This is a genomic window from Cellulosimicrobium sp. EB106-03-01-XG111 (assembly GCF_058792115.1).
In genome coordinates, this window is sequence record NZ_JBYTEQ010000001.1 from 298,650 (window position 1) to 410,285 (window position 111,636).

109 protein-coding genes, 1 pseudogene and 1 riboswitch (1 of these 111 cut by a window edge) are annotated in these 111,636 nt (G+C 75.1%); of the genes and pseudogenes, 52 read left to right on the forward strand and 58 right to left on the reverse strand.

The window, feature by feature from the left end:
* Positions 1–95: 95 nt before the first annotated feature.
* The 5 genes from AC3WT4_RS01265 to AC3WT4_RS01285 all read left to right on the forward strand — a co-directional run bounded on the left by AC3WT4_RS01265 (position 96) and on the right by AC3WT4_RS01285 (position 6,046).
* Positions 96–1,103: a TRAP transporter substrate-binding protein gene (locus AC3WT4_RS01265; protein WP_021482372.1), complete on the forward strand. Its 1,008-nt coding sequence runs from the start codon at positions 96–98 to the stop codon at positions 1,101–1,103.
* A gap of 104 nt (positions 1,104–1,207) precedes the next feature.
* Positions 1,208–2,458, forward strand: coding sequence for a 3-oxo-tetronate kinase (otnK, locus tag AC3WT4_RS01270; RefSeq protein ID WP_492314491.1), 1,251 nt, complete (start codon positions 1,208–1,210; stop codon positions 2,456–2,458).
* Positions 2,455–3,108 carry a class II aldolase/adducin family protein gene (locus AC3WT4_RS01275; RefSeq protein WP_492314492.1) on the forward strand — a complete coding sequence of 218 codons (654 nt, stop codon included), beginning with the start codon at positions 2,455–2,457 and terminating at the stop codon, positions 3,106–3,108. Before otnK ends, AC3WT4_RS01275 begins: the two co-directional genes overlap by 4 nt.
* Before the next feature lie 20 nt (positions 3,109–3,128).
* Complete coding sequence (gene mug, locus AC3WT4_RS01280) at positions 3,129–3,710, forward strand: G/U mismatch-specific DNA glycosylase (protein ID WP_492314493.1); 582 nt, start codon at positions 3,129–3,131, stop codon at positions 3,708–3,710.
* 149 nt (positions 3,711–3,859) lie between these two features.
* Positions 3,860–6,046 (forward strand): family 43 glycosylhydrolase, encoded by a 2,187-nt coding sequence (locus tag AC3WT4_RS01285; RefSeq protein ID WP_492314494.1) that lies wholly within the window; start codon positions 3,860–3,862, stop codon positions 6,044–6,046.
* Positions 6,047–6,135: 89 nt separating this feature from the next.
* On the opposite strand, the gene AC3WT4_RS01290 is transcribed toward AC3WT4_RS01285, so the two are convergent.
* Complete coding sequence (locus AC3WT4_RS01290; protein ID WP_492314495.1) at positions 6,136–6,702, reverse strand: hypothetical protein; 567 nt, start codon at positions 6,700–6,702, stop codon at positions 6,136–6,138.
* 329 nt (positions 6,703–7,031) lie between these two features.
* Complete coding sequence (locus tag AC3WT4_RS01295; RefSeq protein WP_492314496.1) at positions 7,032–8,201, reverse strand: DUF6318 family protein; 1,170 nt, start codon at positions 8,199–8,201, stop codon at positions 7,032–7,034.
* Here AC3WT4_RS01295 and AC3WT4_RS01300 point away from each other — a divergent pair.
* From AC3WT4_RS01300 to AC3WT4_RS01315, 4 genes are all read left to right on the forward strand, one after another.
* Complete coding sequence (locus AC3WT4_RS01300) at positions 8,196–9,095, forward strand: carbohydrate ABC transporter permease (protein ID WP_492314552.1); 900 nt, start codon at positions 8,196–8,198, stop codon at positions 9,093–9,095. The genes AC3WT4_RS01295 and AC3WT4_RS01300 overlap by 6 nt on opposite strands.
* The gene (locus AC3WT4_RS01305) at positions 9,092–10,000 is read left to right on the forward strand and encodes a carbohydrate ABC transporter permease (RefSeq protein WP_400110768.1); all 909 of its coding nucleotides are present in this window, start codon (positions 9,092–9,094) and stop codon (positions 9,998–10,000) included. Before AC3WT4_RS01300 ends, AC3WT4_RS01305 begins: the two co-directional genes overlap by 4 nt.
* A 101-nt stretch (positions 10,001–10,101) precedes the next feature.
* Entirely contained in the window at positions 10,102–11,484 is a 1,383-nt protein-coding gene (locus AC3WT4_RS01310; RefSeq protein ID WP_108047059.1) for an ABC transporter substrate-binding protein, read from the forward strand.
* The gene (locus AC3WT4_RS01315) at positions 11,481–12,266 is read left to right on the forward strand and encodes a glycerophosphodiester phosphodiesterase (protein ID WP_257416499.1); all 786 of its coding nucleotides are present in this window, start codon (positions 11,481–11,483) and stop codon (positions 12,264–12,266) included. Before AC3WT4_RS01310 ends, AC3WT4_RS01315 begins: the two co-directional genes overlap by 4 nt.
* A gap of 96 nt (positions 12,267–12,362) precedes the next feature.
* On the opposite strand, the gene AC3WT4_RS01320 is transcribed toward AC3WT4_RS01315, so the two are convergent.
* Positions 12,363–13,031, reverse strand: coding sequence for a hypothetical protein (locus AC3WT4_RS01320; RefSeq protein ID WP_492314497.1), 669 nt, complete (start codon positions 13,029–13,031; stop codon positions 12,363–12,365).
* Positions 13,032–13,146: 115 nt separating this feature from the next.
* Here AC3WT4_RS01320 and AC3WT4_RS01325 point away from each other — a divergent pair, with 115 nt between their 5' ends.
* A complete protein-coding gene (locus AC3WT4_RS01325) occupies positions 13,147–13,572 on the forward strand; it encodes a ChaB family protein (RefSeq protein ID WP_492314498.1) in 426 nt (141 codons plus the stop codon).
* Positions 13,573–13,631: 59 nt separating this feature from the next.
* Here AC3WT4_RS01325 and AC3WT4_RS01330 read toward each other — a convergent pair whose 3' ends face one another.
* Positions 13,632–14,573 (reverse strand): ribonuclease Z, encoded by a 942-nt coding sequence (locus AC3WT4_RS01330; protein ID WP_492314499.1) that lies wholly within the window; start codon positions 14,571–14,573, stop codon positions 13,632–13,634.
* A gap of 78 nt (positions 14,574–14,651) precedes the next feature.
* On the opposite strand from AC3WT4_RS01330, the gene AC3WT4_RS01335 reads away from it, so the two are divergent.
* From AC3WT4_RS01335 to AC3WT4_RS01365, 7 genes are all read left to right on the forward strand, one after another.
* Positions 14,652–15,341 carry a histidine phosphatase family protein gene (locus AC3WT4_RS01335; protein ID WP_074803472.1) on the forward strand — a complete coding sequence of 230 codons (690 nt, stop codon included), beginning with the start codon at positions 14,652–14,654 and terminating at the stop codon, positions 15,339–15,341.
* A gap of 103 nt (positions 15,342–15,444) precedes the next feature.
* Positions 15,445–16,314: a tryptophan 2,3-dioxygenase gene (locus AC3WT4_RS01340; RefSeq protein WP_492314500.1), complete on the forward strand. Its 870-nt coding sequence runs from the start codon at positions 15,445–15,447 to the stop codon at positions 16,312–16,314.
* A complete protein-coding gene (locus AC3WT4_RS01345) occupies positions 16,311–17,378 on the forward strand; it encodes an amidohydrolase family protein (protein WP_492314501.1) in 1,068 nt (355 codons plus the stop codon). The genes AC3WT4_RS01340 and AC3WT4_RS01345 overlap by 4 nt, the downstream gene beginning before the upstream one ends.
* On the forward strand, positions 17,375–18,679 hold the full coding sequence (locus tag AC3WT4_RS01350) for a kynureninase (protein WP_492314502.1): 1,305 nt from the start codon (positions 17,375–17,377) through the stop codon (positions 18,677–18,679). Before AC3WT4_RS01345 ends, AC3WT4_RS01350 begins: the two co-directional genes overlap by 4 nt.
* Positions 18,676–19,872 (forward strand): PaaX family transcriptional regulator C-terminal domain-containing protein, encoded by a 1,197-nt coding sequence (locus AC3WT4_RS01355; RefSeq protein WP_492314503.1) that lies wholly within the window; start codon positions 18,676–18,678, stop codon positions 19,870–19,872. The genes AC3WT4_RS01350 and AC3WT4_RS01355 overlap by 4 nt, the downstream gene beginning before the upstream one ends.
* Before the next feature lie 247 nt (positions 19,873–20,119).
* Positions 20,120–21,781: a collagen-binding domain-containing protein gene (locus AC3WT4_RS01360; protein ID WP_492314504.1), complete on the forward strand. Its 1,662-nt coding sequence runs from the start codon at positions 20,120–20,122 to the stop codon at positions 21,779–21,781.
* 236 nt (positions 21,782–22,017) lie between these two features.
* A complete protein-coding gene (locus AC3WT4_RS01365; protein ID WP_492314505.1) occupies positions 22,018–24,168 on the forward strand; it encodes a purple acid phosphatase family protein in 2,151 nt (716 codons plus the stop codon).
* A 41-nt stretch (positions 24,169–24,209) separates the two neighbouring features.
* Here AC3WT4_RS01365 and AC3WT4_RS01370 read toward each other — a convergent pair whose 3' ends face one another.
* Positions 24,210–25,580: an ADP-ribosylglycohydrolase family protein gene (locus tag AC3WT4_RS01370; protein ID WP_492314506.1), complete on the reverse strand. Its 1,371-nt coding sequence runs from the start codon at positions 25,578–25,580 to the stop codon at positions 24,210–24,212.
* 25 nt (positions 25,581–25,605) lie between these two features.
* Here AC3WT4_RS01370 and AC3WT4_RS01375 point away from each other — a divergent pair, with 25 nt between their 5' ends.
* Positions 25,606–26,103, forward strand: a complete 498-nt coding sequence (locus AC3WT4_RS01375) for a heme-degrading domain-containing protein (RefSeq protein ID WP_257416510.1) — start codon at positions 25,606–25,608, stop codon at positions 26,101–26,103.
* Positions 26,104–26,107: 4 nt separating this feature from the next.
* Here AC3WT4_RS01375 and AC3WT4_RS01380 read toward each other — a convergent pair whose 3' ends face one another.
* The 4 genes from AC3WT4_RS01380 to AC3WT4_RS01395 form a co-directional block, all read right to left on the reverse strand.
* Positions 26,108–26,842, reverse strand: a complete 735-nt coding sequence (locus AC3WT4_RS01380) for an excalibur calcium-binding domain-containing protein (protein ID WP_492314507.1) — start codon at positions 26,840–26,842, stop codon at positions 26,108–26,110.
* Between the two features lie 296 nt (positions 26,843–27,138).
* Entirely contained in the window at positions 27,139–27,666 is a 528-nt protein-coding gene (locus tag AC3WT4_RS01385; RefSeq protein WP_492314508.1) for an Hsp20/alpha crystallin family protein, read from the reverse strand.
* 102 nt (positions 27,667–27,768) lie between these two features.
* Positions 27,769–28,722, reverse strand: coding sequence for a hypothetical protein (locus AC3WT4_RS01390; RefSeq protein ID WP_492314509.1), 954 nt, complete (start codon positions 28,720–28,722; stop codon positions 27,769–27,771).
* On the reverse strand, positions 28,719–30,092 hold the full coding sequence (locus AC3WT4_RS01395; RefSeq protein ID WP_492314510.1) for an exonuclease domain-containing protein: 1,374 nt from the start codon (positions 30,090–30,092) through the stop codon (positions 28,719–28,721). The genes AC3WT4_RS01390 and AC3WT4_RS01395 overlap by 4 nt, the downstream gene beginning before the upstream one ends.
* A gap of 234 nt (positions 30,093–30,326) precedes the next feature.
* Between AC3WT4_RS01395 and AC3WT4_RS01400 the strand changes: the two genes are divergently transcribed.
* Positions 30,327–32,117, forward strand: coding sequence for a M28 family peptidase (locus AC3WT4_RS01400; RefSeq protein ID WP_492314511.1), 1,791 nt, complete (start codon positions 30,327–30,329; stop codon positions 32,115–32,117).
* A 104-nt stretch (positions 32,118–32,221) separates the two neighbouring features.
* Complete coding sequence (locus tag AC3WT4_RS01405) at positions 32,222–33,340, forward strand: hypothetical protein (RefSeq protein ID WP_492314512.1); 1,119 nt, start codon at positions 32,222–32,224, stop codon at positions 33,338–33,340.
* A 3-nt stretch (positions 33,341–33,343) separates the two neighbouring features.
* Here AC3WT4_RS01405 and AC3WT4_RS01410 read toward each other — a convergent pair whose 3' ends face one another.
* From AC3WT4_RS01410 to AC3WT4_RS01470, 13 genes are all read right to left on the reverse strand, one after another.
* Positions 33,344–34,027 carry an SDR family oxidoreductase gene (locus AC3WT4_RS01410; protein ID WP_108047030.1) on the reverse strand — a complete coding sequence of 228 codons (684 nt, stop codon included), beginning with the start codon at positions 34,025–34,027 and terminating at the stop codon, positions 33,344–33,346.
* Between the two features lie 85 nt (positions 34,028–34,112).
* Positions 34,113–34,571 carry a PASTA domain-containing protein gene (locus tag AC3WT4_RS01415; RefSeq protein ID WP_108047028.1) on the reverse strand — a complete coding sequence of 153 codons (459 nt, stop codon included), beginning with the start codon at positions 34,569–34,571 and terminating at the stop codon, positions 34,113–34,115.
* Between the two features lie 267 nt (positions 34,572–34,838).
* Complete coding sequence (locus AC3WT4_RS01420; RefSeq protein WP_492314513.1) at positions 34,839–36,155, reverse strand: NAD(P)/FAD-dependent oxidoreductase; 1,317 nt, start codon at positions 36,153–36,155, stop codon at positions 34,839–34,841.
* A 213-nt stretch (positions 36,156–36,368) separates the two neighbouring features.
* Positions 36,369–38,216 (reverse strand): AMP-binding protein, encoded by a 1,848-nt coding sequence (locus tag AC3WT4_RS01425; protein WP_492314514.1) that lies wholly within the window; start codon positions 38,214–38,216, stop codon positions 36,369–36,371.
* Positions 38,213–38,962, reverse strand: coding sequence for a hypothetical protein (locus AC3WT4_RS01430; RefSeq protein ID WP_492314515.1), 750 nt, complete (start codon positions 38,960–38,962; stop codon positions 38,213–38,215). Before AC3WT4_RS01430 ends, AC3WT4_RS01425 begins: the two co-directional genes overlap by 4 nt.
* A 297-nt stretch (positions 38,963–39,259) precedes the next feature.
* A complete protein-coding gene (locus AC3WT4_RS01435; RefSeq protein WP_400110724.1) occupies positions 39,260–39,862 on the reverse strand; it encodes an ABC transporter ATP-binding protein in 603 nt (200 codons plus the stop codon).
* Positions 39,859–40,890 (reverse strand): peptidoglycan-binding domain-containing protein, encoded by a 1,032-nt coding sequence (locus AC3WT4_RS01440; RefSeq protein ID WP_492314516.1) that lies wholly within the window; start codon positions 40,888–40,890, stop codon positions 39,859–39,861. The genes AC3WT4_RS01435 and AC3WT4_RS01440 overlap by 4 nt, the downstream gene beginning before the upstream one ends.
* Complete coding sequence (locus tag AC3WT4_RS01445; RefSeq protein ID WP_492314517.1) at positions 40,883–41,509, reverse strand: hypothetical protein; 627 nt, start codon at positions 41,507–41,509, stop codon at positions 40,883–40,885. Before AC3WT4_RS01445 ends, AC3WT4_RS01440 begins: the two co-directional genes overlap by 8 nt.
* A gap of 94 nt (positions 41,510–41,603) precedes the next feature.
* A complete protein-coding gene (locus AC3WT4_RS01450) occupies positions 41,604–41,900 on the reverse strand; it encodes a lactococcin 972 family bacteriocin (RefSeq protein ID WP_492314518.1) in 297 nt (98 codons plus the stop codon).
* A 173-nt stretch (positions 41,901–42,073) separates the two neighbouring features.
* Complete coding sequence (locus AC3WT4_RS01455; RefSeq protein ID WP_108047022.1) at positions 42,074–42,964, reverse strand: phosphotransferase; 891 nt, start codon at positions 42,962–42,964, stop codon at positions 42,074–42,076.
* A 29-nt stretch (positions 42,965–42,993) separates the two neighbouring features.
* Positions 42,994–44,490 carry an amino acid permease gene (locus tag AC3WT4_RS01460; protein ID WP_108047021.1) on the reverse strand — a complete coding sequence of 499 codons (1,497 nt, stop codon included), beginning with the start codon at positions 44,488–44,490 and terminating at the stop codon, positions 42,994–42,996.
* A 124-nt stretch (positions 44,491–44,614) separates the two neighbouring features.
* Complete coding sequence (locus AC3WT4_RS01465) at positions 44,615–44,902, reverse strand: hypothetical protein (protein ID WP_108047019.1); 288 nt, start codon at positions 44,900–44,902, stop codon at positions 44,615–44,617.
* 3 nt (positions 44,903–44,905) lie between these two features.
* On the reverse strand, positions 44,906–45,538 hold the full coding sequence (locus AC3WT4_RS01470; RefSeq protein ID WP_400110713.1) for a class I SAM-dependent methyltransferase: 633 nt from the start codon (positions 45,536–45,538) through the stop codon (positions 44,906–44,908).
* Positions 45,539–45,575: 37 nt separating this feature from the next.
* Here AC3WT4_RS01470 and AC3WT4_RS01475 point away from each other — a divergent pair, with 37 nt between their 5' ends.
* Positions 45,576–47,027, forward strand: a complete 1,452-nt coding sequence (locus AC3WT4_RS01475) for an FGGY family carbohydrate kinase (protein ID WP_492314519.1) — start codon at positions 45,576–45,578, stop codon at positions 47,025–47,027.
* Positions 47,028–47,060: 33 nt separating this feature from the next.
* On the forward strand, positions 47,061–47,801 hold the full coding sequence (locus AC3WT4_RS01480; protein WP_083384614.1) for an MOSC domain-containing protein: 741 nt from the start codon (positions 47,061–47,063) through the stop codon (positions 47,799–47,801).
* 3 nt (positions 47,802–47,804) lie between these two features.
* On the opposite strand, the gene AC3WT4_RS01485 is transcribed toward AC3WT4_RS01480, so the two are convergent.
* Together AC3WT4_RS01485 and AC3WT4_RS01490 are read right to left on the reverse strand one after the other, a co-directional pair.
* Entirely contained in the window at positions 47,805–48,362 is a 558-nt protein-coding gene (locus tag AC3WT4_RS01485; protein WP_074803431.1) for a PH domain-containing protein, read from the reverse strand.
* 22 nt (positions 48,363–48,384) lie between these two features.
* Positions 48,385–49,032 carry a histidine phosphatase family protein gene (locus AC3WT4_RS01490; RefSeq protein WP_492314520.1) on the reverse strand — a complete coding sequence of 216 codons (648 nt, stop codon included), beginning with the start codon at positions 49,030–49,032 and terminating at the stop codon, positions 48,385–48,387.
* A gap of 477 nt (positions 49,033–49,509) precedes the next feature.
* On the opposite strand from AC3WT4_RS01490, the gene AC3WT4_RS01495 reads away from it, so the two are divergent.
* From AC3WT4_RS01495 to AC3WT4_RS01505, 3 genes are all read left to right on the forward strand, one after another.
* On the forward strand, positions 49,510–50,136 hold the full coding sequence (locus tag AC3WT4_RS01495) for a DinB family protein (protein WP_074803427.1): 627 nt from the start codon (positions 49,510–49,512) through the stop codon (positions 50,134–50,136).
* A gap of 48 nt (positions 50,137–50,184) precedes the next feature.
* A complete protein-coding gene (locus AC3WT4_RS01500; RefSeq protein WP_492314521.1) occupies positions 50,185–50,883 on the forward strand; it encodes a DsbA family oxidoreductase in 699 nt (232 codons plus the stop codon).
* A gap of 162 nt (positions 50,884–51,045) precedes the next feature.
* Positions 51,046–51,225 (forward strand): hypothetical protein, encoded by a 180-nt coding sequence (locus tag AC3WT4_RS01505; protein ID WP_021483013.1) that lies wholly within the window; start codon positions 51,046–51,048, stop codon positions 51,223–51,225.
* 78 nt (positions 51,226–51,303) lie between these two features.
* Here AC3WT4_RS01505 and AC3WT4_RS01510 read toward each other — a convergent pair whose 3' ends face one another.
* Together AC3WT4_RS01510 and AC3WT4_RS01515 are read right to left on the reverse strand one after the other, a co-directional pair.
* Positions 51,304–52,314 (reverse strand): DNA-3-methyladenine glycosylase family protein, encoded by a 1,011-nt coding sequence (locus AC3WT4_RS01510; protein WP_492314522.1) that lies wholly within the window; start codon positions 52,312–52,314, stop codon positions 51,304–51,306.
* Positions 52,315–52,493: 179 nt separating this feature from the next.
* Positions 52,494–53,081, reverse strand: coding sequence for an RNase H family protein (locus AC3WT4_RS01515; RefSeq protein WP_400110704.1), 588 nt, complete (start codon positions 53,079–53,081; stop codon positions 52,494–52,496).
* A gap of 204 nt (positions 53,082–53,285) precedes the next feature.
* Here AC3WT4_RS01515 and AC3WT4_RS01520 point away from each other — a divergent pair, with 204 nt between their 5' ends.
* Entirely contained in the window at positions 53,286–54,023 is a 738-nt protein-coding gene (locus AC3WT4_RS01520; RefSeq protein ID WP_074803418.1) for a DedA family protein, read from the forward strand.
* A gap of 105 nt (positions 54,024–54,128) precedes the next feature.
* Here AC3WT4_RS01520 and AC3WT4_RS01525 read toward each other — a convergent pair whose 3' ends face one another.
* On the reverse strand, positions 54,129–54,509 hold the full coding sequence (locus tag AC3WT4_RS01525; protein WP_043659735.1) for an FKBP-type peptidyl-prolyl cis-trans isomerase: 381 nt from the start codon (positions 54,507–54,509) through the stop codon (positions 54,129–54,131).
* A 177-nt stretch (positions 54,510–54,686) separates the two neighbouring features.
* On the opposite strand from AC3WT4_RS01525, the gene AC3WT4_RS01530 reads away from it, so the two are divergent.
* The 3 genes from AC3WT4_RS01530 (at position 54,687) to AC3WT4_RS01540 (ending at position 58,905) form a co-directional block, all read left to right on the forward strand.
* Positions 54,687–55,853, forward strand: a complete 1,167-nt coding sequence (locus tag AC3WT4_RS01530) for a VIT1/CCC1 transporter family protein (RefSeq protein ID WP_400110701.1) — start codon at positions 54,687–54,689, stop codon at positions 55,851–55,853.
* Between the two features lie 106 nt (positions 55,854–55,959).
* Positions 55,960–57,123 carry a hypothetical protein gene (locus tag AC3WT4_RS01535; protein WP_492314523.1) on the forward strand — a complete coding sequence of 388 codons (1,164 nt, stop codon included), beginning with the start codon at positions 55,960–55,962 and terminating at the stop codon, positions 57,121–57,123.
* A gap of 87 nt (positions 57,124–57,210) precedes the next feature.
* Positions 57,211–58,905 (forward strand): hypothetical protein, encoded by a 1,695-nt coding sequence (locus AC3WT4_RS01540; RefSeq protein ID WP_492314524.1) that lies wholly within the window; start codon positions 57,211–57,213, stop codon positions 58,903–58,905.
* Positions 58,906–58,977: 72 nt separating this feature from the next.
* Here AC3WT4_RS01540 and AC3WT4_RS01545 read toward each other — a convergent pair whose 3' ends face one another.
* Together AC3WT4_RS01545 and AC3WT4_RS01550 are read right to left on the reverse strand one after the other, a co-directional pair.
* A complete protein-coding gene (locus AC3WT4_RS01545) occupies positions 58,978–60,393 on the reverse strand; it encodes a GntT/GntP/DsdX family permease (protein ID WP_492314525.1) in 1,416 nt (471 codons plus the stop codon).
* The gene (locus AC3WT4_RS01550; protein WP_257416528.1) at positions 60,390–60,980 is read right to left on the reverse strand and encodes a gluconokinase; all 591 of its coding nucleotides are present in this window, start codon (positions 60,978–60,980) and stop codon (positions 60,390–60,392) included. Before AC3WT4_RS01550 ends, AC3WT4_RS01545 begins: the two co-directional genes overlap by 4 nt.
* A gap of 167 nt (positions 60,981–61,147) precedes the next feature.
* On the opposite strand from AC3WT4_RS01550, the gene AC3WT4_RS01555 reads away from it, so the two are divergent.
* Positions 61,148–61,852 carry a FadR/GntR family transcriptional regulator gene (locus AC3WT4_RS01555; RefSeq protein ID WP_009865933.1) on the forward strand — a complete coding sequence of 235 codons (705 nt, stop codon included), beginning with the start codon at positions 61,148–61,150 and terminating at the stop codon, positions 61,850–61,852.
* Between the two features lie 44 nt (positions 61,853–61,896).
* On the opposite strand, the gene AC3WT4_RS01560 is transcribed toward AC3WT4_RS01555, so the two are convergent.
* The 5 genes and pseudogenes from AC3WT4_RS01560 to AC3WT4_RS01580 all read right to left on the reverse strand — a co-directional run bounded on the left by AC3WT4_RS01560 (position 61,897) and on the right by AC3WT4_RS01580 (position 66,187).
* A complete protein-coding gene (locus tag AC3WT4_RS01560; RefSeq protein ID WP_492314553.1) occupies positions 61,897–63,333 on the reverse strand; it encodes a sulfate/molybdate ABC transporter ATP-binding protein in 1,437 nt (478 codons plus the stop codon).
* Positions 63,307–64,074 (reverse strand): annotated as a pseudogene (locus AC3WT4_RS01565) (ABC transporter permease); the annotation flags it as partial. The pseudogene AC3WT4_RS01565 and the gene AC3WT4_RS01560, both read right to left, overlap by 27 nt.
* Before the next feature lie 25 nt (positions 64,075–64,099).
* Positions 64,100–64,957, reverse strand: a complete 858-nt coding sequence (modA, locus tag AC3WT4_RS01570; protein ID WP_257417221.1) for a molybdate ABC transporter substrate-binding protein — start codon at positions 64,955–64,957, stop codon at positions 64,100–64,102.
* Complete coding sequence (locus AC3WT4_RS01575) at positions 64,954–65,358, reverse strand: TOBE domain-containing protein (protein ID WP_074803402.1); 405 nt, start codon at positions 65,356–65,358, stop codon at positions 64,954–64,956. Before AC3WT4_RS01575 ends, modA begins: the two co-directional genes overlap by 4 nt.
* Positions 65,359–65,881: 523 nt before the next feature.
* A complete protein-coding gene (locus tag AC3WT4_RS01580) occupies positions 65,882–66,187 on the reverse strand; it encodes a DUF6221 family protein (protein ID WP_108046999.1) in 306 nt (101 codons plus the stop codon).
* A gap of 313 nt (positions 66,188–66,500) precedes the next feature.
* Between AC3WT4_RS01580 and AC3WT4_RS01585 the strand changes: the two genes are divergently transcribed.
* The 4 genes from AC3WT4_RS01585 to AC3WT4_RS01600 all read left to right on the forward strand — a co-directional run bounded on the left by AC3WT4_RS01585 (position 66,501) and on the right by AC3WT4_RS01600 (position 68,740).
* Positions 66,501–66,953, forward strand: coding sequence for a hypothetical protein (locus AC3WT4_RS01585; protein ID WP_194521344.1), 453 nt, complete (start codon positions 66,501–66,503; stop codon positions 66,951–66,953).
* Complete coding sequence (locus AC3WT4_RS01590; RefSeq protein WP_492314526.1) at positions 66,937–68,034, forward strand: fatty acid desaturase family protein; 1,098 nt, start codon at positions 66,937–66,939, stop codon at positions 68,032–68,034. The genes AC3WT4_RS01585 and AC3WT4_RS01590 overlap by 17 nt, the downstream gene beginning before the upstream one ends.
* Before the next feature lie 125 nt (positions 68,035–68,159).
* Positions 68,160–68,513: a LapA family protein gene (locus tag AC3WT4_RS01595; RefSeq protein ID WP_171468444.1), complete on the forward strand. Its 354-nt coding sequence runs from the start codon at positions 68,160–68,162 to the stop codon at positions 68,511–68,513.
* 14 nt (positions 68,514–68,527) lie between these two features.
* The gene (locus AC3WT4_RS01600; protein WP_114553883.1) at positions 68,528–68,740 is read left to right on the forward strand and encodes a hypothetical protein; all 213 of its coding nucleotides are present in this window, start codon (positions 68,528–68,530) and stop codon (positions 68,738–68,740) included.
* A 247-nt stretch (positions 68,741–68,987) separates the two neighbouring features.
* On the opposite strand, the gene AC3WT4_RS01605 is transcribed toward AC3WT4_RS01600, so the two are convergent.
* Entirely contained in the window at positions 68,988–69,320 is a 333-nt protein-coding gene (locus AC3WT4_RS01605) for an STAS domain-containing protein (protein WP_043652484.1), read from the reverse strand.
* Positions 69,321–69,511: 191 nt separating this feature from the next.
* Here AC3WT4_RS01605 and AC3WT4_RS01610 point away from each other — a divergent pair, with 191 nt between their 5' ends.
* A complete protein-coding gene (locus AC3WT4_RS01610) occupies positions 69,512–70,765 on the forward strand; it encodes a DUF1214 domain-containing protein (RefSeq protein WP_257417239.1) in 1,254 nt (417 codons plus the stop codon).
* 108 nt (positions 70,766–70,873) lie between these two features.
* Positions 70,874–71,362: a GNAT family N-acetyltransferase gene (locus tag AC3WT4_RS01615; RefSeq protein WP_074803400.1), complete on the forward strand. Its 489-nt coding sequence runs from the start codon at positions 70,874–70,876 to the stop codon at positions 71,360–71,362.
* 116 nt (positions 71,363–71,478) lie between these two features.
* Here AC3WT4_RS01615 and AC3WT4_RS01620 read toward each other — a convergent pair whose 3' ends face one another.
* From AC3WT4_RS01620 to AC3WT4_RS01640, 5 genes are all read right to left on the reverse strand, one after another.
* Entirely contained in the window at positions 71,479–72,054 is a 576-nt protein-coding gene (locus AC3WT4_RS01620) for a DoxX family protein (RefSeq protein ID WP_492314527.1), read from the reverse strand.
* Between the two features lie 154 nt (positions 72,055–72,208).
* On the reverse strand, positions 72,209–72,967 hold the full coding sequence (gene narI, locus AC3WT4_RS01625; protein WP_143031006.1) for a respiratory nitrate reductase subunit gamma: 759 nt from the start codon (positions 72,965–72,967) through the stop codon (positions 72,209–72,211).
* Positions 72,964–73,719, reverse strand: a complete 756-nt coding sequence (gene narJ / locus AC3WT4_RS01630) for a nitrate reductase molybdenum cofactor assembly chaperone (protein WP_492314528.1) — start codon at positions 73,717–73,719, stop codon at positions 72,964–72,966. Before narJ ends, narI begins: the two co-directional genes overlap by 4 nt.
* Positions 73,716–75,572 carry a nitrate reductase subunit beta gene (narH, locus tag AC3WT4_RS01635; protein WP_492314529.1) on the reverse strand — a complete coding sequence of 619 codons (1,857 nt, stop codon included), beginning with the start codon at positions 75,570–75,572 and terminating at the stop codon, positions 73,716–73,718. Before narH ends, narJ begins: the two co-directional genes overlap by 4 nt.
* Positions 75,573–75,627: 55 nt before the next feature.
* Positions 75,628–79,563, reverse strand: a complete 3,936-nt coding sequence (locus AC3WT4_RS01640) for a nitrate reductase subunit alpha (RefSeq protein WP_492314530.1) — start codon at positions 79,561–79,563, stop codon at positions 75,628–75,630.
* 224 nt (positions 79,564–79,787) lie between these two features.
* Between AC3WT4_RS01640 and AC3WT4_RS01645 the strand changes: the two genes are divergently transcribed.
* A complete protein-coding gene (locus AC3WT4_RS01645; RefSeq protein ID WP_257417252.1) occupies positions 79,788–80,297 on the forward strand; it encodes a MogA/MoaB family molybdenum cofactor biosynthesis protein in 510 nt (169 codons plus the stop codon).
* Positions 80,298–80,414: 117 nt separating this feature from the next.
* On the opposite strand, the gene AC3WT4_RS01650 is transcribed toward AC3WT4_RS01645, so the two are convergent.
* The 4 genes from AC3WT4_RS01650 to moaC are packed head-to-tail and all read right to left on the reverse strand — an operon-like array spanning position 80,415 to position 82,143.
* Complete coding sequence (locus AC3WT4_RS01650) at positions 80,415–80,651, reverse strand: MoaD/ThiS family protein (RefSeq protein ID WP_257417254.1); 237 nt, start codon at positions 80,649–80,651, stop codon at positions 80,415–80,417.
* Positions 80,652–80,654: 3 nt separating this feature from the next.
* Complete coding sequence (locus AC3WT4_RS01655; protein WP_074803392.1) at positions 80,655–80,948, reverse strand: DUF6457 domain-containing protein; 294 nt, start codon at positions 80,946–80,948, stop codon at positions 80,655–80,657.
* Positions 80,945–81,676 (reverse strand): molybdenum cofactor guanylyltransferase, encoded by a 732-nt coding sequence (mobA, locus tag AC3WT4_RS01660; protein ID WP_257417258.1) that lies wholly within the window; start codon positions 81,674–81,676, stop codon positions 80,945–80,947. The genes AC3WT4_RS01655 and mobA overlap by 4 nt, the downstream gene beginning before the upstream one ends.
* The gene (gene moaC / locus AC3WT4_RS01665) at positions 81,673–82,143 is read right to left on the reverse strand and encodes a cyclic pyranopterin monophosphate synthase MoaC (RefSeq protein ID WP_074803389.1); all 471 of its coding nucleotides are present in this window, start codon (positions 82,141–82,143) and stop codon (positions 81,673–81,675) included. The genes mobA and moaC overlap by 4 nt, the downstream gene beginning before the upstream one ends.
* Before the next feature lie 83 nt (positions 82,144–82,226).
* Between moaC and AC3WT4_RS01670 the strand changes: the two genes are divergently transcribed.
* The gene (locus AC3WT4_RS01670; RefSeq protein ID WP_061267804.1) at positions 82,227–82,898 is read left to right on the forward strand and encodes an AIM24 family protein; all 672 of its coding nucleotides are present in this window, start codon (positions 82,227–82,229) and stop codon (positions 82,896–82,898) included.
* An 18-nt stretch (positions 82,899–82,916) separates the two neighbouring features.
* On the opposite strand, the gene AC3WT4_RS01675 is transcribed toward AC3WT4_RS01670, so the two are convergent.
* Positions 82,917–84,245: a molybdopterin molybdotransferase MoeA gene (locus tag AC3WT4_RS01675; protein ID WP_492314531.1), complete on the reverse strand. Its 1,329-nt coding sequence runs from the start codon at positions 84,243–84,245 to the stop codon at positions 82,917–82,919.
* A 105-nt stretch (positions 84,246–84,350) separates the two neighbouring features.
* Here AC3WT4_RS01675 and AC3WT4_RS01680 point away from each other — a divergent pair, with 105 nt between their 5' ends.
* The 3 genes from AC3WT4_RS01680 to AC3WT4_RS01690 all read left to right on the forward strand — a co-directional run bounded on the left by AC3WT4_RS01680 (position 84,351) and on the right by AC3WT4_RS01690 (position 87,089).
* Positions 84,351–85,100: a PAS and ANTAR domain-containing protein gene (locus AC3WT4_RS01680; RefSeq protein ID WP_074803380.1), complete on the forward strand. Its 750-nt coding sequence runs from the start codon at positions 84,351–84,353 to the stop codon at positions 85,098–85,100.
* Positions 85,101–85,161: 61 nt separating this feature from the next.
* On the forward strand, positions 85,162–86,022 hold the full coding sequence (locus tag AC3WT4_RS01685; RefSeq protein ID WP_074803377.1) for an SDR family oxidoreductase: 861 nt from the start codon (positions 85,162–85,164) through the stop codon (positions 86,020–86,022).
* Between the two features lie 275 nt (positions 86,023–86,297).
* Positions 86,298–87,089, forward strand: coding sequence for a GAF and ANTAR domain-containing protein (locus AC3WT4_RS01690; protein ID WP_492314532.1), 792 nt, complete (start codon positions 86,298–86,300; stop codon positions 87,087–87,089).
* A gap of 10 nt (positions 87,090–87,099) precedes the next feature.
* Here the strand turns inward: AC3WT4_RS01690 and AC3WT4_RS01695 are convergent, their stop codons facing one another.
* On the reverse strand, positions 87,100–87,831 hold the full coding sequence (locus AC3WT4_RS01695) for a PAS and ANTAR domain-containing protein (RefSeq protein ID WP_492314533.1): 732 nt from the start codon (positions 87,829–87,831) through the stop codon (positions 87,100–87,102).
* A 93-nt stretch (positions 87,832–87,924) separates the two neighbouring features.
* Here AC3WT4_RS01695 and AC3WT4_RS01700 point away from each other — a divergent pair, with 93 nt between their 5' ends.
* Positions 87,925–88,416: a DUF6328 family protein gene (locus tag AC3WT4_RS01700; protein ID WP_400110664.1), complete on the forward strand. Its 492-nt coding sequence runs from the start codon at positions 87,925–87,927 to the stop codon at positions 88,414–88,416.
* A gap of 516 nt (positions 88,417–88,932) precedes the next feature.
* Here AC3WT4_RS01700 and AC3WT4_RS01705 read toward each other — a convergent pair.
* Positions 88,933–90,180, reverse strand: a complete 1,248-nt coding sequence (locus tag AC3WT4_RS01705) for an MFS transporter (protein ID WP_400110662.1) — start codon at positions 90,178–90,180, stop codon at positions 88,933–88,935.
* A gap of 118 nt (positions 90,181–90,298) precedes the next feature.
* Here AC3WT4_RS01705 and AC3WT4_RS01710 point away from each other — a divergent pair, with 118 nt between their 5' ends.
* The 4 genes from AC3WT4_RS01710 to AC3WT4_RS01725 are packed head-to-tail and all read left to right on the forward strand — an operon-like array spanning position 90,299 to position 92,949.
* The gene (locus AC3WT4_RS01710) at positions 90,299–91,003 is read left to right on the forward strand and encodes a DUF1361 domain-containing protein (RefSeq protein ID WP_074804231.1); all 705 of its coding nucleotides are present in this window, start codon (positions 90,299–90,301) and stop codon (positions 91,001–91,003) included.
* A 52-nt stretch (positions 91,004–91,055) separates the two neighbouring features.
* Positions 91,056–91,757: a hypothetical protein gene (locus tag AC3WT4_RS01715; RefSeq protein WP_143031005.1), complete on the forward strand. Its 702-nt coding sequence runs from the start codon at positions 91,056–91,058 to the stop codon at positions 91,755–91,757.
* Entirely contained in the window at positions 91,754–92,395 is a 642-nt protein-coding gene (locus AC3WT4_RS01720; protein WP_492314534.1) for a hypothetical protein, read from the forward strand. The genes AC3WT4_RS01715 and AC3WT4_RS01720 overlap by 4 nt, the downstream gene beginning before the upstream one ends.
* The gene (locus AC3WT4_RS01725) at positions 92,392–92,949 is read left to right on the forward strand and encodes a hypothetical protein (RefSeq protein WP_492314535.1); all 558 of its coding nucleotides are present in this window, start codon (positions 92,392–92,394) and stop codon (positions 92,947–92,949) included. The genes AC3WT4_RS01720 and AC3WT4_RS01725 overlap by 4 nt, the downstream gene beginning before the upstream one ends.
* A 23-nt stretch (positions 92,950–92,972) precedes the next feature.
* Here AC3WT4_RS01725 and AC3WT4_RS01730 read toward each other — a convergent pair whose 3' ends face one another.
* The 4 genes from AC3WT4_RS01730 to AC3WT4_RS01745 all read right to left on the reverse strand — a co-directional run bounded on the left by AC3WT4_RS01730 (position 92,973) and on the right by AC3WT4_RS01745 (position 98,125).
* A complete protein-coding gene (locus tag AC3WT4_RS01730; RefSeq protein WP_492314536.1) occupies positions 92,973–94,382 on the reverse strand; it encodes a hypothetical protein in 1,410 nt (469 codons plus the stop codon).
* Positions 94,383–94,439: 57 nt separating this feature from the next.
* Positions 94,440–94,715, reverse strand: coding sequence for a DUF4235 domain-containing protein (locus AC3WT4_RS01735; protein ID WP_009861813.1), 276 nt, complete (start codon positions 94,713–94,715; stop codon positions 94,440–94,442).
* A 105-nt stretch (positions 94,716–94,820) separates the two neighbouring features.
* Positions 94,821–97,358, reverse strand: a complete 2,538-nt coding sequence (locus AC3WT4_RS01740) for an ABC transporter permease (RefSeq protein WP_492314537.1) — start codon at positions 97,356–97,358, stop codon at positions 94,821–94,823.
* Positions 97,355–98,125, reverse strand: coding sequence for an ABC transporter ATP-binding protein (locus AC3WT4_RS01745; protein WP_228485448.1), 771 nt, complete (start codon positions 98,123–98,125; stop codon positions 97,355–97,357). The genes AC3WT4_RS01740 and AC3WT4_RS01745 overlap by 4 nt, the downstream gene beginning before the upstream one ends.
* 309 nt (positions 98,126–98,434) lie before the next feature.
* Positions 98,435–98,539: riboswitch (TPP riboswitch) on the forward strand.
* A gap of 82 nt (positions 98,540–98,621) precedes the next feature.
* On the opposite strand from AC3WT4_RS01745, the gene AC3WT4_RS01750 reads away from it, so the two are divergent.
* The 4 genes from AC3WT4_RS01750 to AC3WT4_RS01765 all read left to right on the forward strand — a co-directional run bounded on the left by AC3WT4_RS01750 (position 98,622) and on the right by AC3WT4_RS01765 (position 103,003).
* Positions 98,622–99,713, forward strand: coding sequence for a thiamine ABC transporter substrate-binding protein (locus AC3WT4_RS01750; protein ID WP_074803341.1), 1,092 nt, complete (start codon positions 98,622–98,624; stop codon positions 99,711–99,713).
* Positions 99,714–99,825: 112 nt separating this feature from the next.
* A complete protein-coding gene (locus AC3WT4_RS01755) occupies positions 99,826–101,496 on the forward strand; it encodes an ABC transporter permease (RefSeq protein WP_492314538.1) in 1,671 nt (556 codons plus the stop codon).
* Positions 101,496–102,590, forward strand: a complete 1,095-nt coding sequence (locus AC3WT4_RS01760; protein WP_492314539.1) for an ABC transporter ATP-binding protein — start codon at positions 101,496–101,498, stop codon at positions 102,588–102,590. Before AC3WT4_RS01755 ends, AC3WT4_RS01760 begins: the two co-directional genes overlap by 1 nt.
* Positions 102,591–102,682: 92 nt before the next feature.
* Positions 102,683–103,003, forward strand: a complete 321-nt coding sequence (locus tag AC3WT4_RS01765) for a DUF4235 domain-containing protein (RefSeq protein ID WP_061267789.1) — start codon at positions 102,683–102,685, stop codon at positions 103,001–103,003.
* 3 nt (positions 103,004–103,006) lie between these two features.
* Here the strand turns inward: AC3WT4_RS01765 and AC3WT4_RS01770 are convergent, their stop codons facing one another.
* Both AC3WT4_RS01770 and AC3WT4_RS01775 read right to left on the reverse strand, forming a co-directional pair.
* Positions 103,007–103,639: a response regulator gene (locus tag AC3WT4_RS01770; protein ID WP_209829085.1), complete on the reverse strand. Its 633-nt coding sequence runs from the start codon at positions 103,637–103,639 to the stop codon at positions 103,007–103,009.
* Between the two features lie 89 nt (positions 103,640–103,728).
* The gene (locus AC3WT4_RS01775) at positions 103,729–105,000 is read right to left on the reverse strand and encodes a sensor histidine kinase (RefSeq protein ID WP_492314540.1); all 1,272 of its coding nucleotides are present in this window, start codon (positions 104,998–105,000) and stop codon (positions 103,729–103,731) included.
* A gap of 225 nt (positions 105,001–105,225) precedes the next feature.
* On the opposite strand from AC3WT4_RS01775, the gene AC3WT4_RS01780 reads away from it, so the two are divergent.
* Positions 105,226–105,777 carry a DUF6069 family protein gene (locus tag AC3WT4_RS01780; RefSeq protein ID WP_492314541.1) on the forward strand — a complete coding sequence of 184 codons (552 nt, stop codon included), beginning with the start codon at positions 105,226–105,228 and terminating at the stop codon, positions 105,775–105,777.
* A 209-nt stretch (positions 105,778–105,986) separates the two neighbouring features.
* Complete coding sequence (locus AC3WT4_RS01785; RefSeq protein ID WP_400110642.1) at positions 105,987–106,607, forward strand: dihydrofolate reductase family protein; 621 nt, start codon at positions 105,987–105,989, stop codon at positions 106,605–106,607.
* On the opposite strand, the gene AC3WT4_RS01790 is transcribed toward AC3WT4_RS01785, so the two are convergent.
* The 5 genes in view from AC3WT4_RS01790 to AC3WT4_RS01810 are tightly spaced (each overlapping or abutting the next) and all read right to left on the reverse strand, a layout consistent with a single transcriptional unit that may run on beyond the window.
* Positions 106,565–108,175: a SpoIIE family protein phosphatase gene (locus AC3WT4_RS01790; RefSeq protein ID WP_492314542.1), complete on the reverse strand. Its 1,611-nt coding sequence runs from the start codon at positions 108,173–108,175 to the stop codon at positions 106,565–106,567. The genes AC3WT4_RS01785 and AC3WT4_RS01790 overlap by 43 nt on opposite strands.
* On the reverse strand, positions 108,172–109,908 hold the full coding sequence (locus tag AC3WT4_RS01795) for a sensor histidine kinase (RefSeq protein ID WP_492314543.1): 1,737 nt from the start codon (positions 109,906–109,908) through the stop codon (positions 108,172–108,174). The genes AC3WT4_RS01790 and AC3WT4_RS01795 overlap by 4 nt, the downstream gene beginning before the upstream one ends.
* Positions 109,905–110,945: an ATP-binding SpoIIE family protein phosphatase gene (locus AC3WT4_RS01800; RefSeq protein ID WP_400110636.1), complete on the reverse strand. Its 1,041-nt coding sequence runs from the start codon at positions 110,943–110,945 to the stop codon at positions 109,905–109,907. The genes AC3WT4_RS01795 and AC3WT4_RS01800 overlap by 4 nt, the downstream gene beginning before the upstream one ends.
* The gene (locus AC3WT4_RS01805; protein WP_108050351.1) at positions 110,942–111,364 is read right to left on the reverse strand and encodes an anti-sigma regulatory factor; all 423 of its coding nucleotides are present in this window, start codon (positions 111,362–111,364) and stop codon (positions 110,942–110,944) included. The genes AC3WT4_RS01800 and AC3WT4_RS01805 overlap by 4 nt, the downstream gene beginning before the upstream one ends.
* Positions 111,361–111,636: the 3' portion of an STAS domain-containing protein gene (locus AC3WT4_RS01810; RefSeq protein ID WP_021483159.1), read on the reverse strand. It continues 129 nt past the right edge of the window; 276 of the gene's 405 nt are visible here — the last part of the coding sequence; the start codon falls outside the window, past its right edge; the stop codon is at positions 111,361–111,363. The genes AC3WT4_RS01805 and AC3WT4_RS01810 overlap by 4 nt, the downstream gene beginning before the upstream one ends.

A 111,636-nucleotide genomic window follows, 5' to 3' on the forward strand; every position in this document is an offset into this window, starting at 1 on the left:
ACGGAGACCACCGAGAGCGACACCCAGGGGGCAGCGTCGGCAGCGGCAGATGGGGAGAAGAGACAGCGCCCGCCCCGCACACGAAGGAGCTTCCCGTGGGGAAGAGAACCACCGCGCCGCACCGTCGCGTCGCCGCCCTGGTCGTCGCGAGCGCGCTCGCCCTCGGCGGCTGCACGGCCACGACGACCGACCCCGAGCCCGACCTGCTGCTCCGCCTCGGCCACTCGTACGGCGCCGGGAGCCTGCAGGACCGCGCCGCGAACCGACTGTCCGAGCAGGTCGCCGACGCCTCCGACGGCCGCGTGACGATCGAGGTCTACCCCGCCTCCCAGCTCGGGAGCTGGGAGGACATGCAGGAGGGCCTGGAGTTCGGGGCCGTGGACATCGTCGTCGAGTCCGTCGGCTCGCTCGAGCGCTACACCGACCTCGCCGCGATCGAGGGCGTGCCGTTCCTCTACGAGGACGAGGACCAGTTCCTCGAGGTCTGGGACGGCCCGCTCGGCGACGAGATCATCGAGGCCATCCGGGAGGACTCCGGGTTCCTGCTGCTCGGCCAGATGTACCGCGGCGGCCGCGTGCTCAACACGCAGCGTCCCGTCACCGAGCTCGCCGACGCGCGCGGCCTCAAGCTGCGCGTCCCGACCCAGCAGACCTACCTCGACACGTGGCACGCGCTCGGCGCGAGCCCCATGCCGCTCGCGCTCAGCGAGGTGTTCCCCGCGATCGAGCAGGGCGCGGTCGAGGGCCAGGAGAACCCGATCGACGTCGTGCGCTTCAACTCGTTCTACGAGGTCGCGCCGCACGTCACGCTCACCGAGCACGTGTTCGGCAACTTCCACTTCCAGGTCTGGGCCGACGCCTACGAGGGCTGGCCCGACGACCTCCGCGCGATCGTCGACGCCGAGATCGACGACGTCTCCTCCTGGTACCGCGAGACGTCGATCGCCGAGCGGCAGGAGAACGTCGACTTCCTGGTCGAGCGCGGCGTCGAGCTGCACGAGATCGACCGCGCCGAGTGGGCGGAGGCCTCGTCCGAGGTGCTCGACCACGTCGACCCCCAGGTCGTGGAGTGGGCCGAGCGCATCCGCTCGGGCGACGCGTGACGCCGTACCGCGGCCCCGAGCCGCGCCGGCGCGTCGACCGCGTCGCCCGCGCCGCCCGCGACGCCCGCGACGACCGACGACCCGACCGACCAGAGGAGACACCGATGCGCGGCGCGATCGCCGACGACTTCACCGGGGCCACCGACCTCGCCGGCAACTGGAGGGCGCGCGGTCTGCGGACCGCCGTCGTGCTGGGCGTCCCGGGCCAGGACGACCTCGCGGACCTCGCCGACCACGACGCCGTCGTGGTCGCGCTGAAGATCCGCTCCGTGCCCGCCCCCCAGGCCGTGGAGCAGGCGCGCGCGGCCTACCGTGCGCTCGCCGCGCTCGGCGTCACGCAGGTCTACGACAAGTACTGCTCGACGTTCGACTCCACGCCCGAGGGCAACATCGGGCCCGTCGCGGACGCGCTGCTGGAGGAGACCGGCGCGCGCAGCGCCGTCGTCGTCCCCGGCTTCCCGGACGCGGGCCGCACCGTCTTCCGCGGCCACCTGTTCGTGGGGGACGACCCGCTCGACCGCAGCCCCATGAAGGACCACCCGCTCAACCCCATGTGGGACTCGCGCGTCGCGAACCTTCTCGCGGCGCAGACCGCGCACCCGGTCGCCGAGGTGCCGGTCGGCGTCGTGCGGGCCGGCGAGCACGCGCTGCGGGACGCGATCGTCGCGGCCGAGGCGGGCGGCGCGCGGTACGTCGTCGTCGACAGCATCGACAACGACGACCTCGCGGTCGTCGCCCGCGCGACGTCCGACGCCCCGCTCGTCACGGGCGGCTCCGGGCTGGCCCTCGGCCTCGACCCGACGGGCGCGACGCTCGGCGACATCGCCGCCGTCCCGGGCCGACGCGCGGTGCTCGCGGGCAGCGCGTCGCGCGCCACCCAGGCGCAGGTCCGGGCGGCCCTGCCGCACCTGCCGCACCAGAAGGTCGACGTCGCGGCGGCGCTCGCGGACCCGGACGCGGAGGTCGAGCGGCTCCTCGCCTGGGCGCGCGAGCGCTGGGCCGAGCAGCCCGACCGGCCGGTGCTCGTGTACTCCGTGGGCGAGCCGGACGACGTCGCGCTCGGGCGTGCGGTGACCGCCGACGCGTCGGCCGTGGTCGAGCGGTTGTTCTCCGCGCTCGCGCCACGCCTCGCGGAGGCGGGCGCGACGCAGCTCGTCGTGGCGGGCGGCGAGACGTCGGGCAGCGTCGTCCAGGGGCTCGGGGTGCACGTGCTCGAGGTCGGGCAGCTCCTGAGCCCGGGCGTGTCCTGGCTGCGCGGTCGCCGCCGCGGGGCCGACGACGTCAACCTCGTCCTCAAGTCGGGCAACTTCGGCACCGAGGACCTGTTCGTCACCGCGTGGGAGGAGCTCGCATGAGCGACCTGGTCGAGGAGCTGCTCGCCGCCGGGCGCGGTCTCGCCGCGAGCGGGATGTCGCCCGGGACGTCGGGCAACGTGTCCGTGCGCTTCGGCGACGAGGTACGCATGAGCGCGAGCGGCACGTCCCTCGCGACCCTCACCGCCGAGCAGATGGCCCGCACGACGCTCGACGGCACCCCCGTCACCGAGGACGACGGCCCGACGCCGCGGCCCACCAAGGAGTGGCCGCTGCACCTCGCGATGTACGCGCGCGACCCGGAGTACCGCTGCGTCGTGCACCTCCACTCGCCGAGCGCCGTCGCGGCGTCGTGCCTCGCTCCGTGGCGCGAGCACACGGCGTTCGCGCCGGTCACGCCGTACGTCGTCATGCGCGTGGGCAACGTGCCGCTCGTGCGGTACGCCGCGCCGGGCGACCCGGCGCAGGCCGAGCGCGTGCGGGGGAGCGCGCTGCGCTTCCACGGTGCCCTGCTCCAGAACCACGGGTCGATCGCGGCCGGGCGCACGGTCGCGGAGGCTGTCGACCGCGCGGTCGAGATCGAGGAGGCGGCGCGCGTCCGGCTGCTGCTGGGGGACCGGCTCGACACGCGGCACCTCACCGACGACGAGGTGCGCGAGCTCGTCGAGGCGTACGGGCAGCCCTGGGGCTGACGTCGGGCGAGGATGGTCCGGTGCCGACCGACCCGCCGTACGCGCGCCCGACCGCCGACGACCTCGCCGCCGCGCGCGGCCGCGAGATCGAGGACTGGCTGCGGCCGGACCTCGACGTGCTGTTCTGCGGGATCAACCCCGGGCTGTACTCGGCGGCGGTCGGGCTGCCCTTCGCCAACCCGGGCACGCGCTACTGGAAGGCGATGCACGAGGCGGGCTTCACCGAGCGCGCGCTGAGGCCGTGGGAGCGAGAGGCGTTCCTCGACGCCGGGCTCGGCATGACGAACGTCGTGCGGCGGGCGACCGCGCGGGCGGACGAGCTGACGCCGGACGAGATCGTGGCGGGCGGGCGCCGTCTCGGGGAGACGGCGGAGACGTACCGGCCGCGGTGGGTCGCGGTGCTCGGCCTCGGCGCGTACCGCACGGCGTTCGCGGACCGCGGTGCCGCGGCGGGGCCGCAGGAGCGGCGCCTCGGTCCGGCGCGGGTGTGGCTGCTCCCGAACCCGAGCGGCCTCAACGCTCACGACACGGTCGCCACGCTCGGCGCGGCGTACGCGGAGCTGCGTGTCGCTGCGGGGCTGCCGGACCGCCGTCGGACGTGAGCACCGCCTCCTGAGCGCTACCGACCCGCGAGGACTTTGTTGACTCTTGCGAGAAGTTGTTGACTTGTGTGAAGCCGCCCGGGAGACTCGAAGCCCCGAGGTCGACGCCGTCCCGGGTTCTTGCCCCCTCACCGTCGAGGAGACATCCCATGAAGCTCTCCCTGTCCCGGGCGCGCACGCGTGCCACCGCTGTCACGGGTGCGCTGGTCGCGCTCGGGCTGGTGGTCTCGGGCGCCGCCGCCGCGACCGCCGCCCCGTCGGCAGCGACCGCCGCCGTCACCACCGCAGACGCGGCCGCCGTCGCCCCGACGATCTCCCCGGTCGTCGACGCCAACTTCCCCGACCCGGACATCCTCCTCGTCGACGGCGTCTACCACGCCTACGCGACGAACGACCAGGGCCGGAACGTGCAGCACCGCACCTCGACGGACCTGGTCACGTGGAGCGCCCCGAACGACGTCGCGCCCGACCTGGGCGCCTGGGTCAGCGAGGCGTGCACCTTCTCGCCGGGCGGCGCGACCGACCGCTGCGTGTGGGCGCCCGAGGTCGCCGCGGTCGAGGGCGGGTACGCCCTCTACTACACGGCGCGTGACGCGACGTCGCCGCGCCAGTGCATCGGCCTCTCGCTCTCCGACTCGCCCGAGGGGCCGTTCGAGCCCGTCGGCGACGACCCGTTCGTCTGCCCCAACGGCGAGGACGGCACCGAGGACCTCGGGGGCGCGATCGACGCCGGGACGTTCGTCGACGGCGACCAGCTCTACCTGCTGTGGAAGGCTGATGGGAACTGCTGCACCGGCAAGACGGCGATCATCTTCGCCCAGCCGCTGTCGCCCGACGGCACCACCCTCACCGGGCCGGCCACCGAGCTGATCCGCGTCGACACGGCGTACGAGGGCCGCGTCGTCGAGGCGCCGACGGTCGTCGAGCGCGACGGCACCTACTACCTCTTCTACTCCGCGAACGACTTCTACGGCGGTGCCTACCGCACGTCGTACGCGACGGCGCCGAGCCTCGACGGCCCGTGGACCAAGGCGACGACGGAGCTCATGACGAGCGACCGCTTCCAGGGCGACGTGCGCGGCCCGGGCGGCCAGGACGTCGTCACCGCGCCGGACGGCTCGGACGCGATCGTCTTCCACGGCTGGAACGCGGCGTTCACGTACCGCGCCATGTACGTCGCGGACCTCGAGTGGTCGGCCGACGGCGTCCCGTCCGTCCCGCAGGCGTCCGACCGCTACCAGGCCGAGGACGGCGTCGTGACGAACGCGCGCGTCGTGGCCGACGGCGGGGCGTCGGGCGGGGCGAAGGTCGGCGGCCTGGACTTCGCCGACTCCTCCGTGACGGTCGAGGTGCACGCCGACGCGGCCGGGCCGGCGCTGCTCGGCATCCGGTTCGCGAACGGCTCGCAGGACGGCTCGACGCGCGTCCCGTCCACCGGGACGCTGGCCGTGAACGGCACCGTGACGGAGACCGTCGTCTTCCCGCACACCACGTGGGGCAACTGGCAGACGTCGGAGCACCTCGTCGACCTCGTCGCCGGCACCAACACGATCACGCTGACGCGCGCGACGTTCTTCACCGAGCTCGACGCGTTCGACGTCTACCCCGCGACGCGCGACCCGCGCCCGTCGGCGCCGCCCGTCATCCCGTCCGACGCGACGCGGTACGAGTTCGAGGACGGCGTCATCACGCGCGGCTCCGTCGGGAGCGCGGCCGGGGCGTCGGGCGGGCAGAAGGTCGGCGGGCTCGACTTCCTCGACAGCTCCGTCGCCCTCCAGGTGCACGCCGACGAGGCCGGGTCGTACACGCTCGGCGTGCGGTTCGCGAACGGCTCGGAGCGCGGCGGGTACACGCTGCCGTCGTCGAGCACCGTCACGGTCAACGGCGCCGACGCGGGCGTCGTCACCTTCCCGCACACCACGTGGGGCAACTGGCAGTCCGTCACGCACCAGGTCCAGCTCCAGCAGGGGTGGAACACCGTCACCCTGACCAAGCTCACCTGGTACACCGAGCTCGACGCGCTCGACGTCTTCCCGGCCGAGGCGCCGCCCGTCGACCCGCAGGTCACCGTCACCGCGCAGCCCCGCTGCCTCGGCGGCACCCCGTACCTCGCCGTCCGCGCGACGAACGACGGCGACGAGACTGTCGCCCTCGCCGTCACCACCCCGCACGGCGAGCGGGCGTTCGCCCAGGTGGACCCGGGCAAGAGCGCGTACCAGTCGTTCAAGGTGCGCGGCGGGGCGCTCGCGGCGGGCGAGGCGCTCGTCGCGGTCACCGACGTCGCCGGCACGACGACGGAGGTGACGACCACGTACGACGCCCTCACCTGCGCGTAGTCGCCTCCTGACCCGCAGACCGCAGTGCCGCCCGGCCGATGGGCGGCACCGCGGTCGTCCGTCTCCTCGGCCTCACGCAGGCGGTCCCGTCAGGAGCCAGGGAGGTCGTCGGTCACCAGGCGCGACCGGGCCTCGTAGATCCGCAGCGGGTCGGCCGCGCTCGTCGTCGTCGCCGTGCCGGTGACGTCGGTCCAGTCGGGGGTGCCGGTGATCCGGAACTGCCCGGACCACGTCGTGGTCAGCGTGATCGTCACCCGGTCCGCCGGCTGGTCGTAGGTGTGCGCGACCGTGTGGTGCGGGTACGCGGCGCCCGGGTCGGTCGTCGTCACCGGGCCGCTCCCGTCGCCGTAGTCCCAGGTGAACGACCGGGGCGTCGCTCGGATCTGGACCGGGATGCCCAGCAGCGTCGTGTCGAGCACCTGCTCGCCGGGCTCGGTGTAGGTGATCGTCGGCACGTTGACGACCGTCCAGCCGTCCGGTGGCTGCACGACGACGGGCGACGGCGCGATGGTGAGCTGGCGGAACGCCGCCTCGGCCTCGGCAGTCAGGTCCGCCGCGCCGACGCACGACCCGTCGTCGACGAACTCCCACCCCGACACCGCGGTGCGCGACCCGTCCGGGGCGTTCGTCCACGTCTGGCGGAAGAGCGGGTCCATCGCGAACTCCTCCGGCGCACACGTTTGGGTGAGGTCCGCCGTGTTCTGCTCGCCGGGGCATGCGCGGACCAGCCCGGGAAGTGTCGTCGCGGTGTCGCCATCGAAGCAGCGGTAGGCAGGTCCTCGCCGGAAGGCTTCTGTAGACGGGCTGTTCTCAGGCTCGTGTACGTACTCGTCGCCTCCTTGAGGCGCTTGGACGAACGCGTTGACCTGGTCGTCTGTCGCCTCGCCACCAAAGAGGAGGTCGCTAGCGAGCGCTCCAGGAGCGATTACCAGCGTTGAGAAAGCAAGGATGGGGATTGAGGTGGAGCGTCTGAGTGCTCGCCGTTTCACGAGTCGATCTCCGACGCGCCCACTATGTACCACTGGTCGTCGGTGAAGATAACGTCGATGTGCAGACGACCGTTGACTTGAGCGCCTTCCGACACGACGCTCCCGTCGTCTGCGATACGTCTATGCGCCTCTTGAGTCACGTCGACCAGGACCGCGCGGCCGCCGGTGAACGAGTCCACCTCGCCAGCGGTTGCTGAAGTCACGGTCGTTTCAGAGCCCAGGTACGAATCACCGGCGGACTGGATCTCAAGCGCATTCTCTCTGACCCCTTCGCAGAAGCCACAGGTCTCCACCCACGTCATGGCGTCCCACTCCGCGGTGTCGCCGGTGCTCATCACATACGGGTAGAGCTCAAGAAAGTACTCCGCCGCCGCAGCAGCACCCTCGGCGTCGTCGCGCTCCATGGCCGCGGGCCGTTCGGGCTTCGGAGGCCCGGTCGTGGTCGGCTCGGGCTCGGGCGGCTCCGTGACGGACGGCTCGGCCGACGTCTCGACCGGCGGTGACGGCGCGGGATCACCCCCGCCCGTACACCCGGCAACCAGGCACCCGGCTGTCACGACGACGCCCAGGGCGAGCGCTCGCCGTCGGGCACTGCTCCTCGACCGGAGCGCTCGGGCGCTCCCTACCGTTCGTGCCGGTCGTTCCTCGACCGGCGCATGACGCGTACGACTCACCAGACCCCCTGCCCGCGAACCGGGCGGCGCGGCCCGGACCGGGCGGCACCGCGCGAACGCCACGAACCTAGCGAAACGCCGCGCGACGCGGAACCGTCCGTCCCGCCCTGTGGACGACGCTTCACGAGGTGTCCACCGCGTGACCGCTCCACAGGCGCGGGTGGCGCGGCGGGCACGGCTCGGTGAACGTTGCCCGACGGGCGTCCCCGCACCCGTACATTCACGGACAAAACCGGCGCCGTCCCTTCCTATGCTCCGAGTGGCCGCCCACCCGCAGGACGGGTGCCGCGCCGGCCGTGACCTGCACCCTCGGACGAGCGGACCTGTGCTGTGACCACCGTTCTCACCCCGGAGTCTCCGGGCTCCTCGGGCGCGCCGGGAGGCGCGACCCCGGGCGCGACCTCCCCGGCCGCCGGCCCGGGCACCACCCGCCCCGGACCGCCTGTCGGCCCGACGCCGTCGGGCACCGACCGCGAGGCCCAGACGCTGCACCGCAGCCGCCTGGGTGCGCGGCGCCGTCGGCGGAACCTGCTGTGGGCGCTCCTGCTCGCGGGCCCGAACGTCCTGCTGCTGCTGGTGTTCGTCTACCGACCGCTGCTGCAGAGCTTCTACCTCTCGACGCTCCAGTGGAACCTCGGGTCGCCGGTCGCGCGGCCGGTCGGGCTGGGCAACTACGTCGAGTGGTTCACCGCCCCGACGACGGGCCGCATCGTCACGACGACGCTCGCGTTCACGCTCGCCACGGTCGGCGGCGCGATGGTCCTCGGCCTGGGGCTGGCGCTGCTGCTCAACCGCAGGCTGCGCGGCCGCGGCGTCGCCCGGACCGTCGCGTTCGCGCCGTACGTGCTGTCGGGCTTCGCGGTCGGGATCCTGTGGCTGTTCATGTTCGACCCGCGCTACGGGCTGGTCCAGGAGCTGCTCGGCTGGGTCGGCGTCGCGTCGCCGCAGTGGTACACGCAGCGCCCGTGGCCGCTCGTGATGATCGTCGTCGTCTACCTGTGGAAGAACCTCGGATACGTCGCCCTCATCTACCTGGCGGGACTCCAGTCGGTGCCGCAGGACCTCAAGGACGCCGCCGCGCTCGACGGCGCGTCGTCGGCGCGGACGCTGCGCTCGATCGTCCTGCCGCTCCTCACCCCGACGACGTTCTTCCTCGTCGTGACGATGCTCCTCGCGTCGCTCCAGTCCTTCGACATCATCAAGGCGATGACGCAGGGCGGCCCGCTCGGCTCGACGACGACGCTCATGTACTCGATCTACGAGGAGAGCTTCGTCAACGGGCGCGCCGGGTACGCGTCGGCGGTCGCCACGGTCCTGTTCCTCGTGCTGCTCGCGGTGACCGCGGTGCAGATGCGGTTCGTCCAGCGGAAGGTCCACTACGCATGAGCGCCGTCGCGCCCGCCCGTCCCGAGACGGCGCCCGCCACGCCGGCCGCCCTCGCGTCCCGCCCGCCGGGCGCTCCCCGTGCCCGACGCCGGGCCCTCCAGCCGGGCGGGTACCTCGCCCTGGTGCTCGCGACCGTCGTGCTCGGTGCGCCCCTGGTGTGGATGGTGCTCGCGAGCATGAAGACGCCCGCCGAGCTGTACACCGTCCCGCTGCAGTGGCTCCCGGGCAGCGTGAACCTCGACAACTACGCGCAGGCCGCGGACTCGATCCCGCTCGGGCGCCTGCTGCTCAACAGCGTCGGGATCACGGTCGTGGGCGCGGGCCTCAAGGTCGCGCTGGGCCTCACGTGCGCGTACGCGCTGGTCTTCCTCGACTTCCCGTTCAAGAAGGTCGTGTTCGGGCTCGTCATCGCGACGCTCATGATCCCGCCGCAGATCACGATCATCCCCAACTACACGCTCGTCGCGAGCCTCGGGTGGCTCAACACCTACCAGGGCATCCTCGTGCCGGGCCTGGCGAGCGCGTTCGGGACGTTCCTGTTCCGCCAGCACTTCCTCACGCTGCCGCGCTCGATCCTCGAGGCCGCCGAGCTCGACGGCGCGGGGCACTGGCGCAAGCTGTGGCGGTTCGTCGTGCCGATGAGCACGCCGACGCTCGCGGCCGTCGCGCTCGTGTCCGTCGTGACGGAGTGGAACGACTACCTGTGGCCGTTCCTCGTCATCGACCGGCCCGACAAGATGACCCTCCCCGTCGGCCTCACGCTGCTGCAGAACACCGACGGCATGACGAACTGGGGCGTCCTGCTCGCCGCGACCGTGGTCGTGACGCTGCCGATCCTCGTCGTCTTCCTCGTCCTGCAGCGCCGCCTCGTCGCGGGCCTCACCGCGGGTGCCGTCACCGGCTGACCGGCGCGCACCCGCCCGACACCAGACTCCCCGGCCCGCCCGCAGCGGTCCGGGTTCCCCGAAGCGCACCGAGACCCGGTGCACGACCTGAAGGAGCACCTGTGTCCCACCGCACCGCACCCGGCGCGCGCCGCCGTCGGGCCCGCGCCGCCGCCACCGCCCTCACGGCGGTCACCGCCCTCGCGCTCACCGCGTGCGCCGGCCCGAGCGTCGCCGGGGCCGACGGCGCCGGCACCGCGGGCGACGACGCGACGGCCGAGGCCGTCGACTGGTCGGCCGTCGAGCCCGCGTCCGAGATCACCTGGTGGAGCAACCACCCCGGCACGTCGCAGGAGATCGAGCAGGAGCTCATCGACCGGTTCGAGGAGGAGTCCGGCATCACGGTCAACCTCGTGACCGCCGGCGCCAACTACGACGAGGTCGCGCAGCGCTTCCAGGCCGCGTCGCAGACCGACGAGCTGCCGGACGTCGTCATCGCGTCCGACGTCTGGTGGTTCCGCTACCACCTCAACGACCAGATCCTGCCGCTCGACGACGTGCTCGAGTTCGTCGACGCCGACGCGGACGACTTCCAGCCCGCGCTCTACGCGGACTACGAGTACGACGACCAGCACTGGGCCGTGCCCTACGCGCGCTCGACGCCGCTCTTCTACTACAACAAGGACCTGTGGACGGCGGCCGGCCTGCCCGACCGCGGCCCCGAGACGTGGGAGGAGCTCGAGCAGTGGGACGCGTCCCTCAAGCCGCTCGTGCCGTCCGGCGGATCGACGCTCGGCCTGTCCACCGGCCCGTCGTGGGGCGCGTGGTGGTTCGAGAACATGATCTGGGGCCAGGGCGGCGCGTACTCCGACGGGTTCGACCTCACGCTCGACTCGGAGGAGTCGGTCGCGGGCGGCCAGTTCCTGCACGACCTCTTCCACGAGAAGGGCGTCGCGACGCTCTCCGCGGACGACGCGATGGTCGACTTCTCGTCGGGTCTCATCGCCTCGACCATCGGCTCGACGGGCTCGCTCAAGGGCGCGCTCGACGCGGCGTCGTTCGAGGTCGGCACGGCCTATCTGCCCGACGGCCCCGACGGCGGCGGCACCCCGACCGGCGGGACCGGTCTCGCCATCCCGGCGTCGAAGTCGCCCGAGCAGCAGCTCGCTGCGGCGATGTTCCTCGCGTTCCTCACGAACACCGAGAACACTGCGTACTTCTCGCAGAACACGGGCTACATGCCGGTGCGCACGTCGGCCGTCGAGTCCGACACCATGAAGGCCATCTACGAGGCGACGCCGCAGTTCCGCACGGCCGTCGACCAGCTCGCCGACAAGGCGCGCCCGCAGGACGACGCGCGCGTCTTCATCCCGGGCGCCGACGCGCTGCTCAACGAGGCGATCGAGCAGATCGTCATCGAGGGTGCCGACCCGGCGACCGCGTTCGAGTCCGTCGCGCCGCGCATCGAGACCGCCTACACCGAGAACGTGGAGCCGTACCTGTGACGGCGACCGCGCTCGCGCCCACGGGCGCCGCGCCGGAACGGGCCGCGCGCCCGCGTGTCATCGCGCACCGCGGCAACAGCTCGGTCGCCCCGCAGAACACGCTCGCCGCGTTCGAGGCGGCGTGGCGGGCCGGGGCGCACAGCATCGAGATCGACGTGCAGCTCACGGCCGACGGCGAGCCCGTCGTCATCCACGACGACACCGTGGACGCGACGACGTCGGGCAGCGGGACGGTCGCACGGCTCGACCGCGCGGCGATCCGGGCGCTCGACGCCGGGTCGTGGTTCTCCCCGGCGTTCGGCGGCCAGCGCGTGCCGACGTTCGCCGAGGTCGTCGACCTCCTCGTGCGGCGACCGGGGATGGACCTGCTGCTCGAGCTCAAGGGGTCGTGGACCGTCGAGCAGGTGCGGCGCGTCACGGGGCCGATCCGCTTCGCGGGCATCGCCGACCGGGTCGTGGCGCAGAGCTTCCGGCCCGAGACGGTCGCGGCGCTGCGCGAGGCCGACCCGGGCCTGCGCCGTGGGCTGCTCGTCGTGGCGCTCGACGACGACGTGCTCGCGCGGTGCGCCGAGCTCGACGTGGTCACGTGCAACCCGATGGGCGCGCTCCTCCTGGAGGACCCGGGGCTCGTGCAGCGCCTGCACGACGCCGGTCTGGAGGTCGCGGTCTGGACGCTCGACGAGCCCGCGCACTGGGCCGCCGCGGTCGACCTCGAGGTGGACGCGATCATCACCGACCGTCCCGACCGGCTCGCGGGCTGGCTCGCGGCCCGCGGGGTCTGAGGACCGGTCCGGTCGCACCGGGGTCGTGTGCCGAGACGCTCGTCGTCCGGCGCGTGGCCCCGGTCTCGCGTCTCGCGCCCGGCCACCTCCGGGCGGTCAGCGCACGACGATCGTCGTGACGACGTCGGTCACGCTCGGCCGGGGCGGGGTCGACCCGAAGCCGAACCGGACCGGCGGGACGACGTCGCGCAGGCCGCCGAGCGAGCCGCCGTCCCACCGCGTCCGCGCGGCGAGGAGCGCGTGGACGTCCGTCGCGCCGTAGTGCTCGGTGCGCCCCGGCCCGGCGCTGCCCCGCGTCCGGACGCCGCGCAGCAGCACGCGCGCGACGGGGTCGGTGAGCACGGTCGCGTGCCGCGACGTCGCGACGCGGCGGGGCACCGCGCGCAGCACGTGCCCCAGGAACGTCCGCGGCCCGACGGCGAGCCGCGCCTCGAGCGGGCCGGCCACCACGTGCCAGCCCGGCGGGTGCCCGCTGCCCGCTGCTGGGGCCACGTGCTCGCGGCCGGCAGCGGGCGCGGCAGGGGCCGGCTCGTCCGTGACGGCGACCGGCACCAGGACGACCCGGTCGAAGCGGTAGGTCGACGCCACGAGCTCCGCGACGGGGCGCGACGGCGCGAGGAGGATGCGCTCGCCGTCGGGCCGCTCGACCATGACGTCGGCGAACGCGCCGAACGGCGACGTGTCCCAGCGCCCGACGACGACCCGCGTCCCGGACGCCGTGCCCCAGCCCGCGATGCGGCCGCGGAACCGCAGGACGCTCGACATCCCGGCAGCGTAGGCCGCGCCCGGCAGGCACGCCCCCGTTCGGCGCGCGAGCCGTCGCCCGGGGCGGGACGCTCGGGGGAGGCGGCGACCGCCGTCGGGCAGCAGGAGGTGACCCGTGCCGAAGACGACGCGCGACGGCGACGCGAAGCAGTCCGAGATCCCCAGCACGCTGCAGCGCTCGGACGAGAAGGCGCAGCGCACGTTCGCGAAGGCCTACGACGCCGCGATGGAGCAGTACGGCTCCGAGGAGCGCGCGCGGCGCATAGCGTTCGCCGCGCTCAAGCACACGCACGAGAAGATCGGCGACCACTGGGAGCCGAAGGACGAGCCCGGCCCGTCCGACGAGCGCGCCGCGGAGGGCGGGCTCGACGCGAGCGCCGAGACCGCGGGCGGCGTCGACGCGAACGCGACCAAGGAGCACCTGCTCGACGTCGCGCGCCGGCTCGACGTCGACGGCCGCTCGACCATGACCAAGGACGAGCTCGTCGAGGCGATTCAGCGCGCCAACGACCGCGCGACCCGCCGCGCCCGCGGCGACTGACCCCCACCCCGCGACCACGCGAGGTAGAGCCGTGGTCCCCGGGCGTCGGCGCGTCCGGGTCAGGCGGGCCGACGGCGGTGGGGGACCCGCACGCGGTCGAGGTCCTGCGCGACGGTGAGCTCGCCGTCGAACATCTCGCGGGCCTCGCGCCAGAACTCCGTCGGGTCCGGGTAGCGCTGCGAGAAGTGCGTGAGGACGAGCGAGCGGACGCCCGCCTCGGCCGCGACCGTCGCCGCCTGCCGGGCCGTGAGGTGGCCCCAGCGCTCCGCCTGCTCGCGGTCGCGGTCGAGGAAGGTCGACTCGATGACGAGCAGGTCGACGCCGTCCGCGAGCCGGTGCACGGCGTCGCACAGGCGCGTGTCCATGACGAACGCGAACGACTGGCCGGGCCGGGGGCCGCTCACGTCGTCGAGGGTGACGGTCCGGCCGTCGGGCGTCGTGACGCGGCCCGCGCGCTGCAGCTCGCCCACGACCGGCCCCGCGAGCCCGTGGCGGGCGAGGAGCGCGGGGTCGAGCGACCGGCCGTCGGGCTCGTCGAGACGGTAGCCCACGGCCTCGATCGTGTGGTCGAGGCGCTCGGCGCGGAGCGTGAAGCCCGGCTCGGGGCGGCCGGGGACGGGCGGGACCACGCCGTCCGTCGTGAGCGGCTGGAGCTCCAGGTGCCCGCGGCGGTAGTGGGCGCTCGCGTCGAGCAGGTGGTTCACCCACCGCTGGCCCGACGCCGGGTAGGTCACCCCGATCGGGTGCCGCACCCCGTCGCCGCTGATGCGCTGGGAGACGCCCGCGAGCCCGAGGCTGTGGTCGCCGTGCAGGTGGGTGATCGCGATGCGCGTGAGGTCGGTCGCCGACACCCCGGCGAACGTCATCTGCCGCTGGGTGCCCTCGCCGGGGTCGAAGAGGATCGCCTCGTCGTCCCAGAGCAGCACGTACCCGTTGTGGTTGCGCGTGCGGGTCGGGACCATGCTGGCCGTCCCCAGGACGACGAGCTCGCGGCGGGACATGCGCCCAGCGTGCCACGCCGCGCCCGCTCCCGGGCTCGTAGGGTGGCAGGAGACCCCCCACCCGAGAACCGGAGAACCATGCGCCTGCTCCTCGTCCGTCACGGACAGACCCCGTCCAACGTCGCCGGCCTGCTCGACACCGCCCTGCCCGGCCCGGGCCTCACCGCCCTCGGCGCGCGCCAGGCGGCGGCGGTCCCGGACGCGCTCTCGAGCCGGGTGGTCGACGGCGTCGCGGTGTCCACGCTCGTGCGCACGCACCTCACGGCCGCGCCGCTCGTCGAGCGCCACGGTCTGGAGCCGCTCGAGCTCGACGGCCTGCGCGAGGTCGACGCGGGCGACCTGGAGATGTCGGCCGACCACGACGACCACGCCCTCTACCTCGAGACGGTCTTCGCGTGGGGGCGCGGCGAGCCCGCCCGCCGGGTTCCCGGCGGCCCGGACGGCACCGAGTTCCTCGACCGCTACGACGACGCCCTCGCGGCCGTCGCGCGGACCGGGTGGGAGACCGCCGTCGTCGTGTCGCACGGTGCGGCGATCCGCGCGTGGGCGTGCGCACGCGCCGCGGGCGTCGACGTCGACCGGCTCGCGTGGACCCCGCTCGCGAACACCGGGCTCGTCGAGGTCGAGGGGGACCCGGCGTCGGGCTGGCGGTTCGTCGGGGTGAGCGACGGGCCGCTGGGCGGCGCGTTCCTCGACGACCTCGTCGCGGAGGACCCCACGGGCGAGTCCGTCGACGAGGAGGAGCGCCGCGCCGCGGCGGACGACTGACCTCTACCACCCGGTCGGAATGACGCAATGATGAGATCATTGCGTCATTCCGATGCATCGCACGGACCTGGCGGTCGTCACGTTCGTGACATACGCTCGACGGATGGCCGACGCACCGCTGCCCGCGCCGAACGAGCGCGCGCTCGAGTCCGACATCGTCACGGACCTGCGCGAGCAGATGACGTACGGGTCGTACCTGCACCTCGACACGCTGCTCGCCGCGCAGGAGCCCGTGAGCGACCCGGAGCACCACGACGAGATGCTGTTCATCGTGCAGCACCAGACGACGGAGCTCTGGCTCAAGCTCGTGCTGCACGAGCTGCTCTCCGCGCGCGACCTGCTCGCCGCCGACGAGCTGGGCGCCGCGCTCAAGCGCATCGCGCGCGTGAAGCACGTGCAGCGCACGCTCACGGAGCAGTGGTCCGTCCTCGCGACGCTCACGCCGAGCGAGTACGCGCAGTTCCGCGGGTTCCTCGGGTACGCGTCCGGCTTCCAGTCGTGGCAGTACCGCGCGGTCGAGTTCCTGCTGGGGAACAAGAACGCACGGATGCTCGACGTGTTCGACGCCGAGCCCGACGCGCGCGCCGAGCTCGCCCGCCTGCTCGCCGAGCCGAGCGTCTACGACGAGTTCCTGCGCCACCTCGCGCGGCACGGCCACGACGTCCCGCAGCGGGTCCTGGACCGCGACGTCACCGTCGCGCACACGCTCGACGACGACCTCGTCGAGGTCTTCCGGCGCATCTACGACGACCCGGAGACGTACTGGTCGGCGTACGAGACGTGCGAGGAGCTCGTCGACCTGGAGGACAACTTCCAGCTCTGGCGGTTCCGCCACATGAAGACGGTGCTGCGCATCATCGGCACCAAGCGCGGAACTGGCGGGTCGAGCGGCGTCGGCTTCCTCCAGCGCGCCCTCGACCTCACGTTCTTCCCCGAGCTGTTCGCCGTCCGCACCGAGATCGGGCGGTCGTGAGCCTCGGCCGGGCGGGCGACGGTGGCACCTGGCTCCCGCCGCTCGCAGACGCGCACGTGCATCTCGGCCTGGTCGACCCGGTCGCGGTGCGACGCGGCGGGATCGCGGTCGTGCACGACCTCGGGTGGGTGCCCGACGCCGCGCGCACGTGGCCTGGGCGTCCCGGCTTCCCGGCGGTCGCGTTCGCGGGCGCGTTCCTCACTGCCTCCGGCGGCTACCCGTCGGACCGGTCGTGGGCGCCCGCCGGGTCCGTCGAGGAGGTCGGCTCGCCCGACGCGGCCGTCGCCGCCGTCGACCGCCAGCTCGCCGCGGGCGCGTCGTTCCTCAAGGTCGCCCTGCACGCCGACGCCGGCCCGGTGCCCGACGACGCCACGCTCGCCGCGCTCGTCGGCCACGCCCACGCGCGGGGCCGGGACGTCGTCGCGCACGTGGAGGGGCGCGGGATGGCGGCCCGCGCGTTCGAGGCGGGGGTCGACCGGCTGGCGCACGCCCCGTTCAGCGAGCGCCTGCCCGACGACCTCCTGGCGGCGATGGCCGGCCCCCGCCCCGCCGACCACGCCCCAACGCCCGGTCGAGCACGGGATCACCGACGAAAAACGGTCGAGAACGGCCCTGACCCCGTGTTCGGCGGGGTGGGCCGGGTGGGTCCGGTGGGTCCGGTGGGGCGGGTGAGCTGGGTGAGCACGCTCGACGTGCACGGGTGGGGGAGCCCGACGACCGAGCAGGACGTCGCGATCGACAACGTCCGACGGTTCGTCGCGCTCGGCGGGTCGGTCGTCTACGGCACCGACCTCGGCAACGGCCCGCTCCCGCCCGGCGTCAACGCTCGCGAGCTGCGGGCGCTCGCGGAGGCCGGCCTCGATCCGCACGCGCTCCTCGGCGCGATCGCGCACGACGGCGCCGCGCCCGACCCCGACGGCGCCGCGACCTGGGTCCCGGGCGACCCGCCCGACCTCGACGACCCCGACGACGTGGCCGCGTGGTTCGCGCGCGCCGTCGTCGTGGCGCGACCCGAGCCCCACGGTGCGCCGCGCGCACCCCGCACCCCGGAGGACCGGCGATGACCGACCCGACCGACGCCACGACCGCCCGCACCGACCACGCCGCGCGGTCGGCCGCGCTCGACGCGGCCGACCCGCTCGCGCGGTTCCGTGACGCGTTCGTCGACTCCGAGGAGGTCACGGCCTATCTCGACGGGAACTCGCTCGGCCGGCCGACGCGCGCGTCGGCCGAGCGGCTCGCGCGGTTCGCGACCGACGTCTGGGGCGCGCGGCTCATCCGCGGCTGGGACGAGGAGTGGTACGAGCTGCCGCTGACGCTGGGTGACCGGATCGGTGCGGTGACGCTCGGCGCGGCGGCGGGCCAGACGTTCGTCGGGGACTCGACGACGGTGATCCTCTACAAGCTCGTGCGCGCCGCGCTCTCGGCGCCGCAGGTCGCGGGTCGCGACGAGATCGTGCTCGACGCCGGGAACTTCCCGACAGACCGGTACGTGCTGGAGGGCGTCGCGCGCGAGCACGGCGCGACGCTGCGGTGGATCACGCCCGAGCACGACGGCGGCGTGACCCCCGCGCAGGTGGCGGAGGTCCTCTCCGACCGCACGGCGCTCGTGCTGCTCAGCCACGTCGCGTACCGGTCGGGGTACGTGAGCGACGCCGCCGCGATCACGGCGCTCGCGCACGACGCCGGCGCGCTCGTCCTGTGGGACCTGTGCCACTCCGCGGGTGCCGTCCCGGTCGAGCTCGACGCGTGGGGCGTCGACCTCGCGGCGGGCTGCACCTACAAGTACCTCGACGGGGGTCCCGGTGCGCCCGCGTTCGGCTACGTGCGCGCCGACCTGCAGGGCGCGCTCACCCAGCCGATCCAGGGCTGGATGGGGAGCGCGGCGCCGTTCGAGATGGGCCCGGCGTACGCGCCGCACGACGGCGTCCGGCGCTTCCTCTCGGGGACGCCCGCGATCGTCGGGATGCTCGCGATGCAGGACATGCTCGACCTCGTCGACGCGGCCGGGATGCCGGCGGTCCGCGCGAAGTCCGTCGCGCTCACCGAGCACGCGACGGCCCTCGTGGACGACCTGCTGCTCCCGCTCGGCGCCCGGTACGCGTCGCCGCGGGACCCCGAGCGTCGGGGGAGCCACGTGACCGTCGACCACGACGCGTTCGAGGCGACGCTCCCGCTCCTGTGGGAGCGCGGCGTGATCCCCGACTTCCGTCGCCCGAACGGCCTGCGCCTCGGCCTGTCCCCGCTCTCGACGAGCTTCGACGAGGTGCGCGTCGGCGTCGAGGCGGTGCGCGACACCCTGGCGGAGGTCCTCGACGGCCGGCCGAGCGGGCCGACCGCGCCGGGTGCGGCCGGGCCCGCGTGATCCTCGACGACCTCGACTCCCGGCCGGGGAGCACGACGTCGTTGCTGCGCACCGTCGTCGGGCTGTACGTCCGGGACCTGGGGGGTGCGGTCGCGGTGGCGGACCTGGTCGAGCTGCTCGGCGCGCTCGGCGTCCCGCCCGCGGGGGCGCGCAGCGCGGTCTCGCGCGTCAAGGCCAAGGGTCTGCTCGTGCCCGAGACGCTCGACGACGGCCGCGCGGGGTACCGGCTCGCCCCCGACGCCGGGCCGATGCTCGCGCGCGGCGACCGGCGCATCTTCGGCTATCGGCAGCAGGGCGACGACGACCCGTGGTGCCTCGTGTCGTACTCGTTGCCCGAAGAGCGGCGCGACGCGCGGCACCAGCTGCGCCGTCACCTCGCGTGGATCGGCGCCGGCAGCGTCGCGGACGGGCTGTGGATCACGCCCGGTCACCTCGTGGACGAGGTCGAGGAGATCCTCGTGGCGCTGGAGGTCCGGGACGCGGCGACGGTGTTCCTCGCGGGGCCGCCGCGCGTCGCGGGGTCGTTCGCGGACGCGGCGGCGCGGTGGTGGGACCTCGACCGGGTCGCGGCGCTGCACCGCGCGTTCCTCGCCCGGCACGACGACGCGGGAGCCGACGGCGCCCCGTCCGCGCGAGCGGACGAGCCGCGCGACGCGTTCGCGCGGTGGGTGCGAGCCGTGGACGACTGGCGGCCGATCCCGTACGCCGACCCCGGGCTGCCGTCGGCCGCGCTGCCCGCCGACTGGCCCGGGACGGCGAGCGTCGCGCTCTTCGGCCGGCTCGGGCACGGGCTCGCGGACGCCGCGTCACACCACGTCCGGGTCGTCGTCGGGCACCGAGGGGAGCACAGTGAGGGGATGAGCGACGTGACGCACGACCTTCCGGCCGCGGTGCGGACCCTCGTCGAGGCGACGAACGCAGGCGACACCGCCCGGTTCCTGACCGCGTTCACCGAGGACGCCGTCCTCGACGACTGGGGCCGCCGCTTCCGCGGCCGCACCGAGCTCGCGAGCTGGGACAGGACGGACAACATCGGCAAGCGCTCGCACTTCGACGTCTCCGGGCTGCGGCCGGGGGCGACACCCGACGAGGTGCTGCTCGACCTCACGGTCTCGGGGGACGGGTACAACGGGCCGGGCACGTTCACCGTCCGCCTGCGCGACGGGCTGATCGCGAGCCTCGTCATCTCCTGACGTGGTGCGGCGCGCACGCGCTGCCCCCCGCGGGGCTCGTCGGGAGCCCGACATGACCGACAGGTCCGGCTGCCCGTGCGCACGGTGAGGTGGGGTCGATCACACCGGCACGACTTCACCCGGCACGCGTTCTGGACGCTCGTCCAGTTCGGCCTACGGTGAGAGGGACGGGCCGGTCCCGGTCCGTCGGGACCGACCTCTTCCCCCACCCGATGGAGCTGTCCGCTCGATGCTGCCCTCACGTCTGTTGCCGCAGTCAACCACTCGTTCCGGCCGACGCCGCACCGCTGCCGCAGCCGTCGTCGCGCTGGCCGGCGCCGCGCTCGTGCTGCCCGCGTCGGGCGCCGTCGCCGCCGACGCACCGGTGAACCCGTTCGACCTGGCCGGGGGGTTCAGCGTCTACGCCCGCGAGGACGCCCACCTCGGCAACCACGAGACGGAGGGCTCGGTCGCGGTCGGCGGGGAGCTGTCCGTCCGTGCCGACGGGGGCATGTACGCGATCCTCCACCAGGCGGCCGGGACGGCCGACTACACGATCCCCACCGTCGACGGCGACCCCACCCGTCTCCTCGTGGGCGGCTACGCACCGACGTCGGGGACGGTCCAGATCACGAACGGCGGGGCGCCCGCGGACCGGGGTGCAGCGCTCCAGGGCTACCTCAAGGTCGTGGGCGACGACCCGGCGTTCGGCACGTACCAGCGCGCCGACTGGGTGCGGTACCGCACGTCGCTCGACGACTCGCCCGCCGTCGACGCCACGAACCAGAAGTGGCCCGACGGCGCCGCGACGGTGGCGACGGAGCGCGGCTCCGTGGCGGCGTACGTCGAGACGGGTGCCACGGGGGCCGCCGAGGTCCGCCGGTGCCTCGCCGACCTCGTGCCGAGCGGCGCAGCGCACGTGCTCTCCGTGACCGAGGACGTCGGCGACCGCGTCGTCCTCTCCGCGCTCGAGGCCGGGCGGCCGAACGTCGTCGACTACACGGCGATCGCGGACGCGTACACCGTGCAGTTCGCCGACGGCGTGCTCCCGTCGGCCGACGCCCCGCTGATCGTCTCCGTCCCCGCCGGGACGACCGACCTCCAGGGCTCCGTGTTCGGCGAGGCCGGCAAGGCGGCCTCGTTCGTGATGTGGGACCTGTCGCGGCTCGACGGCCCGGTCACGCTCGGTGCCGGCGGGGCGCGCCTGGACGGGTCGGTGTACGCGCCGACCGCCGACCTCACCGTCGAGGCGTCCCCGCTCGACGGGCAGGTCGTGGCGCGCGACCTCACGCTGCTCGGCGGGGAGGCGCACGCCTACCTGTTCGCCGGGTCGATCCCGTGCGGCACCGTGCCCGCCGAGAGCGGCAGCCTCACCGTGACCAAGCGGGTGGTGGGCGACGCCGCGTCGGTCGTCCCCGCGGGCACCGCGTTCACCGTCGCGTACGTCGTCGACGGGGCTGCCGGCGAGCTGACGGTCCCGGTGGGCGGATCGGCGACGCTCGACGACCTTCCCGTCGGGGCGGAGGTCGTGCTCGGGGAGCCCGGCTTCCCGGCGGTCGAGGGTGTGGAGTGGGGCGAGCCGACCTGGCAGGTCGACGGCGGCGCGGTCGAGCCGGGCGACGACGGGACGGTGCGGCTGGAGGTCGCCGCGGCCGCGGACGTCGCCGTGACGCTGACCAACACCGCCGACCGGCCGCTCGAGCCCACGCCCGCGCCGACTCCGACGACCCCGACCGTGCCCACGGACCCGACCGTGCCCACGACGCCCGACGTGCCGGGCACGCCCGACGTGCCGGGAGCACCGGCCGACGGTGGCACGGGTGGACTCGCGACGACCGGCGTGCAGGCCGCCGGTGTCGTGATCGCCGCGCTCCTGCTCGTCGCGCTCGGCACGGGCGTCCTCGTCCTCCGGCGGCGCCGGGGCGCGTGAGCCGCCTTCTCCTCGTCGCAGGCCTCGACGCCGCGTCCCCTCCGGGGGACGCGGCGTCCTGCGTCTGCCGGGTCATGCGGAGGACGGCCATCTGGCCGCCGCCGCGCGTTCACCCCGACGACGCACGGCCGCCATCCCCGCTGCCTACGGTGACAGCGCTTCCCACCACGGGTCCGACGCCGCCACGGTGGTCCGACGGTCGTCGCCGCGCGGACCCCTGACCTGCGAAGGAACCCATGAAACCGCACGCCTCCCGGCCGCCCGGCGCGCTCGCGCGCGCGGCGGCGTCGGCGCTCGCCGTCTCGCTCGTCGGCACGGCGCTCGTCGCCGCGACCGCGACCTCGACGGCCGCCGCCGACGAGTCCCTGCTCTCGACGTCCGGCACGACCTGGCGCTACCTCGACGACAGCACGAACCCGGCTGGATCCGCCGCGGACCAGCGCGTGTGGACGACGACCGCGTTCGACGACTCCGCGTGGAAGTCCGCGACGGGCGCGTTCGGCGCGAAGCGCGGCGCCGCGACGGGCATCGGCGCCGCCTTCCCGATCACCACGCTCCTCACCCAGTACATCGAGGGCACGACGACGGACGTCCCCACGTTCTTCTTCCGCACCGACGTGGAGCTCACGGCGGCGGACCTCGACGGCGTCCCGGCGTTCGAGGGCGAGATCGTCTACGACGACGCCGCGATCGTCTACGTGAACGGCGAGGAGGTCGTGCGCCTGGGTGACGACGACCGGAAGATCACCGAGAACCTCCAGTACCACGGCAACGGCCGGACGGACCCGGTGACGGGCACGTTCGTCGTCCCGGCCGACGCGTTCGAGCCCGGCGAGAACACGATCTCCGTCGCGCTCTACCAGGACGCGCCGACGAGCTCGGACATCTACCTCGACGTCCGCTCGCTCGTCCCGACGCACGGCGAGGTGCGCGACGTCGCCCTGAACGTCGGCGCGGACGAGACGCAGGCCAACGTCGCGTGGTTCTCGACGCTGCCCGGCGCGGGCGAGGTCCGGTGGGCCCGGGCTGACGAGACGGGCGGCGAGGTCGACTGGCGGACCGCGGCGACGTCGTCGTCCCGGGACGGCGCGGCCGCGGACGGCGCGACGTACCACCACGCCACGATCACCGGGCTCGAGGAGGACGCGGCGTACGTGTACCGCGTGGGCAGCGCGGCGACCGGCTGGTCCGCGCCGTCGACGTTCACGACGGGGACGTTCGGGGACGAGTTCTCCGCGCTGTTCGTCGGCGACGCGCAGATCGGTGCGAGCGGCAACGCCGCGAACGACGCGGCACGCTGGGCCGCCAACCTCGACACCATGACGGAGCGGCACCCGGACACGGCGTTCCTCATCTCCGCGGGCGACCAGGTGGAGAACGCGGGCAGCAGCCAGCAGTACGCAGGCTTCCTCGCGCCGCGCCAGATGCGCGAGCTGCGCTTCGCCGTCCAGGACGGCAACCACGACACCGCGTCGGCGCTCTACGACCAGCACTACGCGATGCCGAACCTCTCGGCCGAGCAGCGCCGCGACTACTGGTACGCGTACAACAACGTCCTCGTCGTCGCGATCGACTCGAACGACTCGTCCGCGACGCAGATCGCGGGGCACGAGGCGTTCCTGCGCGACGTGGTCGGCACGCACGGCGACGCGTACGACTGGGTCGTCGTGACGTTCCACCACTCGCTCTACAGCCAGGCGTTCCACTCGCGCGACACGGACGTGGTGCGCATGCGCGAGGCGCTCTCGCCCGTCTTCAGCGACCTCGGCGTCGACCTCGTCCTCGCGGGCCACGACCACATCTACACGCGCTCGTACCTCATGGAGGGCGCGACGCCGGTCGTCCCGGCCGCGGCGCCGGCCGAGGGCGACGTCCTCACCCCGGACGAGGACCAGGTCCTCTACCTCACGGGCAACTCGTCGTCGGGCTCGAAGTTCTACGACTTCGACGGCGCCAAGCCGTGGACGGCACGCTGGGAGCAGTCGCGCGAGGCCAGCTACTCCGACCTCGACGTCACGCCCACGTCGCTCACCGTCACCACGTACGCGACCGGGTCGCAGCGCGTCGTCGACCGGGTGACGCTCCAGCGCGAGGACGAGGCGGGCCCCGCGCTCGCCGTCGAGACCAGCACCCGCTGCCTCGCGGGCACGGCGTACGTCGCGGTCCGCGCCACGAACACCGGCGACGTCCCGGCCGACGTCACCCTCGCGACGCCGTTCGGCACGCGCACGGTCGCGGCGGTCGCGCCCGGCAAGGCGGCGTACCAGTCGTTCTCGACGCGGGCGGTCGCGGCCGACGCCGGGTCCGTCACCGTCACGGGCACCCTGCCCGACGGCGGCGCCCCCTCCGCCCAGGACGTCGCCTTCCCGGCGGTCTCCTGCGGCTGAGGCTGTGCTCGTCCGGCCGGTGGCGCGAACGCGCCGCCGGCTCAGGCGGGGTCGTCGAGAGGCTGCACGACGACCCCGCCGAACCGCGCCTCCTGCGCGCGGAGCGCGACGCCGTCGATCCACACCCTCCCCGCGAGCACGTCGGCCGACGCGGGCGAGCCGTCCGGGCGCTGCGCGGTGTACCCGCCCGTGATGGTCGCGTTCGCCAGCACGACGGGACGACCCTCCTCGTCGGTGACGTCCTGGGCGCACCACCCGCACACGTGGCGCGGGTAGCGGGGGTTCTCGCGGAGCAGCGTCCCGCACAGCGGGCAGTGCTGCACGGGGCGCGCGTCGCCGTCGGGCAGGACGAGCGCCTCGGAGCGCACGAGGCCGCCCTGGGCGGTGCGGCGCGCCAGCGCCGTGAGCACGCGGCGGTCGATCCCGGGCCAGCCGTGGACGGCGGTCGCCCACTCGTCGGGCACCGCGCGGGCGCCGTACCGCGCGCCGAGCAGGCTCCCGGCGATCGCCGCGACGGTGTCGGTGTCGCCGCCGACGGCGACCGCGGCCTGGAGCGCCGCCACCAGGTGGTCCCGGCCCGCGAACCGCGAGCGCTCGGGCGGGGACGTCGTCGCGATCGCGCGCCACGCCGCCTGGAGCGCGGTCACCGTGAAGCCGTTCTGCCGGAGGTCGGCCTCGGGCCGGGCGGACTCCGCGTCCGCGACCCACGCCGACCAGCGCGCCGCGGCCTCCGGGTCGAGCAGGTCGAGGCCGGCCCGCACGTCGAGCCGCTGCTCCGTCACCGCGACGCGCACCGCCTCGGACCACAGCACGCACGACTCGGCGGCGAGCGGGTCGGTGTGCGTGATCTCCGCGACGGCACGCGCCGCGCGGGCGGTCGCGTCCCGGTCGCCGAGCGCGACGAGCCCGACGACGCCCGTCCGCATGAGTGCGCCGTTCCCCGCCGTGCGGTCGGTCGCCGCGTGCAGCGCCGCGGACGCCTCGCGCAGCCGTGCGGCGGCGGGACCCCGGCGGGCGGCGGCGTCGCGCAGGACCGCGGCCGTCTGCGTCCCGACGTCGGACGCGCCCCCGGTGCGCCACGCCTCGAACGCGGCGGCGACGTCGTCGAGCGGCGTCGCCCCGAACGCGTCGGGCACGGGGGAGAGGACGTCGTGCGCCGCCGTCACGCGCGCGACGCACACCGACATCTGCGTGTCGTCGCTCCACTCGCCGGGCGCGTACGGGCCGAGCCCGCCCCCGCGCATGACCGCGACCTCGTCCCGGTGCCCGGGCCCGGGCGGCCGCGCGAACTCGTACGGCACGCCGAGCGCGTCGCCCGCCGCCTGCGCGAGCAGCACGCCCGACGCGCGGTCGAGCAGGCCGTGGTCGAGCGGGTCGAGGGGTGCCGGGCGGGGAACGGGCGTCGTCGTCACGTCGCGATCGTGCCACGATGACCGCATGACGACGCCCGACGACCTCGCCGCCCTCGTCGCCTCCGTCGAGGCGGACGAGCGCGACCTCGTGCTCCGCACCTTCACGCACGACGACGCGTGGCGCCTCGGCTGCCTCCTCGTCGAGCTCGCCGACGAGCGCGACCTGCCCGTGACGATCGACGTCCGCAAGGGACCGCAGCAGGTGTTCCACGCCGCGCGCGCGGGCACGACGCCCGACAACGACACCTGGGTCGAGCGCAAGGTGCGGGTCGTCGAGCGGTTCGGGGCGTCGTCGTACCTCGTGGGCCTGCGGGCCCGGGCGAAGGGGACGTCGTTCAACGAGAAGCACGACCTCCCGCTCCAGGAGTACGCCGCGCACGGCGGCGCGTTCCCCGTCCGCGTGGAGGGCGTCGGGATCGTCGGCGTCGTCACCGTGTCCGGGCTCGCCCAGGGCGACGACCACGCGCTCGTCACCGAGGCCCTGCGGTCGTTCCTCGGCCGCGCGGGCGCGGCCGAGGGCTGACGACCTACTCGCAGGCCACGCCGTCGCCGTCGCGGTCGAGCTTGGGGGCGTAGCCCGGCTCGCCGCGGAGCAGCGGGGCCGCGCCGGCGGCCCGCACCGCGTCGCAGTTCTGGTAGTACGTGGACGTGCTGCCGCCGGTGTCGGCGATGCCCGCCGGTGCGCTGGGCCGGGTCTGCTGGGCCGAGCGGGCCGCCGCGGCGGTCGCCTCCGCCTGGGCGACAGCGGCCTCACGACCCTCGACGTCGGTCACCCGGGTCGCCAGCTCGGCCTCGACGGTCGCGACCGCGCCCTCGCGCGCCGCGACCTCGGCCTCCGACGACTGGAGCGCCGTCGCCCGCTCGTCCAGCTCGGCCTGGGTCGCCTGCGCGGCGGCCGTCTGCTCCTCGAGCGCGGTCCGCTCGGCGTCCAGCTCGGCACGCTCGCCCTCGACCGCGTCCTGCTCGTCGGCCGCCTGCGCGACGAGGGTCCTCGCCTCGTCGAGCGCCCGGCCGGAGCTGCCCTGCCCGACCAGCAGCCCGACGACGAACAGGGCGACGCCCGCCGCGGTCAGCAGGGCTGCCCGGCGCCCGCGTCGAGGCCGCGTGGCCCCGGTCGACGGCCCGGTGGTGGTGTCCTCGACCCAGAAGGTCCAACCCTCCGGCGCGGACGGCCAGGCAGGGTCCGGGGTCCAGCCCGGCTCGGGGCGCCAGTCGCCGGGGGCCACGGGCCAGCCGGGAGGGGCGTTGAATCTCAGGGCCATGCGTCGTCCTCGTCTCGCGGTCGCCGCATCGACGTCGACGGGCACGACCGAAGCCCCGGGGGGCGTGAGGTGAACGCTAACCCGCGGCCGGTCGTCCGGGGGAGGGGCTGACGGGGTGAAAGGAGGGCGGACGGCCGTTCGGGGACGGCGGTCCTCGTGAGCCGTGCGAGAGGGTGCCCGTACCGGACGGGGCCGGCACCACGAGGGTGCCGGCCCCGCCGTCCGACCGCGCAGGGGCGTGCGCGGCCGGGTCGGAGGGTCGGCGCGACGTCGGGCGTCGCGCCGGCGGCGCGGCGTCAGGCCGCGCGCGTGACCTCGATGCGCTGGGGAGCGCGGCCGGCGAACACGCCGGCGACGGTCACGGTGAGCACGCCCGCGTCGTAGGACGCGCGGACGGCGTCGGCCTCCGCGGTCTTCGGCAGGGTGACGGTGCGGCGGAACTCGCCGAACCGGACCTCGCGGACGCGGCGTCCGGCCGGGGCGACCTCGGCCGCCTCGTCGGTGCTCGCCTCCGGCTGCTCGCCCTCGGCCCGCTCGGCGTCGTCGGACGCCTCGTCGGCCGGAGCCTCGACGACGCGCTGGTCACGACGCTCGCCGCGGACGACGAGCCGGCGACCCTCGAGCTCGACGGTGACGTCGCGCTCCGGGTCGACGCCCGGCAGGTCGAAGCGGGCGACGAGGTCGTCGCCCTCGCGGTACACGTCGGCGGCGGGCGCGAAGCCCGTCGGGGCGACGCCCGCGCCGGACGGGCGCGTCCAGAGCTGGCGCACGAGCCGCTCGGTGGGGAGCGGACGGAACGGCGCCACGGTGTAGGTGCTGATCATGGTGGTCCTCCAGGTCGGTCGTGCCACGGGGGCCGTGGCGTCTGACCTGTGCAACCTTGAGCGTGCCCCGCTCAGTCCCGAGTTCGCGCACGACGAACGGGCTCAGCTGCGGCGCGCCGCCCGGCGGGCCTTGCGCGCGGACGCGGCGCGCTCCTCGGCGGCGTCGAGCCGCTCGTCGACCGCGTCGAGCGCCTCCCGCGCGGCGGACTCCGCGTCCCGCGCGTCGCTCAGGCGGGCGCGCAGCGCCTCGCGCTCGTCGGCGAGCCGTGCGAGCTCGTCCTCGACGCGCGCGAGCTCGTCCTCCACCTGCCCGACGGCGTCGCCCGCCTCGCGCGCGCGGGCGTCGGCGTCGTCGCGCTCGGCCTCCAGCCGGTCGACCTCGGCCGCGCTCTCCTCGACCTCGCGCTCGGCAGCCTCCTGGGCGTCCTCCTCGGCATCCTCCAGGGGCTCCGCACCGGTCGTCCCGCCGTCGTCCCCGGCCCCGGCGCCGCCTGTGCGCGCACGCAGCTCGACGACGTCCGCCGGCTCGCCACCCTCGTCGACGATCCCGAACCCGACGTGCTGGAGCGCCTGCGACAACCGGCCCGCCCGGACGAGCGCCCCCGCGTCGGGGTCCATGACCGCCGCCGTGAGAGTCTCCGCGAGCCGGTCGAGCGCCGTCCCGGACACCGCACGGCCCGCGATCTCGCCCGCGTCGCGCACCTCCCCGACGACGCGCTCCACCCGCTCGCGCCGCAGCCGGTCGAGCGTGCGCAGGCGCGTGCGGTCGCGGTCGGCCGTCGCGTCGCGCAGCTCGTCCCCGAGGCTCACGAGCGCGGCGACGTCGTCCGGCCGCTCGCGCGCCACCTGGTTCACGACCCATGCCGCCACCGTCGGCTTCGTGAGCCGGCCGACGCGCTCCGCACCGACCGCGTCGCCCGACGCCTTGATCCGCTTGGCGGCGGCCGTGCGCGCGACGACGAACTGCTCGAGCGGCAGCGCGAAGAGGTCGTCGACGAGCGCGTCGACGTCGACCGCGTCGTCGCCCGCCGCGTCCGCCGTGCTGCGCGTGCTCATGACGCCCAGCGTCGCACCCCGGCCTCGGGCGTGCGCCCGCTCGCGCCCTCGTGCGCGGCGAGCAGGCGCTCGAACGCCGCCTCGGTGACGACCGGGACGCCGTAGCGGCGCGCGGTGCGGGCCTTCGTCGAGAGGGAGTCGGGGTCGGCGGCGACGAGGAGCCGCGTGCGGCGCGTGACGTACGGCCAGGGGGAGAGGCCCGCGGCGCGGACGTCGCGCTCCCAGGCCTCGCGCGTCCGCGACATCGAGCCGGTGAGCACGACCTCGTCGCCCGCGGCCAGCACGAACGCGGGCCGGACCGGGACCGCTCCATCAGGGACCGCGGCCCCCGGGGCCGCAGCGCCCCCGACCGTCTCGACCAGGCGCGTCCCGAGCGCCGCCTCGACGGCTCCCGCGACGTCGTCGGCGTCGAGGCCGAGCTGCCCGGCGACCTCGTGCAGCGCCGGGTCGTCGCGCAGCGCGGCGCCCTCGTCCCGGTCGCCCGCGGCGGTCGTCCCGTCGAGCGCGTCGAGCTCGGCCCGGGCCAGCGCGGTCAGGTAGTCGCGGTGCACGGCCTCGACCGTCGCGCGGTCGAGCCCGGCGTGCCGGGCCTCCGCGAGGAGCGCGGCCCGCTCGGCGTGCGAGACGTAGCGGTCGAGGAGCGCCTCGTCGAGCAGGCGCAGGTACGTGCTCACGTCGCGCCGGGCGTCCGTTCCCGGGGCGCCGGGCGCGTCCGGAGCCGCAGGCGCGTCGGCGAGCGCCGCGAGCCAGTGCCCGCGGGCGCGGCTCGCGCCGCGCAGCACCGGCTCCGCGCCGGGCAGGACGGCGGGCAGCGACCAGCGCACGCCGTCGGCGGCGGCCCGTGCGACGGCCCAGCACTCGTCGTCGGCCGCGACGTCGAGGTAGTACCCGAGCAGCCCCGCGGTGGCGCGCGCGTCTCCGAGGGCCGAGTGGACGCCGTCGTGCACGACGCCCACGGCCGCGCAGCACGCGGCCAGCGCCCGCGAGCCCGTGAGATAACGGCTCGCGAGCTGCTGCGTGCACAGGCACGCGACGGGGTCGATGGCCGCGGCGATCCCGGCACGCCCGATCTCGGCGCGCAGGAAGCGCGTGTCGAACGCCGCGTTGTGGGCCACGAGCACGCGCCCGGCGAGCAGGCGCAGGAGCGCGGGCGCGACGCGGTCGAACGTCGGGGCGAGCGCGACGTCCGCCGCGGCGATGCCGTGCACGTGCTGCGGCCCGAGGTCGCGCTCGGGGTTGACCAGGGTGGACCACTCGTCCTCGACGCGACCGGCGTCGTCCACGAGGACGACCGCGACCTCGGCGACGCGGTCGCCGAGGCGGGGGGAGAACCCCGTGGTCTCGAGGTCGACGACGGCGAATCCGGGCACGCGCACAGTCTGCCCGACGTCGCCCACGTCCCACTCCGTCGCCACGGCCGTCACCACGGCCGTTACGGTCGTGTGAACTCCTCACGCTCCCGCCGCCCAGGGGTTCCGCGCACGGCCCGGGAGGCATACGCTCGCGAGCACACGAGCCTCCGCAGCGTCGCGTCTCGTGTGCGACTCGGCCGCACCCCGACACGACCGGGGGTGGTCCGCGGGGGCCACTGTCGAGGAGGATGCGTGAGACCACGAACGATCGTCCCGTCCGCAGCGGTAGCGGGCCTCGTGCTCGCGGCCCTGACCGCAGTTCCCGTCGGCGCCGAGCCTCTCGGCGCCGCGTCCGGCACGGCCGCCGGCAGCCTGCGGGCCGCCGTCGGCCCGCCCCCGCTCGAGGACCTCGTCACCGGCGACGCGGTCATGCAGCGGCTCCAGGACTTCCAGGACATCGCGGACGCCAACGGCGGCAACCGCGCGCTGGAGACGCCCGGCTACGAGGCGAGCGCCGTCTACGTCGAGGACGCCCTGCGGGCCGCGGGCTACGAGCCCGAGCGCCAGTACTTCACGTTCGAGGACCTGGAGATCGACGAGCTGTCCCTCACGGCGGCGGGCGTCGAGGTGACGTCGGACGTCTACCCGGCCGAGTTCGCCCCCGACACCCCGGACGACGGCGTCACCGGCCCGATCGTGCAGCCCGCCGACGCGCTCGTCCAGGGCTGCACCGCGGACACGTGGGACGGGGTCGCCGTGAGCGGCGCGGTCGCGCTGATCAGCCGCGGCTCGTGCCCGTTCGCCGACAAGGCGCTGTACGCGGCGCAGGCCGGCGCGGCGGCCGTGATCCTGTACAACAACACCGACGGGGCACTGAGCCCGACGCTCGGCGCCGAGAACGACGCGTGGGTCCCCACGGTCGGCATCACGCAGGCCGCGGGACAGGAGATCCTCGCCGCGATCGCGGGCGGCGCGGAGCCGGTCGCGACCTACGACCTGCAGACCCACGTCGAGGAGTTCGAGACGTTCAACGTGCTCGCCCAGACGCCGGGCGGGCGCGACCACAACGTCGTCATGGTCGGCGCGCACCTCGACGGTGTCGAGGACGGCCCGGGCATCAACGACAACGGCTCCGGCTCCGCCGCGATCCTCGAGGTCGCGGTCCAGCTCGCGGCCGCGACCGACGGCGGCCAGGACGTCGAGAACGCGGTCCGGTTCGCGTGGTGGGGCGCCGAGGAGGTCGGCCTGCGCGGCTCGACCCACTACGTGAGCGACCTCGCCGCGAACGACCCGGCGGCGCTCGACGACATCGCGACGTACCTCAACTTCGACATGGTCGGCTCGCCGAACTACATCATCGGCGTGTACGACGCGAACGAGTCGACCTACCCGGCCCCGGTCGAGGTCCCGCCGGGCTCGGCCGAGACGGAGTCGGTGTTCACCGACTACTTCGACGGCATCGACCAGCCGTGGGTCGACACCGAGTTCTCGGGCCGCTCCGACTACCAGGCGTTCATCGAGAACGGCGTCCCGGCGTCGGGCCTGTTCACCGGCGCCGACGGCTCGAAGACGGCCGAGGAGGTCGCGATGTTCGGCGGCACCGAGGGCATCTTCTACGACCCGAACTACCACTCGCCGGCGGACACGATCGACAACGTCGACGCGACCGCGCTCGACATCATGTCGCGGGCGATCGGGCACGCGGTCGCGGCGCTGTCCGAGGACACGTTCGCGATCAACGGCGTGGGCAACCCGCGCGTCGACGCCGTCGAGGCCGAGGCGCGGTGCCTCAACGGCACGGCGTACGTGGCCGTGCGCGGCGCCAACGGGGAGGACGCCCCCGCGGACGTCAAGCTCGTCACGCCGTTCGGCGAGAAGAAGTTCAGCGCCCTCGCTCCGGACAAGAACGCGTACCAGTCGTTCAGCACGCGCGCGTCGTCCGTCGCGGCGGGCACCGCGACGGTCGCGGCCTACCAGTGGCGCGGCGGCGACCAGGTGTACCAGCGGTACGACGTGGCGTACGACGCGATCGACTGCGGCTGACGCAGTCGACCTGACGGGCGGGGCCGTCCTCGGCGGAGGGCGGCCCCGCCCGGTCTACGCTGGCCCGCGGTGCGCCGTCGGTGGCGCGACGGACAGGGGGTCACGTGGCGAAGGAACCGTTCCTCACGACGACGGACGACGAGCCGGGCGAGGGTCCCGACCTGCCCGGCACGACGTCGGGAGACGACCGCGGCGCCCTCGCGCGGCTGCTCGGCGAGAGACGCCTCCTGCGCGTCCCGGCGCTGCCGCGACACACGCTCCCGCGCCCCCCGTTCTCGCTGCCCGGCGCGCTCCCCGGCCGTCGTGCGCGGCGCGACGACGGCGACCCGGCGCCCGAGGCGGTTCCCGAACCCGATCTCGACACCGCGCTGGAGGACGCGCTCGTCGAGGCGCTCGCGGACGACGCTGCCGTGGCCGACGGCGTCGACGGTGGCCCGCTCGACGCCGCCGCGGGCGACGGCGGGTTCGACGAGGTCGTCGCGGAGTGGGTGCGGCGCGCGATCGCCGCCTACCCTCGCCCGTCGTACCCGCTCGAGCGCGAGTGGGACGTGTCGGTCCAGGGGGTCGTGCGGCTCGTCCCGTACGTGCCGCGGTTCGCGACGGCGCCGCTCGCCCTGCTCGACCGGTTCGGTGCCGTGACGATCGGCCCCGGACGCGTGGGCCTCGACGGCAAGGACGTGGACTGGGACCGCGTGGTCGAGGTCCGCACGGCGCCCGCGTGGACGTGCCTGTCGGCCGAGGCGCTGGAGGTGAACCTCGCGCAGTACGTCGTGGCGCTGCCCCCGCTGCCCGGCCGCGCGTGGGTGCTGAGCAAGATCAGCGAGCTCCTGCTCTCGCTCTACCTCGCCGTGCTGCCGCCGGACGCGGACGGCGAGGACGTCCTCGCCGACGCGCACGCGCTCCTCGGCGCGTCCGGCGGCTCGGACGTGGCCGACGCGGACGCGTCACCGGACCGGATGTTCGACCGCGTGGTCACCGAGGTCGTCTACCGGCGGCGGTTCGGGACGGGCGAGGCGCAGGCGAGCACGACGTCGGTCCTGCTCCAGCTCGCGCTGCGCGGCGCGACGGACACGATCGTCCGGACGGCCGAGGAGCGCGGGGTCGACGTCGTGCACGTGCGGGCCGAGGAGACGAGCATCGGGTCGGTCGTGGCGCGCGCGGCGACGTGGCGCCGCACGGCGCTCGACCTGCGCGAGCGGGTGGACCGGCGCCTCGGGCGCTGACGGCTACCGGTCGAGCGCCTCGAGGACCGGGGTGTCGCCCGCGGTGAAGCGGATGAAGCGCCCGACGGTCGACGGCGTGCGCAGCGCCTGGGCGACCACCATGGCGACGTCCGCGCGCGAGACGCGGGAGGCTGCGCCGTCGGGCACGTCGTCCGCGCCGTCGAGGCCGTCCGGGCCGTCGCCGACGACGCGGATCGCCCCGGTCGGGTCGTCGTCGGTGAGCGTGCCCGGGCCGAGGACGGTCCAGTCGAGGTCGGTGCCGCGCAGGTGGTCGTCGGCGGCGAGCTTGGCGTCGGCGTAGGCGAAGAAGCTCGAGTCCGGGTCGACGCCGTGGTCGGGCACCGACCCGATCCACGACACCATGACGTAGCGCGGCACCCCGGCGGCGACGGCGGCGTCCATCGTGCGGCCGGCGGCGTCGCGGTCGACGGCGTACGTCCGCTCCGGGCTGCCGCCGCCGGCACCGGCCGACCAGACGACGGCGTCGAACCCGTCGAGCGCGGTGGTGATCTCCTCGGTCGAGGCGTGCTCGACGTCGAGCAGGAGCGGCTCGCCGCCCAGCCGGCGGACGAGCGGGAGCTGTTCCTCGGCGCGCACGATCCCCGTGACGGTCGCGTCGTGGTCGACGAGGATCGGGACGAGCAGCCGGCCCACCTTGCCGTGGGCACCGACGAGGGCGATCTTCATGCGGCGGACTCCTGTCTGTGGAGGGTGAGAGTCCACCGTCCTCCGCCGCCGTCCGCGCCGCCACCCGAAGCAGGTCAGGAGCGCGTCACGGGCACTGCTTCGCGTTCGGTGCGGCGTCGAGCGTCACGGTCTGCGACGTGCGGACGAGGTCCCCGCCCGCCGGGTCCTGCGCGCACACGGTCCAGCCGTTGGCCGCGCCGGGCAGGGCGCCGGCCCGCGCGTCGCGCGCGTCCACGACGACGACCGTCACCGCGCCGCGCTTCTCCAGGTCGGCGCGGGCCTGCTTGAGCCGCGTCTCGACGAGGTTGGGCATGGAGAACGCCGGCTCGATCTCGACCGAGACCTCGACCCCGTCCGAGCTGCCCGGGCCGCCGGGACCGCCCGTGGGCTCCTCGGTCGGGTCCGGCGTCGGCTCGACGGTCGGCTCGGGGGTGGGCGTCGTCGTCGGCGACGACGTGGGCGACGGCGACGGGCTCCCCGGGCCGCCCGGCAGCCCGTCCACGCGGCACCCGGCGAGCGCGGTCACGGCCACGACGGCGAGCACGACCGCTCGTGCGCGTCGCGGTGCTCCCACGGCCTGCGGCCGCGTGCCGTCGCGCGTGCCGTCGTCGTGCTTCCTGCTGTGCGTCCGGCCCGTCGTCGACGACGGAGCCGGGATACGTGCTACCACCACACTGCCCCCGGTTGCCCCCTGAAACTGCTTGCGCACTCGAGGGTACGCGACGGGCGCACGGTGCGCGGCCCGAGGGCCGGCACGCGACCGGAGACCTCGCGAGCGCGCCGTCGCCCCGCGCGGGCGGCGGTCGCCGTCTCAGGGGCGCTTGGGGCCGGTGCGCTTCGGCGGGCGGACGGTCGGCACGTCGCCGACGATCGGGATCGGCCGCCGGTGGAACGGGAAGCCGTAGCGCGTGACCAGGCCCGCGAGCGTCGTCAGACGGTTGCGCGGCCCGATGAGCCCCATGATGTGGACGAACAGCCACGCGAGCCACGCCACGCCGCGCGTGAGCCGCAGCCTCCCGACGACCTCGGCGATGGCCGCGCGGCGGCCGATGACCGCCATGGTGCCCTTGTCGAAGTACCGCAGGGACGTCGTCGGGCGCCCGGCGAGCAGCGCCTCGATGTTCCGCGCGACCTGCTCGCCCGCCTGGATCGCGGGCTGCGCGAGCTGCGGCAGCCCGGCGGGCGAGATCGCGATGTCGCCCGCCGCGAACACGCCCGGAAAGCCCTCGACCTGGAGGTCGTCGCCGACGACGACGCGCCCGCCCTCGCCGCGCGGCAGGCCCCAGTCGTCGACCTCCTCGTGCGGGTGGACGCCCGCCGACCACACCGTGAGGTCGGAGCGGATGCGCGTGCCGTCGGTGAGGACGACGGCGTCGGGCAGCACCTCGGCGACCCCGGCGCCCAGGTGCAGGCCGACGCCGCGGCGGCGCAGCTCCTCCGCCGCGTACCGGCGCAGCCTCGGGTGGAACGACTTGAGCACCTCGCCGCCGCGCTGGACGATCTTCACCTCGAACGCGTCGCCGTGGATCTCCGGGTAGGCGGGTCGCAGGCCCGCGGTGCGGAGCTCCGCGAGCGCCCCGGCGACCTCGACGCCCGTCGCGCCGCCGCCGACGACGACGACCCGCAGGCCCTCGTCCTTGCCGGGGTTCGCCGCCGCCTTCTCGAGGCGGATGAAGAGGGTGTCCCGGATCTTCATGGCCTGGGACCGCGAGTACATGGGGAACGAGTTCTCCTTGGCGCCGGGGGTGCCGAAGAAGTTGGCCGTGACGCCGTTCGCGACGACGAGGTAGTCGTAGTCGACCCACTCGTCGTTGAGGAGGCGGATGCGGCGCGCCTCGTGGTCGATGCCGACGAGGTGCTCGTGCACGACCCGCACGTTCTTCTGCTTGAGCCGCAGCCCGCGCAGGAAGTACGTCACGTCGCCCGGGTTCAGGCCGCCCGTCGCGACCTGGTACAGCAGCGGCTGGAACGTGTTGTAGACGCGGCGGTCCACGAGCGTCACGCGCACGGGCGCCTTCGCGAGCCCCTTGACGACGGCGAGCCCGGCGAACCCGGCGCCGACCACCACGACGTGCGGTAGCGGGGCGGCGGCTGCCGGTGCGGGGGCAGCGGTGACGGGCTCGGGCACGTGGCCTCCTCGGGGCGACGGGGTGGGAGAGCGCCGGTGCCCGCCCGACTGCGTCGCGGACGTCGCCGACGACGTGTGCCAGGTTACGGCGAACCCCGCCCCCACGCCGAACAGGCGCCCGGCCCCCGAGGGAGAGCCTCGGTCACGCGAGGTAGAGCCCCGGACCAGGGCTCTACCTCGGTGCGTTCGGAGTGGGGTGGGTGCGGACCGCGGTCAGGCGCGGTGGCGTTCGACGTCGTCGCGGCCCAGGAGGTCCTCGCGGACGACGCGGCGCAGCACCTTGCCAATCTGCGAGCGTGGCAGCTCCGGCACGACGGCGAGCGTGCGGGGCAGGGCGTAGCGGGCGAGGCGCTTCTCGCCCCACTCGCGCACGGCGGCGAGGTCGACGCGCGGGGGCGAGGCGGCGTCGTCCGCGTCGTCGAGCACGACGACGGCGGCGACGTGCTCGTCGGAGCCGGAGCCCGGCACGCCCACGACGGCGACGTCCCGCACGCCGGGCATCCCGCGCAGGTGCTCCTCGACCTGCGACGGGTAGACCTTGAACCCGCCCGTGACGATCATCTCCTTGATGCGGTCGACGAGCGTGACGAGGCCGGCGTCGGGGCCGTCGAGGGCCACGCGTACGACGTCGCCCGTGCGGAGCCACCCGTCGTCGAGCAGCTGGTGGGCGGTCTCCTCGGGGCGGTTCCAGTAGCCGCGGAACACCTGCGGGCCGCGCACGAGCAGCTCGCCGCGCACGGTGCGCACGCCGTCGTCGGACGCCTCCGACGGCTCGGCGTCGCGCAGGTCGCCCGCGTCGAGCGCGTCGGCGTCGACGACGCGGATCTCGGTGCTGGGGAACGGGAGCCCGAGGGTGCCGGGGCGGCGGTCGTCGGAGCACGGGTTGCCGAGCGAGATCGGTGACGTCTCGGTCATGCCGTAGCCCTCGATGAGCAGGCCGCTCGTCGCGTCCTCCCAGCGCTGCGCCGTCTCCGCCGTGATGGGCATCGCGCCGGCGAACGCCAGGCGGATCGACGTGAGGTCGGAGCCCGCGCCCGGGGCGTCGGCCGCGGCGGTGACGATGCGGTCGAACATGGGCGCGACGCCGGGCAGGAACGTCGCGGGCCGCCGCGCCTGGGCGGCGACGAACGCCTGCGGGTCGAACTTGGGGAACGCGACGAGGGTCGCGCCGACGCGCGCGGGCAGGGTGAGGCAGAACGTCAGGCCGAACGCGTGGAAGAAGGGCAGCACGCCGTAGACGGTCTCGGCACCCTCCTCGAACGAGGCCCACGCCTGGCCCTGGACCACGTTGGCGACGAGGTTGCGGTGCGTGAGGACCGCGCCCTTCGGGGTGCCGGTCGTGCCGCCGGTGTACTGCAGCAGGGCGACGTCGTCGGCGGCGGGGTGGGGCAGCGCCGGGGGGAGGGCCCGCGCCCGCCGGACGAGGTCGTGCCAGTCGGGCACGCCGGCGGGGAGCGGCGTGCGCAGCGCGTCGCGCTGCGCCCGGGCCCGGGCGACGGGCAGACGCAGGGCGAGGCGGCTGCCGCGCGGCAGGTCGCGCGCGATGTCGAGCCCGACGACGCGCCGCAGCCCGGGCACGTGGGTGCGGGCCTCGAGCACGGCCGGGACCGTCTTGGTCCACACGACCGCGACGCTCGCGCCGGAGTCGGCGAGCTGGTGGGCGAGCTCGTCGGCCGTGTAGGTCGGGTTGTGCTCGACCACGACGGCGCCCAGCCGCTCGACCGCGTAGAACGCGACGACGTGCGAGGTCGCGTTGGGCAGCACGAGCGCGACACGGTCGCCGCGTCGGACGCCGAGGTCGTGCAGGGCGCTCGCGGCGCGCTCGACCTGCGCCACGAGCTGTGCGTACGTGGTGGTCGCGCCGAAGAAGTCGACCGCGACGCGGTCCGGCCAGCGCTCGGCCGCGCGGTAGAGAGCGGCCGTGACCGGCTCGTCCGGCACCACGACGTCCGTCGGGACGCCGGGTGCGTAGCGGTCGGTCCACGGCCTCGTCGCCAGAGTGTTCACTACGCCACCGTAACCTACGGTTGCGTAGGTTGTGTGCGGCAGCGGTGTGGTCATCGGTCCTTCGCGTAGGCGAACAGGTCCTGCTCGTGCGTCGTCGCCAGGGCGACGGCGACGCCTGCCGCGCCACCTGCCAGCACGGACAGGACCACGCGCGCACCGAGGACCGTGCCGACCAGCAGGTCACCGTCCCGGCCGAACCACGTGAGCGAGAACGCCGTCCCGACCGCCACCGCCGGAGCGGCCCACAGCGCCGACTCCAGCAGCACGATCGTCCACAGGTCACGTCGTCGCATCCCGTCGTGCAGGGCCGTGGCGAGCTCCACTCGGCGAGCGCGCACGGCGACGAAGGCCACGACGACGGCGACCAGCCCGACGAGGAGCCCGCCGAACCGGGTGACGCGCTCGTGGAACAGCCCAGAGCCGTCGAGCCCCGAACCCAGCGTGGAGTTGAGCTGCTGCACCTGGGGGACGTCGTCGACGTCACCACCCGGCCGGAGCACGGTGAAGAGCAGCGGGTTCAGGTCCGTGGTCATCGGCCACGCCTCGACCCAGCACTCGTCGAACGGTGCGCGGTACCCGGTGACGCTCACCGCCAGATAGCCGTACCCGTCCCGCCGGCCGTCGCGGGGGTAGGTGTAGGTGCCCGCGAGGCGAGACGGCCCGGTCGTCGCGGAGAGCCGGTCGCCGAGCCCGAGGCCGAGCGTCGCGGCGGCGTCGTCGGTCAGGATCAGACCCGGCCCCCCGTCGGTCGTGGCACCGACGACGGCCGGGAACCCTGGGCTCGCGTCGGCGGCAGGCATGGGGGCGCCGGGAAGGGCGACGGCGGCGACGGACTCGTCCGGTCGGACGGTGAGCGCACCCGCCGTGTGCACTCCGGGCAGATCGCGCAACGACTCGCACCGCGCGGCGTCGACCCGGCCCGGTGCCGAGATCGTGAGAATCGACGCACCAGCGGCGCGGAACTCCGTGGCCTGCCTCTCGACCGCGACCACGGTCGAGATCTCAGCCCCTAGCGCGGTGAGAACCAGGACCATCAGCACCAGTGCCAGCGTGACGCAGCGTGCCGTACCTGTGGAAGCGTTGGACCGAGCGCAGTCTCATGCGGCGGCGTGCAGCGTCAGGTCGACGTGGTCCGAGCACGCGTCACGGGTCGCGGCGTCGTGCGTCGCGACGACGATGATCGTCCCGGGTGAGCGCAGCGCATCGAGCGACTCGTTGACGGTGCGGGCGGTCGGCAGGTCGAGCTGGGCGGTCGGCTCGTCCACGAGGAGGAGTCCTGGTTCCGACGCGATCGCTCGCGCCAGCATGAGGCGCTGCGCCTCCCCACCCGAGAGGCGTCGGAACTGCTGCTGCGCGACACCACCGAGCCCGAACCTGCCGAGGAGGTCAGCGGCTCGCCGATCTGCCTCCCGGGGGTGCAGCCCCCGCACGAGCAGCGGGAGTGCGACGTGGTCGTGTGCTGAGCGCCGCGGCGTCCCGTGCGGGTTCTGGAACACCCACCCGGTGCGCCCGACGCCCTCTCGCGTAACAACACCCTCGCTGGGCGCCTCCCACCCGGCGAGCAGGCCGAGGAGGGTGCTCTTGCCCGACCCCGACGGGCCGGTCAGCGCGTAGGCGCGACCCGGCCGCAGGTCGAGGTCGAGCCCGCGGAAGAGCCACGGTCGCCCGGGGAAGCGGTGCCCGAGGCCGGAGACGGTCACGCGCACGGGGTGTCCTGTCGGGGCGACGTCTCGACGACGGTCGGCGGGATGCCGTCGAACAGCACGAACGTCTGGCCGAGCTCGGATCCCACGACCCGCACCGCGTGCGGGACGGTGCCCGTGGTCACGCAGCTGGTCCCGTCCGGTGCGGTGATCACCGCTGACGGGGGGACGACCGACACGTCCACCGGTTCTGACAACCGCAGCTGACCGACCGGGGCCTCGTCGCCCGTACCTCCTTGCTGGAGCGAGGGCGCAGCGTCGAGCCGTGCCAGCAGCGATGGGTCGGTGACGGGGGCCTGCGGCTCGACCGTGACGTCGATCCCGTCCACGCGGAGCGTGCGCGCGCCGGCGACGAGGTCGGACGGCGCACCGTCGCGCAGCGTGACTTCGGCCAGCGTGCCTGGCGTGACGGCGAGCTCTGCTCCGGCTTCGAGCCGGCTCCCTATCGTGGCCGAGCACTCCGAGACGGTGACCGACGGTCCGGGGATCCACAGGATGCGGGATCGCGGGACGGAGGTGAGTGCCGAGGGGGCACCGAGGTCGTCGAGGAGCGTGTTGACCGCACGGAGCGTCTTCCTGCCGAGCGTCCCGGTGATCTCCACGGGGTGCCCCAGGCGCGTCAGCTCCTCCTGCAGCGCCCGCACGTCGTTGCCCTCGGCGCCGACCGGAAGGTCCCGCCAGAGGGGGAGCGTCGTCGCGAGCGCGACGATCGGCGCGTCGTCGAGCCAGAGCGGCGCGGTCCCGGACTCGACGGCCGAGCCGGGACGGCAGTCGAAGCGTGTGACGAGACCGCTACCGGGCGATACCAACCCTGATTCCTCGCCGCGGGCGACGGCGAGCCGCACGGAGCGGACGTCGTCGAACGTGGCTGCCTGGACGGTGAAGGTGGTGAGGGGAGCGGGCGGTCGCAGGGCCGCAGGGACGGCCGGGGAGGCCCACGCGGCACCGAGGGCGATCCCTACGGCGACGAGAGTCAGTCCCCCGAGCACCCACAGTCCGGCCTTCGCCGGGCTGCGCTCAGCCACCGGCCAGGCTCAGGGGGTCGTCCGAGCACGTCATGAGGGCGTCCCGGAGCTCGGTCGTGAGAGCAGCGAGGTCGGAGAAGCGGCCCTCCGTGTCCGTGACGTAGTCGTCCGCGGAGTAGCTGGCAGGGACGACCCCCTTGCCGACGAGGCACTCCGCCATGATGGTCGGGACGTCGAGGTTGGCGGGGTTCGACGCCATGATGTCGTGCAGCGCCCCGACCGTGTCTGCCCCCGACTCGCGCTCGCACACCTTCACCACCTCGTAGGGATCGCCTCCGTCCGGCAGGTGTGAGGCCTGATACGAGCCGTCGGGCTCGAAGCCCGAGAACGTCACGCCCTCGCCGTCGAGGCATGTACGGAACTTCTCCTCCATCTCGGCGTACTCGGCGTCGGTGATCTCCTCGTCGGCGATCGCCTGGCGGGCGAACTCGGACTCGGCGTCGGCGTAGAACGCGGCGAACTCGGCGGCGTAGGGCCCGTCGAACAGGGGAACCTCCGTCGCCGCACCCTCGGCCGCGCTCGGCCCCGCGGACTGCGAGGCGCCGCACGCGACGAGGAGGGGCGAGAACGCGGCGAGCGCTGCCGCGGCGAAGAGCCGCGGCGCCTTGCATCGGGACATGATTCTCCGGTGGCTGGGCGTTCGTCGGGATCGAGCGGACCCGCGCTCCGCCGGTCGTCGCGTCAGCGTGACGACCGGCAGCGCGCGAGCTGTTCTACTTGACGTCGTAGTACGCCTTGTTCCCGAACAAGCGGACCGCGTCCCACTGTCTCGCCCACAGTCCCGCGGCAACCCAGCCGGTGCTCCGGAGGCCGTTGTCCCCGTACGTCGAGGCCTTGTGGACCCTGGAGCCGTGGTGATAGAGCGACCAGACGTCCTTGGCGTCGGCGCCGTGGTCCCACGTGCCGCCCACGGACGGGTAGCTGATCGCCGCGCTGGCAGGGCCAGCGGCTCCGAGCGCGACACCAGCGACGAGCGTGGCGGTGATGACCGCCGTCATGATCTTTCGCATGAGATTCCCCCTCGAAGCGATGACCGTCCGAGGAAGTATCGTGCGGATGGCAGGAGTGGTGAGATATGTCCGTTATATGGACGAACCGAGGTGGTCAGCACGGGAGGTCGCCATCTCGCCGAGCGTGCGGCGCGGCTCGCTCTGACCGAAGCCCTGGCACCTCCGGTGACGCGTCATCCCGCCAGGACGCGGTCGAGCGCAGCGCGCCCCACGGGCCCCCAGCGGGCCTTGCCGCCGGGAAGGCCCCGGTCGCCGTTCTGCCCCATGAGCAGGAGGAAGAGGGCCTTGAGCGCCGCGAGCCCGCGGGCACGCCGGACCGCTGCGTCGTCGGTCGGCGCGTAGGCGTCGAAGAACCGCGCCGCGAGGCCGGCGGGCAGCAGCACCCAGGCGGCGGCGAGGTCCCAGGCCGGGTCGCCCGCGAACAGGTCGCCGAAGTCGACGACGCCCGCGAGCGTCCCGTCCGCGACGACGACGTTCGCCGGGTGCAGGTCCCCGTGCACCCACACGGGCGGGCCCTCCCACCCGCCGGCGGCGACGGCGTCGGCCCAGACGGCGCGGACGGCGGCGGAGTCCGCGGGGGCGACGGCGCGCAGGAACCCCTCGAAGCCGTCCGTGACGTCGCGGGGGTGGGCGCCCCGGTCCGTGGACGACGGCGCGTCGGCGGGCGCCGGCACGTGCAACGCCCGCAGGAAGCGGGCCAGCGCGTCGGCGGTGTCCTCGCCCCGGGTGATCGTGCCGTGGTCCAGCGGCTCGCCGGGCACCCAGGTCATGACCGTCCAGTGCCGCGGGAGACGCGCGGACGGCTCGCCGTGCCGCACGGGCACGGGGACGGGGAGCGGCAGGCGCGGGGCGAGCACGGGCAGCCACCGCCGCTCCTTGAGCTGGAGCTCCGGCGTCGGGTCCATGCGCTGCACCCGCACGGCCAGGTCGTCACCGAGGCGCCACATCTGGTTGCCCCAGCCGCCCGCGACCTCGCGGAGCGGCAGCCCGGCGAGGTCCGGGTGCTGCTCCGCCAGCGCCTCGCGGACGAGGTCGGCGGTGATCGCGGTCTCCGTGGTGCTCATGCCCGCCCACGGTACCGACGCGTCGGCACCTAGGCGGCGACGTCGCCCTTCAGGGCGTCGCGTCCCGCGACGGAGTGCCGGTAGCCGTAGAACCCGTAGATGATCAGCCCGACCGCGACCCAGCCGAGGAACCGCAGCCACGTGAGCGTCGTGAGGTTGGCCATGAGCCACAGGCACGCGACGCCGGACACGATCGGCAGCACGGGCGACCACGGCACCTTGAACGAGCGGTGCAGGTCGGGCCGGGAGCGGCGCAGGATCGGGATGCCGAAGCTCACGAGGACGAACGCCGAGAGCGTCCCGATGTTGATCATCTCCTCGAGCAGCTCCACCTGGGACAGCCCGGCGATGAGCGCGACGACGACCCCGACCCCCACCTGGAGCCGGACCGGCGTGCGGTAGCGCGGCGACGTGCGGGAGATGCCGCGGGGGAGGAGCCCGTCGCGGCTCATCGCGAAGACGATGCGCGTCAGGCCCAGCAGCAGCACCATGATCACCGTCGTCAGGCCGATGAGGATCCCGACGGAGATGACCCGCCCGGCCCAGTCGGCGCCGACGAGCACGAACGCGGTGGTGAGCGACGGCGCGTCGGACTCGGCGAGCTCGGTGTACGACACCATGCCCGTCACGACGAGCGTGACGAGGATGTAGAGCACCGTGACGATCGCGAGGCCGCCGAGGATGCCGCGCGGCAGGGTGCGCTGCGGGTCCTTGGCCTCCTCGGCCGTGGTCGCGACGACGTCGAACCCGATGAAGGCGAAGAACACGAGCGCCGCCCCGGCGAGGAGGCCCATGACGCCGTAGGTCGTGGGCTCGAGGCCGGTGAGGAACCCGACGAGCGGCTGCTCGAGGTTGCCCTGCTCGGGCGCCGGCTGCGCGGGCGGGACGAACGGCGTGTAGTTCGAGGCGTCGACGAAGAAGAACCCGACGACGATGACGAACAGGGTGATGGCGACCTTGATGACCGTGAACACGCTGTTGACGCGCGTGCTCAGCTTGGTGCCGAGCGCGAGCAGCGCCGTGAACACCGCGACGATGAAGACCGGGCCCCACTCGAGGTCGACCGGGCCGAGAGGGATCGTCAGCGGGAGGTCGATGCCGAACAGCCCGAACGCGTCGCCCAGGTACACGCCCCAGAACTTCGCGATGACCGCGGACGCGAGCAGCATCTCGAGGATGAGGTCCCACCCGATGATCCACGCGACGAGCTCGCCCATGGTCGCGTACGAGAACGTGTACGCGGACCCGGCGACGGGCATCGCGGACGCGAACTCCGCGTAGCACATGACGGCGAGCGCGCAGACGATCGACGCGATGACGAACGAGACGATGACGCTCGGGCCGGCGTAGTTGGCCGCGGCCGTCGCGCCGACGGAGAAGATGCCGGCGCCCACCGCGACGGCGACGCCCAGGACGGCGAGGTCCCACGCCGTCAGCTCGCGCTTGAGCGAGCGCTCGGGGTCGTCGACCGCCGCGAGCGAGTCCTCGACGGACTTGCGGCGGAACAGGCCGGTCCTCGTAGCCACGGTGCCTCCCGGCGTCGGTGTCAGGTCCGTCCCATTGAACCGGCCCTCCGCCCCGGTCGCGCGGCAACGGCGCCCCGCGGGCGGCACGGGCCCGGCGGGCGCCGACGCCCGCGTCGTCCGTGGCTCAGGCGGGGTGCCAGCGCGCTCCCCAGCGTCGCGTCAGGCGCCCGCCCGACGTCGCCGCGTGGGCCCGGACGCCCGCCTCCACGGCGTTCGCGACGCCGTGCGCGGACGCGTCCGTGTCGGCGAGGAAGCGCACGGTGACGCGCGCCTCGCCGCGGACGACGCCGACGTCGTACGCCTCGACGGTCGTGAGGGCGCGCGCCGCGGCGGCGGCCGCGGGCAGTACGGCCTCGGGGTCGGCGCCCGGGTGCAGGAGGCCCACGGCCAGGGTCACGCGGTAGGACGGCACGGCTCAGGCCGCGCCCGGCCGGGGCGCCGCGTCGCTGAGGACCGCCACGAGGAAGTCGGCGTCCGGGGTCCAGGGGCGCAGGTCCCACGTGGCCAGGGCGAGGTCGAGGTGCAGCCCGGCCTCCGTGGCGTCGGCGAGGAGCTGCTCGGGCGGGTACCCGCGACCGGTGCCGAAGCCCACGACGGCGCGCCCCCCGGGTGCGAGGTGGGCGCGGAAGCGGCGCAGCACCTCCACCTCGGTGCCCGGCGCGAGGAACGTCACGACGTTGCCCGCGCACACGATGAGGTCGAACGGCTCGGTGACGCCGTCCGCGGGCAGGTCGAGCTCCGCGAGGTCACCCACGCGCCAGTCGGGTCCCGGGTGGTCGGTCCGCGCGGCGTCGATCAGGACGGGATCGACGTCGACGCCCACGACGGCGTGCCCGCGCGCGAACAGCTCGGCGCCCACGCGCCCCGGCCCGCAGCCGGCGTCGAGGACCCGGGAGCCGCGCGGCAGCATGGCGTCGACCAGGCGGGCCTCGCCCGCGAGGTCGGCGCCCCGGGCGGCCATGGCCCGGAAGCGTTCGACGTACCAGGTCGAGTGCGAGGGGTCGGCGGCGGTCTTCTGCTCCCAGCGCGAGGGACGGGTGGCGCTCATGCCGCCGACGCTACCCGGGCGTGGGAGAGTCGGTCCCGTGACCTTGGTCCCCACCACCCTCGGCGTCGACCTCGGGACGAGCGGGCTCAAGCTCGTCCTCCTCGGCCGTGACGGGTCGGTCGTGGCGGAGTCCGAGGCGGCGTACGACGTCGAGCACCCGCGTCCCGGCCGCTCCGAGTCGGCCCCGACGGCCTGGACGACGGCGCTCGGCGCCGCCCTCGACGACCTCGCCGCCCGCGCGGCCGGGCTCGGGGAGGTCGCGGTGCGCGCGGTCGGCGTCGCGGGCCAGATGCACGCCGCGGTGCTCGTGGACGCGGCGGGGGACGCCGTCGTGCCCGCCGTCCTGTGGACGGACGCGCGCGCGACCGCCCGGCTCGACCGCTGGCGCGCGCTGCCCGACGCCGTGCGCGCGCCGCTCGCGAACCCCCTCGTGCCGGGGATGACGGGGCCCGTGCTCGACTGGTTCGCCGCGCACGACCCCGTGGCGCTCGACCGCGCGGCGCACGTGCTGCTGCCGAAGGACGTCGTGCGTGCGTGGCTCGTCGACGACGCCGCCCTCCCCGTCGCGACGACCGACCGGTCCGACGCCGCGGGCACGCTCCTGTGGGACGTGCCCGCGGACGCCTGGGCGGCCGACGTCGTCGCGCACCTCGACCTGCCGGCCCGGCTCCTGCCGGGCGTGGCGCCGTCGGACGCCGTCGCCGGGACCACCGCCCGGGTCGCGCGCTGGTTCCCGGCGAGCGGGACCGCGGTGCCCGTCGTGGTGGGCGGCGGGGACACCCCGGCCGCGCGGCTCGCCGTCGGGGCGCCCGGGCTGCACGTCAACCTCGGCACGGGCGCCCAGGTCATGGCCGCCCTCGACCAGCCGCAGCCCGCGCTCGACCCGGTCGTGCACACCTTCGCGGACACCGGGTCCGGCCCGGCCGCGCGCTGGTACCGCCTCGCGGCCGTGCAGAACGCCGGTCTCGCGCTCGGCTGGGCGCTGCGCGTGCTCGGGCTGGGCTGGTCCGACGGCCTCGCGCTCGCGCGGACCGTGCCCGACGGCGCGGGCGGCGTGACGTTCCTGCCGTTCCTCACCGGGGAGCGCGGCGGGGTCGCCGGACCCGGCGCGCGCGGCGCGTGGACCGGGCTGCGCGAGGACACGGGACGGTCCGAGCTCGTGCGCGCCGCCGTCGAGGGGATGGTGTTCGCGGTCGCGGCGGCGGTCGACCTGCTCGAGACGGCGCCCGGCGCGGTCGTCGTGACGGGCGGCGGGTCGCGCGACCCGCTCGTGCGCCGGCTCCTCGCCGATGCGCTCGGCCGGCCCGTCCACCGCGTCGGGCTCCGCAGCGCGACCGCGGTCGGGGCGGCGCTGCTCGCCGCGCGGGGCACGGGCGACCCGGTCGAGCCGGTCGTCGCCACGGACGAGCCGGAGCTGCCGGGCCCGGGGCGGGCGGACGTCGTCGAGCACCTCGCGCGCTGGCGGGAGGCCACGGCGGCCCTCGGGTGACGCACGCGGGGCCGACCCTGCGAGAATCGGGGGATGTCCACCGCACCAGCCGTGACGACCGGGACCGCGCCCGTCACGGACCTCGCCTCCAGCGCCCCGACGGGCGAGATCCTCGCGGTGTGCCGCGTGCACGCCCTCCTGCCGGACGCGGGGCCCGTCGGCGTCACGGCGATCGACAAGCGGCCCGTCACGGGACCGGTGAAGGTGCGCCGGCTCGGCCTCTACGCGGACCTGCAGGCCGACCGCGCGAACCACGGCGGCGAGGAGCAGGCGGTGTACGCGTACGGGCAGGACGACGCGGACTGGTGGGCCGGTGAGCTCGGTCGCGACGTCCCGCCCGGCCTGTTCGGCGAGAACCTGCGTGTGGAGGGCATCCCGGTCACGGCGGCCGTCGTCGGCGAGCGCTGGGCCGTGGGCACCGCGCTCCTCGAGGTCACCCAGCCGCGCACGCCGTGCTCGACGTTCGCGCGCCGCCTCGGCGAGGACCGGTGGGTCAAGCGGTTCACGGTCGCGAACCGCACCGGCGCGTACCTGCGCGTCGTGCAGCACGGCGAGCTGCGCGCGGGCGACGCGGTGACGGTCTGCTACCGGCCCGAGCACGGGGTGACGCTCGCCGACTGGTTCGGCGCCTGGAACGGGCGCGGTGCGGACCCGGAGCGCGCGGCCGGGCTCGCGCGCCGCCTCCTCGCCGCCCACCTCGAGGGCGACGTGACGCTCACGGACGAGCTGCGCGCCCGCGCCGAGATCGCGGCCGGACGCCGGATCGAGGACTGAGCGTCAGCGCTCCGCGCGGGGGATGCGCGGGCCGCGCCGGCCGCGGGGCGGCTCGTTCGGCGGCCACTCGCCGTCGTCGGAGCCGTCGTCGGCGGTGAAGAGCAGGTCGTGCAGGCGCACCTGGACGTTCTCGACGTCCGGGACGTCGTGAAGGTTCAGCCCGGGCTTGTCGGTCGCGTCGGAGATGACGAGCGTGCCGCAGCCGAAGATCCGGTCGATCGGGCCCTTCTCGTAGTTGACGTCGTTGATCCGGTAGAGCGGGATGTCGCGGCCGGTGCGCGTGATGATGCCCGAGCGCATGGCGATGCGCTTGTTCGTCACCGTGTACTCGGTGGTGCGCCAGCGCAGCCACGGCACGAACACCCAGACCACCGCCGCGACCAGCGCGACGCCCGCCACGACCCACCGGACGACGTCGTTCGGGACGAGCAGGACTGTGACCACGACGGCGGCGACCAGCACGAGCAGCAGCACGAACGGCCAGAACAGCGCCTTGGCGTGCTCCTTGAGCTCCATGACGACGTGCTCGCCCTCGGTGAGGTGCTTCTCGCTCAGTCCCATGGGCAGCATCGTGCCACCCGCGCTACCCCTGCGCGGCCAGGTTCCAGCCCTCGACCGTGCGCAGCCCGTGCCCGTGGCCGAGGAGGCAGATCGCCGCGGTGCCGAGCTCGAACCGCGCGCCCAGGGCCGGGTCGAGCCCCAGCCAGACCGTCGCGAGGACGCGCAGCAGGTGGCCGTGCGCGAACAGCACGACGTCGCCGCCGTCCTGGAGCGTCGGCTCGACGCGCCCGAGCACCCGGGCGGCCCGTGCGGCGACCTCGTCGAGCTCCTCGCCGCGGTGGCCGTCCGGCGACGCGAGGACGTTCACGCCGTCGCGGAAGAGCAGCCACTCGCGCCCGAGCTGCTCGCCGACCGCGACCGAGGTGCGGCCCTCGACGGGCCCGTAGTCCCACTCGGCGAGGTCGTCGTCGGTCGTGGCCGCCGGGAAGCCTGCCAGGTCAGCGGTCCGGCGCGCCCGCTCCCGCGGGCTCGTGAGCACGACGGCGGGCCGCCGTCCCCGCCGGTCGGACCACCCCTGGAGCCACACGCCCGCCGCGACGGCCTGCTGCTCGCCGGCGACGGTGAGCGGGACGTCCGAGCGGCCCGTGTGGCGCCCGGTCGCGCTCCACTCCGTCTCGCCGTGGCGGACGAGCACGAGCTGCGGGTCGGGGGAGGGGGCGGTCGCGGTCACGGGTCGGCCTTCCTGCGTCGGGGTCCCTCAGCAGGATGACCCCGGCGGGCGGACGACGCGCGGCGACGGACCGGGTCTGCCGGTGCCGGAGGGCCCGGCCGACGGGGGCGGCGGGGGTCAGCCGGGGATGCCGTCGAGGCCGTTGACCGCGAGGAAGGCGACGAGCGCGCCGAGCAGGACGACGGCGAAGCCGGTCGCGACGAGCAGGACGGTACGGGGGCGGACGCGCACGAGGACTCCGGGCCTGGGGGACGGTCGGTCCTCCTCATTCTCGCGCAGCGTCGCGGCGGTGCGGTCCGCGGGTACGGCCCGCCCGGGTGGGCCGGGGTGCGGCCGCGGGGGTGCGGCCGCGTTGACACGCCCCGCGGGGCCCGGCAGGGTGGCCGGACGCGTGGTCGGGACGACCGCGCGGACGACGACGTCGGCGACCGCGCCGCGGCGGGACGCCGACGGTGCCGGTCCGGGGGAGGAACCGCGATGGTGCACGAGACGGCGGACGGGCGGACCGCGTACGGCAGCCCGGAGTTCGACTGGTCGATCCTCACGGTGCCGACGGCGCTCGCCGTCGTGCGGGGGCAGCTCGGCTTCTCGTGGCTCGAGCTGAGCGACCGGCTCGCGACGCTGACGCAGGCGGAGCTCGAGTGGGAGCCGGGCCCGGACGCGCTGCGGGTCGTGCGGCGGGGCGCCGAGCGCACGCCGCGCACCCTCGGCGCGGGCGAGTGGGTGATGGAGTGGCCGGAAGGCCCGGACTCGCCGCAGCCGCGCACGGTCGCGTGGCTCGTCGCGCACCTCACCGAGGCGTTCTTCGAGCGGTGGGAGTGGACGTTCGGGCCGCACGAGCGGCGCCGGGACGCGGTGACGTTCTCCGGGGAGGTGGGCCCTGCCGTCGCCGGGCTGCGGCACGAGGTCGACCGCTGGCGCGCGGGCGTCGACGGCCTGCCCGACGACGGGGCGTTCACGGTCGGGCTCAGCCAGGCGACGGAGATCGACGCGCAGGCGCCGTTCGCGCACCTCGTCGCGCACATGAACCGCGAGCTCGTGCACCACGGGGCCGAGATCATGGTGCTCCAGGACCTGTACCGCGCGGCGCACGGCACCGACTGACCGCTCGCTGCGGGAATCGCGCGGGCGTCCAGATGGTTGAAGCGTCACATGACCACGAACAGCCCGGCCCCGACGGACGCGGCGGCCCCCACGGTGAAGATCGACATCTGGTCCGACGTCGCGTGCCCCTGGTGCTACGTCGGCAAGCGGCGTCTGGAGACGGCGCTCGGCCGGCTCGCGGAGGCCGGTGACGGTCCCGAGGTCGACATCGAGTACCACTCGTTCGAGCTCGCGCCCGACACGCCCGTCGACTTCGACGGCACCGAGGTCGACTTCCTCGCCGGGCACAAGGGCATGCCGCGCGCCCAGGTCGAGCAGATGCTCGGGCAGATGACGCAGCTCGCCGCGGCCGAGGGCCTGCGCTACGACTTCGACGCGCTCCAGCACACGAAGACGCTCACGGCCCACGAGCTGCTGCACCACGCGAAGGCGCACGGCAAGCAGGTCGAGATGAAGGAGCGGCTGCTCAAGGCGTACTTCGAGGAGGGCCGGCACGTCGGCCGCGTCGAGGAGCTCGCGGACCTCGCGGCGGAGGTCGGGCTCGACCGCACCGAGGTCGTCGCGGCGCTCGAGGACGGGCGCTGGGCCGACGACGTGCAGGCCGACATCGACCAGGCGCGCGCCTACGGGATCAACGGCGTGCCGTTCTTCGTGGTCGACGGCCGGTACGGCGTCTCGGGTGCGCAGGACCCGGCGGTGTTCGTCCAGGTGCTGCAGCAGGCGGTCGCGGAGCGCGACGCGGCCTGAGCCCCGGCGTCCTGCAGGACGTCGGGACGCGCCGCGAGAGCGACGCATCTCACACCGTGTGCGGTAGAACTGCGACTCGGTATCACCCAGACTGGACGCAGCCCGCACCGACGCCGGCCCACACGTGCACCGGCGCCCGTGAATCCCACGAGGAGGCCTCAGATGACGGACACCACCACGAACCTCTACCACTCGATCGCGAACCCGCGCCGCACGACGCTCATGACCGTGAGCGCCGCGGACGCCGCCGCCCCGCACCGTGAGCCCGCACCGGGCCTCACGCTCGTGGGCGCCGACGACGCCGCGGTGTGCGTCGACGGGTCGTGCGCGCTCCCCGAGTAACCATGGGTGCATGAAAGAGTCGCCGGAACGGAACGTTCCGGCGACTCTTTCCTGCACTCAGCGAGGGGCGGGGGTCGGTCAGTTGCGGCGGTGGTCCTGGATCGACAGGCGCGGGCCGCGCCGCGGGGCCTGCGCCCGGCCCGAGACCTCGAGGAGACGCACCACGCGGTAGCGGTGCGGGGCGTACGGGGCCAGCAGCTCGAGCATGCGCTCGTCGTCGACGCGCTCGCCCACGAGCGCCCACCCCACCGCCTTCGCCAGGTGGTAGTCGCCCACGGACACGGCGTCCGGGTCGCCCAGCGCCCGTTGCGCGACCTCGGCCGCGGTCCACACGCCCACGCCGGGCACGGCCTGCAGCCGGGCGTGCGCGGCCGGCGCGCCCTGGGCGTCGCGCAGCCGGTCGCACTCCTCCAGGCGCCGCGCGACCCGCGCCGCCGCGACGACCGTCCGCGCGCGGCCCGGGTCGACGTTCGCGCGGTGCCAGTCCCACGTGGGGACCCGCGCCCAGGTGGCCGCGTCCGGCACGACGAGCATCCCGGCGTCGCCCGCAGGACCCGGGGCGCGCTCGCCGTGCCGCCGCAGGAGCCAGCCCCACGAGCGCCACGCCGCGACGGACTGCACCCGCTGCTCGAGGATCGCCGGCACGAGCGCCTCCAGCACGCGGCCCGTGCGCGGGATCCGCAGTCCCGGGCTGCGGCGGTGGGCGTCGCGCAGCACGGCGGGCGGGGCGAACCCCGCGTCGTCGTCGTCCTCGCCGAGCAGGCGGGGCAGGCCGTCGAGCACCTCCGCGGCGCCCGGCCCCCACGCGTGCCCGACGACGTCGCACGGCCCCGTCTGCACCAGCCGGTAGGCGGCGGGCCCGCTCTCCGCGCGGGTCGTGCGCCACACGTCGCCGGAGGGCGTGCGGCGGAACGTCGGGTCGTAGGGGCCCCGCGCGAGCCGGTCGAGCGTGAGGTGCAGGTCGAGCGGCCGCCCCGACCGGAAGCGACGCGCGAGCGGGGTGTCGGGCTGCGTCGTCGGGCCGGGCTGCGCGAGGTCGCCGACCACGCGCTCGGCGGGCACGCGGCCCGTGCTCGGCAGGACGGTCACCCGTCCATCGTCGCACCCGCCGCCGACGCCCGACCCCGCCGCCCGACCCGGCGCCAACCCACCACCCCTCCGCCGAGCACGACGTCGCTGGCGGTATGGGCCCTCTGGCGACAGCACGGTCGTGCTCGACCGGGGGCAGGGTCGTGCTCGGCGAGCCGGGTCGGTCGAACCGAGCCGGATCAGTCGAACAGGGTGTCCATGTCCCACGCCGGCTCGGGCGCGGCCTGCCGGGGTGCGGGTGCACCGCGCTCGGCCGCGGCCGGTGCGGGCACGCGGCCCGGTGACCGGGTGGGGTCGCCGAGCTCGGGCACGAGCGTGCCGTCGAGGTCCCCGCGGCCCGCGGCCCAGTCCTGGGCGGCGAGGCCCGCGAGCTGGTCCGCGCGCTCGTTGAACGGGTCGCCCACGTGGCCCCGCACCCAGCGGAACCGGACGGGCCCCGCGCGCTCGGCGATGACCCGGTCGATCGCCTGGACGAGCTCGAGGTTCTTCACGGGCTGGCCGCCCGCCGTCCGCCACCCCTTGCGCTTCCAGGCGACCACCCACTCGGACGCGCACTTGATGGCGTACTGCGAGTCGGACTCGATGAGCAGCGGCTCCGCGCCCGGGTGCGCGCGGACCGCCTGGAGCAGCGCGGTGAGCTCGGCGACCTGGTTGGTCCCGCTCACGGCGCCGCCGGAGTCGAACGTGCCGTCGTGGTTGATCCACGCCCACCCGATGGCGCCGCCCGGGTTGCTCAGGCACGAGCCGTCGGTGCTGACAGTGATCACAGCGCTCCTCGATCACGGACGACCCCGCCCGCCGGCTGCGGCGCGGGGAGGCGAATGCGTCGGCGCCATTGTCCCCCGCCCGGGAGGGTCGTGGTGCACACGTCCGACGGCGCCCCTCCGGGAAGCTCGCTCGGGGTCGCCTCAGGGGAGAACCGGGGGGATACCCCATGGTGCGGCGGGGCGGCGCCGTCGAGGCTGGGACGCATGGTCGCGTGGGTCGTGGAGCTGTGGGGACAGGTCGAGTCGTGGCTGCTCGCGCTCGTGGACTCGGCGTGGGCGCTCCCCGTGCTCTTCGCGACGACCGCCGGCGACGGGTTCTTCCCGCCGATCCCGGGCGAGACGGTGATCGTCATGCTCGCCGTCGCGGCCCAGTCGGGCGGCGGCGTCGCCTGGGGGCTCGTGCTCGCGGTCGCCGCGCTCGGCGCCTGGTGCGGCGACCAGCTCGCCTACGCCCTGGGCCGCGCGCTCGGCACCCGCGCCCTGCCCGCCCTGCGGGGCGCGCGCGGGCGGCGCGCCGTCGAGTGGGCCACGCGGTCCCTCGACCGGCGCGGCGCGTCCGTCGTGCTCGGGGCGCGGTTCGTCCCCGTCGGGCGCACGGCGGTCAACGTGACCGCCGGCGCGGTCGGGTTCTCGCGGCGCCGGTTCATGGCGCTGTCCGCCGTCGCCTCCGTGGCGTGGGCGACGTACTCCGTCGTCATCGGGACGCTCGCCGCCGCGTGGGTCGGCGACAGCCCGCTGCTCGCCGTCGTGGTGGGCGTCGTCGGGGGCATCCTGCTCGGCGTCCTCGTCGACACCGCCGTCCGGTTCCGTGCGGCGCGACGCGAGCGGGCCCTGGCCCCGGTGCCCGGCCTGGCGCCGGTCGCGACCGCCGCCGCGGTGACGGGCAGCGCGCCCGAGGAGACGGACCCCGCCCTCGTCCCGTGCCCCGGCGCCGCGAGCTAGGGCTGCCGGCCCGCCGCGCGAACGGCCGTACTGCCGGGACGACCGGGACGCACGAGGGCCCCGGTCGTCGACCGGGGCCCTCCGCGCGTTCTCGCGACGCGTCGGTCAGGACACGCCGAGCAGGTCGATGACGAAGATCAGCGTCTTGCCGGACAGGCGGTGCCCGCCGCCCGCCGGGCCGTACGCGAGCTCCGGCGGCACGACGAGCTTGCGCCGCCCGCCGACCTTCATGCCCGGGATGCCCTGCTGCCAGCCCGCGATGAGGCTGCGCAGCGGGAAGTTGATCGACTCGCCGCGGTTCCACGACGCGTCGAACTCCTCGCCCGTCTCGTACTCGACGCCGAGGTAGTGCACGTTCACGGTCGCGCCGGGCGTGGCCTCGGGGCCGTCGCCCACGGTGATGTCCTCGACGACGAGCTCGGTGGGCGCGGGACCCTCCGGGGCGTCGACCTCGGGACGGGACAGTCCGTTCTCTCCAGTGGTCATGCTCCGATCCAACCACGGCGCCGGGCGGCCGGTCCGGCGCGCGGACCCGCACCCGCCCGGCACCCGGCGGGCGAAGCGCCGAGGTTGGGGTCGTCCGCAACCCCGGTCGGGGGCGCCCCGCACGGCCCGTTCGGCGACGCGCAACACCGCGAGCCCGAAAATCGCCATCATGGAGGCATGCCCACCACACCTGAGCCGCCCTCCGGCGTGCCCGCCGACCCCTCGCACCCGGACGCTCCCGGGGCGACGCCGACCGCGGTCCCGACGACCGCCGTCGGGCACCGGCCCACCGCGCAGGAGGTGCGGCGGTGGCGTCGCTTCCTCGCCGACGAGCGCGCCGAGGCCGCGGTGTACCGGGACCTCGCGAGCCGCCGGACGGGCGAGGAGCGGGACATCCTGCTCGCGCTCGCGGAGGCGGAGCGCCGCCACGAGCAGCACTGGCTCGACCTGCTGGGCGAGGACGCGGGACGGCCGCTGCGCGGCGACTGGCGGACCCGCACGCTCGGGTGGCTCGCCCGGCGCTTCGGCGGCGTGTTCGTGCTCGCGCTCGCCCAGCGGGCCGAGGCGCGCTCGACGTACGCGACCGACGCCGACGCGACGCCCCGGATGGCGGCCGACGAGCGGATCCACGAGGAGGTCGTGCGCGGCCTCGCGACGCGCGGGCGCAACCGCATGTCGGGGACGTTCCGCGCGGCGGTGTTCGGCGCGAACGACGGCCTCGTGTCCAACCTCGCGCTGATCCTCGGCATCGGCGCGTCCGGGGCGTCGAACAGCACGGTGCTGCTCTCGGGCCTCGCGGGCCTGCTCGCGGGGGCCCTCTCGATGGGCGCGGGGGAGTACGTGTCCGTGCGCTCGCAGCGCGAGCTCCTCGACGCGTCGACGCCGAGCCCGCAGGCGTCGGCGGCGCTGCCCGACCTCGACGTGGACGCGAACGAGCTCGCGCTCGTCTACCGGGCGCGCGGCATGGCGCCCGCCGAGGCCGAGGAGCACGCGGCCGACGTCCTCGCGACGTACACCCAGCAGACCGTGATCGCGCCGCCGCCCGGCGTCGACGAGCACGAGACGCACGGGACCGCGATGGGGGCGGCGGTCTCGTCGTTCCTCTTCTTCGCGTCGGGTGCGCTCATCCCGGTCGTGCCGTACCTCCTGGGGATGACGGGCTTCCTCGCCGTCGGGGTGGCGGCGCTCCTCGTCGGGATCGCGCTCCTCGCGACCGGCGCGACCGTCGGGCTGCTCTCGGGGACGTCCCCGCTCACGCGGGCCCTGCGCCAGATCGCCATCGGGTTCGGCGCGGCCGCGGCCACGTACGCGCTCGGCCTGGTGTTCGGGGCGACCGTCGGGTGAAATCCGGCGCGTCGAGTGGTGAGCGTCACACTCCCGTGCCTACCGTGACCTCGGACGGGCTCCACGGCCCGCCCCTTCGCTGCACCGACGACCCACGGGGCACACGATGGACGCGACGCACGACGCGCAGGGCAGGCGCGCACCGGCCGCCCGTCGCTGGCTCGTGCGCGCGCTCGTCGCCGGAGGCGGCCTCGGTGCCGGCCTCGCGTTCGCCGTCGCGACCGCGGGCGGTGCGTCCGCCGCGGACGACCCGCTCGGGCTCGGCACGGCCCTCTCTCCCGTCACGTCGACGGTGCAGACCGTCGTCGACCCCGTCGTCCAGGACGTGGTGAAGCCCGTCGTGCGCGACGTCGTCGCCCCCGTGGTCCAGCCCGTCGCCCCGGTCGTGGAGCAGGTCGTCGCCCCCGTCGCCCCGGTGGTCGAGGAGGTCGCGCGGCCCGTCGCTCCCGTGGTCGAGCAGGTGGTCGAGCCCGTCGCCCCCGTGGTCGAGCAGGTCGTCGAGCCGGTGGCGCCCGTCGTCCAGCCGGTGACCGACGCCGTCGCTCCCGTGACCACGCCGGTGCTCGACGCCGTCGTGCCGGCCGCGACGCCCGTCGTCGAGGCGGTCGCCCCCGTGGCGAACCCCGTGCTCGAGGCGGTCTCGCCCGCGCTCGACCCGGTCACCCCGGTCCTGGAGGCGCTGACGCCGGTCCTCGACGTCCTGGCCCCCGTGACCGACCCGATCCTCGGCCCCGTCACGGGCCCGCTCGCTCCGCTGGACCCGCTGACGCCGCTGCTCCCCGGGACGCCCGGCACGGGCGGTCCGGGCACGGACGACCCGGTGGTCGACGGGCCGTCGACTCCTGGCCCGGGCACGGCCGACCCGGGGAAGGTCGTCGTCGCCCCGACGGTGACCGCTGCCCCCGTGCCCCCGCCCGCCGCACCCGCGACCGCCGTGGCCCCCGCGACCACGGCGGACCGCGACGGCCCCGGGGCCTCGGACGCGCGCGCCCGGACGGTGCCGGTCGACGTCGCACCGACCGGCGCGCCGCCCGGTGAGGCGCTGCCCTCCGACGCGCCGGCCGGCCTCGGGGACCTCCCCTCCGAGGGCGGTCCCGGCACGACCCCCTCGCCCTCCGGCAGCGCGCAGCGCGCCGGGTCGGGCGGCGAGCTCGCGGCGGTCGGCAGCGGCGCCGACGCCCCCGCGCTCTCTTCCTGGACCGCCGTCGTGGACGACGCGCGGTCGAAGCACCCCTCGACCTTCTTCGAGGTCCCCGTCTCTCCTGCCTGACGAGGCTCGCGTCGCGCCCCGAGCGCGGCACACGCGACCCGGCGCCGTCGTGCGCCAGCCACTTCTGAGCAGGAAAGAGAAACGATCATGCACACCTTCGTCCGGCGCGCGCTGCGCACAGCGCTCGTCACAGGCGGCCTCGTGGTCGTCGGGGCCGGAGCGGCCCACGCAGCCGAGGGCGACCTCCTCGGCGATCTCGGACTGGACGTGTCGGTCGAGGCTCCGCTGAGCCAGGTGACCGAGGTCCTGCCCGACGTCACGGTCGACGTGCCCGTGCACGTCCCCGTGACCGTGTCCGACGTCGCGGTGGGCGCCCTGGGCGACGCCGCCGTCACCCCCGAGCCGGCGCCTGCGCCCGCACCGGAGCCCGCTCCGGCGGCTCCCGCGGACGTGGACGTCGACGTGCCGGTGACCATTCCGGTGGACGTGTCCGGGGTCGCTGCCGGTGTCCTGGGTGACGCCGTGGTGACCCAGGCTCCGGCCGAGCCGACGCCCGCGCCGGAGCCTGCTCCTGCGCCGGAGCCCGCTCCCGCCACGGGGGCGGACCCGGCGGACATCGACCTCGACGTGCCGGTCACGGTTCCGGTGGACGTGTCGGGGGTCGCTGCGGGCGTCCTGGGTGACGCGGCGGTGACGCCGGCTCCGGTGGCGCAGCCGTCGGCCCCTGCGGCCGGTGATGGCGCCGAGGGCTCGACCGGTGGGACGGCGTCCGGGGTGGACGTCGACGTGCCGGTGACGGTCCCGGTGAACGTGTCGGGGGTTGCTGCCGGTGTCCTGGGTGACGCCACGGTGGCCCCGGCTCCGGTGGCGCAGCCGTCGGCTCCTGCGGCCGGTGACGGGACCGAGGGCTCGACCGGCGAGGAGGCGTCCGGCGTTGACGTCGACGTGCCGGTGACGGTTCCCGTGGACGTGTCGGGTGTCGCCGTCGGCGTGGGCGGAGACGCCACGGTCGGCGGCGGGACGGCCGGCGAGGGCTCGGGCGACGGCACCGGCTCGGCCGGCGGCACCGACGGCTCGGGCCTGCTCGACGGCGTCCTCGGCGAGGACGACCTCGTCGACGACCTGCTGGGCGACGGTCTCCTCGGGGGCGGTCTGCTCGGCGAGAGCGACGGCCTCCTGGACGGCGTGCTCGGCGAGGACGGTCTCGTGGACGACCTGCTCGGCGGCTCGTCCGGCGACGGTCTGCTCGACGGCGTGCTGGGCGAGGACGGGCTGCTGGGCGACGGCGGCGTGCTGGACGTCGTTCTCGGTGAGGACGGCGTCCTCGGGGCGCTGCCCGACCTGGACGTCGACCTGCCGGTGACCGTGCCCGTGACGGTCTGCGGCGTGGGTGTGGGCCTCCTGGGCGACGCCTCCGCGGGGTGCCCGACGGCCGCCGTCGTGCCGACGGACCCGACGGACCCGACGGACCCGACCGACCCGACGGACTCGACGGACCCGACGGACCCGACGGACCCGACGGACCCGACGGACCCGACGGACCCGACGGACCCGACGGACCCGGGGACGAACGGCGGCACGGTGACCCGGGTGCTCGACCCGGTCAGCACGGGGACGGGCGTCTCGGCCGCCACCGCAACCGGTGCGGCGACGGCCGCGTCGGGCGCCGTCACGGCGTCGGGCCCGACCGCCCTCGCCACGACGGGCGCGGGCGGTGACCTCGGTCTGCTCGTGATGGCCGGGCTGCTGACACTGCTCGGTCTGTCGCTCCAGCGCTTCCGCCGGAAGTCCTGGGTCGCGGACCCGGACGCCTACACCCCGGTCTTCACCGACCGGAGCTGACGTCCAGAGACGGCAGGACCGCCCGGGCCGTGCGCCCGGGCGGTCCTCGCCGTGCTGCGGAGTCGCCGGTCGCTAGACGACGAGCCCCAGGAGCAGGACGACGACGAGCGCCACGACGGACAGCACGCACTCCATGAGGGACCACGTCTTGAACGTCTGCCCGACCGTCATGCCGAAGTACTCCTTGACGAGCCAGAAGCCGGCGTCGTTGACGTGGGAGAGGAACACCGACCCGGCCCCGATGGAGAGCACGAGCAGCGCCGCGTGCGTCGGGGCGAGGTCGGCCGCGATCGGCGCCATGATGCCCGCGGCGGTGATGGTCGCGACGGTCGCGGAGCCGGTGGCGACGCGGATGAGGACGGCGACGATCCAGCCCGCGAGCAGCGGCGTGATGTTCGCGTCCGAGATGCCCTTCGCGACGACGTCCCCGACGCCCGAGTCGACGAGCGTCTGCTTGAAGCCGCCGCCGGCGCCGACGATGAGGAGGATGCCCGCGATCGGCGCGAACGACGAGTCGACGAGCTTGCTCACCTGGTCGCGGGTGCGGCCGAGCGCGGAGCCCAGCACGACGAGCGAGGCGAGCGCGGTGATGAGCAGCGCGACGAGCGGCGTGCCGATGAACTCGAAGACGCGGCCCCAGCCGGTGTCGATGGACCCGGTGACCTCGACGAGGGTGCGGGCCAGCATGAGGATCACCGGCAGCAGGACGACGCCGACGGACACCGCGAAGCTGGGGCGCGGGGCGTCCTCGTCGCGCTCGGTGATGCCGAGCACGGACGTGGGCGGCGGGAGCGGGACCCAGCGCGCGAGGGGCTTGGCGAGCAGCGGTCCGGCGACGATGACGGTCGGGATCGCGACGAGCAGGCCGAGGCCGAGCGTGAGACCGAGGTCGGCGCCGAGCGCGTCGATCGCGAGCAGCGGCCCGGGGTGCGGCGGCACGAGGCCGTGCAGCGCGGACAGGCCGGCGAGCGCCGGGATGCCGACGAGGATCGGGTTCGTGCGGACGCGCTTCGCGACGAGCATGACCACGGGGACGAGGAGCACGACGCCGACCTCGAAGAACAGCGGGATGCCGATGACGAAGGCGATGAGCGCCATGGCCCACGGCAGGCGCTGGGTCGAGGTCTTGCCGAGGATCGTGTCGACGATCTGGTCGGCGCCCCCGGAGTCGATGAGCAGCTTGCCGATGATCGCGCCGAGCGCGATGAGCACGCCGACCCCGGCGACGGTCGAGCCGAGCCCGGCCGAGAAGCTGGTGAACGCGTCGACGAAGTCGATGCCCGCGACGACCGCGAGCACGGCCGAGCCGATCATCAGCGCGAGGAACGGGTGCAGCTTGAGCCACACGATGAGCACGACGATCGTCGCGATGCCGACGACGGCCGCCAGGATGAGCTGGGCGGTGCCGGCGTCGGTGGCGGGGGAGTCCTCCGCGGCGCGCGCGACGGTCGCGAGCGCCGGGGCGTGCTGGGCGAGGGTGGCGATCACGGGCGCGCCTCCGTCCCGCGCGCGGGCGCGGCGCAGTCGGCGCGGCGCTCCAGGACGAGGTCCGCGATCGCGTCGGGCGCGAGGGTCACGTCGACGGTGAAGCCGGGCTCGTCGTCGGCCAGGGGCTCGAGCGTGGCGAGCTGGGACGGCAGGAGCGACGTGGGCATGAAGTGCCCGCTGCGGTGCTGCATGCGCTCGGCGAGGAGCTCGGGGGTGCCGTCGAGGTGGACGAAGCACACCTCGCCGCGGGCGGTGCGCAGCAGGTCGCGGTAGGTGCGCTTGAGCGCGGAGCACGTGACGACGCCGGACCTGCCGGCCTCCGCCTCGCTGCTCAGCCAGTCGCGGATCGCCTCGAGCCAGGGCCACCGGTCGTCGTCGGTGAGCGGCGTCCCGGCGCTCATCTTGTCGATGTTGGCCTGCGGGTGGAAGCGGTCGGCCTCTGCGTACTCGGTGCCGAGGCGCTGCGCGAGCAGCGTCGCGACGGTGGTCTTGCCCGAGCCGGCGACGCCCATGACGACGAGGTGCTGGGGCAGGGGGTGGTGCTCGGTGTCGTCGGGCCGGTCGGTGGAGCTGACGTCGGTGTCCATGTGTCGACTTCCGTGTCGGGTGGGGGCGTCCGGTCGGGTCGGGGCGCTACGGCCCCGGCCGTCCCGGTGGCGACCGTCGTGGTCGTCCTCGGCCTCCACTGTGGGGCATTGGTAGCACCTTTGGCAAGTGATTGATAGCACCATTGGCCGCCACTAGGCTGCGAAGCATGGCGACGACGGTCCTGCACACCACCGTGCTCGACTCGCTCGGACGTCGCATCACCAGCGGCGACGTCCCCGCGGGCACGCCGCTGACCCTGGAGTCGATCGGCTCCGAGTTCGGGGTGTCGCGCACCGTCGCGCGCGAGGTCATGCGGCTCCTCGAAGGGCTCGGCCTCGTCCGGTCGAGGCGCCGCGTCGGGATCGTCGTGCTCGGCATCGAGGACTGGAACGTGCTCGACCCGCGCGTCATCCGCTGGCGGCTGGAGGGCCCCGGCCGCGACCCGCAGCTCCGCACGCTCACCGAGCTGCGGCACGCCGTCGAGCCGCTCGCCGCCGCCGGAGCCGCGCTCCACGCCACGCCCGCCGAGCGCGCCGAGCTCGTCGCCGCCGCCGGGCGCATGCGCCTGCTCGGGGAGGCGGGCGACCTCGAGGAGTTCCTCGCGCTCGACGTCCGGTTCCACGAGATCCTGCTCCGCGCGAGCGGCAACGAGATGTTCGGCGCGCTCGCGGGGGTCGTCGCGGCCGTCCTCAGCGGCCGGACGCACCTCGGCCTCATGCCCGCCTCGCCCGTCCCCGAGGCCCTCGACCAGCACGAGGCCGTCGCGCGCGCGGTCGCGGACGGCGACCCGGAGGCCGCCGAGGCCGCGATGGCCGCGATCGTCGGCGAGGTGCGCACCGCGCTCGGCGGAGTCCCGCCCGCTCCCGCCTGAGCGGCACGCCCCGGTCCCGTCGAGGGCTGACGGGTCCCGCGGGCTCAGCGGGCGTGCACGCGGACCTCGGCCGCCTTGACGACGAACCACACGCGCTCGCCCGGCACCAGGCCGAGCTCGGCGACCGCGCGCGGCGTGAGGTCGGCGGCCAGGCGCGGCGCGTCGTGCCCGACGGCGGTCGTCGCCCCCGCGGTCGGGTCGCGCGGGTCGGCGCCCACCGCGCGCCCCCACACGCGCAGGAGCGGCCCGTGCGGCTCGACGCTCGTCACGACGACCCGGTACGCGTTGCGCGGGCTGCCCTCGGGCGTCGTGCGGTGCACGGCGACCGCGCGCGGCTCGAACACCGCGACGGCGCCGTCCCCGACCCCGAGCGGCTCGTCCGCCGTCCCGCGCACGCGGACCTCGGTGCCGTCGACGGCGACGGTCACCTCGCGCGCGAGGGTCTCCGCGCCCGGGGCGTCCGTCGCTCCCTCCACCAGGTCCGTCCCGTCCGCGGTCCCGCCCGCTCTCTCTGGCGCACCACCGCCCGCCGTCCGCGCCGGCTCCGGGACGGCGACGTGCGCGACGCTCCCCGCGAGCAGGTTGACGCCCGCGAGGCGCGCGGCGAACCGCGACCGCGGCCGCGTGAGCACCGCGTCGACCGGGCCGTCCTCGACGACGCGGCCGCCCTCCAGCACGACGACGCGGTCCGCGAGGAGCAGCACGTCGAGCAGGTCGTGCGTCACGAGCAGGGTCGTGCGTGGGTGCTCGCGCTGCGCGTGGTGCAGCACGGTCCGGACGTGCTGCGCGACGCCGACGTCGAGCGACGCGAGCGGCTCGTCGAGCAGGAGCACGCGCGGGTCGGTCACGAGCGCCCGGGCGATCGCGACGCGCTGCGCCTGCCCGCCCGACAGGTCGGTCGAGCGGCGCCGCGCGAGGTCCGCCGCGCCGACGCGGGCGAGCGCGTCGCGGGCCTCCCCGCGGGCACGGGCGCGGGGCACGCCGCGGGACCGGAGGCCGAACGCCACGTCGTCCTCGACCGACAGGTGCTCGAACAGCAGCGGGCGCTGGCTCAGCCACGCGAGGTGACGACGGCGCGGCGGGAGGCGCGAGACGTCGTCGTGCCCGACGGTGACGCGCGCACCGGGCGCCTCGCCCCGCGTGAGCAGGCCGGCGACGACCTGCACGAGCGTGGACTTGCCCGCCCCGTTCTCACCGAGCACCGCCACGACCTCGCCCGGCGCGACGGTCAGGTCCACGTCGAGCCCCCGCTCCGGCACGACGGCGCGCACGGCCAGCGCGGCGGGGGGCGCTCCCGTGTGCAGGACCGGCTTCCCGGAGGTCTCAGGCGTCCGGCCGGCCGGCCGGGGAGCGGAGACGACGGCGCGGGGGCGCGGGCCGCCGTCGGGCGACGAGCCCCGGACGCCTCGGCGCGGGCGGGCGCCGGGGCCCCCGAGCACGCCGGGCCCGTGGACGACGGCGGTGATGAGGACCGCCACCACGACGAGCACGAACGACAGCGCGACGGCGCTGTCCGGGTCCGCGCTGCGCTGGAGGTAGATCTCGAGCGGCAGCGTCTGCGTGACGCCCTGGAGCGCGCCCGCGAAGGTCAGGGTCGCCCCGAACTCGCCGAGGGCGCGCGCGAACGCGAGCACGGCACCCGACAGCAGCCCCGGCAGCACGCGGGGGAGCGTGACCCGGCGCAGGACGGTCGTCGGCCGGGCGCCGAGCGTCGCGGCGACGTCCTCGAGGCGCGTGTCCTGCGTGCGCAGGGCACCCTCCAGGCTGAGCACGAGGAACGGCAGCGCGACGAACGTCTGCGCCAGCACGACGGCCGTCGTCGTGAACGCGACCTCGACCCCCAGCACCTCGAGGTGCCGGCCGATCAGGCCCCGGCGCCCGAACGTGTGCAGCAGCGCGATCCCGCCGACGACGGGCGGCAGGACGAGCGGCAGGAGCACGAGGGCGCGCGCGACGCGCTGCCCGGGGAACGTGGTGCGCGCGAGGACGAGCGCCATGGGCGTGCCGAGCACCACGCAGCACGCGGTCGCGGCGAGCGCGGTGCGCAGCGACAGGCCGAGCGCGTCGAGAGCCGCCGGCGAGGTCACGAGCGCCCAGAAGCCGCCGGTCCCGTCCGGACCCGGCGCGAGCTCCACGCGCCCGACCATCGCCACCACGGGCACGACGACGAACAGCGCGCCGAGCAGCGCGGGGACGAGGAGCCAGCGGGGCAGGCCGCGCATCAGGACCCGGCGGGCGACGCGGGCGTCACGGCGCGGAGGCGTCCGGCGCGCCGAACCCCGCGGCGGCGAGCGCGGCCTGCCCGGCGTCGCCGGTCACGAGGTCCACCCATGCCTGCGCGAGCGCGACCTGCTCCGGGCCGGCCTCCTCGGCCGCCGCGACGAGCGCGATCGGGTAGACGTTGAGCGCGGCGTCGGTCTCGGGCACGTCCACGACGTCGACGTCGTCGCCCGCGAGCGTCGCGTCGGTGACGTAGACGAGGCCCGCGTCGGCCTCGCCCGACGTCACCTTGCCGAGCACGTCGGTGACGCTGGCCTCCTCGCTCACGCGGTGGACGGTGACGCCCGCGGCCTCGGCGACGGTGTCGGTCGCGCTGCCGCACGGCACCTCCGGCGCGCACACGACGACCTTGACGTCGTCCCGGGCGAGGTCGGCGAACGCCTCGACGCCCGCGGGGTTGCCGGGCGGCGTCACGATCGTCAGCGTGTTCGTCGCGAACGCGACGGGGTCGGCGGCGTCCCCCGCGTCCACGACGCGCGCCATGGAGCGCTCGTCCGCGGACGCGAAGACGTCGGCCGGCGCGCCGGCGAGGATCTGGTCGCCGAGGTCGGACGACCCGGCGAACGACAGCGCGACGGTCACGCCGTCGTGGTCGTCCTCGAAGTCCGCCGCGAGGTCGGTGAACACGTCGCGCAGCGACGCTGCGGCGAGCACGGTGAGGGTGCGGTCCTCGGCCGTCGTGCGCGCGGGGTCGGGGGTGGCGCCGTCGTCGGTCCCCGCCCCCGTGGCGCACGCGGAGAGGCCGGCGACCAGGGCCGCCGCCGCGAGCGCCGCGACAGGGCCCCGGGCGGGACGGCGGGTCGTCGTGCGTGCGGGCGCGCTCACGCGGCTCCTCCGGGGGTCTCGACGATGACGGTCGTCGCCTTGACCACCGCGACGGCCAGGCTGCCGGGCTCGAGCCGCAGCTCGCGCACGGCCTCCGTGCTCATGAGGGACACGACGCGCTGGCCGCCGCAGAGCATCTCGACCTGGGACATGACGGTGTCGCTCACGACGTCCGTCACGATCCCCACGAACCGGTTGCGGGCCGAGCGGGCGACACCCGACGGGTCGGGCGTCGGGTGCGACTGCGCGACGGCGAAGCGCGCGAGCTCCGCGCCGTCGACGACCTTGCGCCCGGCGTCGTCGGCGCTCGCGGCGAGGTCTCCGGCGTCGACCCAGCGGCGGACGGTGTCGTCGCTGACCCCGAGCAGGCTCGCGGCCTCGCGGATCCGAAAGTGCGGCATGAGAGCGACTCTAGACCCGCATCTGCGGAGTGTCCTCCGACGGAGGGTGTGCTGGGCTTCGGGGTCCGGCTGGGGAGGTGCAGTCTTCCCGCTTCCCGGTGGACGCCCCTGGCGTGGGGCTAGGCGACGTGCAGCTGGCACTCGGGGCACACGAGCACGGCCGAGGCAGCTTCGTCGCGAGTGATCGGGCAACGATGGGGGCACAGGATGCTCACTCGGTGCGGGACACGGGAGCCGGGGATCGAGCCCCAGGCGATGATGTGCAGGACGCGGGCGCGTGCTTGGCCACCGCAGCCCGGACAGTCCACGGCGATCCACTTCTCGATGACGCTCATGGCGGCTCACGCTCTCGGCGTAGTCTCTGCGCCCCTGACGGTTGCGGTACGCCGTCGTGGCCCGGGAGGTCCTCCGGAAGCGGGCTGCTTCACGACCGGCGTTCCCCGCGACACGTGGTCGCGTCTCTCACGATGCGCCCTCCGTGGCCAGCTCGCCACACCGGGGGCCGGAGCAGACGGGCGAGTCGTCAGGTGCGCCAGGTGGGGTCGAAGTCCGGGTGCTGGGCGTAGGGCGTGGCGAGGGCTCGCAGGATGCGGTCACCGACGAAGGCGACGCCGCTCTGGGCGCGCTCGTCGGTGTCACGCTCGAGGTCGGCAGTCATGTCGTACCCGGTGGCCTCGTAGGCGAGGGTGATGATGCGTCGTTTCATCGCGCACTCGGTCAGGAGCCGTGAGCGTGACCACGGCGCTGGAGGTCCCGGCTCGTCATCGAGGGTCGCGCACGCTGCCTCGTCCTCGTCGATCCGAGCGAGGAGGAACTCCGTCAAGGCCATCTGCTCATCCTCTCACCGACGGCTGGGCAGGCTTTCGTGGACACAGCGAGCAACCCGTCCAGGTGTAGTGTCGAAGTGTGGTTGATCGCCGGATCGGCCCACGCGACGCCGATCGAGAAGGCTCTCGGACGCCGGGCGAGATGGACGCCCCGGACGAGGACACCTCGGGCGCGCGATGGGACGACGACGGGGGTTATGAACCCGACCTGGAGGACGCACCGATCTCCTTGAGTGGGGCGCCTGACGCCTCCCCGACTGCCGCGACGGCAGCGGATGCGAGCCGGCCCGCCGGTTCCGAGCATCGGACGTCACCATGAGCACCACCACCCCTAATGCCACGTCCTTCGGCCGGGTGCAGGACACCGCACTGCAGCTGCGGGGCGTCCTGGACACTGCGCTGCCGCGCGAGCTCGGCACCGACGCGGAGCCTCCCCTCTACACCGTGACCGCCGTCTTCTCCCGCCGCGTGTCGGGTCCGGAGCAAGCGTTGCTCGAGCTGCCCGCCGTCACGACGTTGCTCGCCGATCATGGCTATGCGGGGGTCAGGCTACGGGTGGAGGACCGGCGCCTGCTCATCGAGAACACGAACCTCGCCATGCTCTCCGGCGGGCTCGCCCACGAGATCGCGACGGTGATCCGGGACACCCAGGAGGCGATCGCGACAGAACGGACCAGGCGGGCGGACGAGCTCGAGGCCTGGCGCGCGGCCGAGGCGGTGCGTGCCGCGAGCGTGAAGGCCGAGGCCGACCGTGTCCGCTTCGAGTGAGGCGCCGCCGCCCCAGGTCCTGACGGTCCGCGCGCTGCCTGCGGCGCGGGCGACGGCTCGGGACTACTCGGTGCTGGCGAAGATCGTGCGCGAGTCCGGGCTGCTGCGTCGGCGGTACGGCTACTACTGGACCCGGCTCGTCCTGACGGTCGCAGCGTTCGGTGCCGTCTGGGCCGGGATCGTCCTCATGGGTGACTCCTGGTGGCAGCTCCTGCTGGCCGTGGTGCTCGCCCTCGTTCTCGCCCAGCTCGCGTTCCTGGGTCACGACAGCTCCCACCGGCAGGTGTTCCGGTCGCGGGCCTGGAACGACTGGACCGCTCGCATCCTCGCGAACGCGCTCGTCGGGCTCAGCCACGCCTGGTGGACGATGAAGCACGACGCGCACCACGCGGCCCCGAACCAGGAGGGCCATGACCCGGACATCTCACCGGGCGTGATCGCGTTCACGCCCGCCGTCATCGCGAGCCGGCACGGCTGGCGAGGGTGGCTGGCACGTCGGCAGGGCTGGTACTTCTTTCCCCTGCTCGCCCTGGAGGGCCTCAACCTGCACGTCGCGAGCGTGCGCCGGGTGCTCGGCCGTCGGCCCGTGCCGCACCGTGGCGTGGAGGTCCCGGTCCTGCTCCTACGGCTCGCGCTCTACCTGGTGGCGCTGGGCCTGCTGCTCCCCCCGACCGTCGCGGGGGCGTTCCTGGCCGTGCAGCTCGCGGTGTTCGGCGTCCTGCTCGGGGGCGCGTTCGCCCCGAACCACAAGGGCATGCCGATCGTCCCGGCGACCGCGGACGTCGACTTCCTGCGCCGCCAGGTCCTCATGTCCCGCAACATCCGCGGCGGCCCGGTCGTCGACTTCTTCATGGGCGGTCTCAACCGCCAGGTGGAGCACCACCTGTTCCCGAGCATGCCGCGCCCGAACCTCAAGCGTGTCCAGCCCCTCGTGCGCGAGTACTGCTCCCAGCTCGGCGTGGCCTACACCGAGGTCGGGTTCTTCACCTCCTACCGGATCGTCGTCCAGTACCTCAACGACGTCCCCGGACGTGCTCGCGAACCGTTCTCCTGCCCCCTGGCAGCCAGCCTCGGCCGCTAGGAGCACCGGGCCGCGCGTACAGCCGCTCCCAGGTTCGTTCCCAGGTTGAGGGCGTAGGGTCGGGCTATCCGCGGCGAACGTGCCCCATATGAGGTGCGCGGGCCCGGAACCGCAAGGAGGCCACCATGGCCACCACCCCGCTCAGCTCCGCGACGAACGGACAGCCCACCGCCGCCGTGTCAGGCAGCCATCCCGACTCACGCGTGTCCCGCACGTCGGGCAACCCGACAAGAACTCCCCGAACCCGCACCGGAGCAACCTGGGTCGGCCTGTGCGTCGCCGCCCTCGTCCTGGTCGCACTCATCGTGTTCATGCTCCAGAACACCCAGCTCGTGATCGTCTCCTTCCTCGGCTGGCAAGGTTCCGTCCCGCTCGCCCTGGCCCTGCTCATCGCAGGCATCGGCGTCGGGATCGTCGCCCTCGTCGTCGGTACCCTGCGCATCCACCAGCTCCGCCGACGCCTCGCACGCCAGGTCTAGCACCGCGGCGCACGATGACCGACGACCGAGAGACCTCGATCCACCGACCCGCCGACCTCGTGGGCGAGATCGACGCCTCCCAGCGCGAGATGGAAGACGTCATCTCGGTCGTCGACCAGGGGGCGCCCGTCGAGCTCGTCCTCTACGTCGCCGCACGCGCGCGCCTCGACACGGCCGTCGCCGCATGGAACCAGCGTGTGGGAGCCATCCAGCCACCACCTCGGTGACCGCGAGCCTGACGCACCGCCTGGTGCTCGAGCTCCAGGTGGAGCACGTCGGTCGCGAAGACGTCAACCGGGGGAGCGCGCCCGACCGTCGGTCCTCGCAGCGCTGGGCGGTGCAGCGTGGGTGAGACCGCCGTCGTTCCTCGCGGTATCGAGCAAGCGGGTCGTCGGGCGAAGCGCGATCACGGGACGTGCCGTCGTCAGGACTGACGGCTGGGCGACGCTGGTCGGGCGTGGCATGGTCGATCGGCTACGCGGAGGGTCGCGTGGTGCTCCACACGAAGAGGTCCGACGCTCCTGCGAGCTCGAGCACGTCTCGGGCGTAGTCGCTGCAGCCCAGGATGATCGGCCGCAGAGGTGCGCTGGCGGCAAGCAGGAGGAGGCTGACACCGGCGGAGTCCAGGAACGTGACGCGCGAGGCATCGATGTGCAGCGCCCCATGGGCCGGGCTCGGGCGAGGTTGCGCGGACTCGACGACGGCGTAGTCGATCTCGCCCCACAGCTCCCACGAGTCGGGGCTGGATCGCAGGCCTCCGTGCAACGGGACGGGAGGATACGTGGCCGGGTCGCTCTCGTGAGCCATGCGGGTGCCTTTTTCCGTCGAGGCCGGCCGACGCGGGAACACTGTCGGCTCCCAACCTCTCACACTCGCTGCTTCGGCGGGGGTCGGTCACCCGTCCCTCTTCACCCCGTCGTTTCGTACGACGTGCTCGTCTCGAGCTTCCGGCTCGGTTTCCCCGAGCGCCTCTGGGGTGAGGGTGCTTCAGTACAGGCATGGACCAGATCTCCGACGACGAGCTCGTCGACGCCTACGAGTATCTGCTCGCGCGGTTCCTGGTGCTGCGTCAAGAGCACCAGGACGTCGAGGTGGAGGGCCTGGGATACAACACCATCAAGGAGAACCCGGTCGGGTCGGCGGAGTTCGTGAACCCCAACCTGGACGTGGCCTACCTGGAGGCGTGGATCGCCGTGGACGGCGACCACGCCGTCCTGCTGGACGTCCCGGACGCACGAGGCCGGTACTACACGGTGCAGGTGCTCGACGGGTGGGGCGAGGTGGTGGCGAACATCAACGACCGCACCGTCCCGGAGCACCCCTTCGGCACGGTGGCGTTCGTCCTCGCAGGCACCGAGCCCGAGATCCCGGACGGTGCGCTGCGTGTGGAGCTGCCCGCCGCCAAGGCCAAGATCTTGGCCCGGGTAGAGCTCCAGGACACCCCAGAGCGGGCGGTCGCCCTCCAACGCGCCTTCCGGATCGAGGCCCCGGACGGGATCAGGGTCGAGCCCGCGCACCCGGTGCCCGACTTCACCAACGCCCAGCTCCTGGGCGCGGAGATCTTCACCGAGGCCGCCGGCGTGCTCGCGACCCATGCCGACTCGATGCCGTCCGCCCCGCGGCACCAGGCCGCCGTCGCGCGCCTCGCGGACCTCGTCGCGTCCGAACCAGGTGGTCGGGCACGCGTCGACGAGGCGATCCGGACCAAGGCCATCCCCCACTTCTTCGCCGGCGCCCAGCAGTTCGGCACACACCGCGACGGGTGGTCCGTCTCCTACGCGGTCGGGCGTTTCGGCGACGATGTGTTCGCCCGTGCGGTCATCGACTACGGAGGCCTGTGGGCGAACGTGCCTGAAGAGGCCATCTACTTCATCGGACAGACCGACTCTGGCGGCAACATGCTGGACGGATCGTCTACCTACGAGATCCGGTTCCCCGTGCACGCGCTCCCCGGGGACGTCGTCGACGGCTTCTGGTCCCTGACTCTCTACTCCGTGCCGGAGTACCGCGTCGTTCCCAACGCCCTCGACCGCTATGAGCTTGCCTCCAGGATGCCGCTCGAACCGAACGACGACGGCTCGCTCTCCCTGTGGCTCGCCCCCGAGCTTCCGAGCGGCGCACCCCAGGCGAACTGGCTGCCCACTCCACGGGGAGCCGGTTTCTCGCTCAACCTGCGCATGTACGTCGCCGACCAGACGGTCACCTCCGGACGCTGGTTCCCGGCCCCGATCGACAAGCGCGCGGACGGCTGAGAGCGGCGAGCCGTCACGCCGTCATCGACGGCCGTGTCGCTCCGCGCGGCGGCCTGCGCGATCGGGGGTCGCTCGTCTGTCCTGCGTCGGGTGTGGCACGCTCGGCGCGTGAGCGAGACGACCACCCGGGACGACGTCCGCGTCGTCGTGGAGGACCCGACGACCCCCGACGTGCTGGCGCTGCTCCAGGAGCACCTCGACGACATGCACGCGACGTCGCCGCCCGAGAGCGTGCACGCGCTCGACGTCGAGCGCCTGCGCGCACCGGACATCACGTTCGTCACGGCGCGGTCCGCGGACGGCCACCTCCTCGGGTGCGGCGCGCTGAAGCAGCACGACGCGACGCTGGGCGAGCTCAAGTCGATGCGGACGACGGCGGCCGCCCGGGGCCGGGGCGTCGCCGCCACGGTCCTCGCGCACCTGCTCGACGTCGCGCGCGACCGCGGCCTGGACCGCGTGAGCCTGGAGACGGGCACCGAGGACTACTTCGCGGCGGCGCGGCGGCTCTACGCGCGTCACGGGTTCGTGCCGTGCGCGCCGTTCGCCGACTACACGGACGACCCGAGCAGCACGTACCTGACGCTCTCGCTCGCCTGACGGCGCCGCCCTGCACTGAGGTAGAAGCTCCGGTCGTGAGGTAGAGCCCGCCGCGTTCTACATCGCGACCGGGGGCTCTACCTCGCGACTGTGCGGTGGCGGGGGAGCGCCACGCGTCATGCGTCGATGCGCAGGCGGGCCCCTAGCGCGACGGCGGCGACGACGGCCGCGCCGGCCACGAGGACGAGGTCCTTGAGCACGTACTGGCCCATGAGGGTCATGCCGTGGCCGAACAGCTCGCCGGCGAACAGCACGATCGGCGAGAGGATCCCGGCCATCGCGACGGCGAGCGCGAGCAGCCCGGCTCGCAGGAGGCGGCCGGTGAGGAGGGTCAGCCCGATGAACGTCTCCAGGACGGCGGTGAAGATCACCGCCGCGGTCCCGCCGACGAGGCCGAGCGTGAGCGTCTCGACGGTGCGCGCCGCGATCGCGGCCGCCGGGCTCGCGCCGGGGACGAGCTTGAGGACGCCGAACCCGAGGAACACGAGACCGAGGGCGACGCGCAGGGCGGGCACGGACCAGCGGGTGAGGACGCGCGCGGTCGCGGCGACGGCGGCGTCCACCCGGCCCGCGAGGCGTGCGGGCACGAGGGCGGCGCGACGACGGCGGGCGGGCGTGGCGTCCGCCGCCGACGGCGCGGACGGGCGGGTGGCGCGGGGACGACCGGCGGTCGTCGGGGCGGTGGTGGACATGCGGGAACCTCTTCCAGGGACGGTCGCGGTCGGGGTTGACCGCCCCAGGAAGGAGGGCACCGCGGGGCGTCCTGGGGACGGCGTCGGGCCGAATTCACCCGCCGACGGGCGCCGACCCGGGTCACCCGGACCGGCCGGACCGAACCCCCGAGGGTCAGCGCGAGCGCGGGCGCTCCGACGGGTCCCAGCCCGGCCGCGGGGCGCGTGCGGCGACCGACGCGTCGCGCGAGCGGTACACGACGTACGGGCGGAACACGTAGGGCACCGGGGCGGAGAACGCGTGCACGAGCCGCGTGAACGGCCACAGGATGAACAGCAGGTTCGCCGCGACGATGTGGAGCTGGAACGCCGCGGGCACGCCCGCCATGAGCTCCGGCTGCGGCTGGAGGTACCAGAGCGAGCGGAACCACGGCGAGATGGTCTGGCGGTAGTCGTACCCGAGGCCGTCGGCGAGGAGCTGCGTCTGCACCGTGGCCCACGACCCCAGCAGGATCGACGCCGCGAGGAACACGTACATCGTCTTGTCCATGCGCGTCGTCGCGCGGAAGACGGGGCCGGACGTGCGGCGACGATAGATGAGGATGAGCAGGCCCGCGACGAGCACGACGGCCGCGACCGACCCCATGTACGTCGCGACGAAGTGGTAGGCGACCTCCTGGATCCCTACCGCCTCCGTCCACGACTCGGGGATCACGAGCCCCAGCAGGTGCCCGAGGATGACGAACAGCAGGCCGAAGTGGAAGAGTGGCGAGCCGAGGCGCAGCAGCCGCTTCTCGTAGAGCTCGCTCGACCGCGTCGTCCAGCCGAACTTGTCGTACCGGTACCGCCAGACCGAGCCCACGACGAACACCGCGAACGTCACGTACGGGAACACGACCCACAGCAGGACCTCTCCGGTGCTCACCCCGTTCATCGCACCGCACCTCCCGTCCGGTCGGGCGCGCCCGTGCCGTACGGCTCGAGCGCGAAGGGCTCCATGCCCACGAGCTCGGCGGGCGGCCCCGCCGTCACGAGCTCGACGTACCGCTGCTGCGTGCGCTCGTCGAGCGGGGGCAGCGTGAGGCACACGGCCTCGACGAGCCCCGTCCACGGGCTGCGCGCGCTCTCGAGCGCCGTGCGCAGCACCTCGATGCCGTCGCGGTGGGACGCGAGCAGACCGGCCGCGATCGTCGCGTCGTCCCCCGTGGTCCGGGCCGAGAACTCGAGCACCGTCGGGAGGTAGTCGGGGAGCTCGGAGCCCGTGACCTCCCATCCGGCCGCGCGGTACGCCTCGACGAACGCGACGAGCGCCGTCCCGCGTCGGCGCGTGTCGCCTGCCGCGTAGTACGACAGGTACATCGAGCACTTCCGCTTGAGGTCGAACGTCGCGACGTACCGCGCCTGGAGCTCGCGCAGGCCCGGCCCGCCCGCCGCCGTCAGGACGTCGCAGAAGTCCTCCAGGCGCTCGCGGACCGGTCCGGGCAGGCCCGGGGCGGACGCGCGGACGGCGTCGACCGCGGCGAGCACGTCCTCGTCCGGGTAGGCCAGCAGCAGCGACGCGGCCATGTGGGCGGTGCGGCGCTGGGCGGCCGACGTCGCGACCGGGGCCAGGTGGTCGGGCTGCGGCCCCCGAGGCCGTGCCCCGGGCCGCAGCGCCGGGGTCGGGAGCAGGGAGCGCGCCCTCATCGGGTGCCTCCGTCGGGCTCGACGCCGGGACCGCTCCCGGGCGCGGGACCGCCCGTCGGCCCGCCGGGCGCCGGCCCACCGGGCGCCGGGGGACCGGGGATCGTGTCGTGCCGCGCGTCCTGGCGCCCGCCTGGCAACGAGCCCGGGCCGCCCGGCGTGACGCCGCCGGGCGCGCCCGACACGTCGCCCGGCTCCGGCCCCTCGCCCGGCGGGAAGAGGCCGGGCGGTCGCCCGTTGCCGTCCCAGTTGAGGAGGTTGACGCGACCGGGGGTCGACGGCCCGTAGGGCGAGTCCGCCGTCTGCCGTGCCTGGAGCACGTGGAAGTTCTCGACCGCGACCGGCACCGGGCTGCCCGACGTCTCGCCGAACGGGCCGCCGCCCGTGAGGCCCATGCCGCCCATGCCGGGGCCGCCGTCGTAGTCGAGGGAACAGGACAGCTCGTCGAGCTCGCGCGCGATCTCGGTGTGCGCGGTCGGGATGACGTACCGGTCCTCGTACTTCGCGACGGCGAGCAGGCGGTACATCTCCTGGACCTGGGCACCGGTCATGCCGACCGCGGCCGCGGTCTGCTCGTCGGCCTCGCGGCCGAGGTTGATGTCGCGCATGTACGACCGCATGGCCGCCAGGCGGCGCAGCACGCGCTCCACCGGGGCGGTCTCGCCCGCCGTGAACAGCCCCGCGAGGTACTCGAGCGGGATGCGCATCTTCGAGATCGCGGCGAACAGCGTGCGCCCGTCCTCGCCGTCGTTCCCGGAGGCGGCGACGACGTCGACGACGGGGGACAGCGGCGGGATGTACCAGACCATCGGCAGCGTGCGGTACTCGGGGTGCAGGGGCAGCGCGACCTCGTAGCGTGAGATGAGGTCCCAGATCGGCGAGCGCTGGGCGGCCGTGATCCAGTCGTCGGGGATGCCCTCCGCACGTGCGGCGGCCACGACCTCCGGGTCGTTCGGGTCGAGGAAGACGGCGCGCTGCGAGGCGAGGAGCTCGTGCTCGTCCTCCACGCTCGCGGCCTCGGTGACCTTGTCGGCGTCGTAGAGGACGAGGCCGAGGTAGCGCAGGCGCCCGACGCACGTCTCCGAGCACACGGTCGGCAGTCCGACCTCGATGCGCGGGTAGCAGAGCGTGCACTTCTCGGCCTTGCCGGTCTTGTGGTTGAAGTAGACCTTCTTGTACGGGCACCCGGTGACGCACATGCGCCAGCCCCGGCACTGGTCCTGGTCGACCAGCACGATGCCGTCCTCGGCCCGCTTGTACATGGCGCCCGACGGGCACGACGCGACGCACGCCGGGTTGAGGCAGTGCTCGCAGATGCGCGGCAGGTAGAACATGAACGTCTTGTCGAGCTCGGTGGCCACGTGCTCCGACATGTGCTGGAGCACGGGGTCGTCCTGCATGGTCGCGGTCGAGCCGCCGAGGTCGTCGTCCCAGTTCGCGGACCACGAGATGTTGATGTCACCGCCCGTGAGCAGCGACTTCGGCCGGGCGACGGGCGTGTGCTGCCCCTGCGGCGACGAGAGCAGCATGTCGTACTCGTAGGTCCACGGCTCGTAGTAGTCGTGGATCGAGGGGAGCTTCGGGTTGGAGAAGATCGTCGCGAGCTTCTTCAGGCGGCCGCCGGCGCGGAGCTTGAGCCGGCCCTTCTTCGTCCGCACCCAGCCGCCTTGCCAGCGCTCCTGGTCCTGGTAGGTGCGCGGGTACCCGAGCCCGGGACGCGTCTCGACGTTGTTGAACCACACGTACTCCACGCCCGTGCGGTTCGTCCACGCCTGCTTGCACGTCACCGAGCACGTGTGGCACCCGATGCACTTGTCGAGGTTCATGACCATCGACATCTGCGCCATCACCCGCACGACGTCACCCCCTCCCGGCCGGCCGGCCCGAGGCCGCCTGCTGCGTCCGTCCGCGTCACGAGTACCGCACCTCCTGGCTCCGGCGCCGGACGACCGTCATCTCGTCGCGCTGGTTCCCGGTCGGCCCGAGGTAGTTGAACGCGTACGACAGCTGGGCGTACCCGCCCGCGAGGTGCGTCGGCTTGAGCAGGATGCGCGTGAGCGAGTTGTGGATCCCGCCGCGCAGGCCCGACGTCTCGGCGAGCGGGACGTCGATCGTGCGGTCGGTCGCGTGGAACATGTAGACCGTGCCCTCGGGCATCCGGTGGCTGACGATCGCGCGCGCCACCACGACGCCGTTGCGGTTGTACGCCTCGACCCACTCGTTGTCCGCGACGCCGATCTTGGCGGCGTCGGCCGGGCTCATCCAGATGCCGGGCCCGCCGCGCGAGAGCGACAGCATGAAGAGGTTGTCCTGGTACTCCGAGTGGATCGCCCACTTGTTGTGCGGGGTCAGGTACCGCACCGCGACCTCCGCGTGCCCGGCGGACCCCGGGTAGCCCGACGGCGAGGTGTCGCCCACGACGGGCGAGTCGCCGAACAGCCGGTGCATGTCGAGGGGCGGCCGGAACACCGGCAGGTGCTCCCCGAGCTCGATCATCCAGTCGTGGTCGAGGTAGAAGTGCTGCCGGCCCGTGAGGGTGTGCCACGGCTTGAGCCGCTCCACGTTGACGACGAACGCCGAGTACCGGCGCCCGCCGTGCTCCGAGCCCGACCACTCGGGCGAGGTGATGACCGGCGTCGGGCGGGACTGCACGTCCGGGAACGTCACGCGCTTGCCCTGCTCGTCGCGGGCGAGGTCCGCCAGGGGCGTGCCCGTGCGGCGCTCGACGTGCTCGAAGCCCTGCACGGCGAGCCGACCGTTCGTCGTGCCCGAGAGGGCGAGGATCATCTCGCACGCGTGCGTGTCGCGGTCGAGGCGCGGACGTCCGGCGGCGGGGCCGTCGGGCACGAGGCCGTTGCGCCGGCCGAGGTCTGCGACCTCCGGCCCGGGCGAGAACTGCACGCCCTTGGTCGCCATGCCCGCCTTCTCGGTGAGGGGGCCGAGCGCGGCCATGCGCGCGGCGAACGCCGGGTAGTCGCGCTCGACGACCACGAGCTTCGGCATCGTCACGCCCGGGACGAGCTCGCGCTCCGTCACGGGCTGCCCCGAGTCGGTGAGCGCGCCGTGCGGGACGGCCATCTCGTCCGGGGTGTCGTGCGCGAGCGGGGCGGCGACGAGGTCCTCCCGCACCCCGAGGTGCGTCACCGCGAGCTCGGAGACCTTCGCCGCGACGGTGTGGAAGATGTCGAAGTCCGTGCGCGTCTGCCACGGCGGGTCGATCGCCGGGTTGAACGAGTGCACGAACGGGTGCATGTCCGTCGAGGACAGGTCGTGCTTCTCGTACCAGGTCGCGGCGGGGAGCACCACGTCCGAGAACAGCGTGGTCGACGTCATCCGGAAGTCGAGCGTGACGAGCAGGTCGAGCTTGCCGCGCGGCGCCTCCTCGCGCCACGTCATCGACCGCGGGCGCCGCTCGGGGCCGGACTCCGCGGCGTTGACCGCGGCGTCCGTCCCCAGGAGGTGCTGGAGGAAGTACTCGTTGCCCTTGCCCGACGACCCGAGGATGTTCGCGCGCCACACCGTGACGACGCGCGGGAAGTTCGCCGGGTCGTCGGGGTCCTCGCACGCGAACCGGAGGTTCCCGGCCTTGAGCTCGTCGACGACGTGCTGCGCGGGCTCCTTGCCCGCCGCGCGGGCCTCGTCCACGAGGTCGAGCGGGTTGCGGTCGAACGTCGGGTAGCTCGGCATCCAGCCGCGCTGCGCGGACTCGACGAGCGTGTCCGCCGTCGTGCGCCCGGAGAACTGGCCCTGCGCGAGCGGCGACGCGAGCGCGTCCGCGGGCAGGCCGTCGTAGCGCCACTGGTCTGTCGCGAGGTACCAGAACGCGGTGCCGATCATCTGGCGCGGCGGTCGTGACCAGTCGAGGCCGCCCGCGTACTGGGCCCACCCCGTGACGGGACGGCACTTCTCCTGCCCCACGTAGTGCGCCCACCCGCCGCCGTTGACGCCCTGGCAGCCCGTGAGGGTGGTCAGCGCGAGCATCGCGCGGTAGATCGTGTCGGAGTGGAACCAGTGGTTCGTGCCCGCGCCCATGATGATCATCGAGCGCCCGCCCGAGTCGAGCGCGTTCTGCGCGAACTCGCGCCCGATGCGCGCGGCGGCTGCGGCCGGGACGCCCGTGAACCGCTCCTGCCACGCCGGTGTCGCGGGCGTCGCGTCGTCGTCGTACCCCGCGGGCCACTCGCCCGGCAGGCCGAGCTCCGGCCGGTTCACGCCGTACTGCGCGAGCAGCAGGTCGAGCACCGTCGTGACGAGCCGCCCGCCGACGCGTCGCGCCGGCACGCCGCGCACGACGACGCCCGCACCGCCCAGGTGCGCGCCCGCGTCGTCGCCCGGTGCCGGGTCGAGGTCGAACCGCGGCAGCCCGACGGCGACCGTCTCGTACGAGTGGTCGGCCGAGGGAGAGCCCGGGTCTGCCGGGGGAGAGCCCTGGTCGGCCGGGGGAGAGCCCAGGTCGGCCGACAGCGGGCGCTCGGGGACGGTGTCGCGGGTGGGAGGCGTCTGGGGGGAGCCCCAGAAGACGCCGTGCGGGTCGGCGACCGAGAGCAGCGGGTCGATGTCGCCGAGGTCGAGGTTCCACCGCCCGGCGTCGGCCTCGCCGTAGCGGTGGCCGAGGCTCCCGTGCGGGACGCGCGGGGTGCCGTCCGCGTCGAGCACGACGGTCTTGAAGCGCGCGTTCGCCGAGGCGGCGTCGTCGTCGCCGGGGCGCCCGACGCCGTCGGGCAGGTCCGCCGCGGTGAGGAACTTCCCGGGCACGTAGGTCGTGCCCGACCCCGAGCCGCCGTCGTGCTCCTCGAGCACGACGAGGTGGGGGAGGTCCGTGAAGCGGGCCGCGTACTCCGCGAACTGCGGGGTGCGGCGCTGCGCGTAGTGCTCCGTGAGGATCACGTGGCCCATGGCCTGGGCGAGCGCGCCGTCCGTGCCCGGGTGCGGGGCGAGCCACTCGTCGGCGAACTTCGTGTTGTCCGCGTAGTCGGGCGACACGACGATCACCTTCTGGCCGCGGTAGCGCGCCTCGGTCATGAAGTGGGCGTCGGGCGTGCGGGTCACGGGGACGTTCGAGCCCCACATGATGCAGTACGTCGAGTTCCACCAGTCCGCGGACTCCGGGACGTCGGTCTGGTCGCCGAAGACCTGCGGGGACGCGACGGGCAGGTCGGCGTACCAGTCGTAGAACGACAGCATGGTGCCGCCGAGCATCTGGACGAACCGCGCGCCCACCCCGTGGGAGACCATCGACATGGCGGGGATCGGGGAGAACCCCGCGATGCGGTCGGGCCCGTACGCCGCGATCGTGTGCACGTGCGCCGCGGCGACGATCTCCGCCGCCTCGTCCCACGTGGCGCGCACGAGGCCGCCCTTGCCGCGCGCCGCCTTGTAGGCGCGGGCGGTGGCGGGGTCCGTCGTGACCTTGCGCCACGCGAGCACCGGGTCGCCCGTGGCGGCGCGGGCCGCGCGGTAGGCGTCGAGCAGCGCGCCGCGCACGTAGGGGTAGCGCACGCGCGTGGGGGAGTAGGTGTACCAGGAGAACGCGGCGCCGCGGGGGCAGCCGCGCGGCTCGTACTCGGGCGAGTCCGGCCCCACGGAGGGGTAGTCGGTCTGCTGGGTCTCCCACGTGATGATGCCGTCCTTGACGTACACCTTCCACGAGCACGACCCGGTGCAGTTCACGCCGTGGGTCGAGCGCACGACCTTGTCGTGGGACCAGCGGTCGCGGTAGAACACGTCGCCCTGGCGGCCGCCCGTGAGGAACACCTGCCGCAGGTCGTCGGACACCGTCCCGCGCTTGAGGTGCTTGCCGAGCCGCAGCAGCGCGTCCTCGACCGGTCCCTCCGACGTCGTCGTCATGCCGCGCTCCCGCTGCCCGCCGCGGCGGAGACCACCGGGCGCCACCAGAGACGGTGCGCCGGCGGCGGTGACGGCACGGACAGGTACGACATGAGGCCTCCTGGGCGAGCAGGTGCGGCGGTCGGTCCACTGCCACTATGCCCAGGCCGTCCGGATCGCGCGCGGTGAGCGCGCCCTGCGGTCCCCTCCCCGCCGGGCAGGGCCCGGCTCGTTACCGTGGCGCCATGACCGCACCCACCGGACGGCCCGCGGACGCGACCGTCGCCGTCGTCACCGTGTCCGACCGCTGCTCGCGCGGCGAGGCGGAGGACCGCTCGGGACCGCTCCTCGCGGGGCTGCTCGCGGCGGCGGGCTGGGCGGTCGTCACCGACCTCGTGCCCGACGGCGTCGCCCCCGTCCGCGACGCGGTCGCCCGGGCCGTGGCGGGGGGTGCGCGCGTCGTGCTCACGACCGGGGGGACGGGCGTCGGGCCGCGCGACCTCACGCCCGAGGGCACCCGCGAGGTGCTGGCGCAGGAGGTCCCGGGCATCGCGGAGGAGCTGCGTCGCCGCGGCGCGGAGCACGTCCCCGCGGCGGTGCTGTCGCGCGGCGTCGCGGGGGTCGCGCCCGGCCCGCACGGGCGCGCGCTCGTGGTCAACCTCCCCGGCTCCACCGGCGGGGTGCGCGACGGCTGGGCCGTCCTGGAGCCGCTGCTGCTGCACGTCCTCGCACAGCTCGACGGCGGCGACCACTGACGACCAGGCGTTCCTGGCGAGCCGACCAGGCGGTCGTGGCGGGTCCTGGGACCGTGACGAGCCAGGACCGCCTGCTCGGCACAGGGCGGGGCAGCCGGGCGGGGCAGCCGGGCGGGGTCAGCCGCCGGCGAACGGGGGGAGGACGTCGACCGTTTCGTCCTCGGCTATCCGGGTGTCGTCGCTCGCCGCGCGGACGCCTCCCACGAGGAGCGAGCAGCGCGGCAGCACGTCGGCGAGCGCCGCGTGCCGGGCGACGACGGCGGCGTGCAGCTCGCCGACCGTCGCCGCGTCGACGGTCTCGGTCTCGGTGCCGGCGGCGTCGCGCGCGCCGGCGAAGTAGCGGACGGTCGCCATCTCTCAGTCCTGCGTCTCGGCCGGGGCCGCGGTGCCGGGCAGCTCGGGCTCGGGCGTCCACGCGAGCGCGAGCTCGGTCGCCCGGTCGAGCACGTCCTGCACGCTGCGGCCCGACCCGTCGTGCACGGCGAGCCCGGCGACGTAGCCCGCGACGAACGTCGTGAGAGGCGCGGCGGGGCGCTCGATGCCGTGCGCGGCGTCGCGCGCGAGGTCGAGGACCGCGCCGATGTCGACGACCTCCGGGTCGAGGTCGAGGTCCTGCGCGAGCGCGTCGACCCAGCGTTCGAGGTTCGTCATCGTGGCCTCCTGCCGTCGTCGGGGGTGCCGGCGGGCGGGGCGCCGGGCACCGCGGGCGCGCCTGCGGCCAGGCGGCGCTCCTGCTCGCGGGCATCCTCCCACGTGTCCACGTCGTCGGTGGCGCCCGTGTCGTCGGGGACGCCGATCGCGGGGAGACCGGCGAGGAGCTGCCGCACCGACGCGCCCTGCACGGTCGGCAGCGCGGCGAGGGCGGCGTCGAGCGCCGCGCGCTCGTACAGACCGACGAGCCACTGCGCGCGTCCGTCGCGCACCGCGTGGACGGCGACCTCGCCGCTCCGGCGGCGGGCGGCGGCGAGCAGCGCGGGTACCGCCTCGGCGGCGCGGGGGACGTCGCACGCGAGCACGAGCACCCAGGGTGCGCGGCCGTCGTCGGGCAGGGCGGCGAGCCCGGCCGCGATCCCGGCGACGGGCCCCCCGAACGGCGGGTCCTCGCGCGTGCGGACGTAGCGCCCCGGGGCGGCGAGCTCGTCCGGCCCGACGACGACCGTCCGCGCCGCCCCCACGGTCGCCGCGAGCGCGTGCTCCAGCAGGGGCCGACCCCCGACGACGAGGCCGGGCTTGGGCGTCCCGAGCCGCTCCGCCCGCCCTCCGGCCAGCACGACGGCGTCGAACGCGAGGGACGGTTCGGCACCCCGCGCGGGGATCGGCAGCTCGAGGTGCCGACCCGGCCCGTCGGGTGCCGACCCGTCGTCGGGGCGGGCCGTCACGGCTCGCGGTGCCAGTCGCCGGATTTGCCCCCGGTCTTCGCGACCAGCCGCACGTCCGTGAGCTCGACGGACTTGTCGAGGCCCTTGACCATGTCGACGACCGCGAGGCCCGCGACCGCGACGGCGGTGAGCGCCTCCATCTCGACGCCCGTGCGGTCCGCCGTCCGGACGGTGGCGGTGACGTCGACGCCGTGGTCGCCCACGACGAGGTCGACGACCGCCCCGTGGACGCCGATGACGTGCGCGAGCGGCAGGAGCTCGGCCGTCCGCTTGGCGCCCGCGATGCCGGCGATGCGCGCGACGGCGAGCACGTCGCCCTTGGGGACGGTCCCGTCGCGCAGCGCGGCGACGATCTCCGGGGAGCACCGCACGGTCCCGGTCGCCGTCGCGGAGCGGACGGTGGGCTGCTTGGCGGTGACGTCGACCATGCGCGCGTGCCCGCGCTCGTCGAGGTGCGTGAAGCTCATGCCGCCACTCTCGCACGCGGCGCCGCGCGCGGACGGTCGGGGGATCGGGTGCGCTCGCGGCCCGCAGCCGCGAGGATCGGCCCATGCGCAGCTCACTCCTCGACCACGCCGAGCGCTCCGTCGAGCCCGGCAGCTTCCAGCTCCAGAACGACCGCATGCTCAAGGTCGACCTCCGCGGCACGGGCGGGTTCTTCTTCGCGAAGCAGGGCTCGATGGTCGCCTACCAGGGCGACGTCGACTTCGCGTACGAGGGCAGCGGCGGTCTCGGCAAGATGTTCAAGAAGGCGTTCACGGGCGAGGGCATGTCGCTCATGAAGGTCTCGGGCAGCGGGGACGTCTTCCTCGCGCAGGACGCGGACCAGGTCTTCGTGCTCCACCTGGAGGACGAGGGCGTGACGGTCAACGGCGCGAACGTGCTCGCGTTCGAGAGCTCGCTCGCGTGGGACATCAACCGGGTCGAGGGCGCGTCGATGCTCAGCGGCGGCCTGTTCAACACGACGTTCACCGGGACCGGGTCGCTGGCCGTCACGGCGTTCGGCACGCCCGTCGTGCTCGACGTCGACGTCCCCACCTTCGTCGACATGCAGGCCGCGGTGCTGTGGTCCACGTCGCTGCAGTCCTCGATCCGCAAGACGGCGAAGCTCGGTGCCGCGATCGGGCGCGGGTCCGGCGAGGCGTACCAGCTCGCGCTGTCGGGGCGGGGGATCGTCGTCGTGCAGGCGTCGGAGGGGCACCCGCCGCCCGCGGCGAAGTGATCGAGGCCGGCCCCGGGCTCAGAGCAGCAGCACCTGCACGGGGTCGCCCGGTGCCACGGCCGTGACGTCGGCCCCGACGACGGCGAGCGCGTCGGCGTGCGCGAGCGCGCTCACGCGGTGCGAGCCGGAGCCGCGCGCCGTCGTGCGCTCGTCGGGGTGACGGCCCGCGGGGACGACGTGCGCGCCGTCGGGCTCGGTGTGGCGCACGAGGACGAGCTGCTCGCGCCCGGCGGGCGAGGACCACCCCGCGGCGGCGACGCGCCGGACGAGCGGGCGGCCCGTGCCGGGCACGCCGCGCAGCCGGTCCACGACGGGCCGCACGAACAGCTCGAACGACACGTACGCGCTCACGGGGTTGCCCGGCAGCGCGAGCCACGGCACACCCCGCCAGCGTCCGAGACCCTGCGGGCGGCCGGGCTGCATGCCGACCGCGACGAGCCGGGCGTCGGTGACCGCGTCCTGCCACGCCGTGCCCGCGCGGGTCGCGGGGTCGAGCACCTCGCGCACGACGTCGAACGCGCCCGCGCTCACCCCGCCGGTGCTGACGAGCAGGTCGGGCGGGGCGCCGTCGAACGCGTCGAGCAGCCCGTCCAGCGTCGTGACGAGCGCCGCCGCGGAGTCGCCCACGGCCCCGCGCCGCACCACGTGCGCGCCCGCCGCGCGGGCCGCCGCGGCGAGGAGGACGGAGTTGGAGTCCGGGAGGTGCCCCGGTCCCGGCATGGTCCCGGGCGCCACGAGCTCGCTGCCGGTGGAGAGCACCGCGACGCGCGGCGCGCGGTGCACGCGCACGGTCGCGTGCCCGGCGGACGCCGCGACCGAGACGTGCCGCGCCGTGAGCACGGTGCCCGCCGCGACGACGACGTCCCCCCGGCGCACGTCCTCCCCGCGGGGCCGCACGTGAGTGCGCGAGGCGTCGTGGACCGCGACCGTCGTCGGCCCGCTCCCGGCCGCGCCCGGCGTGAAGCGGCCGGTCGACGTGCGCTCGACGGGCACGACGGAGTCCGCCCCGGGCGGCACGGGCGCGCCCGTCATGATCCGGACCGCCTCGCCCGGTCCCAGGTCGCCGTCGAGCCCGGGCGGGCCCGCGTCCCCGGCCGCGACGTCGCCCACGACACGCAGCACCACGGGCGCCGACGGCGTCGCCCCCGCCACGTCCTGCGCGCGCACCGCGTACCCGTCCATCGCGGACGCGTCGAACGCGGGGGCGTCCAGCGCGGACACGACGTCGGCGGCCAGGACGGCCCCCACGGCGTCCTCCAGCGGGGTGTCCGCGGGCGCCGTCGGGCGGACGAGCGCGAGCGCGTCCGCGGTGTGCTGGACGATCGTCCGACTCGGGTCGCGCGTCATGCCCGCACCGTAGCCGAGCCCGGGTGCCGACCTCGGGAGGGTGGGCTACGTTGGGCACCGGAGTCATGAAGCGGCCCGAAGCCCCCCGAACCTTGGGAGGACGACATGGCCTCGATCCCCGTGACCACCCTCAGCCCCGACCAGACGGCGCCCGTGCGCCCCGCAGCGCTCGCGGAGGTGCTTGCCGTGGGCACGCACCTCCTCGTGGGGCAGTACCGCGTCGAGCTCGGCACCGGGACGTGGTGGTGGTCGGACGAGGTGTACACCATGCACGGCTGGGCGCCGGGGGACGTCCAGCCCAGCCTCGACGCGCTGCGTTCGCGCAAGCACCCGGACGACCGCGCCCGCGTCGTGCGCGCCGCCACGGAGGCGATCCGTTCCGGACGCCCGTTCTCGTGCGCGCACCGCATCGTCGACGGGCACGGCAAGGCCCGGTCCGTCGTCGTGACGGGACAGGGCCGACGGGACGCGCGCGGTCGCGTCGTCGAGATCGCGGGGTACGTCGTCGACGTCACCCCGACGCACAAGGAGGCGCTCGAGCGCGAGTCGCAGCGCGCGGTCACGCGCGCGTTCGTCACGCAGGCGGCCGTCGAGCAGGTCAAGGGCGTGCTCATGGCCGTGCACGGCGTCGACGACGTCGCGGCGGGCCAGCTCCTCGCGGAGGCGGCCGGCGAAGCGGGCGTCCCCGTCCAGGAGACGGCCGCGCAGGTCATGCGTGCGCTGAGCAAGGCCGGCGGGGTCGGTCCGACGGCCGAGGCCACGGTCGCGGGCGCGTTCGCCGCCGTCCGCCCGGTCGCGCGGCCCCGCGCCCACGAGGCGCAGCTCGCACGCCGTCGCGAGCCGGCCCGCTCCTGAGCCGGGCGGTCCCGCGCACGACGAGGCGCACGACGAGAACCACACGAGAAGGAGGAACCACATGACCGACGAGACCACCTTCCCGGCCCAGCAGCAGGAGCCCCCGGGCCTCACCGGACGCATGGACCCGGTACCCGACCACGGGGAGCAGTCGTACCGCGGCACCGGGCGGCTCGAGGGTCGTCGGGCGCTCATCACGGGCGGCGACTCGGGCATCGGCCGCGCCGTCGCCATCGCGTTCGCGCGCGAGGGCGCCGACGTCGCCATCGGCTACCTGCCGGAGGAGCAGGAGGACGCCGAGGAGACGGCGCGCTGGGTCCGCGAGGCGGGCCGCACGTGCGCCCTCCTGCCCGGCGACGTCACCGACGAGGCGACGGCACGGGCCCTGCCCGGACGCGCCGCGTCCGAGCTCGGCGGGCTCGACGTGCTCGTCAACAACGCCGGCTTCCAGATGGCGCGGCGCGAGTCGATCGAGGACGTCACGACCGACGAGATCGACCGGGTGCTCAAGACGAACCTCTACGCGCTGCTGTGGATCACGCAGTCGGCGCTCGAGCACCTGGGCGAGGGGGCGGCGATCGTCAACAACTCGTCGATCCAGGCGTTCCAGCCGTCGACGTCGCTCCTCGACTACGCGTCGACGAAGGCGGCGATCAACAACCTCACGGTGAACCTCGCGGCCGAGCTCGGCCCGCGCGGCATCCGCGTGAACGCCGTCGCGCCGGGTCCGATCTGGACGCCGCTCCAGCCGGCCACCCAGCCCGAGGAGAAGATCGAGCAGTTCGGGAAGGACACCCCGCTGGGGCGCGCGGGCCAGCCCGCGGAGGTCGCCCCGGCGTTCGTCTTCCTCGCCTCCCCGACGGACGCGAGCTACGTGTCCGGCACCGTCCTCGGTGTCACGGGAGGCAAGCCCGTGTTCTGACGGGCACCATCCTCACCGGGGGAGCCGCGGACGGTTCGGCCGAGGGCCGCGTCTCGCTCGGGAAGGGTCGGAGGGTGGGCGTCCGCGCCCGCCCGGGGGCGGGTCCGTCGCGAGAGCGACGGCGCCCGTGAGAGGGTCACCAGCCGCCACGCCTTGTGCGGGCGAGACGGCCGCCGCCCCCGCCCCGCCCCGGTGACGCCCGGGCGGGGCCTCCGGCACCGTACGTGCTCCTGTCCACCGCGACGTAGGCTTGCGGCGGAGACAAGGAGAGCACCATGAGCACCGATCGCGGAACGAGCGGCGAGCCGACCCCGGGAGGGTCCGGAGCACCGCTGACCGAGGTCCCCGTCGTCGACCTGATGGCGGAGGAGGCGACGGTGGCAGGCCTCGTGGCGGACGCCGCCCGCGCGCTGGCCGACGAGCCCACGCTGCAGCAGACCCTCGACCGAGTCGTCGAGCTCGCCGTCGCGATGGTCGACGGGTGCGACGAGGCCGGCATCTCGCTCGTGACCCGCCGCCGCATCGAGAGCGCGGCCGTCTCGGACCCGGTCGTCGCGCGCGGGGACGCGCTCCAGTACGAGTTCGACGAGGGCCCGTGCCTCGACGCCATCCGCGAGCACGCTCTCGTGGAGTCCGGGGACGTCGCGGCGGACCCGCGCTGGCCGCGGTGGGCGCCGCGCGTCTCGAGCGAGCTCGGGGTGGGTTCCATGCTGTGCGTCCAGCTCTACACGTCGGAGAACGCGCACGGCGCGCTCAACATGTACTCGGGGTCGCGGGCCGCGTTCGGCCCGGACGCCCACCACCTCGCCTCGACGTTCGCGGCCGTCGCCGCCGCAGCGATCTCGGCCGCGCGGACCGAGGAGCAGCTCCAGTCCGCCGTCCAGACCCGCACGCTCATCGGGCAGGCGCAGGGCATCATCATGGAGCGGTACTCCCTGACGCCCGGCCGCGCGTTCGCCGTGATGAGCCGCGTGTCCCAGGACGCGAACATCAAGCTCGTCGACGTCGCGCGCGAGATCGTCGAGACGCGCCGCATCCCCGGCGTCGGCGCGCCCGAGGGGGACTGAGCCCCGGCGCTCAGCCGCTGGTGGCCGGCTCGTCGACGCACGGCGCCTCGAGCAGCGCGTCGACCCGGCGCCGGACCGACTCGTCGAGCAGCGGCCCGGCCGTCCCATCGCCGTCGAGCACACCCTCCACGAGGCGACGGGCCAGCTCCCGGACCGGGACGTTCACGTCGTTCGAGCGTCGGCGCAGCATCTCGAACGCGTCGTCCGGGGACATGCGCAGGGCCGCCATGAGCACGCCCTTGGCCTGCTCGATCACCGAGCGCGACGCGTCCGCGGCCCGGATCGACGCGGTCGCCTCGCGCCGCGCGGCCTCGGCGTGCGCCGTCGTCAGGTCGACGAAGTAGCCCACCACGTGCGCCCAGGGCAGCTCCGCGCCCGGGTTCTTCCCCTGCGCGGCGACGGCGAGCGTGCGAGTAGCGCCCGTCGCGTCCACGATGCGGTGCATGGACCCGAACGGCTCCCCGGTCCGGGCGGCCTGCGCGAGCTCGCTCGCGACCCGCTCGCGGTCCTCGGGGTGCTTGTGCGACAGCACGAGGGCGGTCGTCGGTACGACCTCGCCCGGCGCGAAGCCGTGCATCTCGTACACCTCGTCGGACCACCACCACGAGTCGGTCGCGATGTCCACGCGGAAGCGGCCGACCGGCTGGGGGTCACCCGGGCCGAGGGCGGCGAGGAGGTCGGCGAGAGCGGGCGGGACGACGTCGTCGGGCTCGGTGGCGTCGGCGGGCAGGGCAGCGTCCATCGATGGGGGTCCCCGGAGATCGAGCAGGACGGAGCCGATTCCTGACCCCAGCAGACTGAAGATTATCCCAGCGTCGGCGCGAGGGAGGAAACCGTGACCACCCAGGTCAGCGACGGGCGGGACGAGTCGGCCGAGGAACGGTCCGACCGGAACTGGGCGGAGCTGCTCCAGGAGCTGCGCGTCATGCAGATGGGCGTGCAGATCCTCACGGGCTTCCTGCTCACGCTGCCCTTCCAGCAGCGCTTCGGCGACCTCGACACCTTCCAGACCGACGTCTACCTCGCGCTCGTCGCGCTGGCCGTGCTGTCGACCGGCCTGTTCGTGACGCCGGTGAGCCTGCACCGCACACTCTTCCGCCGACACCGCAAGACGACGCTCGTGAACCTGAGCGACCGGATCGCGCGGCTCGGTGTGCTCGTCCTCGCGTTCGTCGTCACCGGGACCGTGCTGCTCGTCGTCGACGTCGTCGTCGACCGGACCGCGGCCCTGTGGTCGAGCGGCTGCACTCTCGTGCTGCTCGTCGGCCTCTGGTTCGTCCTCCCGCGCCTCGTCGCCCGCGGCCCGTCCTCTCCGGCCTCCCCCTGACCTCGCGACAGAGACCTCTCGCCACACGAGGTAGAGCCGTGGTCGATCGCGTAGTCCGTGGTGGAGCCGGGCGCCGCCCCGGGGCCTCGCGCCGGGCCGGAGGGTCGAGTGACACCCACTCCGGCGAGCAGGTGGTCGTGGCCTGTCAGTCGACCGGGACGAGCCCCGATCACCTGCTCGCCACCGAGTTCCGGCGCGACCGCGCGGTGACCCGGTGGTGCAGGTGGGGCGGTGCGGTGCGAGCGCACGTGACCCCGCGGGCAGTCGCCCGGGCAGGGGAGGCCCAGAGGTGAGACGACGCCGGGCGGGGTGGGTGGTGGTGCCGCGTCGTGGCGGGCCTGGCGGGAGCCGCGAGGAACGAGCGGCGGATGGTAGACGCGGCACCACCACCCACCCCGCCCACCCGGGGCGACCACGCGCCGTCGGGCATGACTAGGGCTCTACCTCGCGTGACTACGGCTCTACTTCGTATGACTACGGCTCTACCTCGCGTGACCACGGTCCCTCTCGGGAAGGTCAGGACGATGACGCGGTGGCGCGGGCTCGGACGCCCCGACGGACGGGGCCGAGGGTGAACAGCAGGGTCAGCAGGGCTGTGAGGGCGAGCAGGCCGAAACCGAGGCCGTAGGTGCCCTCCAGCTGGTAGACGGCGCCCATGAGCAGCGGCGGGATGAACCCGCCGAGACCGCCCGCCGCTCCGACGAGGCCGGTGACCGCACCGACCTTCTCGACCGGCGCGACCTTCGAGACGAGGGCGAACGTCGCGCCCGACGACGCGCCGAGCGCGGCGGCGAGGCCGAGGAACGCGATCGTCCCGACCGGCACGAGCGACGGCTGGAACGCGACGACCGCGGCGAGCGCCGTGACGACGGCGAAGCACACGACGGACACGGGCACGCCGCCGAACCGGTCGGACAGCGCACCGCCGACGGGCCGCATGACGACGGCGAGCACGACGAACCCGGCGGTGCGGGCCGCGGCGTCGGACGCGGTGAGGTCGTACGCGTTGACGAGGAACGTCGGCAGGTAGACGGAGAACGCGACGAACCCGCCGAACCCGACGGCGTACAGCCAGGAGAGCTGCAGGGTGGCGGGGAGGCGGAACGTCGCCCAGGTGCGGGACCAGAACCCGCCGGCGGGGGCCGCGGCGCGGCCGGGCGGGACGCGCAGCAGCAGCCACGACACGACGGCGAACACCGCGAGGACGGCGGCGACGAGGAGGAACGGGGCGGCGTCGCCCCAGGCGTCGCGGATGCGGACGGTGGTGAACGCGGAGATCGCGGTGCCGCCCATCCCCATGCCGAAGATCCCGACGGCGGTGCCGCGCCGCGCGGGCGGGTACCAGGCGTTGACGAACGGCACCCCGACGGCGAAGGCGGTGCCGCCGAGGCCGAGGAAGAACCCGCCGACGATGAGCCAGACGAAGCTGTCCGCGACGAGCCCGACGAACAGCACGGGGAGGATCGTCAGCGCGCTGACCAGGGGGAACATGATGCGCGCGCCGTACCGGTCGGTGAGCGCCCCCACGGGGATGCGGCCGAGCGACCCGACGACGACCGGGACCGCGACGAGGACCGACACCTGCACGTCCGTGAGGTCGTACTGCTGCCCGTACGCCGCGCCGAGCGGGCTGATGAGCGCCCAGGCCCAGAAGTTCACCGCGAAGCCGATGGTCGCGAGGACGAGCATGAGCGTCGGGGAGGCGGACGGGGACGTCGTCGTCGCGGCGGGGCCGGCGGCCCTGCCCGCGTCCTGCTGCGCCATGGCGACTCCTGGGGGGAGGTGCCCGTCGTCGGGCACGGGGGAGGTCGTTGCGTCGAGCACCTCCACGCTAACGACGCTCCCCGCGCCGCGCGCGGGGAACCCCCCGTACCGTGGGGGCGTGCTCGACTGGCTCTTCGGGGGCGTGGCCCTGCTCAACGTGTACGCGCTCGCCCTCGTGGTGCTGCGCGCACCGCTGTACCGCACGCGCCTGTACCGGCCCATGCTCCTCAACATCGGGCTCTCGATCGCGCCCGTCATCGTGCTGGGGATCGTGGTCGTCGTCGACGCGGTGCTCATCGCGGGCGGTGCCCCGTCGTGGGCGGTCGTCACGTGCGCCGTCGTCGGGTTCGGCGTCTGGCTGCTGCTCCTGCCGAACGCGGGCTACCTCGTCACGGAGCTGAACTACAGCCACCGCCAGGAGGGCGAGGAGGTCCCGCTCTGGTACGACATCGTGGCCGTGCTGACGCTCGCCCTGTCCGGGGTGATGAACACGCTCGTCAACGTGTTCCTCGCGCAGGCGCTGCTCGCGATCGTGCTCTACCCGGACGACGACGCCCCGTTCCGCCGGCCCGTGTCGTGGGTCGTGGTGCTCGTCGTGCTGGCGCTCGTCTCCGTCGGGATCTACCTCGGCCGGTACGTGCGGTTCAACAGCTGGGACCTCGCCCACCCGGTCCAGTTCGTGCGCAAGCTCGTGCGGCACTTCCGGGCCCGGGGCGCCGTGCTGGACGCGCTGCTCTTCGTGCTCCTGCACACGCTGTTCTTCGCGGTCATGTACGCGATCGTCATGGGCCCGGTCACGACGCTCCTCGTGCGCGGGGCCTGACGGCCCGTGAGGTTCCGGCGACGGCTCGTGACGGCCCCGTAGGATGCGCGCCGTGACGTCGACCGCGCCGAAGGCCGCCCGGGGCGTGCCGCTGCTCCGCGCCGTCGTGGGCACGTGGCCGCGCCGCGTGGCGCTCGCCGTCGTCCTGGGGGCCGTCGTCGGCACGACGGCGGCCGGCGGGCTCGCCCGCCACGACGCCGCCGACGCGGGGCCGGCCCGGGCTGCCGCGGGGGAGCCCGTCGCCACGGGACCGTTCGACCTCACCGTGCGCTCGTGGTCCGTGGCGGACACCGTCCAGGTCTCCGCGCTGGAGGACTCCGGGGCGGACGCGTGGCTCGTCGTGGTCGTCGGCGCGCTCGACACGGACCGCGAGTCGCGGCGGCTCGACCGCACCGCGGTGACGCTCCCCGACGAGCTGCCCGGCGGCCTGGCGCTCGCGGGCGACGCGGAGCCCGACCGCCCGGACCCGACGCTGCTCGTGCGTGACGCGTCCGCGTACCCGGTGCTGTCGCCGGGCCTCGCCGACGACGTCGCGCTCCTGTGGCCCGTGACGGTGCCGGGCGAGGGCGGTGCGGTGGTCGCGACGCCCGACGAGCCGCTGACCGTGACCGTCCCGACGTTCCGGTACCGCGACATGACGGTCGGCGGCGGCCGTCGGTGGGCCGAGACGGGCGCTGTCACGCTCGTGGACGTGCCGGCCGGGGACGTCCCGCCGGAGATCGTGGACCCGCCCGAGACGGAGGACGGCTGGTGACCGAGGAGGCGACCGCCGTGGCAGCGGACGGGCCCGAGCCGCCGGACCGGCGCCCGCGGCGGACCGGCCGGGCCGTGACCGTGGCCCTGCTCGTCCTCGCGGTGGGGGCGGGGGCCGCGGTGTCGCGCGTCGACACGTGGTGGCCCACGCTCACGCCGACGACGTCGCGGGGCGCCGTGGGCGAGGTCGTGACCGCCGGTCCGGTGCGCGTGCGGGTCGACGACGTCCGCACCGGCACGACGCTCGACGACGGCGCGGGCCCGCTGACGACCGACGGCGTCTGGGTCGTCGTGGACCTCGCGGTGTCCGGGACGACGGGCGAGGCGAGCATCGACGTGGTCGAGCTGCGCGACGCCGTCGGGCGGGACCACGAGGCGTCGCACCGCGTGAGCAACCAGGTGCTGAGCACGTTCGCCGACCCGGACGTCCCCGAGGCGGGGACCGTCGCCGTCGAGGTGCCCGCGCGGGCGCTGGAGGGCGACCTCGTGCTGCGCGTGCTCACGGAGCACCAGGACGCGGACCTCGACCGTCCGCAGGCGATCGCCGAGGTCGACCTCGGCCGCGTCGCGCCGCCCGCCGCGGGGGACTCCGTGGAGACGGTGCGGCCCGCCCTCGTCCCGGGCGGGTGGGACGCGTGAGCGCCGGCTGGTGGCGGACCAACCGGTGGTGGCTGCCGGTGCTCGTCGTGGCGCTCGGAGCCCTGGGCTGGCTGACCTGGCGGTCGGACGAGGTGCAGGCCTGGTGGTCGGGCGAGCCGCGCGTCGCGCACGCCGCGGACGCCGAGGGGTGGGCCCAGGTCGGGGACGTGCGGGCCCGGCTCGCGGGCCTCGAGGCGGTCGACGGGCTCGACGACGGGTACGGCGGCCGGATCGAGGCGCCCGACGGCTACACGCTCTGGGCGGCCGACGTGTCGCTCCGCTCCGACGCGCCGGCCGCCCCCGAGGGCGCGGAGGAGACCTTCTCGTCGTGCGCGGTGCTGCTCCGGGACACGGCCGGCCGGGAGTTCGCGGCGGGCGCGTCGGCGCTCGCGGGCATGCCGTACCCCGAGGCGCCGGTCTGCACGGGTGCCGTCTCCAGCCGCAGCACGCAGTACTTCCTCACCCCGGACGACGCCGAGCCCGCCGAGGTGCGGCTCGTCGAGCCGAGCCTCCTGCCGGCGTACTGGTCCCTCCCGGTCGCTGACGTCGGCTGACCGCCGCCCGGCGGGGTGCCGCGTCAGCGGGCCGAGGCCGCGCCGACCGCGGTCGGCGCGCTCTCCGTCCCGGTGCCGGTGACAGGGCCCGGCTCGGCCCGCCGCGCCGCGCGCCGCGTGCGCAGCGCGGACGGCAGGCCCAGGCTCGCGAGCAGCGCGTCGGCCGCGGCGGCGAGCAGGACGGTCGTGAGCACCTGCACGACGACGGTCCCGACCGTCTCCAGCGGGCCGACGAGCGCGCGCCACGCGACGATCCCCGGCTGGCCGACGACCGCCTGCGCGGCGGTGAGCACGACCTGCTCGGCGAGCGTGAGGAGCGCGAACGCGACGCAGAAGAGCAGCACCGCGCCCCAGCGGCTGCGCCACAGCATCCCGAGCGCGCCGACGAGGCCGCCGAACCGCCGGCCCGGGTCGAGCATCAGCGCCCAGGCCCGCTGGGCACCGCTCTCGCCGAGCGTCCGGTTGAACCGGTCGACGGCGCGGGCCGTCCGTCCGGTCGCGTCGCCGTCGCCCGGCACCGCGTGGGCGGGGTCGACGACGTCGATCGCCTCCACGCCGTACACGATCGTCCCGAGCGTGAGCCACGCGAGCGGGACCACGAGCCCGGTGACGACGCCCGCGACGAGGAGGGACGTCGTCGGGCCGACGGCCTCGACGAGCGGCTCGAGCGCGTCCACGCGCGCGACCACGCCGTCCCACCAGGTCGTCACCTCGACGACGACGACGCGCGTCGACCACCACTCGCGGACGCGACCGACGAGGGCCGTGACGGTGAACGCGCCGACGACGATCCACACGACCTCGCAGTAGCCCGCGGCGATGCGCACCGCGGCGGAGCGGGCGCTGCGCCGGGCGTCGTCGTCGCGCGCGGAGGCGCCGCGGTCGAGGCGCCGCGCGAGGCGTTCCAGCAGGGTGCGGGCGAGCAGCGCGCCCGCGACGACGAGCACGACGGTGAGCCCGAAGCCCTCGGGGACGGGGCTGGCGGTCTCGATCCCCGCCCCCGCCGCGAACGCGTGGTCGAGTGCGGCGGAGTCGATGTACGCCTGCCAGTCGGAGGACAGACCGCCGTAGAACTCGTAGATGACGAGGTAGGGGACGAGGACCGAGGCGATCGATCCGAGCAGCGCCCGGACCTCGAGCCGGTCCCGCTCCGTGCGCGGCTCCCGGCGCAGCACGTGCAGCATGACGACGATCCCGACGACCGTCGCGAGCGGCGAGAAGCACAGCACCAGGAGGCCCAGCACGCCCGACGACGGCGCGACGGCGAGCGCGGCCCGCAGGGCGAGCTCGTGCAGCACCTGCGCGAGGACGGCGACCGCGACGAGCGCGGGCCAGTGCCGGGCCAGGAGCCGACCGGCGTCGGCGAGGACGCGCAGGCCGGCGCGCAGCATCGGGTCCTGAGGGGGCGTCGGGCTCGCCGGCGGGGCGGTCACGCGCGCCAGGCTACCGGGCGGTCCGACCTCCCTCGCGCGGAGAGGCCGGGCCGGACGTCAGGCGCGCGAGGCGAGGCGGGCGACGACGCGCTTCGCCTCCTTGCCCGCGAAGCGGCGGGCGAGGACGCCGACGCCCGCGGCGACGGCCGCGAAGGTCACGGCCTGGACGACGCCGACCTCCTCGTCGTCGAGGTCCTTCGGGGCGTCGTGCCCGGTGACCTTGGCCCAGACGAACGTCACGAGCTTCTGCGCGGCCCAGCCCGCGGCGAAGGTCAGGGCGACGGTCCCGACCTTGAGGGCCAGGGTCTGCTCGTTCTCGTTCGTGTCGGCCACGAGGGGTCCTCCGTCGGTCGGGGCGCCGGGCGGCGCCGGGCGTGCTCGCACGACCACCGTAGTGCGAAGTCGCCGCCCACGCGTCGCCCGGCGCGCTCGCCCGGCTCAGTCGTGGCTCACCGCGTCCAGGACGGGGAGGCGTGCGGCGCGCACCGCGGGCCACACCGCGGCGACGACGCCCACGACGCCCGCGAGCACGAGCATCGCGCCGAGCTGGGCCCACGGCACGGCGAGGGTCGTGAAGCCCTCGTCCGCGAGCACCGACGGGAGCGCGGCGGCGAGCCCGGTCCCGACCACGAGCCCGACCGCCGTGCCGAACACGGCGACGAGCGCGGACTCGATGACGATCGTCGCCGCGAGCTGGGCCCGCCCGAGCCCGACGGCGCGCAGCAGACCGATCTCGCGCGTCCGCTCCGCGACGGACAGGGCGAGCGTGTTGACGATGCCGAGCACGGCGACGAGCACGGAGAGCCCGAGCAGCGCGTAGACGATCGCGAGGACCGACTCGACCTGTCCCGCGACCTCCCCGGCGAACTCGTCGGCGTCGAGCACCGACGCGACGACGTACGGCGCGACGGCGTCGGTCACCGCGGACCGCACTGCCCGGAGGTCCGCGCCGGGCTCGGTGTCGAGGAAGAGCATCTCCGTCGTCGTCGCGCCGACGGAGGCCGCCACGTCGGGCGGCAGGAGCAGGTCGACGGAGAACGCGTGCGAGTCGACCACCGCGCCGATGCGGACCTCCTGGGCCGGGAGGTCGGGCCGTGCCGGGTCGGCGAGCGTGAGGACGTCGCCCAGCGCCCAGCCGTGCTCGTCGAGCGCGTCCGCCATGACCGCGGCCTCGCCCTGCGCGTACGCGGCGAGGTCGCCCTCGGTCGCGGTCGTGCGCACGGAGCGGCCGAAGCCCTCGGCGGGGAAGCCGACGACGAGCTGCGGGTCCCCGTCGACGACGACCTGCCCGTACGTCGTGACGTCGACCGCGGCGACGCCGGACACGTCGCGGACGTCGCCCGCGACCCCGTCGGGGAGGTACGGCGTGGCCGAGCGGACGACGAGGTCGGCCGCCGTCTCCTGGTCGACGATGTCCTGCACGGAGGCCCGCGCCGACAGCGCGAGGACGGACGTCGTCGAGACGAGCGCCATCCCGACGACGAGCGCGCCCGCGGTCGCCGCGGTCCGCCGTGGCTGGCGCGTGACGTTGCCGCGCGCGAGGCCGCCCAGCGGGCGGACCAGCGCGACGAACGGCGCGGCGAGGACGGTCAGCACCGGGCCGACCGCGAGCGGGGCGAGGAGGAGCACGCCCGCGACGACGCCGGCCGCGCCGAACCCGAGGAGGGCCGCGCCGCCGCCGCCGACGACGGTCGACGCGACGACGAGCCCCACGCCCGCGAGCAGCGCGAGGGTCCCGACGGCGGCACGCACCCGCCCGGTCCCGGCGGGCCGGACGACGTCGGCGCGCATCGCCTCCACCGGGCGCACGAGCGCGGCGTGCCGCGCGGGCAGCGCCGCGGCGAGCACCGAGACCACGATGCCGACCACGAGCGGGACGACGACCCCCGTGGTCGTGACGGGCAGCGAGCCGGACAGCTCCATCCCGACCGCGCCCAGGCCGGTCCGGGCGAGCTCCGCGAGGCCGAACCCGGCCCCGACGCCGAGCAGCGCGCCCACGGCGCCGACGACCGCCGCCTGCCCCACCACGGAGCCGAACACCTGCCCGGGCGACGCGCCCACCGCGCGCAGGAGCGCGAGCTCGCGCGTGCGGCGTCGGACGTGCATGGAGAACGTGGTGGTGATGATGAACGTGCCGACGAACAGCGCGAGCGCGGCGAAGACCAGCAGGAACGTCGACACGAACCCGAGCTGGTCGGCGATCGCGTCGCTCGTCTCGTCCCGCAGCTCGGCGCCCGTCAGCGCCTCGGCGCCCGCGGGGAGCGCGGTCGCGACGGCGTCGCGCAGCGCCTCGGGGGAGACGCCGTCGGCCGCGTACAGGGCGACCGACGGGACGAGGCCGTCGGGCGCGTACGTCGTGGCGGCCGTCCCCGCGTCGAGCAGGACGATCGTCGCGCCCGCCATCGGCGCGGACAGCGAGACCTCGCCGACCACGCGCACGGGCCGCACGGCGTCGCCGAGCACGACGTCGGTCGTGCCGCCCACCGCGAGGCCCGACGCCGCGAGCGTCGCCGACTCGAGCGCGACCTCGCCGCCGTCGCGCGGCGCGCGGCCGTCCACCACCTGGGGGCCCGGGTCGCGGGGATCGTAGGCGACGGCGATGCTCGGCGCCTGGCTGCTGAGGACCGCGGTCCCGTCCGCGCCCACGAGCACGGCGGGACCGCTCACCTCGGGGAGAGCGAGCGCGACGTCGTCGCGCGCGCCGAGGTCGCGCGCCAGGTCCGCCGGGACGAGGCTGCGCGCACCGCCGACCTGGGCCGACGCCGACATCAGCGCGTCCCCGGCCGACGACGCGCCGCGCACGTATGCGTCCGCCTGGACCGACGAGGCGACGATGCCGTCGAACGTGGTCGCGAGCATCGCGCGCAGCGCGAACGTGCCGGTCACGAACGCGACGCCGATCGTCACGGCGAGGACCGAGAGGACGAGCTGCGCGCCGTGCGCGCGCACGCCGCGCAGCGCGATCCGGCCCATCATCGGGCAGCCGCCGTCGTCGCTGCCGGGGCGGCGTGCGCCGGGGCCGGCGCGGCGGGCGTGAGGGAGCCCAGCGTGTCGAGGACCGCCTGGGGCGTGGGGTCGTGGAGCTCGGTCACGAGGCGGCCGTCCGCGAGGAAGAGCACCCGGTGGGCGTACGACGCCGCGGTCGGGTCGTGCGTGACCATCGCGACGGACTGGCCGAGGTCGTCCACGGACGCGCGCAGGAAGCCCAGGACCTCCGCGGCGGCGCGCGAGTCGAGGTTCCCCGTCGGCTCGTCCGCGAGCACGATCGCGGGCCGCGACACCAGCGCCCGCGCGCACGCGACCCGCTGCTGCTGCCCGCCCGACAGCTCGGCGGGCCGGTGCCCCAGCCGGGGGCGCAGGCCCACGGCGTCGACCACGCGGTCGAACCACTCCCGGTCGACGGGGCGCCGGGCGATCGCGAGCGGCAGCACGATGTTCTCCTCCGCCGTGAGCGTCGGCACGAGGTTGAACGACTGGAAGACGAACCCCAGGCGCGTGCGCCGCAGGCGCGTCAGCCGGCGCTCGCTCATCGCGGAGACGGTCTCGCCGTCGACGACGACGGTCCCAGCCGTGGGGGAGTCGAGCCCCGCGAGGCAGTGCAGGAGCGTGGACTTCCCGGACCCGGACGGGCCCATGATCGCCGTCAGCCGACCCTTCTCGACGTCCACGTCCACGCCGTCGAGCGCACGCACCGCGGCCTCGCCGCGCCCGTACGTCTTCACCAGCCCGCGCGCGGTCGCGATCGCGGGTCGCGCAGCGCCCTCAGCGCCCTCAGCGGGCGGGCCCTCGTGCGGGGTGCTCCGCCGTGCCGCGCCTGTCGTCGTCACGTCCTCGTCCGTCCTCTCGTCGTGCCGCTGCGCGGGAGCGTCGTGGCTCGCCGGGCGGCGTCGTCCTGTGGTGGCCGCCGGGGCTCCCGGCGGCCGTACCGACCCTCCCGCGGCGCGCGTGCCCGCGGCATCGGGGACGGGCCCCGAACCGTCCCTGGTCCGCGGTCTCCGGTGCTCAGGGTTCTCTCAGGGGACTCTCCGGGTGAGGGGCCGGTGTAGGCTCGCGGTGAACGACAGGGGAGCTCCTGGAGGAGCTGAGAGTGCGGACCACCGCAGACCCTCGAACCTGATCCGGTTAGCACCGGTGGAGGAAGTCGGGAATCTCGATCACCTGCTCGCGCGGTCCGTCGCGCCCACCCGGCGCGCGGCTCGTCGGGCCGGTGGACCCCTCCTGAACGTCCAGGGAGGACACATGCAGCACACGACCACCGTCGCCCGCCGCGGCCGGGCCCTCGCGACCGGCGTGGGCGCGACGCTCGCGCTCCTCGCCCTCGCGGCCTGCTCGGGTGGCGACGGCGCCGGGGGCGACGACGCGTCGTCGGGCAGCGGGGGCACCGTCACCCTGGTGACCCACGACTCCTTCGCGGTGAGCGACGACGTGCTCGCCGCGTTCGAGGAGGAGAGCGGGCTCACGGTCGAGCAGGTCGCGCCCGGCGACGGCGGCGCGCTGGTGAACCAGCTGATCCTCACGAAGGACTCGCCGCTCGGCGACGTCGTGTTCGGGATCGACAACACCTTCGCGTCGCGCGCCGTCGACGAGGGCGTCCTCGAGCCGTACACGCCCGCGGGCGTCTCGGAGTCCGCGGCGTCGTACGCGGTCGGCGACGGCGGCGAGCTCACCGCCGTCGACCTCGGGGACGTGTGCGTCAACGTGGACCACGCGTGGTTCGCCGACGCGGGCATCCCCGAGCCCGTGACGCTCGAGGACCTGGCGAAGCCGGAGTACCGGGACCTCCTCGTCGTGACCAACCCCGCGACGTCGTCGCCGGGCCTCGCGTTCCTCCTCGCGACCGTCGGGGCGTTCGGCGAGGACGGCTGGGAGGACTACTGGGCGGACCTGCGCGCCAACGGCGTGAAGGTCGTCGACGGCTGGTCCGACGCGTACTACGTGGACTTCTCCGGCTCGGAGGGCGCAGGCCCGCGCCCGCTCGTGCTGTCGTACTCGACGTCGCCCGCGTTCACGCTCACCGAGGACGGCTCCGCGTCGACCACGGGCGCGCTGCTCGACACGTGCTTCCGCCAGGTCGAGTACGCGGGCGTGCTCGCGAACGCGAAGAACCCCGAGGGCGCGCAGCAGCTCCTCGACTTCCTCGTGAGCGAGACGTTCCAGGCCGACGTCGCCGACCAGATGTACATGTACCCGGCCGACGACTCCGTCGCGCTGCCCGACGGCTGGGCCGAGTTCGCGCCGCTCGCCGACGAGCCCTTCGAGGTCGCGCCCGCCGACGTCTCGGCGCACCGCGACGAGTGGATCAAGGCATGGACGGCGACGGTCGTCGACTGACCCCCGGTCCACGAGCGACCACGGCTCTACCTCGCGGGGGAGAGCCGTGGTCGCGCGAGGGAGAGCCGTGGTGAGGGGTCGGGGGGTCCGGCGGGGCGGTGTCGGGCGCGGGGTGCTGTGGGGTCTGGCGGCGGCGGTGCCGCTCGCGTTCCTCGGGGTGTTCTTCGCCTGGCCGGTCGTCACGCTCGTGGCGCGCGGGTTCGTCGGGGACGACGGCGGCCTCGACCTCTCGGGGTTCGCGGAGGTCTTCTCCGAGCCCCGCACGTGGCGGATCGTCGGCCTCACGCTCTGGCAGGCCGTGCTCGGCACGGCGCTGTCGCTGCTGCTCGGCGTGCCCGGCGCGTACGTGCTGTACCGGTGCCGGTTCCCCGGACGGCGGGTCGTGCGCGCGCTCGTCACGGTCCCGTTCGTGCTGCCGACCGTCGTCGTCGGCGTCGCGTTCCGGTCCCTGCTCGTGCAGGGCGGCCCGCTCGGGTTCCTGCGGCTCGACGAGACGTTCGCGGCGATCGTCGTCGCGCTCGTGTTCTTCAACTACTCCGTGGTGGTGCGCACGGTCGGCGGGCTCTGGGAGCACCTCGACCCGCGCGCCGAGCAGGCCGCGCGCGCCCTCGGCGCGACGCCGTGGCGCGCGTTCCGCACCGTCACGCTCCCGGCGCTGACGCCCGCGATCACGAGCGCCGCGTCGATCGTCTTCCTCTTCTGCGCGACGGCGTTCGGCGTCGTGCTCGTGCTCGGCGGCATCCGCTACGGGACCATCGAGACGGAGATCTGGATCCAGACGACCCAGTTCCTCGACCTGCGCACCGCCGCGGTGCTGTCGGTCGTGCAGCTCGTGGTCGTCGCGGCGGCGCTCACGGTCGCGAACCGCACGCGGGCCCGGCGCGAGCGGGCCCTGAACCTGTCGTCCTCGGCGTCGTCCGCGCACCCCCTGCGCCTGCGGCGCGACGGCCGTCCGACGGGCGACCTCGCGCCTGCCGCGCTCACCGCGGCCGTGGTCGTCGTGCTCGTCGGGCTCCCGCTCGGCACGCTCGTGGTGCGCTCGTTCCGCGTCCCGGGCGGCGGCTGGGGCCTCGACAACTACGCGAACCTCGGCACCACGGGCGGGCGCAACGCCCTGTCCGTCACCGTGTGGGAGGCGGCGGGCAACTCGCTGCGCACCGCCGCGCTCGCGACCGTGCTGGCCGTCGTGATCGGCGGACTCGTGGCGCTCGTCGTGTCCCGGCGCCCGCGCTCGCGCGGGGGTCGGCGCGCGATCTCGGTGCTCGACTCGGTGTTCATGCTGCCGCTCGGGGTCTCCGCGGTGACGGTCGGCTTCGGCTTCCTCGTCACGCTCGACCGGCCGCTCGGCCTCGACGTCGACCTCCGCACGTCGGGGCTCCTCGTGCCGATCGCGCAGGCGGTCGTCGCGACGCCGCTCGTCGTGCGCACGGTCCTGCCGACGCTGCGCGCCATCGACCCGCGGCTGCGCGAGGCCGCCGCGACCCTCGGCGCCGCGCCCGGGCGCGTCTTCCGCACGGTCGACGGCCCGATCGCCGCCCGGTCGCTCGGGCTGGCGGTCGGGTTCGCGTTCGCCGTCTCGCTCGGGGAGTTCGGTGCGACGTCGTTCCTCGCCCGCCCGGACAGCGCGACCCTGCCGGTCGTGATCTTCCGGCTCATCGGCCGCCCGGGCGCCGAGAACTACGGCATGGCGCTCGCGGCGAGCGTCGTGCTCGCGCTGCTCACCGCGACCGTGATGCTGCTCGCCGAGCGGTTGCGCGGCGACCGACCCGGAGGAGAGTTCTGATGGTGCAGACCGACCCCGCCCCCGCGTGCACCGGCGCGCCGGAGCCGTCGCGCCCCGGCCCCGGGGAGGCCGCCGGGCTCGCGGTGCGCGACGTCGTCGTGCGGTACGGCGGGCGCGGCGCCGGGGGAGCGAGCACGGACCCCGGCACGACGGCGGTCGCGGGCGTCACGCTCGACGTCGCGCCCGGCGAGGTGCTCGCCCTGCTCGGGCCGAGCGGGTGCGGCAAGTCGAGCCTGCTGCGCGCCGTCGCCGGGCTCGAGCCGGTCGCGGCGGGCGCCGTGGCGTGGGACGGCCGCGACCTCACGGGCGTCCCCGTGCACCGTCGCGGGTTCGGGCTCATGTTCCAGGAGGGCCAGCTCTTCCCGCACCGCGACGTCGCGGGCAACGTCGCGTACGGGATCGCGGGGCTGTCGCGCGCCGAGCGCGACGCGCGCGTGTCCGAGCTGCTCGACGTCGTCGGGCTCGCCGGGTACGAGCGGCGCGCGGTCGCGACGCTCAGCGGGGGCGAGCGCCAGCGCGTCGCGCTCGCGCGGTCGCTCGCGCCGCGCCCCCGGCTGCTCCTGCTCGACGAGCCGCTCTCCGCGCTCGACCGCGGGCTGCGCGAGCGCCTCGCGCTCGACCTGCGTGAGGCCCTGCGCGCCACCGGCACGACGGCCGTCTTCGTCACCCACGACCACGACGAGGCGTTCACCGTCGCCGACCGCGTCGCCGTCATGGACGCGGGCCGGCTCCTCCAGGTCGCGCCGCCCGAGGACCTCTGGCGCGCGCCCGCGTCGCGCCGCGTCGCGGAGTTCCTCGGCTACCAGGCGTTCGTCCCGCACGGGCCCGCGAACCTGCTCGCGGTCGGCCCGCGCGGCCTGCGCCTCACGACCGAGGGCGTGCCGGCGTCGGACGACGCGTGGGACGCGACGGTGGTCGGGAGCGTCTTCCGCCGCGGTGCGGTCGAGGTGACCGTCGACGTCGACCTGCCCGGCGCCGACGGCGGTGCGCCCGCCCGGCTCGTGGCGCTCGCAGGCGCCCCGTCGGTCGTCGAGCCAGGCGACCGGGTGCGGGTCGTCGTCGACCCGGCGGGGTGCGCCGTCGTCCCGGCCTGACGTCCCGGCCTGACATCCGGCCTGGCGCCCCCCGGCGGGCCGCCCGGGCCGTGCGACGAGCGAGAGCGCCGCAGCCGACCTAGCGTCGGGGGATGGACGACGTGACGACCGGTGACCACCCCCCGGAGAAGAACGGCAGCAAGTCCGCGAAGATCCTGTACCGCCCCGTCGGCATCGTCAGCTCCGTCGTGGGCGGGCTCGTCGCCGGGCAGGTGTTCAAGCAGATCTACAAGCGGGTCTCGCCCGGCCACCGCAAGGACGCCCCGACACCCCTGCAGTCGGAGTACCCGCTCAAGGAGATCGTGCTCGCCGCGCTCCTGCAGGGCGCGGTCTACGCGGTCGTGAAGGCGCTCATCGACCGCGGCGGGGCGCGCGCGTTCGAGCGCTGGACGGGGGAGTGGCCGGGCGACTGACGGTCAGTCGAGGCCCGCGGCGTGGACGAGCAGCGCGACCTGCGTGCGGTTCTCCAGCCCGAGCTTGAGCAGCACGTTCGACACGTGGGCCTTGACCGTCGGGACGCTGAGGAACAGGCGCGCGGCGATGTCCGCGTTCGTCGCGCCGCGGCCGAGCTCGACCGCGACGTCGCGCTCGCGCCCGGTGAGCGCGTCGAGCGCGGCCCGGGCCCGCTCGCGCTGGCCGCCCGCGTCGGCGACCGACGTCATGAGACGCCGCGCGATCTCCGGCGACAGCACGGGCTCACCCGTCGCGGCAGCGCGCACGGCGGCGACGATCCGCTCCGGCGGCATGTCCTTGAGCAGGTAGCCGGACGCCCCGGCGTGCAGGGCGCCGACGACCTCCTCGTCCGTGTCGAACGTCGTGAGCACGACGACGGCCGGTGCGTCCGGCCGTGACCGCACGCGCCGCGTGGCCTCGATCCCGTCGACGCGCGGCATCCGCAGGTCCATGAGCACGACGTCGGTCGGGTGCGCGTCGAGCACGGTCGCCACCTCCGCGCCGTCGGCGGCCTCGCCGACGACCTCGATGCCGTGCGCGCCGTCGAGCATGAGGCGCAGCCCGGCGCGGACCAGCGCGTCGTCGTCGACGATCACCAGGCGGGTGCGCGCGGTGTCCCGGGGGACCGCCCCGGCGTCGTGGTGGCCGCTCCCGCGCGGGGCGTCCCCGCGCCCACCCTGCTCCGTCACGCGTCCCACGGTAGCCGCACGTCGAGCACGAACCCCGCGCCGTGGGCGCCCGCGTCGAGGGTCCCGCCGAGCAGGTCGACGCGCTCGCGCAGGCCGACCAGGCCGGTGCCGGAGCCGGCGCCCGAGCCGCTCGCTGCGTCGGCACCGCCCGCGGCGCCCCCTGCCCCCGCACCGCCCGCGCCGACGGGGACGCGGCGCGGGCCGGCGTCGGACACCGTGACCCGGACCTCGCCCGCCCGGGCGACGACGCGGAGTGTCACCGGGCCGCCCGGCGCGTGCCGCCGGGCGTTCGTCAGCCCCTCCTGCGCGACGCGGAACGCCGCGACCGCGACCGTCGGCGGGACGTCGGCGGACCCGGTCCGCTCGTAGGTCACCACGCCGCCCGCGTCGCGCGCCTCCACGACGAGCCGCTCGACGTCGTCGAGCGTCGGCTGCGGCGACAGCGCGTCGGTCCCGCCGGGCCCGGGTTCCGTGCGCAGCACCCGCACGACGTCGCGCAGGTCGTCGAGCGCGGAGCTCACCCCGGCGCGGACGAGGCCCGCGGCGCGGGCGAGCCGCTCCGGGTCGGCGTCCGGCCGGTACTCGAGCGCGCCGGCCGTGGCGGCGAGGAGCGAGAGGCGGTGCGCGAGCGTGTCGTGCATCTCGCGCGCGATCCGGGTGCGCTCCGCGACGCGCGCCTCGGCGACGCGGCGCTCCTGCTCGTGCTCGGCGCGCCGCGCACGGTCCCGCAGCGACCAGAGCAGCTGGGCGCGCGCCTGCGCGTACTGGCCCCAGCCGAGCAGGGCGGCGTGCACGGCGAGGTCGCACAGGAGCCACCAGCCGAGCGGCAGCGCCTGCGGCCGCCACAGCGCCTGCACGGCGTGGCCGAGGAACCCGGCCACCGCGACCGGGAGCGCGGTGCGCAGCGGGTACCAGCGGGCGACCTGCAGGGTCGCGACGGTCGAGGCGGGGGTCGCGGCGCCCGAGTACGCCGCGAGCGAGGCGAGGACCAGCGCGCCGATCACCGGGGCGTCGCGGGGGGTCCGCGACCACAGCAGGGGGAGCGCCGCCAGGGCGAGGACCGCGACGGCGACGTCGAGCCACGGTGCCGCGCCGGCGTCGTCCTGCGCGACGATCCCGGCGGTCGCGAGCGCGGTGAGCACCGCGACGGCGAGCCAGGCGAGCGCGACCACCCACCCCGGGACGAGGGGGCGCGTGCCGTCGCGGCGCGCGGCGGCCGTCGCGAGGACGGGGCGCCCGGCGAGGGGAGGGCAGTCGGTGGTGGTCATGCTCCGGACGCTAGGCGGCCCGCGGGCGGCGGACCACCGACCAAGGTCGGGGGTCGCCGTCCGGCAGGAGGGTCGGGAGCCGACGCCGGTCGGTCCGGCCGCCGCCCTCCGGCCGGTGCAGGACGGCGCCTCCGGCCGCGAGCGTGGGGGCGTCGGCACCCGCCGACCGCGGCCCCGGCCGCGCGAGAGCCGCGGCACCGCGCCGCGCGACGAAGGAGGAACGTCATGTCCACGACGCGGAGCACCTCGGACGGCACCTCGAACGGCACCTCGGACGCCACGCCGGACGGCACCCCGCACGTCCCGCGCCGTCCCCGCACGTCGGCGCCCGACGGCGGGCGCGGCCCTGCGGCACGGGTCCACCGGCCCGAGGTCGGGGCTGGCGCTCGTCGCCGCGACCCTGAGGTCGGGGCGGCCCGGCGCGTCCCGCGCTGGCTCGTCCCGCCCGTCGCGGCGGTGCTCGCCGCCGTCGTGCTGCTCACCGGGACGGCGCTCGGCGTCGACCCCGTGGTGCTCACCTCGAGCGGGACGCAGACGGTCGGCGTCGTGGCGGCGGTCGTCGTGACGCTCGTCGTCGGGTACGTGGGGTGGGGCGTGCGTGCGCTGCTCGGCCGCCTGCGCTCGGGCGGCCGGCGGGCCTGGCTCGTGACGTGCGGCGTCGTGCTGCTCGTCTCCCTGCTCGGCCCGCTCGGGGCGGTGACGCCCGGCGCGGTGGCCCTGCTCGTCGTCGAGCACCTGACGGTGGGCGCGACCCTGACCCTGGCCCTCCGCCGCTGAACCCCACACCCCACCCCCCTACCCCCCCACCCCCCCAACCCCCCACCCCCCACCCCCGCCGAACACGGGGTCGGCGACCGTTGTCCGCCGGATCTGGTCGCTGACCCCGTGTTCGACGGAGGATTGGGGGTGTGTTCGGCCGGGGACGATGAGATTCCGCTCCGGCTACGGTCTGTTTCTCGTCGATCCTCCCGACCGGAAGGCCCACCATGACCGCGACGCTCGTGTCCACCCTGTTCCTCTCGCTCGACGGCGTCGCCGAGATCGATCCGGCGTGGCACTTCCCCTACTTCGACGACCACATGGCCGCGGCGGTGGACGAGGACTACCGGGACGTCGATGCGCTCCTGCTCGGGCGCGTCACGTACGACAGCTTCGCCGGCGCGTGGCCCGAGCGGGAGACCGCCGGGGGCGAGGACGCGGAGTTCGCCGCGCGGCTCGGGAACCTGCGCAAGATCGTCGCGACGCGCGGCGACCAGGACCTCGGGTGGCGGCACGTCGAGCGGGTCGACGGCGACCTCGTCGACGCGGTCCGTGCCCTCAAGGAGGAGCCGGGCGTCGGCAAGGTGCTCGTCGCCGGGTCGATCTCGGTGGTCCGCCAGCTCCTCGCGGCCGGGCTGCTCGACGAGCTGCGCCTCCTCGTCCACCCCGTCGCGGCGCGCACGGGCGAGCGGCTGTTCGACGAGGGCGAGCCCGTCTACCCGCTGACGCTCCTGCGCTCGGAGACGTTCCCCACCGGCGTCGTGCGGCTCGTCTACGCCCCGGGCGAGATCCCCGGGGACGTCGGCTACGACGACGTCAAGGACAAGGTGCCGTCCGGCGACGCGTGACGCGCGACGGCGACCACCGCGACGTCGTCCTCGCGGCCCGGGTCGTCGAACGCCGCGACGACGCGCTCGCACAGGAGCGCCGGGCTCGCGCCGGCGCTCCGCCCGGCGACCTCGGCGAGCCGGTCCAGCGCGTCCACGAGGGACGCCCCGCGGCGCTCGACGAGACCGTCGGTCACGAGCACGAGGAGGTCGCCGGGGGCGAGCACGTCGTGGTGCGCGGGACGCGCGCGCGGGCTCGGCACGCCGAGCAGGCGCGAGCCCGCTTTGGCGCGGTCGACCGTGCCGTCGGCACGCACGAGGAGCGCGGGCAGGTGGCCGGCGTCGGTCAGCTCCAGGGCGCCGGTCCGGGGGTCGAGCACGCACACGCACACGGTCGCGAACTCGGGGTGGTCCTCGCGCAGCGCCGCGTTGAGCAGGTCCAGCGCCGACGCGGCGTCGTGCCCCTCGCGCAGGTAGGCGCGCAGCGTGACCCGCACCTCCGCCATCACGGTCGCCGCGCGCAGGGAGTGGCCCTGGACGTCGCCGATGACGACGGCCACGCGCCCGTCCGGGAGGTCGAACGCGTCGTAGAAGTCGCCGCCGACGTCGAGCCGCGCGTCCGACGCCTCGTAGCGTGCGACGACCTCGACGCCGCCGCTCACCCGGAGCCCGGACGGCAGGAGCGCGCGCTGGAGCGCGAGGGCGATCCGGTGCTCCTCCGTGAAGGTGCGCAGGTTCGACAGGGCGACCGTCGCGGCCTCCGTGAAGCGCGCGGCGGCCTCCTGCTCCTCCTCGGACAGCGGCTCGTCGCCGACCTCGATGCCCAGGCCGCCGACGAGCGCCCCCGAGGCGTCCTCGAGCCAGAACGTGTACCACGCCGACGGCCCGACCCCCGCCTCACGGAAGAGCGGCTGCCACGGCGCGGGCACCTCGTCGGGGCCGAACACGGCCGTCGACGCCCCGGCGGGCGGGAGGACCGCCGTCGGGCCGCGACCGCGCACGAGCGCGGCTCCGTCCGCGGCGCAGACGGAGCGCAGCACGACCCCGGCGTCGGCGACGACCATCGAGATCACGGCGCGGCCGAGGACGGCGCACGCGCCCCGGGCGGCGTGGTCGGCGACGGCCTCGGGCGAGCGCGCCTCGTGCAGGGGGACGAGCGCGTCGGTGAGCGCCTCCAGGCGGCGGGCGGTGCGCCCGGCCCCGCGCTGCGCGTCGACGCGCCGGCACAGCGCGCTGATCGTCGCGAGGAACTCGTCCCGGTCGAGCGGCTCGGGCAGGTAGGCGTCCGCGCCGCCCTCCAGCCCGGCCGTCCGCGCGGCGGCGTCGACGTCGGTCGCGGAGACGTGCAGCACCGGGAGGTGCGCGGTCGCGGGGTCGCTCTTGAGGAGGCGGCACACCTCGCGGCCCGAGAGGTCCGGCAGGTTCACGTCGAGCACGACGGCGTCGACCGGGGTCGTGGCGTGCGCGAGCGCGTCGCGGCCGGTCCCGGCCTCGACGACGCCGAAGCCGGCCCGCCGCAGCCAGCTCGCCATGACGTACCGGTGCGCGGGCGTGTCGTCGACGACGAGCACGGTGCGGTCGGCGTTCATCGGCTCCGCACCTCGCGCCCCAGGGCCGCCACGAGGCGGTCGCGGTCGATCTCGGACTTCGCGAGGAACGGCACGTCGCCGATGCCGGGCGGCGGCGGGGCGCTCGACATGAGCACGGCCGCGGTGCCCGGGTGCACGTCGCGGATCCGCGACCGCAGCGCGAGGCCGTCCGTGCCGGGGAGGCACACGTCGAGGAGCGCGACGTCGGCCGGGCCGTCGTGCAGCAGCGCGAGCGCGTGCGTGGCGTCGTGCGCGACGCTGACGCGCGCGGCGGCGTCGCGGAGCATCGAGGCGACGACCGACGCGTAGGCGCGGTCGTCGTCGACGACGAGGACGTGCCCGAGCGGGGTGTCGCGCACGGGGGTCTCCTCGGGCTCCGGGCGCGCGGCGGGGGCGTCCTCGGGAGCCGCCGTGAGCGACGGGAGGCGCAGCGTGAAGACGCTCCCGGCGCCCGGGCGCGACGTCGCGACGAGCGTGCCGCCGAGCGCCTCCGACGTGCGGCGCGCGTACGGCAGGCCCAGGCCCGTGCCGCGGACGGTCGGCTGCAGGCGGTTCGGCACCTGGACGAACTCCTCGAACACGGCGTCGAGCTGGTCGGCGGGGATCCCCAGACCCGTGTCGCGCACGTCGAACCGCACGACGTCGCCGTCGGCCGCGGCCCGCAGCACGACCTCGCCCTCGTCCGTGAACTTCACCGCGTTCGTCAGCAGGTTGCGCAGCACGCGGGACAGCAGCCGGCGGTCCGTCACGAGGGTCAGGCCCGGCTCGGCCGCGACCCGCAGGGAGACGCCGAACCGGACGAGCGGCAGCGTCGTGCCGCGCAGCTCGTCGAGCAGCGCCCCGAGGTCGACGGGCGTGGGCTCGACGTCGTCGTGGCCCGCCTCGGCGCGCGCGAGGTCGAGCAGCTCGTCGACGAGCGTGAGCAGCGTCGTCGCGCTCTCGCGCAGGAACCCGACCTGCTGCGTCTGGTCGGCGTCGAGGTGGGAGTCCGTGAGGAGCGAGGTGAGGCCGATGATCGAGTTCACGGGCGAGCGCAGCTCGTGGCTGACGTTCCGCAGGAAGCGGGTCTTCGCCTCGTTCGCGGCGGCGAGCTCGCGGCCGCGCTCGTCGAGCTCGGCGTACAGCGCGACGACGCCGGTGTTGGTCTCCTCGAGCTCCGCCGAGAGCTGGTCGTACATCGCGAGGACCCCGCGGTTCGTCTCCTCCAGCTCCTCGTTGAAGCGTCGGAGCTCGTCCTGCTGACGCGTCAGCTCGTCGAGCGTCCGCACGAGCTCGGCGTTCTGCACGCGCACCTCGTCGCTCGCGTCGGCGACGTGCGCGGCGGCGGTGGACCGGCGCACGCCCGCGAGCGTCGCCTCGTCCGTGCGCGCGGTCGCGGGCAGGGCCTTGGTGAGCAGCACGCGCGTGCCCGTCGGGTCGACCTGCAGGCCGGGGACGAGCCGTCGGGCGGCCGGGACACCGCCGTCGCTCGAGTCGCCCTCGACGAGGAACGGCGTCCCCGCCACGATCTCGGCACGCAGCGTGGCCTGCGGGAGACCGGGCAGGACGCCCACGACGACGTCGGCCGTGCCGGAGCCGACCGCGGACCGCCCGATCTCGGACAGCGCCGTCGCGACGCGCACCTGGTCCTGCGTGTCCAGGCCGAGCAGGCGGCAGATCTCGCGCCCGGCCCGGCGCAGCGCGAGCACGTCGGAGTCCGAGCGCAGCTGGGTGATGAGGAGGGTGGTGCTCACGCGGCCTCCCGGGGGATCGGCAGCACCGCCACGCACGAGTCGTCGCGGCGCACGGCGTGGTCACGGAGCAGGACGCCCGCGACGACGAGAGGGGACCGGACGGCGAGGCCCGGGTAGTCGGCGAGCGACCACCGGGCCGTCAGCCCGTCGCTGTGCAGCACGACGACGTCGCCCGGCTCGACGGGGTACGTCGTCTCGCGCAGCGGGCGGCCGCGCGTCCCGGCGATGCCGGGGTGGCTCACGAGCCCGCGCGACCGCGTGCCGTGGACCGTCCCGGCGATGTTGCCGAGCCCGGCGCACCGCAGCACGCCGTCCGACGCCCGGACGACGGAGACGGCGGCGCCCCGGGTACCGCCGAGGGCGCCGTGCACGCGCTCGAGGAGCGCGACCGGGCTGCCGGGAGGCGCGTCGAGGAAGGCCCGCACCGCGGCCCCGGAGGCCGCCGCGGCGAGCGGTCCGTGACCGAGCCCGTCGGCGACGAGGAGGCTCGGCACGCCGTCGTCGTGGCGCACCGCGAGGGCGTCGCCGCACACGTCCTGCCCGGTCATGGGGCGGGTCACGCCCGTGGGCGCCGCGAGGTCGGTGGTCGCGCCGTGCGCGACGAACGTCGCCGCGATGACCGTCCCCTGCCCGGGCGACGTCCACGCGTCCCACGCCGACGCGAGGCGGGGCAGGGTGCCGAGGCCGATGCCGAGCGTGCCGCGGCTCGAGACCCCGTCGCGCATCGCCGCGGTGATGTCCCGCATGCCCGGGCCGGAGTCGACGGCGAGCACGTCGAGCGCGGCCTCGTCGCCGGTGCGCCGGACGCGGACGAGCACCGAGCCGCCACCGGCGTGGCGGCACTGGTTGGTCGCGAGCTCGGAGACGACGAGGCCCACCTCGGCCGCGCGCTCGTCGTCGAGGCCGAGGTTGCGGGCGGCGACGCTCGCGCCGCGGCGCACGCTGCCGACCGCGGACGGGTGGTCCACGGTGTACCAGGTGCCGTCCTCGACGAGCGTGCGGCGCCCGTCGGGGCGGTCGGTGTCCTCCGAGGTCATCGCGACCAGGTCGCGATCTCGACGCGCGTGCCCACGCCCGGCGAGGTGTCGATCGCGAAGTGCTGGACGAGGCGTCGCGACCCCGAGAGCCCCAGCCCGAGCCCGCCGCCGCTGGTCCAGCCGTCGGTGAGCGCGAGGTCGAGGTCGGGGATGCCCGGCCCCTCGTCCGAGAAGACGGCGCGGACGCCCGTCCGCGCTCCCTCCGTCACGAGCTGCACCTCGGCCTCGCCGCCGCCCCCGTACACGAGGGTGTTGCGCGCGAGCTCGCTCGCCGCGGTCACGAGCTTCGTCTGGTCCACGAGCGAGAGGCGCGCCTGCTGCGCGAGCGACCGGACGAGCTGGCGCACCTTGACGACGTCGGAGTCGGTGCGCACGGGCACGCGCTCCGCGGTCGACGGCGGCGGGGTGGTGGTGGTCATCTCTCCTCGCGCTCGGCGGCGGCCAGGAGCACGTCCTCGGCGGACCGCTCCTCGGGGGCGAGGAGCGCGAGGCCGCGCTCGACGTCCAGCGCGGTGCGGACGTCGCCGAGCGACAGGCCGAGCTCGACCATGGTGATGGCGACGGCCGGGCGCATGCCCACGACGACCGTCGTCGCGTCGAGCACGTGCGAGATGCCGGCGACCGACGCGAGCATGCGGCCGATGAACGAGTCGACGATCTCCAGCCCGGAGATGTCGATGATCACGCCGCG

Coding starts and splice junctions, on each gene's coding strand:
- otnK (WP_492314491.1), top strand. CDS start 1,208: ATGCGCGGCGCGATCGCCGACGACTTCACCGGGGCCACCGACCTCGCC.
- AC3WT4_RS01275 (WP_492314492.1), top strand. CDS start 2,455: ATGAGCGACCTGGTCGAGGAGCTGCTCGCCGCCGGGCGCGGTCTCGCC.
- AC3WT4_RS01285 (WP_492314494.1), top strand. CDS start 3,860: ATGAAGCTCTCCCTGTCCCGGGCGCGCACGCGTGCCACCGCTGTCACG.
- AC3WT4_RS01290 (WP_492314495.1), bottom strand. CDS start 6,702: ATGGACCCGCTCTTCCGCCAGACGTGGACGAACGCCCCGGACGGGTCG.
- AC3WT4_RS01305 (WP_400110768.1), top strand. CDS start 9,092: ATGAGCGCCGTCGCGCCCGCCCGTCCCGAGACGGCGCCCGCCACGCCG.
- AC3WT4_RS01320 (WP_492314497.1), bottom strand. CDS start 13,031: ATGTCGAGCGTCCTGCGGTTCCGCGGCCGCATCGCGGGCTGGGGCACG.
- AC3WT4_RS01330 (WP_492314499.1), bottom strand. CDS start 14,573: ATGTCCCGCCGCGAGCTCGTCGTCCTGGGGACGGCCAGCATGGTCCCG.
- AC3WT4_RS01335 (WP_074803472.1), top strand. CDS start 14,652: ATGCGCCTGCTCCTCGTCCGTCACGGACAGACCCCGTCCAACGTCGCC.
- AC3WT4_RS01340 (WP_492314500.1), top strand. CDS start 15,445: ATGGCCGACGCACCGCTGCCCGCGCCGAACGAGCGCGCGCTCGAGTCC.
- AC3WT4_RS01350 (WP_492314502.1), top strand. CDS start 17,375: ATGACCGACCCGACCGACGCCACGACCGCCCGCACCGACCACGCCGCG.
- AC3WT4_RS01365 (WP_492314505.1), top strand. CDS start 22,018: ATGAAACCGCACGCCTCCCGGCCGCCCGGCGCGCTCGCGCGCGCGGCG.
- AC3WT4_RS01375 (WP_257416510.1), top strand. CDS start 25,606: ATGACGACGCCCGACGACCTCGCCGCCCTCGTCGCCTCCGTCGAGGCG.
- AC3WT4_RS01380 (WP_492314507.1), bottom strand. CDS start 26,842: ATGGCCCTGAGATTCAACGCCCCTCCCGGCTGGCCCGTGGCCCCCGGC.
- AC3WT4_RS01385 (WP_492314508.1), bottom strand. CDS start 27,666: ATGATCAGCACCTACACCGTGGCGCCGTTCCGTCCGCTCCCCACCGAG.
- AC3WT4_RS01390 (WP_492314509.1), bottom strand. CDS start 28,722: ATGAGCACGCGCAGCACGGCGGACGCGGCGGGCGACGACGCGGTCGAC.
- AC3WT4_RS01410 (WP_108047030.1), bottom strand. CDS start 34,027: ATGAAGATCGCCCTCGTCGGTGCCCACGGCAAGGTGGGCCGGCTGCTC.
- AC3WT4_RS01425 (WP_492314514.1), bottom strand. CDS start 38,216: ATGACCACACCGCTGCCGCACACAACCTACGCAACCGTAGGTTACGGT.
- AC3WT4_RS01430 (WP_492314515.1), bottom strand. CDS start 38,962: ATGCCTGCCGCCGACGCGAGCCCAGGGTTCCCGGCCGTCGTCGGTGCC.
- AC3WT4_RS01445 (WP_492314517.1), bottom strand. CDS start 41,509: ATGTCCCGATGCAAGGCGCCGCGGCTCTTCGCCGCGGCAGCGCTCGCC.
- AC3WT4_RS01450 (WP_492314518.1), bottom strand. CDS start 41,900: ATGCGAAAGATCATGACGGCGGTCATCACCGCCACGCTCGTCGCTGGT.
- AC3WT4_RS01455 (WP_108047022.1), bottom strand. CDS start 42,964: ATGAGCACCACGGAGACCGCGATCACCGCCGACCTCGTCCGCGAGGCG.
- AC3WT4_RS01470 (WP_400110713.1), bottom strand. CDS start 45,538: ATGAGCGCCACCCGTCCCTCGCGCTGGGAGCAGAAGACCGCCGCCGAC.
- AC3WT4_RS01480 (WP_083384614.1), top strand. CDS start 47,061: ATGTCCACCGCACCAGCCGTGACGACCGGGACCGCGCCCGTCACGGAC.
- AC3WT4_RS01485 (WP_074803431.1), bottom strand. CDS start 48,362: ATGGGACTGAGCGAGAAGCACCTCACCGAGGGCGAGCACGTCGTCATG.
- AC3WT4_RS01495 (WP_074803427.1), top strand. CDS start 49,510: ATGGTGCACGAGACGGCGGACGGGCGGACCGCGTACGGCAGCCCGGAG.
- AC3WT4_RS01500 (WP_492314521.1), top strand. CDS start 50,185: ATGACCACGAACAGCCCGGCCCCGACGGACGCGGCGGCCCCCACGGTG.
- AC3WT4_RS01505 (WP_021483013.1), top strand. CDS start 51,046: ATGACGGACACCACCACGAACCTCTACCACTCGATCGCGAACCCGCGC.
- AC3WT4_RS01520 (WP_074803418.1), top strand. CDS start 53,286: ATGGTCGCGTGGGTCGTGGAGCTGTGGGGACAGGTCGAGTCGTGGCTG.
- AC3WT4_RS01525 (WP_043659735.1), bottom strand. CDS start 54,509: ATGACCACTGGAGAGAACGGACTGTCCCGTCCCGAGGTCGACGCCCCG.
- AC3WT4_RS01530 (WP_400110701.1), top strand. CDS start 54,687: ATGCCCACCACACCTGAGCCGCCCTCCGGCGTGCCCGCCGACCCCTCG.
- AC3WT4_RS01535 (WP_492314523.1), top strand. CDS start 55,960: ATGGACGCGACGCACGACGCGCAGGGCAGGCGCGCACCGGCCGCCCGT.
- AC3WT4_RS01540 (WP_492314524.1), top strand. CDS start 57,211: ATGCACACCTTCGTCCGGCGCGCGCTGCGCACAGCGCTCGTCACAGGC.
- AC3WT4_RS01550 (WP_257416528.1), bottom strand. CDS start 60,980: ATGGACACCGACGTCAGCTCCACCGACCGGCCCGACGACACCGAGCAC.
- AC3WT4_RS01555 (WP_009865933.1), top strand. CDS start 61,148: ATGGCGACGACGGTCCTGCACACCACCGTGCTCGACTCGCTCGGACGT.
- AC3WT4_RS01575 (WP_074803402.1), bottom strand. CDS start 65,358: ATGCCGCACTTTCGGATCCGCGAGGCCGCGAGCCTGCTCGGGGTCAGC.
- AC3WT4_RS01580 (WP_108046999.1), bottom strand. CDS start 66,187: ATGGCCTTGACGGAGTTCCTCCTCGCTCGGATCGACGAGGACGAGGCA.
- AC3WT4_RS01585 (WP_194521344.1), top strand. CDS start 66,501: ATGAGCACCACCACCCCTAATGCCACGTCCTTCGGCCGGGTGCAGGAC.
- AC3WT4_RS01595 (WP_171468444.1), top strand. CDS start 68,160: ATGGCCACCACCCCGCTCAGCTCCGCGACGAACGGACAGCCCACCGCC.
- AC3WT4_RS01600 (WP_114553883.1), top strand. CDS start 68,528: ATGACCGACGACCGAGAGACCTCGATCCACCGACCCGCCGACCTCGTG.
- AC3WT4_RS01605 (WP_043652484.1), bottom strand. CDS start 69,320: ATGGCTCACGAGAGCGACCCGGCCACGTATCCTCCCGTCCCGTTGCAC.
- AC3WT4_RS01610 (WP_257417239.1), top strand. CDS start 69,512: ATGGACCAGATCTCCGACGACGAGCTCGTCGACGCCTACGAGTATCTG.
- AC3WT4_RS01620 (WP_492314527.1), bottom strand. CDS start 72,054: ATGTCCACCACCGCCCCGACGACCGCCGGTCGTCCCCGCGCCACCCGC.
- narI (WP_143031006.1), bottom strand. CDS start 72,967: ATGAACGGGGTGAGCACCGGAGAGGTCCTGCTGTGGGTCGTGTTCCCG.
- narJ (WP_492314528.1), bottom strand. CDS start 73,719: ATGAGGGCGCGCTCCCTGCTCCCGACCCCGGCGCTGCGGCCCGGGGCA.
- AC3WT4_RS01640 (WP_492314530.1), bottom strand. CDS start 79,563: ATGACGACGACGTCGGAGGGACCGGTCGAGGACGCGCTGCTGCGGCTC.
- AC3WT4_RS01645 (WP_257417252.1), top strand. CDS start 79,788: ATGACCGCACCCACCGGACGGCCCGCGGACGCGACCGTCGCCGTCGTC.
- AC3WT4_RS01650 (WP_257417254.1), bottom strand. CDS start 80,651: ATGGCGACCGTCCGCTACTTCGCCGGCGCGCGCGACGCCGCCGGCACC.
- AC3WT4_RS01655 (WP_074803392.1), bottom strand. CDS start 80,948: ATGACGAACCTCGAACGCTGGGTCGACGCGCTCGCGCAGGACCTCGAC.
- moaC (WP_074803389.1), bottom strand. CDS start 82,143: ATGAGCTTCACGCACCTCGACGAGCGCGGGCACGCGCGCATGGTCGAC.
- AC3WT4_RS01670 (WP_061267804.1), top strand. CDS start 82,227: ATGCGCAGCTCACTCCTCGACCACGCCGAGCGCTCCGTCGAGCCCGGC.
- AC3WT4_RS01675 (WP_492314531.1), bottom strand. CDS start 84,245: ATGACGCGCGACCCGAGTCGGACGATCGTCCAGCACACCGCGGACGCG.
- AC3WT4_RS01680 (WP_074803380.1), top strand. CDS start 84,351: ATGGCCTCGATCCCCGTGACCACCCTCAGCCCCGACCAGACGGCGCCC.
- AC3WT4_RS01685 (WP_074803377.1), top strand. CDS start 85,162: ATGACCGACGAGACCACCTTCCCGGCCCAGCAGCAGGAGCCCCCGGGC.
- AC3WT4_RS01690 (WP_492314532.1), top strand. CDS start 86,298: ATGAGCACCGATCGCGGAACGAGCGGCGAGCCGACCCCGGGAGGGTCC.
- AC3WT4_RS01695 (WP_492314533.1), bottom strand. CDS start 87,831: ATGGACGCTGCCCTGCCCGCCGACGCCACCGAGCCCGACGACGTCGTC.
- AC3WT4_RS01705 (WP_400110662.1), bottom strand. CDS start 90,180: ATGGCGCAGCAGGACGCGGGCAGGGCCGCCGGCCCCGCCGCGACGACG.
- AC3WT4_RS01740 (WP_492314537.1), bottom strand. CDS start 97,358: ATGATGGGCCGGATCGCGCTGCGCGGCGTGCGCGCGCACGGCGCGCAG.
- AC3WT4_RS01750 (WP_074803341.1), top strand. CDS start 98,622: ATGCAGCACACGACCACCGTCGCCCGCCGCGGCCGGGCCCTCGCGACC.
- AC3WT4_RS01760 (WP_492314539.1), top strand. CDS start 101,496: ATGGTGCAGACCGACCCCGCCCCCGCGTGCACCGGCGCGCCGGAGCCG.
- AC3WT4_RS01765 (WP_061267789.1), top strand. CDS start 102,683: ATGGACGACGTGACGACCGGTGACCACCCCCCGGAGAAGAACGGCAGC.
- AC3WT4_RS01775 (WP_492314540.1), bottom strand. CDS start 105,000: ATGACCACCACCGACTGCCCTCCCCTCGCCGGGCGCCCCGTCCTCGCG.
- AC3WT4_RS01780 (WP_492314541.1), top strand. CDS start 105,226: ATGTCCACGACGCGGAGCACCTCGGACGGCACCTCGAACGGCACCTCG.
- AC3WT4_RS01785 (WP_400110642.1), top strand. CDS start 105,987: ATGACCGCGACGCTCGTGTCCACCCTGTTCCTCTCGCTCGACGGCGTC.
- AC3WT4_RS01790 (WP_492314542.1), bottom strand. CDS start 108,175: ATGAACGCCGACCGCACCGTGCTCGTCGTCGACGACACGCCCGCGCAC.
- AC3WT4_RS01800 (WP_400110636.1), bottom strand. CDS start 110,945: ATGACCTCGGAGGACACCGACCGCCCCGACGGGCGCCGCACGCTCGTC.
- AC3WT4_RS01805 (WP_108050351.1), bottom strand. CDS start 111,364: ATGACCACCACCACCCCGCCGCCGTCGACCGCGGAGCGCGTGCCCGTG.